Consider the following 115,343-nt stretch of genomic DNA (forward strand, 5'->3'; position numbering starts at 1 on the left):
CCGTGAGGTCGGTCCAGAGCACGGTCCCGTCGGTGCGGTAGTACGGCTTGTCGATCCGGTAGTGGTCGCGCTCGCCCTGGGCCACCTCGCGCTGCAGGTTCCAGACGCCCGGTGTGTCGTCCGGGTGCGCCCACTCGGTGACCCGGCGGCCGCGGAGATGGTTCTCCAGACCGCCGAACATCCGCAGCAGCGCGTCGTTGACGTCGAGGATGTTCCCGTCCATGTCCGAGATCCCGATGCCCACGGTGGCGCCCTCGAAGACCGCCCGGAACCGCGCCTCACTGGTGTGCAGCGCCTTCTCCGCCTCGGCCTGCGCGCGCAGCGCGGCCCGGGACATGGCCTCCTGCTCACCGAGCGTGCGCTCGCGCAGGGCCTGCGCGAAGCCGGCGGCGATGGAGTGCTGCAGCCGCACGCTCCGGGCCCGGCTCTCCTCCGCCGGCAGGGTCTCGCAGGGCAGGCAGTACAGCACCAGGTACGCATCGACCACCCCGAGCGACCGGGGCAGCGACCCGGGGTCGGTGCAGTGCGCGGCGACCAGGGCCTCCCCCACCCCCACGCCCGGGTTCGGGTCGAACGGCCGCGCGGCGAGCGCGTCCCGGAGCTGTCGCGCCAGCGGTACGAGGAACTCCTCGAACTCGGCGCGCGTCATCGAGGTGGCCGTGGCCGGGTAGATGGCCCGGCTCCATATCCGCGCGAAGCGCCGCAGGCGGCTCTCCGGTCCGTCGGCGTCCGGATCGTCACGTTCGGGATGCCCGGTCTCCCCGGGGGGTCTGGTCACGCCTTGTACCCCACGCCGGCAAAGCCGGTGAAGACCACCGGGTCCTCGTGCTCGGGCGGGGTGTCCGGACGCCAGTTCGGCATCGCGACCAGACCGGGGTCGGCGAAGGTGAAGCCGTCGAAGAACCGCTCGACCTGCGCGCGCGACCGCATGATCAGCTGAGAGCTCGCTTTCCGGTACACCTGTTCCACCCTTTCGCCCTGCTCGGAGGATGTGGGCCCGCCCTCGGTCGAGGCGTGGGTCAGCACCAGGACGCTGCCCGGGGCGAGGGCGTCCCGGAGTTCGGCGACCGCCGCCCACGGCTCGTCCTCGTCGACGAGGAAGTGCAGTACGGCCACCAGCAGCAGCGCGACCGGGCGGTCGAGATCCAGCAGCCCGCCCGACGCGACGCTGTCCAGGATGCTCCGCGGCTTGCGCAGATCGGCCGCGACGACGGAGGCGTGCGCGTTGTCCTCCAGGACGGCGCGGCTGTGTGCGACGGCGACCGGGTCGTTGTCGACGTAGACGACCCGGGCCCCGGGGCCGGCGTCCTGCGCGACCTCGTGGACGTTGCCGAACGTGGGTATGCCGGAGCCGATGTCGAGGAACTGGGTGATGCCGCGGTCCACCGCGTAGCGCACCGCGCGGCGCATGAAGGCCCGGTTGGCTTGCATGATTTTGGGCAGCCCCGGCATGATCTCGATCGCCCTGCGGGCGGCTTCCCGGTCGACCTCGAAGTTGTGCGAGCCCCCCAAGTAGTAGTCGTAGATTCGGGAAACGCTCGGCACGGAAAGGTCGATGCCCTGAGGGGCCCAGGAGGGGCGCTCCATCTAAGTCTCCAGCTGTCAGCCATGGTTGGTCCGGCCATGTTCATGCCGCTGTCCACCTGAGGCTACTGAACCGCCCGTCAACAGCGGAACCTCAAACGGAAATCTTCGGTCCGTTCTCGTCACAGACCGCAGGCAAGTGCGCCGGGCGCGCACGTGGTGTTGCGCCGGGCGCACGGGGCGTGCAGCCCGGGACGCCGCTCCCCGGGTCCGGGCACCGGCCGTGCGAGGCCCGGCGGAACGCGGTTGAACTCCAACTCCGATGTCGTGCCGTCGAGTTCACCGGAGAGACGATCAACTCGCTTTTACATCCGTCGGATTCATGGACCGTGTGAGCAATTTCGCTTCTGTGACAGCTGCTTCACCGACTCCGCGAGCGGCCTCGGTACGGCGGTCCGGCGGGCGGCCTCCGGGTGGGCCGAGTGGCCCCGCGGCGGCGGATCAAACCCGGGCCGCCCGTGATCCATCCCTTCGGGGGGAACCTCGGCCACACCATGGCCGAAAGGCGCGGCCACGACGCAGGATCGCCGCGTGAACGCATGGCACCGGGTGGGGGTCGTCCTCGCGAGCGCGCTGCTCGGGACGGCGGTGGGGGCAGGGCTGTTGGGCGTGGCCGAGCGGCCCGCCGCCGCCTGGGACGGCCCCGACGTCCGGGTCACCACCCCGGCACGGCAGCTCCAGGTGCCCGGCCGACAGGGGGCGGCCCGGCGGCAGGTACCGGAGGTGCGGATCACGGTGCCCGGCCGGCACGTCACCGTGGCGCGGCCCCGGATTCCGCCGCCCCCGGCGCCCCGTGTCACCGCTCCCCGACGGACCGGAGGCCCCGAGGTACGGGTGACCGCCTCGGCCGGGGGTGCCGTGGCCGAGGCCGAGGTCTGCCCGGGATCGGCGCCGTGGCCGACCGCCTCCGCCGGTGCGGGCGGCGCCGTGGCCCGGGTCGTCTGCCGCCGGCCGCCTCCACCCCCGCCGGCACAGGCGCCGGGGCCGCCCGCCGTACGGCCGCCCGCACCGCACCGTCCGACCTCCGCGCCCCGCCCGGCCCGGCCACCGGCGTCGCCGTCGTCGTCACCGGCCCCGCGGCCGTCCCCGTCGTCCGCCGTCCCGGCACCGCCCGCCCGGCCGGAGCGGTCGGCCCGTCCGTCGGCCCGCCCGTCAGCCCGCCCGTCGGTCCGTCCGTCGGTGGCGCCGTCGCCGGCCGCCCTGGCCCGCCCCGGCTACCGCAAGGCGGTGCGGAAGAAACCGCCGAGCGGGGGCTCGGTGGTCATCTTCACCCTGCTCATCACGGCGCCCGCGGTGCTCGCCGCGGCAGCGCTGCGGCCCCGCTCACGACGCTAGGCCGCGCCGACATCGTCCCGCCCGACTCCCGCCCGCCTCCCGGCCGACTCCCGCCCCGGCAACTTCCGGCCATGCCCCGCTCCGGCCCGCGGCCCTCGCCGCCCGACCCGACGAACCCGCCCACGGAAGGACACCCATGCCCGGATGGCTGGTGCTGACCATCGCCATGGCCGCCGCCTGCACCGTCGTACTCACCGTCGTGCTGCTCCATCATCGCCGCGTCGCGGAGGACGACGACCCCTCGGAGACGCCCGATGTGCTCGACTACATGACGATGATGATCGGCGTGGTCTACGCCATCGTGCTGGGCCTGGCCATCGCCGGTGTGTGGGAGGCCCGGGGCGCGGCCGAGGACGGGGTGCGGACCGAGGCCCAGGCGCTGCACGAGGTGAGTGCCCGCGCCGAGGTCTACGCGCCGGCCGCACGTGAGCGCATCCGCCGGGACATCGACGCCTATGTGCGCCATGTGGTCACCGAGGAGTGGCCCCGCATGGCCGACGACGACGGACTCACCGCGCGCGGTACCGCGCTGATGGCCCGGGTGCGCAGCGACGTGGCCGGACATGTTCCCCGCTCCGAGCTGGAGAACCAGGCCTACCAGCCGATGGTCGATCACATCGCCGCGGCCGACGACGCCCGCGGCGCCCGGGCCCGGAACGCCGGTGCCACGATGCCGGGCGTGGTGTGGTTCGGTCTCATCACCGGTGCGGTGGTGACCGTCGGGATGATCTTCGTGCTGCAGATCCGGCGGACCGGGCGCGAACTGCTGCTGGCCGGGCTGTTCAGCGCGCTCATCGCGTTCCTGCTCTTCCTGATCTGGTACTTCGACACACCGCTCGGCCGGGGTGCCGCGGATTCGGCCGCCCCGTTCCTCGACCTCTTCCCGCGCGCTGCCGGAACCGGCGGGTGACGACCGGGCAGAGCGCGTACCGACGCGCGCCTCGGCCGGGCTCGGCCCGGGGCCGGTGCATGATGCCCCGGCACAGCGCGGCGACGCGACGCAGGCTCGGGGCGGCCGATCCATATCTGCAGCCGCACTGATGACGCGGGCCCGGGGACCTGCCCGTACGGATCGGTGGCTGCGGTTCTGCGGTTCTGCGGTTCTGCGGTTCTGCGGTCACAAGCGGCCCTCGGCCCCGTACGGTCACCGCGTCACCCCGTGCTCCGTTCCAGCGAGGTGACGGTACGTCGGAACGGGGCAATCCGGTCACTCGCGCGGCCCCGTCGACGGGCAGCCCCGCTCCGCTGCCTGTTCGCTCGTGGTGAGGCGCGGCCCCGCCGACTTCGCGGAACCGCTTCCGTGACCGCGCCGCACGGGAGACCGTCATGCGCCCACGCCGCCTCCTCCTCGGCGGAGTCCTGGCCGCGGCCACCGCTCTGGGCAGCGCCGGGACAGCACATCCCGCGGTCGGCGGCCCGGTCGTCGTCGAACCGGCCCCGGCCGTCGCCGGCAGCCTGGTCTCCGTGTCCGACGGGGGCAACTGCCGGGGTGCCGGCGGCCTCGTCACCTTCCGGCGCGGCGACACTCCGGCGCGGATCCCGAGTCTCCGGCTCACACCGCTGCGCGACCGGGTGGGCGGCGCGACCACCGTGCCGCTCCGCACCCGGCCCGGCACGTACACCGCCTCCCTGATGTGCCACCACGAGGACGGGCGGGTGACGGGGCCGTTCACCGGCACCCTCCGCGTCGTCGGGGAGGGGGAGGGCCCGGAGGGGGACAGCGGGAGCCGGGACAAAGGAAGTCGGGACAACGGAAGCCGGGGCGGCGATGACCGGGGCGGCGGGCACCGCGACCTGAACCGCCCGCGCGGGGCCACGCAAGCGGGTGCGGGCGGCACCGCCGGGAACGCCTGGAAGGCCGGTGCGGGAGCGACCCTCGTGGCGGCGGCCCTGTCCGGAGCCGCCCTGCTGCACCGCCGCCGCACCCGGCGCGGGCAGAGCTGACCGGCCGCATGGGCGGACCGGACAGGAGCGGTACGGACAGAAGCCGTACGGACAGGAGCGGCACGACCAGGGGCAATACGAACGGGAGCGGCACGGAAGCCGACGGCGTCGGGCGCTGGGGCACGGCCGCCGTGATCATGGCCCTGCTCGCCGGGGCCTGGCTGCTCGGCGACGCCGAGGACGCCCCGCCGCGCCCGGATTCCGTCGCAGCGCCCACCGGACAGATGGCCGCGGGGCCGGACCGCGCCCCGGGCCGGCCGATGCTCCGCGCGGCCCCGGTCCGGGTGCGGATCCCCGTCATCGGGGTGGACGCACCGGTCACGCGGCTGGCCCTGGAGCCCTCGGGCCGACTGGCGACCCCGCCGGCCGAGCGGCGCAACCTCGCCGGGTGGTGGGCGGACGGACCGTCACCCGGCCAGCGCGGGAACGCCGTCCTGGCCGGGCACGTCGACACCGCCGACGGCCGCGCGGTGTTCTTCGCCCTCGGCTCGCTGCGCCGCAACCACACCGTGGAGGTCGACCGCTCCGACGGCAGCCGGGCCGTCTTCTCGGTCGACGCCGTGGAGCTCCACGCCAAGGAGCACTTCCCGGACCGCCGGGTGTACGGGCCGACCGCCCGGCCCGAACTCCGCCTGATCACCTGCGGCGGGGCCTTCACCCGGGAGTCCGGCTACCAGGCCAATGTGGTCGTCTACGCGCACCTGGTGGCGCCCGGCGGATCCGCGGGAAACCGTGCCGGATAGCCTCGCCGGGTGGACGAGAGGGAACCCGCGCCGTTCGAGCGCGGAACGGACGGCCCCAAGGTCATCGTGGCCGGAGTCGACGGCTCCGACTCCTCCTGGCGCGCCGCCGCGTACGCCACCGGCCTGGCACGGCGGCAGAACGCACTGCTGGCGATCGTGTACGTGCAGCCGGTCCGCGCCGCGGGCACCGCGCTGGGCGCGCCGGTCGCCGAGACGACCGAGGAGGTCGCCGAGGAGCTGATGGCCGAGATCCGGACGGCCGCCGAGCGGGTGCGCGGCATCTACGACGTGCGCTGGGAGTTCCACACGCTGCGCGGCGACGCCTACAACGGGCTGGTCCGGGCGGCGGACGAACTGCGGGCGGACGCCGTGGTGGTCGGCGCCTCCGAGCAGGCGGGCCACCGCATCATCGGCTCGGTCGCGGTACGGCTGGTGAAGGCGGGGCGCTGGCCCGTCACCGTCGTCCCGTAGGAACTCCCCCGGCGCCCTTCATCCGGTGAGGCCCCGGTGGCGCGGCCGGGCCGTCGTCCGGCGCCCCTTGGTGACACGACCCCACCGCGCACCGCACCCGCGAGCGGCGCCCCGGCGCGCTGCCGACGGGAGTCACCATCCAGCCGGCCACACCCGGTCACCAGGACGTCTCCCGCACCGTCGCCCGGTCCTCCGGGGTCGTGGTCGCGGTGATGACGGACTCCTGGCGGTCCCCGGTGAACGTCACACTCAGCGTGCTCGCATCGGTCTGCGAGGTGCGGACCGTGAAGCTCCGGGTCGGGATCGCGGAGACCAGGCACACCCCGTCGCTGCCGAACCGCACGGACGCCTGTCCGCCGGCCGACTGGATGGTGTGCACCCCCGACCCCCCCTCACCGCAGTCGCTCGCCCCGCTCGGGCCCGTGCCACCGGTGGCGGGGTTCGTCGTCTTCGACGGGGAGGGCGAGGGCCGCGGTGTCGTCCGGGTCGCGGTCGGACGCGGGGACGGCTTCGAGGTCGGCTTCCCGATGCTCGGGGACGGGCTCGGCTTCGGTGAGCTGCTCGACGGGGACGGCTTTCCAGAGGCCGAGGAGAAGACCGTCGGCGCCGAGCGGGCCACCGGCGGGGTCGGCTTGGTCGATCCCACCACGAAATGGACCGTGAGGATCACCGCCGTCACGCTGACGGCGGTGCAGGAAAGCCATATGAGCAGGTAGCGCAGGTACCGGGACACGACACCATACTGGCGGACCGGCTACCGTGCTGGGTCATGGCATCCGTGCTTCTCGTCGAGGACGACCCCGTGATACGCAGCGCACTCATCGAAGTGCTCTCCGCGCACGGACATGTCGTGCACAGTGCCTCACAGGGGTTCGAAGCGCTCCGCGAGGTGACCCAGCGGGCACCGGACGTGGTCGTGCTGGATCTCGGGCTGCCGGATCTGGACGGCACGGACGTCCTGCGGATGCTGCGAGGAATATCACAGGTTCCCGTGGTGGTCGCCACCGCGCGGGACGACGACGCGGAAGTGATCAAGCTCCTCAACGCGGGCGCCGACGACTACGTGGTGAAGCCGTTCTCCGGGGGGCAGCTCGCCGCCCGGCTGGGCGCCGTGCTGCGCCGCACCGCGCCGCCCGCGGCGGCCGCGTACCCGGCGGGCGGCCCGGAGCAGAGCGCCGGAGTCCCCGCGGCGCCCCGCATTCTCCAGGTCGGCGACCTCCAGGTGGATCCGCCGGCCCGTACGGCCTACCTGGCGGGGCGGGAACTGCGGCTGACCCGGCGGGAGTTCGACCTGCTGGCGTATCTGGCCGCCCACGCCGACCAGGTGGTCTCCCGGCGGCGCATCCTCGCCGACGTCTGGCGCCAGCCGTACGTGGAGGACCAGACCATCGACGTCCACCTCTCCGCCCTGCGGCGCAAGCTCGGCGAGCGGGCCTCCCAGCCGCGCTATCTGCACACCGTCCGGGGGATCGGCATCAAGCTGGTGGCCCCGCGATGAGACGCGCTCTCGCGGGGGTCGCGCTCGCGGTGACCTCGATGGTGGCGCTGTCGTTCCTGATCCCGCTCGCCCTGCTGGTCCAGTCCGAGGCCCGCGGCCGCGCGACGACGGAGGCGGAACAGCGCGCCGCCGCCCTGGCCCCGGTGCTCGCGCTGACCACCCGCCCCTCCGATGTGCAGCAGGCCGTCTCCGGTCTGGACGCCGGGCACCGGCTCGGGGTGCACCTGCCGGGCGGCAGTGTCATCGGCGCGGAGCACGCCCCGGCGGACGCCCTGGGCCGGGCCGAGCGGGACAAGGAGACCCTCGCCCTCGGCACCCGGGACGGCTGGGTCTATCTGCAGCCGGTGATCCTGGCGAAGAACCGGGTCGCGGTGGTCGAGTCGTTCGTGCCGCGCTCCGACCTCGACCGGGGGGTCACCCTGTCGTGGGTGGTCATGTCGCTGCTGGCGGTGGGGCTGGTGGCCGGTTCGGTGGCCGTCGCGGACCGGCTCGGGGCGCGCGTCGTGCGGTCCTCGCGGAGCCTGTCCCGGGCCTCGAACTCCCTGGGCTCGGGGGATCTGGAGGTACGGGTCGAACCGGCCGGACCGCCGGAGCTGAAGGAGGCGGGCCGGGCGTTCAACTCGATGGCGGACCGGGTCGTCCAGCTGCTGGCGATGGAGCGCGAGCTGGTGGCCGATCTGTCGCACCGGCTCCGGACTCCGCTGACGGCGCTGCGCCTGGAGGCCGAGCGGATGAGTGCTGCGCCGGGCGCGGAACGGCTGACCTCCGCGATCACCCACCTGGAGACCGAGCTCGACTCGATCATCTCGGCCGCCCGCTCCCCCCTCGCGGTCGGACCGCTGGGCGCGGTCACCTCGGGCCGGGAGCGGCGGAGCGCCCCGGCGCCGGCCGGGCCGGACGAGCTGTGCGAGGTCTCGGACGTGGTCCGCGGCCGGGTGGAGTTCTGGTCGGTGCTGGCCGAGCAGCAGGGGCGCTCCTGCCGGCTGTCCGCCACGGCGGAGCCCACCTCGGTGCGGCTGCCGTCCGACGATCTCGCGGCCGTCGTGGACGCGCTCATCGGCAATGTGTTCCAGCACACGGCCGAGGGAACGGCGTTCGCGGTGCGGGTGGAGCGCACCGCGCAGGCCGTCGTGCTGTCGGTGCACGACGCCGGGCCGGGCATCGCCGACCCGGATCTGGCGCTCGCGCGGGGCGTGAGCGTCGGCGGCTCGACGGGGCTGGGGCTGGACATCGCCCACCGCGCCACCCGGGCCACCCGCGGGGAGGTGCGGATTCTGCGCGGCCCGCTGGGCGGTGCGCTGGTCGAGGTGACGCTGGGCCTGGCCGCGGAGGCGAAGGGCGGCCTGGGCCGCTCGTCACGGCGGCTCCGGCGGTCCGGCCGGCAGGCCCTGGGCCTCGGCCGGCTCGCGGCACGCTTCACCGCTTCGAATTCCGGCTCTGGTTCCGGCTCCGGTTCCGGCTCTGGCTCTGGTTCCGGCTCTGGTTCCGGTGCGCGCCCCGGCTCCGCGTCACGCCCGGGTTCCGGTTCGGGCCGGCAGCACGGTCACGGCTGACGGAGCGGCGCCGCGGCAGCAGTCGGCGACAGGCTCGGACACCCATCAACGAAAGCGGATCAGTCGCCCCGAACCCAGGCAGAAAACGCGAAACCGGCCGGATCCGGCAAGCTCCCTGAAGCTTGCACGGGTCCGGCCGGTTCCGGTGGACGGGTGGGTACAGGTGAGTTCCGGGGGGGTGGAACCGCCTGCACCGGACCGTCCGGCGGGCCAGGATCAGCGGCTTGCGCCGAAGTCCTGGGTCCACCAGGGGCCGCCGTCACCCTCGTGGACTCCGATGCCGATTTCCTTGAAGTCGCAGTTGAGTATGTTCGCGCGGTGGCCGGAGCTGTTCATCCAGGCGTCCATGACCGCGTCCGCGTCCTGCTGGCCCTGGGCTATGTTCTCGCCGATCGCCGACCAGGCGTACCCCTCGGCCTCGACGCGGTCGGTCATCGAGGAGCCGTCGGGGCCGGTGTGCGACATCACGCCGGACCGGGCCATGACGTCGCTGTACTTATCGGCGGCGTCGGTCAGCTTCGGGTTGCTGGTGAGCGGGCTGCAGCCCGCCGACGCCCGCTCCTGGTTGACGAGTTGGAGAACCCGGGCGGCCTCGCCGGTCGCCGCAGCCGGAGCCTTCTTCACGACCGGCGCCCGGCTGGGGGTCTCGGTCGCCGAACGCGTGGCGCGGGGCTGAGCCGCTCGGGTCTTCTTCTCCTGCACGGTGCGCCGGGGGCTCGGCTTCGCCGAAGCCTTGGTCCGCTTCTCGGACGGCGTCTTCGACGCCGTCGGGGAGGCGGTGGTCGACTCCGCTTCCTCGGCCATGGGGGACGCCGAGGACGCGGGGCCGTCCGACGCAGGTCGTGCATCGGCCACCGGTGCGCTGTCACCGCCCGGGACCACCATGGCCACCCCGGTGCCGACGCCGGCGACGACCGTCAACGCCCCGGCCGCGACGGCGATCCGCCGCAGCGGGAGACCGGCCAGGGGGCCGGCGGGGCGCCGATGGGACGTCGGACGTCTGCCGTCTCGGGTGCTCATGATGGTCGTTCCTCCGATGGGCTGTGGGCACGCGCCGGTTTGTCGCCGGCCGACTCGACTGAGCCTAGGGGTCCGCTTCGGTCCGATCATCATTCGAGCGAGATCTTCAAGAACCCATAAGACTTCGCTCAGACACTGCTTGGGATCTTGCCCCTGGAGCGGCACATCGGGTTGATCATCCGGCCCCGCCCCTGTCCGGCCCGGCTCACCCGGAGGGCGGCGCCATTTGTCGGACAAGCCCCGGTCGCGGAGCGGCGTCTTTCGTCGTCGGGGACGGTCCGCCATGATGAGCCGCCGTCAGCTGCCGTCGGAGAGAGGACATTTCGTGGCCGGGCTCCGGATGGGACAAGGCGTACTCCGCCGCAAGCCGCTCGAGCACATCACGGAGGCCGAGGGCGGTGCGACCGAACGGCTCGACCGGGCGCTGGGGCTGTGGCAGCTCACCGCGATCGGCGTCGGCGGCATCATCGGGGCGGGCATCTTCACCCTGGCCGGAACCGTCGCCAACGGCACGGCCGGACCCGCCGTCCTCATCTCCTTCCTGATCGCGGGCGTGGCCAGCGCCGCCGCGGCCTTCTCCTACGCCGAGTTCGCGGGCCTCATCCCGAAGGCCGGGTCCGCGTACACCTACGGCTACGCGGTGCTGGGCGAGCTGGCCGGCTGGTTCATCGGCTGGGACCTGCTGCTGGAGTACACGGCGATCGTCGCGGTCGTCGCCATCGGCATCTCCGGGTACTTCAACTTCCTGCTCAACGAGATGGGCGCGAACCTGCCCGACTGGATGCTGGGCGCCTCGGGCACCGGCCCGGGCCACCGGGTGGACCTGATCGCCGCGGTGCTGTGCCTGTTCATCGCCTATCTGCTGAACCTGGGCATCAGGAGCGCGGCGCGGTTCGAGACGATCGTGGTGGTGCTGAAGGTCCTGGTGGTGCTGCTCGTCATCGTCGTCGGCTTCTTCCACGTCAAGAGCAGCAACTACACCCCGTTCTTCCCGTTCGGGGTGGGCGGCGCGTTCACCGGCGCGGCCACCGTCTTCTTCGCGGTGTTCGGCTACGACGCGATGAGCACCGCGGCCGAGGAGTCCAAGGACGCGCAGCGGCACATGCCGAAGGCCATCCTCTACTCGCTCGCCGTCTCGATGGTGCTGTACGTGCTGGCCTGTCTGGTGCTGACCGGCATGCAGAAGTACACGGAGATCGACCCGGAGAGCGGGTTCTCCACGGCCTTCAAGTCGGTGGGGCTGAGCGGTATCGCCGATGTGATCGCGGTCGGCGCGATCATCGGCATTCTCACCGTGATGTTCACCTTCATGCTCGGGGTGACCCGGGTGTGGTTCTCGATGAGCCGGGACGGGCTGCTGCCGCACTGGTTCGCCAAGACCCACCCGACCCGGCACGTGCCGACCCGGGTGACCTGGATCGTGGGCTTCGCGTCGGCCGCGATCGCGGGCTTCGTGAAGATCGGCGAGGCCGCCGAGCTCACCAACATCGGCATTCTGCTGGCGTTCGCGGTGGTCTGTGTCTCGGTGATCGTGCTGCGGTACCGGCGGCCGGAGCTGCCGCGTGAATTCCGCTGCCCGTGGATGCCGTTCGTGCCCGCGGTCGGCGTGGCCGCCTCCATCTGGCTGATCACCTACCTCCAGTGGCAGACCTGGGTCCGCTTCGCCGTCTGGTTCGTGATCGGCCTGGTCATCTACTTCACCTACTCCCGGCACCACTCCGAGCTGGCGAAGGCGGAACGGACCGGGGAGCCGGGCCCCGGGCAGACGGGCTGAGCACTCCGGGCCCGGGACGGCCGGGCCCTGGGACGGCCCGTCGGGCGGACGAACCGGGGGCAACGGTCCCTTCGGGCAACCGGCGGCGTCCCTTCGGGCGGCCGACGGGGCAGCGGGCGGGGGCGGGCGCGCAGCCGGCGGAGGGCGTGGCGGGCTACTTGAGCAGCCGGGACATCCGCCGGTCCGCCAGCGGCTTCCCGCCCGTCTGGCAGGTGGGGCAGTACTGCAGGGACGAGTCGTGGAACGACACCTCGCGGATGGTGTCACCACAGACGGGGCACGCTTCACCGGTCCGCCCGTGCACCCGCAGCCCGCTCTTCTTCTCGGCCTTCAGCTTCCCCTCGGCGAGCCCCCGGGAGCGCTCCACCGCCTCCCGCAGCGTGCTCCCCAGGGCCTCGTACAGCCGCGTGGTCTCGTCCTCGGTGAGGCTCGCGGCGAGCTTGAACGGCGACATCCGCGCCACGTGCAGGATCTCGTCCGAATAGGCGTTCCCGATCCCCGCGATCACGCTCTGGTCCCGCAGCACGCCCTTGATCTGCCGGCGCTCCTCGCCCAGCAGCCCGGCGAACCGCTCCCGGGTGAAGGCGGCGTCGAGCGGGTCGGGGCCCAGCCGGGCGATGCCCGGCACGTCGGCCGGGTCGCGGACGACGTGGACGGCGAGACGCTTCTGCGTACCGGCCTCGGTCAGGTCGAAGCCGGTGCCCTCGGGCTCGGCGAGGTGCAGCCGCAGCGCGAGCGGCCCCTTGCCGGGCCGGGGCGGAGCCGCGGGCAGGTTCTCCCGCCACTGCAGCCAGCCGGCCCGGGCCAGATGGATCACCAGGTGCAGGTCGTCGGCCGAGAGGTCGAGGAACTTGCCGTGCCGCGCGGCGGCGGTGACGGTCCGCCCCTCCAGCGCGGTCAGCGGCGGATCGTAGGTCTTCAGCACGCTGACGGCCACCGGCTGGACGCGCCCGATCCGCCGGCCGACGAGCGAGTCGGCCAGGAATCCGGTGAGCGCTGCGACCTCCGGCAGTTCCGGCATGACCCCAGTCTGCCCCAGCACGGGCGAAGGGGGACGAATGCGCCGTCACGTGGAGCAGCGGCGCGGCACCGGTCCCGGGATTCGCCCCGTGGACGGCGGGCCGACGGGACGGCCCCGGGGCTCGTCCTGTCGCCTTGGGGCACAGGTCCGGGTCCCGCCGGAGTGCCCGGCGGGTCCGGCCCAGGGCCGCCCGGCTCCGGACCGGGGCGGCCCGGGGCCGGACCGGGGCGGCCGGCTCAGAGCAGTCGGCTCCGCTGCCCCCGCACCGCCGCACCGCCGCACCGCCGCACCGGGGGAGCCGGCTCCGCTTCGCCCGCTCAGCCGCGCCGGAGCAGCGCGGTCTCCGGGGCGGTGTTCTCCAACGGGACCGCGTCCGAACGGACCAGGCCCAGTTGCACGGCCTGCCGTGGCAGGGCCGCGTCGAGCAGCCAGTCGGCGCCGACCCGCAGCCGGTTCCCCGGCATCGCCAGCAGGTGGTAGCCGCGGGTCACCGCCTTGGCGAGGGGGCCGGCCAGCCGGAGCCCGAGCGGGTTCGCCGCCGCCTGGAAGCCGCCGAGGTCGACGACGAAGCCCAGGTCACGGTGTTCGTACGGGCGGCGTTCGCCGCGCCCGAAGGAGGCCGCGATGTTGTGCGCCGCCCGCCTGCCCTGGCGTTCCGCGTGCTGGGCCGTCATCGGGGTGATGTCGCCCGGCCGGGTGAGGTCGGGCACCGCGGCCGCGTCACCGCAGGCGAACACCTCCGGGCGGCCGGGCACGGTGAGGTACTCGTCGACGACGAGCCGCCCCTTCTCCGTCGGCAGGCCCAGCTCCTCGACGAGCGGGTCGGGGCGGACGCCGACGCACCAGACGAGGGTGCGGCTGGGGACGAACCGGCCGTCGGTGAGCCGGACCCCCTCCTTGCCGGCCTCCTCCACCGAGGTGCCGGTGCCCAGTTCCACGCCGCGTCCGGTCAGCACCCGGGTCGCCGTCGCGGACATGTGCTCGGCGAGTTCGGGGAGCACCCGGGGCGCCAGGTCGAGGAGCAGCCAGCGCGGCGGCGGTTCGTCCCGCAGCCGCGGATGCTGCCGGGCCAGCTCGTCGGTGAACAGCTTGCCGTTGGCGGCCACCTCGGTGCCGGTGTAGCCCGCGCCCACGACGACGAAGGTGGTGCGGGCGTCCCGTTCCCGCGGGTCCTCCGCGGCGCCGGCCAGTTCGATCTGCCGGGTGATGTGGTCCCGCAGATACAGCGCCTCGGGCATGCCGCGGAATCCGTGCGCGTGCTCGGTGACGCCGGGTACGGGGAGCAGCTTGTTCACACTGCCCGCCGCCAGGACCAGCCGGTCGTAACCGACCTCCCGGTGGCCGCCTTCGGGGTCGGTCACCCCGACCCGGCGCCTGTCGAGGTCCACCCGGTCGGCGGCGCCGAGGACGAGGCGGACGTCCGGCAGGGTGCCGACGAGCGGTACGGAGATCCGGCGGGGTTCGAGGATGCCGGTCGCCACCTCGGGCAGCAGCGGTACGTACAGGAAGTAGTCGGTGGGGTTGACCAGCACGATCTCCGCGGCGCCGCGGGCGAGGCGGGACAGTGTGCGGGCGGTGTGGAAACCGGCGAAGCCGGCTCCGATGATCACGATGCGCGGTCGGCTCATGGTCCTTCCCGGAACGGATCGGCGCGTGCGCTTCCGCTGTGCCGGGTTCCCGTCGCCCCGGTACCGAATCAGGGGACGTGGCCCCCGACGGCGGTTTCCGGCCGGTTGCGGAGCGCCGTCCGGCCCGGTGCCGGAGGCGTTCGGACAGGCCGTGGCGTAGACCGTTCCCCGGCGGCCGGGGCGGAACGGGGCCGGCGCCCGGCCCTTCCGGCGGGGCGCGCCACGTTCCGCCGGGCGGCTTCGGAACGTTCCTCCGGGCGGGGCCGTCACCACAATCCCCCGGACGGGCCGACGGGCCGCTGCGCCCCGTCGGCCTCCCGGCTTCCGCGCCAACTCGCGGGGGTGGGCCGGTCCTTGACTTGCCCACGGTGGGCAGCGAGCCTGAATCGGCTCTGACAACGTTGTCCCCCTTCGGGTGCGGAGGCCCTTCATGGCATGGACCGAGAAGCGCGGGGAGCACCGGACGCGACGCCGTCCGGCCGGAGTGCTCGGCGCGGTCGGAGCCGCCGCCCTGGCCGCCCTGCTCGCGGCGGCCCCGGGCGCACCCAGCGCCGGCGCCGCAGACCACCGGCCGACCCCATGGGCCGGCGCCGCGGAGGACCGGCCGGCCCGGCTGACCGACCTCGTCGATCCGTTCATCGGCACCCGGGACGACGGGAACACCTTCCCCGGCGCCACCGTGCCGTTCGGGATGGTGCAGCTCTCCCCCGACACCGGCCACTCCACCGGCTACGACTGGGACGACTCGAAGATCCGCGGCTTCTCGGCCGTGCACCTGGCGGGGGTGGGCTGCGGCATCGGCGGTGACCTGCCCGTCATGCCCACCACCGGCGAGATCACCAGCACCGACAACGACGTCTACGCGTCCCCGTTCCGCCACGACGAGGAGACCGCGTCGCCCGGCTACTACCGGGTCAAGCTGCCGGCGTACGGCGGCATCACCGCCGAGCTGACGGCCACCCAGCACACCGGCCGCCAGCGCTTCGCCTACCCGGCCACCCGGACGGCGAATGTGCTGCTCAACACCGGTCAGGCGCTGCACAAGGTGACCGACAGCCGGGTCCGGATCCTCGACGACCGCACGGTGGCCGCCACGGTCACCGGCAACGGCTTCTGCCAGCGGACCGAGCCGTACACGGTGCACACCATCACCCGGTTCGACCGGCCGTTCACGGCCCACGGCACCTGGAACAAGGCGAAGGTGACCGCCGGTTCGGACGCCTCCGAGGGGCCCGGCCGGCGGGGCGCATACGTCCGCTTCGACACCACCGGCGGGGACCGCGACGTCGAGGCCGTGACCGCCATCAGCTACGTGGACCCGGCCGGGGCGTCCCGGAATCTGGCCGCGGAGGGCCGGGACTCCTTCGACGAGGCCCGGGAGGCGGCCCGCGAGGCGTGGGAGCGGCGTCTCGCACCGGTGCGGGTGCGCGGCGGCACCGAGGAACGGCGCCGTGTCTTCTACTCCGCGCTGTACCGCGCCCTGCAGCACCCCAACACCGGCCAGGACACCGACGGCCGCTACACCGGCTGGGACGGGAAGGTCCACCACGCACAGGGGTTCACCTACTACCAGAACTGGTCGCTGTGGGACACCTACCGCACCCAGGGCCAGCTGCTCACCCTGCTCGCTCCCCAGGAGCTGCGGGACATGGCGCTGTCCCTGCTGGCGGTGGACCGGCAGGGCGGCTGGCTCCCCCAGTGGGGCTACGGACCGGTCGAGACGAACATCATGACCGGTGACCCGGTGACACCCTTCCTCACCAACGTCTTTCAGCAGGGACTGCTGACGGGACATGAGGAACGGACGTACCGCGCCCTGGTGCGGAACGCCGACGGGGTGCCGCCCGAGTCCTCCCCGTACACCGGCCGGGAGGGCAACCGGGAGTATCTGGAGCGGGGCTTCGTGCCGCACGAGCCGAAGCGGAAGAAGAATGTGCCGGGCGACTACGACTACCAGCACGGCGGCTCCGCCACGCTGGAGTACGCGCTGGCCGACGCGGCCCTCGCCGGGATGGCACGCGATCTGGGCCATGACCGGGACGCCGAGCGCTTCGCCGCCCGCGCGCAGAACTACCGGAAGGTCTTCGACATGACCACCGGCTTCTTCCGGCCGCGGGACGCCGAGGGGAAGTTCACGGGCCCGGCCGACCCGGCGAAGGGCCAGGGCTTCCACGAGGGCACGTCCTGGCAGTACACCTGGCTGGTCCCGCAGGACCTGCCGGGGCTGATCTCCCTGCTGGGCGGCCGGGCGGCGGCCGAGCGGCGGCTGGACACCTTCTTCGACTACGACGCACTGCACACCGACCCGGTCGGAACGGCCCGCGAACGGTGGGTCAGCGGCCCGTACGACTACTACAACGCGGACCGGTACAACCCGCGGAACGAGCCGGACCTGCTCGCCGCGTACACCTATCTGGCGACCGGCAAGCCGTGGCGGACGACGGAGGTGACCGACGCGGCGCGGACGCAGTTCACGGACGCCCCGGACGGGGTCACCGGCAACGACGACCTGGGCACCATGTCGTCCTGGCTGGTGCTGACGTCGATGGGGGTGTATCCGGTCTTCCCGGGCACGGCCACCTGGGGGCTGTCCACACCGGCCTTCGACCGGGTGGACCTGGCGCTGGACCACCGCTGGTACCCGCAGGGCCGGTTCCGCATCTCGGCACCCGGAGCAGCGGAGCGGCGATTCGTCCGGTCGGCGAGCCTCGGTGGACGCAACCTGGCGCGCACCTGGATCACCACGGACGACATCCGGGCGGGCCGGGACCTGGCGTTCCGGGTCGGCTCGCGCCCTTCGGCGTGGGGCACCCGCCCGGAGGACGCGCCGCCGTCGCTCTCCTCGGCCGCCGGCCGCTGACCTCCGGGGCGGTGGGCGGCGGGCCCGGTCATGGGTGGCCTTTCGCCGGCAGGTAGGCGGCAGGCGGCAGGCGGCAGGCGGCAGGCGGCAGGCGGCAGGCGGCAGGCGGCAGGCGGCAGGCGGCAGGCGGCAGGCGGCAGGCGGCAGGCCAAGGGTGGTGGGTCAAGGGTGGTGGGTCAACGCCCCGTTCCGTCACGGTTCCGTTCCGTCGAGCTCCCTGCCGTCCCGGTCCGTGCCCCCGCGGTCCGCCGGGCTGCCCCCGGACGGCCCCGCGGCCGACGGCCCGTCTGTCGTGCCGGCTGTCGTGCCGTCCGTCGTACCCGCCGTCACGGGTGCCGTCACGGGTGCCGTCGAGCGGGCCGCGTTGAGCGCGTCCACGGCGCCGCGCGCGTCCCCGACCGTGGTGTGGTCGACGGCGATGAAGGTGACCGGCCGGCCGCGCTGCCGCTCGCAGGCCCGCACCCGGGCCAGGACCCGGCGGCTGCTGTTGGCCTCGCCCGCGTCGAGCCGGCTGCCGCCCACGGTGACGAAGTGGTTGAGGAGGAAGAGCCGCTTGTCCGGGCCGCCGTGGTCCGGCGTGCAGGACATGTCCTGCGGCCTGCGGAACGCGTACGGGGTCTGCGTGCCGTAGCGGTGGAAGTTGCGGTACCAGGGCGCGGGACCGTCCGCCTTCTCGGCGAACACCACCAGCCGGTGGCCGCTGTCGACCATCTCCCCCAGCGTCGGCCAGGGCTGCCCCGGGTCGTCGTCCGGCGCGTACAGCAGATGTTCCAGACCCGCCTCGCGGAACGCCCGGACGGTGTCCCGGGCACGGATGCCGTCCTGCACGATCAGCGTCACGACCTCGGTCGGGTGGGCCTCCAGCCAGATCCCGATCCTCCGGAGCGCGGGAACCAGGGCGACCGCGCCGCCGCGGCAGACCGAAGGGCACAGCCACAGTCCGCCGCGGGGCGGGTTGAGCCGCTCGATGCGCGGGGAGAGGCCGTTCCGGTTGCCCGGGGTGAGGCCGGACTTCTCCCGCCGTTCGGCCACTCGGCCGGGCGTCTCCCAGGTGTGGGTGTCGATGAGCAGCGCACGGACGCCCGCGTCGAGCCGGCCGGTGATGCCGGGGTCCTGGAGCGGGCCGATGAAGCGGTCCTCGGGGGTCGGCACGGCGTTGTACTCGGCGAGTTGGGCGACCTCGTCGTAGCGCCGGTCGCACAGCGCGGACGAGCCCTGGCAGCGGCGGGGCGCGGAGCCGCCCATCGCCGCGGGCGCGAGCGCCGCGCCCAGGCTGCCGAGCACGGCGACTCCCGCCGTCACCGCCCAGACCCGGGGCGAACGGGGCGTCACCGCCCCGGCCCGGCGCCGCCCGGAGGCGCCCCACACCTGGCCCGCGGCGACGAGCAGCAGCCCGGCGGCCAGGGGTACGACGGCGGCCTGCAATCCGGCGGTCATCAGCCGGTCGGCCGCCGTGGTCTGCACATCCTCGACCAGTCGTGCCAGCGACCGCGGCCAGTGCGGGGAGGGGGCGACCATGGCGTGCGGGGCGAAGAGCCGGCCGGTGCCCACGGCCGCCGCGGCGAGCGCCCCGCCGGTGGCGAGGGCGGCGCCGAGCGCGGTCAGCCGGCGGGCGACGCTACCCGGTGAGGCGGCCCAGAACACCAGCAGCGCCAGGACGCCGAGGAACACCGCCAGGGTCTGGCCGGGCCCCAGTCCGAGCAGGGTGAGGGCCCGCGCCTTGCGCACCAGGGCGAGCCCCTCGGCGCCGGGACGGTCGAGGCCGCCGACGGCCCGCGCCGCCCCGGAGCCGTGGTGCGCCTGCCGGCCGTCGGTGATGCCCCGGCCCCCGGCCGCCCCGGAGCCGTCCGGCGCCCGCGGTCCGGCCGTTTCGTGTGGTCCGGCCGGGCCGTGCTCCGGACCGGAGCCCCGGCCGAATTCCGCCGCGAGCCCGTCGAGGCCGGGTGCGGGCTGTTCCTCCACCGCGTCGAACAGGTCCCCGAAGTAGATCCGGATCAGGTCGTCCAGGTTGGCCAGCACCGGTTGCAGATCGGCCGTCATCCGCAGTGCGGGCCGGTCGCCGCGCAGATAGCCGACGGCGTTGTCGATCTGCTGGTCGGTCAGGGCCCGGACGGCCGTGGGCGGCAGCACCGCCTTGAGGTTGGAGGTGACCACGCCCTGCGGTACGGGGAGCCGCGCCAGGAGCTGCTGGGCGACGTCGGAGGACCCCGGGTCGACCAGCACCTCGTCGTAGAGCCGGTCGTACGCCCGCTGTTCGTCGAGGACGTCCTGGTAGTAGCCGCGGTTGAGGGCGGTGCTGCGCACCGTGCCGGCCGCGACCAGGACGACGGTGGAGATCACCAGGACGGCGCAGGCCGTCCACCGCACGACGCGGCGGCGCATCGGCCGGCGGGACAGCGCCGTGCTGCCGACCGGCGCCGGTACGGGCGTGCGACTCATGGTCCCCTCTCCGCGGTCTCCCCACCCCTCGACCCTCGGAGGTGCCGGGCGGGACGGCCAGTGGTGGGGTCCGAGCGGGTGAGACACGGCGGGGGATCCGTACGCCGATGGGGTCGGCGGGCCGGAAGGGAGGTTTGGAACGGCCGGCCGACGCCCACCCGGCGCTTATGGACACCAGGACTCCGCCACCCGGCCCCGGCAGGCCGCCCGGCGCTGGGAGAGGGCCACGGCGGACCGGCCGTTCCCCGGCCGCGCACTGGGGCGAGTGGGCACCGATGATCGTCATCGGGCTGGCCGTCGTGGCTTTTCTCGCGTACTTCCTGGCGCGTGTGGTGGGCTGAGCCCCGGCCCCGCCAAGGGGCGTCGCCCGCCGGGACGGTCACCCGACGTCATCCGGGCCCGGACCGGCCGTCGGTGCCGAGCCGCTCACCCTCGCGGCCCCGGCCCGCCAGCCGCTCGCCCCTCATCCGCCCGGCGCCGACCACCGAGACGCGGCCCTGCCGACGGCTCGGTCGACAGCCCTTCCACGGCCCGGTCGGCGGCTCGGTTCGCCCTGTCCCACCGGGGCGCCGTCGCACCTCACTCCGCCATGTCGACCAAGCGCCGCGCTGCCGCCACCACGGCCGCAGCATCGATGCCGGCCGCGCCCAGCTGTTCGTCCGGCGTCGCCGACCCGGGCATCGAGCGGACGGCGAGCCGCGTCAGCCGGGGCACCGGGCGCCCGTCGGCGAAGGCCTCGGCCACCGCGTCGCCCAGGCCGCCCTCGGGGTGGTGGTCCTCGACGGTGATCAGGCAGCCGGTGACCTCGGCGGCGGCCCGCAGGGTGGCGGTGTCGGCCGGCTTCAGCGAGTACAGGTCGATCACCCGCGCCGGAATGCCCTCCTCGGCGAGCGCGTCCGCCGCGGCCAGCGCCTCGTGGACGGTGACCCCGGCCGCCACCAGGGTGACCCGGTCGGCGTCCGAGGAGCGCAGGACCATGCTGCCGCCGACCGGGAACTCCTCGTCGGGACCGTAGACGACCGGGGTCTCGCCGCGGGTGGTGCGCAGGTAGCCGACTCCCGGGCGGTCCGCCAGCGCGGCCACCAGGCGGGCGGTCTGGTTGGCGTCGCACGGGTAGAGCACCGTGCTGCCGTGGATCGCCCGGAACATCGCCAGGTCCTCCAGGCCCATCTGCGACGGACCGTCCTCGCCGATGGCGACACCCGCGTGCGATCCGACGACCGCGAGCCGGGCGCGGCTCACCGAGGCCATCCGGAGGAAGTCGTGGGCCCGGGTGAGGAACGCCGCGAAGGTCGCGACGAACGGCACCCAGCCGCGTGCCTGCATGCCCAGCCCGGTGGCCACGAGCTGCTGCTCGGCGATGTAGCACTCGAAGTACCGGTCGGGGTGCTCCTTGCCGAAGAACTCGGTGCGGGTGGAGTCGCCGACCTCGCCGTCGACGGCCACGATGTCCTCCCGCGCCGAGCCGAGCGCCGCCAGCGCCTCCCCGTACGCCGTACGGGTCGCGGCCTTCGAGCCGAGGTCGTAGCGCGGGAGCTCCAGGGAGGTGGCGGGCCGCTGCGGGGCGCGGACCTCGGGCGGCGGGTGCACCTCGACCGTCAGGTTCCGGATGCCGCCCAGCTCGGCGATGGCCTCCGCGGCGTCCGGCAGCGGCTTGCCGTGGAAGCCCTCCCGGTCCTCGACGGCCTGCACACCGCTCCCCTTCAGGGTCCGCGCGATGATCGCGGTGGGCCGCAGTGCCGTGCTCCGGGCCTCGGCGTACGCCTCGTCGATCGCGGTGACGTCATGACCGTCGATCTCGACGGTGTGCCAGCCGAAGGACTGGATGCGCCGGGCGTAGGCGTCGAGGTCCCACTCGTGGCGGGTGGGGCCCCGCTGACCGAGCCGGTTGACGTCGATGACGGCGGTGAGGTTGTCGAGCCGCTCGTGGCCGGCGTGCTCGAACGCCTCCCACATCGAGCCCTCGGCCAGCTCGCTGTCCCCGCACAGCACCCAGACCCGGTACGGCAGCCGGTCGAGCCGTTTGCCCGCCCAGGCGACGCCCGCGCCGACGGGCAGCCCCTGGCCCAGCGAGCCGGTGGCCACGTCGACCCAGGGCAGCACCGGGGTCGGGTGGCCCTCCAGCCGGCTGCCGTCCTTGCGGAACGTCAGCAGCTCGTCGTCGGGGATCGCGCCCGCCGCCCGGTACACGGCGTAGAGCAGGGGTGAGGCGTGCCCCTTGGAGAAGATCACGTGGTCGTTCCCGGGGTGCTCCGGCCGGTCGAAGGAGTACTGCAGGTGGCGTGCCAGCAGTACGGCCATGAGGTCGGCCGCCGACATCGACGAGGTGGGGTGACCGGAGCCCGCGGCGTCGGCGGCGCGTACCGCGTCGACGCGGAGCTGCCGGCCGAGCTCCCGCAGCTGTTCGAGGTCCATGGCGCTCCTCCGCGCTCGGGACTGCCGCGAGTACCCCACCGGCGGGCCTCCACACCGGAAAATGCGGATCAATCCCCAGGGCGCGCCTGGAACCGATATTCGGTACGGTTTCCGACCTCTGTGCGATTACCTAGCCCTAATGAGGGTGGCGTAGGGTAGCGAAGCAACCAACTGCCCGTTTATGTACGCGTGTTGACGGTTAGCCTGCGGTGCTGCGCCCCGGTATTCCATGCCGGCTGATCGAGAGGACTGCGATGCCTGAGCCCCCCACCCATGCCGCGCGACCGGAGCCGCGCCGGCCCACGGCGCCGACGGGGAAGAGGCACGGCAGATCACCGGCCCAGGACGGGGCGGCCGACTCCGCCATCAGATCCCGGATGCAGCGCCTGGCCCTGCTCCCCGCGTTAGGCGTCGGAGCCGTGTCCACCGCCACGACGGTCTTCGTCCTCCGCTCCCAGGAGGGCTTCGCGGACGGGACGACCTGGGGCGTGCTGGCCGGGGCCGCCCTCCTCGGCTGCGGCGCCCTGGCGGGCGGCGCGGTCGCCGCGAACGCCGAGGCCCGCGGCACCTCCCGCCGGTACACGGCGTTACGCCGGGCCGGCGCCCGCGGCCAGGCCGACCTCCACGACCTCTTACGGCGTCTGGGCCAGGGTGAGCGCCTCCAGCCCCGCCCCCAGGCCCCCCTCCCCGAGCCCTCGGGGGACTCCCTCGATCTGCTGGCCCATGAATTCGCCCTGGCCCAGCGCCAGGCCGAGACGGCCGTCGTGCAGGCGGCCCAGCTCGTCCGCGGCAAGTCCGAGGGCAGCGAGGAGAAGGTCGAGGTCTTCGTCAACCTCGCCCGCCGCCTGCAGTCCCTGGTCCACCGGGAGATCGAGCTCCTGGACGAGCTGGAGAACGAGGTCGAGGACCCCGACCTGCTGAAGGGTCTCTTCCACGTCGACCACCTGGCGACCCGCATCCGGCGGCACGCCGAGAACCTCGCCGTGCTCGGCGGCGCCATCTCCCGCCGCCAGTGGAGCCGTCCGGTCACCATGACCGAGGTGCTGCGCTCCTCGATCGCCGAGGTCGAGCAGTACTCCCGGGTCAAGCTGGTACCGCCGATCGACGGCACCCTGCGCGGCCACGCCGTCGCCGACGTGATCCACCTCCTCGCCGAACTCGTCGAGAACGCCACGGTGTTCTCCGCCCCGCAGACCCAGGTCCTCCTCCGCGCCCAGCGGGTGTCCGCGGGCCTGGCGGTCGAGGTCGAGGACCGCGGTCTGGGCATGCCGCGCGAGGAGCAGCTGCGGATGAACGCGCTGCTCACCGACCCCGACCGGATCGATGTCGGCGAACTGCTGCGGGACGGCCGCATCGGCCTGTTCGTGGTCTCCGCACTCGCCCGCCGGCACGGCATCGCGGTCCAGCTGCAGAGCAACATCTACGGCGGCATCCAGGCGGTCCTGGTACTTCCCCAGAGCCTGCTGGGCGACCAGCCCGGGGAGACCACCCCGGCCGCCGCACCGGCGGCAACGGCACCGCACGACGCCGCGTCCCCGCTGCCGCCCGCCGCCCCGGCGCCGTCCGCTCCCCCGGTGCAGCCCGCTCCCCCGGTGCAGGCCGGGGTCCCGGTGCAGCCCGGGGTCCCGGCCGGGCCCGCGGGGAGCCCGGCGGCGCCTCCGCCCCCGGCCCCGCACCGGGCGGCACCCGGGGCCGCGCAGCCGCCGGTCCCGCCGGGGCACCTCCCGCAACTTCCCGTCCGGGAAAGGCCCGTCCGGGAGGCGCCCGTCCCACCGGCTCCGGTCCGGCCCGCGGTGACCCACGCGGAGACGCCCCGGCCGGCGGCGCCTCAGCCGGTGGCCGGACAGCAGCAGCCGCTGGCGATGCCCACGCCCATCCCGCAGCAGCACGCCCGCGCCGCCGAGCCGCCCCGGCCGGCGCCGCGGCACGGGGGCCCGGTGCCGAGCCCGGCGCACGCCCCGGAGCCGCCGTCGCACCGCGACCGCGGTCCCGTCCATCCTGCCGACGCCCGGGGGGAGCGGCCGCAACTGCCGCGCCGGCGCCGCCAGGAGCACCTCGTCCCGGAGCTCCGGGACGCGCCGACCGCTCGCGGCACGGGGAGTGAGCAGGAGGCGGAGCACGACCCGAATCTGATGGCCGCGTTCCGGCGGGGCGTCAGTCTTGCCGAGGCTCCCGACGCACCCGACGAGGGCCACGCCGACCGCTCTCGCTGAACCGCAGGCTCCAACTCATTCCCCAAGGAGAAGACCACCCTCATGGTGAGCGACATGCGCACCGGCCAGTCCACGGACCTGTCCTGGCTGCTGACCGGCCTCGTCCAGCGTGTACCCCACACTCGCAACGCGCTGCTGCTGTCCTCCGACGGACTGGTGAAGGCCGTCCACGGCCTCGACACCGACAGCGCCGACCACATGGCCGCCCTGGCGTCCGGCCTCTACTCCCTCGCCCGCAGCGCCGGCCTGCGGTTCGGCGACGGCGGTGAGGTACGGCAGGTGGTGGTCGAGCTCGACACCACGCTGCTGTTCGTCTCCACCGCCGGTTCCGGCGCCTGTCTGGCCGTCATGGCCGAACGCGAGGCCGACGCGGCCGTGCTGGGCTACGAGATGGCCATGCTGGTCAAGAGCGTCCGCCCGTATCTGGCCACGCCCGCGCGGCAGCCGGTGGGCGCGCCCCCGGCCGGCGGATCCCCGCACGACGCGGGGCTCTGAGGATGGCGGACGCGCGGGACGGGATGTGGCTGGACGACGCGGCGGGACGACTGGTCCGGCCGTACACCGTCAGCAACGGGCGCACCCGTCCCACCGCGCACTTCGACCTGCTCACCCTGGTGATGGCCACCGGCGCCCGGCCCGGGAACCATCTCGGCCCCGATCACGACCAGGTGCTCGGGCTCTGCGGCGGCCCGATGTCGGTGGCCGAGGTCGCCGCCCACATACGGCTCCCCGCCGTCGTCACCAAAGTCCTCCTGTCCGACCTGGTGGACTGCGGGGCGCTCACCACCCGGGCGCCCCGCACCGTCGAGGCGGCTTCCCCGACCGACCGAGATCTTCTGGAGGCGGTCCTGCATGGCCTTCGCAAACGGCTCTGACCTCGCGCCCACTGCGGACCCTTTTCCCACCGCGCTGAAAATTCTCATAGCGGGGGGCTTCGGGGTGGGCAAGACCACCCTCGTGGGAGCGGTGAGCGAGATCGAGCCGCTGAGCACCGAGGAGTTGCTCACCCAGGTCAGTGCCCGGACCGACAGCCTCGAAGGGATCGAGGACAAGACGACCACCACGGTCGCCATGGACTTCGGCCGGATCACGCTCGACGCGGACCATGTGCTCTACCTGTTCGGCACGCCCGGCCAGGAGCGGTTCTGGTTCATGTGGGACGAGCTGTCGAACGGCGCACTCGGTGCCGTGGTCCTGGCGGACACCCGCCGGCTCGACCAGTGCTTCGCCGCGGTGGACTTCTTCGAACGCCGTGGCATCGGATTCGTCGTGGCGGTCAACGAGTTCGACGGAGGCTTCCACTACGACCCGGAGGAGGTCCGCGTGGCCATGGACCTCAGACCGGAGGTGCCCGTCGTGCTCTGCGACGCCCGGCAGTGCAACTCCGGCACCCGGGTCCTGATGGCACTCGTCCAGCACCTGATCAGCTCTGCCGCGCGTTCCCCGGTGGCCGAGCCCGACCCGCTGCGCTGACCCGACGGCGCAGCCGAATCCGCAGTCCGAACGGAGCCTCCATGTCCACCCCCACCCCCTTCACGCCCTACGACCCGACCGGCCATCTGCTGCTGACCCCGGAGGACGCCGAAGCGACGGCCCGGGTGGCCCGGCTGCGCGAGCTCGGGCTCGGGGACACCCCCGTCCCGGAGTTCGACGACTTCGCGCGGGAGCTCGCCCGGATCACCGGGGCGCCGTACGCGATGGTCAACTTCATCGACGAGCACCGTCAGTACTTCGCGGGCCTCTACACCGCGGGGGACGGCCAGTCGGGGGTCGAGCTGGGGCCGGTGCCGCAACAGCAGCAGCCCGGACGGGTGATGGCGCGGGACCACGGCTACTGCCCGCACGTCATAGTGCGCCGGAAGGCCCTGGTGCTGGAGGACGTCTGCGACTACCCGCGGTTCGCGGGGAACCCCGTGGTGGACGAGATCGGCATCCGCTCGTATCTGGGAGCGCCGCTGATCGACCGCACGGGGATGGCGCTGGGAACGGTCTGCGTGGTCGACCAGGAGCCCCGCCCCTGGGGGCGGCAGGGGCTGGAGACCATCAAGTCGATGGCGGCCGAACTGGTCGGGCGGATCCACCGGCAGGAGCCCGGGATCTGAGGGGTCCGCCGAGGGCGGGGCGGTGCGCTGCCGGGCGGCTGTGAGCCTCCGGACGGTGCGCTGCCGGGGGGCGTGGGCTGCCGTGTGCCCTCGGGGGCGCCGTACGACTTGAGCCGCCTGCCCTCGGGCCCGGTCCGGGCCGCCCCGGGCGCGGCACGCCTCGGCGCGGCTCACAGGGCAGCACGAGAGGTTCGCAGGGCTCCGGGCCCAGCAGGGTCCCGGGGCTCGGGCAGCGGGCCGTTGGCCGCCCATGGCCCCTTCCTGGGCCGCGAGTGGTGCCGTGGGCCCCTCGGCCGGGGCAGCATGCGCAGAGCCTTCCGTGCGGAGGGCCTGGACGCCGGTCGCGTCCCAGCCCCCCGCACGGCTCAGGCGGTCGTCCGCAGCCGGTCCATCCGCACCACGTCGGACAGGCACTCCGACCATTCGCCCTTCGCCTCCCCCATCGCCACCTCGCCGAGGCGGAGCAGCTGGACGTCCGAGGTCCCGGCCGGGGCGAAGATGTGGAAGGCGTCGCGCAGATAGCGCTCGACGGGACGGTCGGTGTACAGGCCGCAGGCCGCGTGGATCTCCATGGCGTTGCGGGCCGAGTCCAGCGCGTACTCGACGTTGACCAGCTTGGCGTTCATCAGCTCCGCGTCGCACGGCACGCCGTGGTCCAGCAGGTCCACCGCGTGGTAGGCGGCCAGCCGGGCGGTCATCAGTCGGGACTGCATCTGGCCGAGCTTGAGCTTGATGGAGCCGAGACCGGCCAGCGGCTTGCCGTACCGCTCCCGCTGCAGGCAGAACGCCGTCGTCTCGTCCAGGATCGCCTGGTGGATGCCGAGGGACACCGCGGCGAGGTTCGCCCGGCCGTAGAGCATGCTCGAGGAATAGGCGACGTTCAGGCCGTCACCCTCCTCGCCGAGCAGGTTCGCGGCGGGGATCCGGCAGTTGTCGAAGATCAGCTCGCCGAAGCTGAAGCCGTGCAGGCCCAGTGTGGGCTGCTGCTCCGCCAGCGAGAACCCCGGGGTGCCGGTCTCGACGAGGAAGGCGGACAGCCCCCGTGAGCCGGGTCCGGTGCGGACGACGACGCCGTGCAGGTCCCCGACGTGGCTGTTGCCCACGTACACCTTGCGGCCGTTGAGGACGTAGTCGTCCCCGTCGCGGACGGCGGTGCCCTCCATGCCGAGGACGTGCCCGCCGGACTGCGGCTCGGTCACGGCGATGGTCGGCAGGCACTCGCCGGCGGCGATGCGGGGCAGCCAGGTCTTCCGCTGGACATCGTTGCCATAGTGGATGATCTTGGCTGTGCCGAGCTGGGAGGCCTGGACCATGGCACCCATGGCTCCGCTGACCCGGGCGAGCTCCTCGATGATGATCGTCTTCGCCAGGTGCCCGGCGCCCATGCCGCCGTACTCCTCATCGACGGTCACGCCGATCCAGCCCTGCCGGGCGATGAGCCGCGAGAGCTCATGGGGAACGCTGCGAGAAGCCTCCATCGCGGCTATTCGGGGCCGTACTTCGCGTTCCGCGAATGCGTGCACGCGATCGCGCAGATCCTGGTGATGGCCATGAGCCAACAAGCGTTCCACGACGAGCCTCCTCCGCGCTTCCCCAGGCGCCCTCTGGGCGCGGGGTCGTTCGTCGGCAGCGACCCGCACAAGGTTCGCCGACCGCAACATCGTCTACAACCCGACGGCGACAGCCAAGATCGTTTATGCCCTTTGGCCGAAACCCTCCGTGTTGCCTTCGTGACTCAACTGTGCGATGCAGCAAGTTTTTTGATCAGGCATCAGGTACTCGGTGGACGCCGGAGGACCGTTGCGATCCGGCCGCCGCGACCACGCCATTGGCCTGCCCACCAGGCAATTGCCATGAGCGCGGCACCCGATCGGGGGCGGCCGGCCGGGCTCCCGGGGCGACGCGGGCGGGCCGGAGAACGGGTCCGCCCCGGATGCTGTGCGTTTCGGCCGCGCCATCAAGGCGCCCGGATGTCCGAAGGGGCGCACTCGCAAGGCCGCGCGCCGCAGACATGGCGATGAGCCCGTCAAACGCCGATCGCCAGTCCGAATCCGGCCAGAACAAGGAACAAACGACCGTAGAGGGCCGAAGCGTCGTCAAAGCCCCCGACGAACCACCCGGCCGCGTACGTTCCCGGATGACCCGGCTGCCACGGAGCCGGGGGGCGATACGGTGAGTGCGTGGCGATCAACGGTGACGAGACGGCGGTAACGGTTCCGGGGGCGGCGCTGCTCATTGCGGCGGCCCCGGTCGGCAAGGGTCGTCTGATGGACGCTGCCGCCGTCCTTCCGGCGCTGGCGGCGGTGCCTCCGCGGGTGCTCACCGGCACGCCCGGGGCCAGCGTCGTCGAGCTGGTGGACCCGGCCGACCCCCAGGTCGTGCTGACCCGGCTGCGCACCGCGGCCGCCTTCCCCGGGCCGCTGCTGATCCATCTCATCGGGCAGTTGACGCTGGACCGCAAGCAGCAACTGCCGCATCTCGCCCTGGCGCGGACCACCGCCACCACCGTGCGCTACACCGGGTTCCCCTGGCACTGGCTGGCCGCCGAACTCCAGCACCGGCCCGCCGGCAGCACGACGCTGCTGGCCGATCTGGTGGCCGACACCGCCGCGTGGTCCCGCCTCCGGGCGTTCCCCGAGGCCCTGCGGGCCGACGGGGTCCGGCTGTTCGGCACCGTGGCTCCCCCGCCGGAGCGCCGGTCGGTCGCCGCCCCCGAGTACAGCCGGGCGGTCTCCGAGATCCTGCGGCCCGCCGCGTCCCGGCCGCCGCTGGAGGATCTGCACCGCCGGGCGGCGGCGATGGCCGGGCTCCTCGACGGCACGCATCTGATGCTGGGTGAGGACGGTGGCGCCGGGGCGTACGGGGCCGCGGGCACCTTTCCGGCGCCGGCTGCCGCCACGGCGCCCGCTCCGGCCTCCGGCACGGCGTTCTCCGCGGCTCACGGCCCGGGACCGGCTTCCGGGTACGCCGCGGCTCCGGGAAGCGCCAACGGCACAGAGGCCACCGGAGGCGCGGGCACCGCGGGATACCCCCAGGGCGGCGGCACGAACGGTGCGGCCGGGAGCAACCCCGGGATGAACGGCTGGAGTCCGAACGCGCGGGACGTGAACGGGCAGAGCGTGAACGGGCAGGACCCGAACGGGCAGGGCGTGAGTGGCCAGGCTCCGAACGGCCAAGCTCCGAACGGCCAGGCTCCGAACGGCCAGGGCCCGGAGGACCGCGGCACCGACGGACACGGAGCGGCGTACGCCGCGTCTGCGCCGGCCCGCCCCGTCCCGGCCCAACCGGTCCCGGCCCAACCGGTCCACGCGCAGCCCGTACCGGCACAGCCCGCTCCGCCCCAACCCGCCCCCTACGGCGGTACGTCGGGTCCGTCGCAGCCTCAGCACACCGCCCACCCGTCGGCGGCGAGCGCGGCCCACACCACCACCGTCCCGGCACCGGCCCCGTCCGCGCCCGCGTATCCGCACACCGGCAGCGGCACCGGCGCGGCAAGCCCCGGCACCGGCGTCCCGGTCCAGGCCCCGGCGCCCGTGCAGCACCCTCCGCGGCCGGCCGCGGATCCCGACCCGCACCCGGCGATCCTCGCCGCGGCGCGTGAGGGGCGGCACGGTGAGGCGGCGGCGATGGCCGCCGCCTGGGAGCAGCAGGCGCTCCGGCTGTACGGCGCGGCGTCCGCGGAGGCCGTGCACTGGCTGGAGGTACGGGCCGATCTCGCCCGTCTCGCCGGTGACTTCGTCCGGTCCTGCGAGCTCTGGACGGCCTCGGCGTCGGCCCGTATGCAGCGGGGCGAGCCCGCGGAGGCGGCGGACGTGGTGGCCGCCGTGGACCGCGCGCACCACTGCTGGGAGCAGGTGGCGGACCCGGCCGCGGCCCGCGGGCTGGCGAACCATCTGCTGGAGATGCGGCGCGCGGTGCCCGGCCCCCGGCCCGGTGCGGTGCAGGCCCTGGAGCGCCGGGTGGAGTCGCTGGACGGCGTCGCCGCGGGCTGACCGTACGCCCGGCGGTCCGTCCGACGTACCGCGAGTCCCGGCAACGGAGAACCCCCGCCACGCGCGGCAGCGGTCAGGGCGTCGCCGTGTGTTCCTGGAGCAGGGCCCGCATCTCCGCGTGGAAGACCTCGTAGCGTGCCCGGAGGGCGTCGCCCGGCCAGTCGGCGGGCAGCAGTCCGGCGGGCAGCAGCGGGTCCGCCATCAGGTGGCGCAGGATCGCGGCGGCCGCGGTGAACTCCCCGGCCGGGTCCGGTGCCTGTTCCAGCGCCGTGTACAGGGCGCGGGCCCGGTCGGCCCACTCGGTCAGGTCCCACAGGGACGCGGCGAGGGCGGCCGGATCGTCGTCGGGGCGGCCGGTGAGCAGGGTGCACGGCCCGGTGACCGAGGGCGGGAGCGGCCGGCGGAGGTTGGCGGGGCGCAGCCAGGTGCCCTCCCGCAGTTCGGCCAGGCGCAGCACGCTCATCTCCTGCCGCAGCGCCGAGCGTTCGGCCGCGGGCCGGGGCTCGGGGGCGACCACGGCGATCTCCCAGTCACCGTCCCAGGGGCGGGTGCGGGGGCTGCGGGCGTCGTCCTGGCGGGCCTGGCGGTGCAGCAGCCGGGCCGTCAGTGCGTAGCCGCCGTCGCGCTGTTCGAGGTCACCGGCCGCGACCATGCGGGAGAGCGCCACCCGGACGGTGCCCTCCGCGATCCCGAAGAGCCGTCCGACCCGGACCAGGGCGCGGGCGGGCAGCAGCGGCGGGTGGTGGCCGAGCAGGGTGCTGAGCACGACCGAGCGGGCGGTCAGCGGCCGCAGCCCGGCGCGTCCCGTGCCGTCCATCCGTGCCGCACCCCCGCTCTCTCTTACATGCTTCCGATGTCTTACATGCTTCCGACGCGCGCAGTGAAACTGTAACGTCCAGGACAGGAGCCGACCACGCCACTCCCCGGAGGTTGCCGTGAGCACCACCCATGAAGTCCTCAACCAGGCCCCGCCGCTGACCCCGTTCAGCGCGGCCGACGACCCCGCCCTGCTGGAGGCGCTGCGGCGCGACGGAGCGGGCTGGGGCGAGGAGCGGGTCCGGGAGCTGGGCGCGCTGGCCGGCTCGGAGGAGGTGCAGGAGTGGGCGCGGGCCGCCGAGGAGCACCCGCCGCGGCTGCGCACCCACGACCGGTTCGGCCACCGGATCGACGAGGTCGAGTTCCATCCCGCCTGGCACCGGCTGATGACCGTCGCGGTGGAGAACGGGCTGCACGCCGCGCCCTGGACCGAGTCGCGGACGGGCGCGCATCTCTTCCGCGCCGCCCAGTTCTACGTCTGGTCGCAGGCCGAGGCGGGCCACGGCTGTCCCGTCTCCATGACGTACGCGGCGGTTCCCGCGCTGCGCGCCCAGCCGGAGCTGGCCGCGGTGTACGAACCGCTGCTGGCGGCCCGCCGTTACGACTACGGGCCGCGGCCGCCGCTGGAGAAGTCCGGGCTGATCGCCGGCATGTCGATGACGGAGAAGCAGGGCGGCTCGGACGTACGGGCCAACACCACGCAGGCGGTCCCGGCCGGCGACGGCACCTACCGGCTCACCGGGCACAAGTGGTTCACCTCCGCCCCGATGAGCGATGTGTTCCTGGTGCTGGCGCAGACGTCCGAGGGGCTGACCTGCTTCCTGCTGCCCCGGGTCCTGCCCGACGGCACCCGGAACGGCATGCACCTCCAGCGGCTGAAGGACAAGCTGGGCAACCGCTCCAACGCCTCGTCCGAGATCGAGTACGACGGCGCGGTGGCCTGGCCGGTCGGCGAGCCGGGCCGCGGGGTGCGCACCATCGTCGAGATGGTCAATGTGACCCGGCTGGACTGTGTGATCGGCACGGCGGCGGGCATGCGGGCGGGGCTGCGCCAGGCCCTGCACCACACCGCGCACCGGCGGGCGTTCGGCGCCGAGCTGGCCGACCAGCCGCTGATGCGCAACGTCCTGGCCGACCTCGCGGTGGAGTCGGAGGCGGCGACCCTGCTGGCCATGCGGCTGGCGGCGGCGCTGGACCGCTCCCAGGCCGGGGACGCGTCCGAGGCGGCGCTGCGCCGGCTGGGCCTGGCGGTCGGCAAGTACTGGGTGTGCAAACGGGGCAGCGCGCACGCAGCGGAGGCGCTGGAGTGCCTGGGCGGCAACGGATACGTCGAGGAGTCCGGGATGCCGCGGCTCTACCGCGAGGCGCCGCTGCTGTCGATCTGGGAGGGCTCGGGCAATGTCGCGGCGCTCGATGTACTGCGGGCGCTGGGCAAGGAGCCGGCGGGGCTGGACGCCCTGCTGGCGGAGGTGGACGCGGCGGCCGGTGCCGACCGCCGGCTGGACGCGGCGGCGGCCCAGGTCCGGGCGGCCCTGCCCGGGCTCGCCGATCCGGCGCGCGCCCAGCTGGACGCCCGGCGGCTGGCGGAGCGGATGGCGCTGGCGCTCCAGGGCAGTCTGCTCGTCCGGTACAGCGACCCGGCGGTCGCGGACGCGTTCTGCGCCTCCCGGCTCGGCGGGGACTGGGGCCACGCGTTCGGCACGCTCCCGGCGGGCACGGACCTGGCGCCGATCCTGGAGCGCGCCCGGCCGAAGGAGGCCGGGTGAGCGTCCGCGTCGAACGGCAGGGCCCGGTCACCACGGTGGTGCTGTCCCGGCCCGGGACCCGCAACGCCGTGGACGGCGCGACGGCCCGCGAACTGGCGGACGCCTTCCGGGCCTTCGACGCCGATCCCGTGGCGCGGGTGGCGGTGCTGTGGGGCGAGGGCGGGACGTTCTGCTCCGGCGCGGACCTCAAGGCGGCCGGTACGGAAGCGGGGAACCGGGTGGAGCGGGACGGGGACGGGCCGATGGGCCCGACCCGGCTCCGGCTGACGAAGCCGGTGATCGCCGCGGTGAGCGGGCACGCCGTGGCGGGCGGGCTGGAGCTCGCGCTCTGGTGCGATCTGCGGGTGGTGGAGGAGGACGCGGTGTTCGGCGTCTTCTGCCGCCGCTGGGGCGTGCCGCTGATCGACGGCGGCACGGTCCGGCTGCCCCGGCTCATCGGTACCGCCCGGGCGATGGACCTCGTCCTCACCGGGCGTCCGGTCCCGGCCCGGGAGGCGTACGACATCGGGCTGGCCACCCGGCTGGTGCCGCCCGGCCTGGCGCGGACCGAGGCCGAGGCCCTGGCCGCGGAGATCGCCCGCTTCCCGCAGGCGTGCCTGCGGGCCGACCGGGCCTCGCTGCTGGCGCAGGAGGGTCTCGGCGAGGAGGCGGCGATGGCCGGCGAACTGCGCGGCGGCCGGGCCGTGTTGGCGGAGGGGCTGGAGGGCGCGGCGCGCTTCGCCCGCGGCGCGGGGCGGCACGGCGACTTCGAGGCGCCGTGAGGGGAGGGGGCCGGGCAGCGTCGTCGTCGCGCAGCCCGCTGAAGGCCCCGGAAGGTCCCGCCCCGAGCCGACAGGCACGACCCGCGGACACCGCCGGACGGGCTCCGAGGGTGAGCGGCATAGGGTCCGAAAGGTCCGGCGGGCGGGCGCGGGACGCGGACCGGCCGGCTGCGCTACATCAGCGGCGGAAGGCTCGACGGGCGTCCTCGCACGCGGTGACCGTGGCCCGCGAGGCGCCGGCCCGGTGCGGACCGGCGGACCGGCCCAGGGGCGGGTGCGCCTCGTCGGGAATCGCTACGGCCCGGTACGCGTCTCGGGGCCCGGCCGTCGTTCCGGTCGGGCCCCGAGTACAGCGGACGGGATCAGTCGATGCCGCGCAGGATGTGCGACTCGGCTGGGTCCTCCTCGTAGCCTGCCAGCCGGATCGGCGCTGATCTGGCCCAGACATCGAGGTTGCGCACCTCCTTCATCCGCTTGTGAGGCTCCTCAGGCTCCGGGGGGAGCTGATGTCGCTTCGTCTTCTGAGGTGTCACCGCGCACACTCCTTCGCGTCGGGTGAACCGGACGTGCCGACGGAACCTCGACCGGGCGCCGGACGCCCGATGGGGCTGAGGAAAGGGCTGTTCGGACGCGGTGGCGCCGGACTACGCGACCGGGAGTGCGGCCATGGTGAATGGCGCATCCCGGGACGGGCCGAGGGTGTCGGTGCTTCCCTGAAGGGGCTGTCCGTCAGCTTCCAGAATAGCGACGATCGGCCCGCAGCGCGCGACAATTCCGGCGTGGCCGACCACGCAGCGTGCACGCCGCTGATCAGGGGCTCTGTCCGCTCCGGGTACGGGCACCCGGCCGCGCCGCGTTATCCGGCCCCGGCGCGGGGCACTCGGGCCCCATGGCGGATCAGCGGCCGGCCCAGGAGTCGTACTGGATGGTCTCGGCGGAGCACACCGGATACCCGCCGCTCCGTGACGACCTGGAGGTGGACACCGTGGTCGTCGGCGGCGGCATCGCCGGGCTGTGCACGGCGTGGGAGCTGGAGCGGGCCGGACAGCGGGTGGCCCTGCTGGAGGCCGACCGGATCGGCTCCGGTGTCACCGGCTACACCTCGGCGAAGCTCACCGCGCTCCACACCCTGGTCTACGCGCGGCTGCGCAAGCAGCAGGGGTCGGAGGCGGCCCGGCTGTACGCGGAGTCGCAGCAGGACGGGGTCGAGCACGTCGGCCGGATCTGCGCCGAGCTGGGGGCCGACGCGGAGCTGGAACGGGTCCCCGCGTACACGTACCTGGAGTCGGAGGAGCGGGTCGGTGAGCTGCGGGCCGAGGCCGAGGCGGCACGGGAGGCGGGGCTGGCGGCGTCGTTCGTCACGACGACGGAGCTGCCGTTCCCGGTGGCGGGAGCGGTGCGGGTGGAGGACCAGATGCAGTTCCACCCGCGGAAGTTCCTGCTCGCTATGGCCCGTGACCTGGTCGACCGGGGCGGGCTGATCTTCGAGCGCACCCGGGCGACGGAGCTGCACGACGGGGCGCGCTGCCGGGTCGGCACCGAGCACGGCGCCACGGTCGTGGCCCGGGACGCCGTCGTGGCCACGCACTATCCGGTGTTCGACCGCGCCCTGCTCTTCACCCGGCTGAAGCCGCGCCGGGAGCTGGTGGTCGCCGCGCCGGTGCCCGCCGGGAGCGCCCCCATCGGCATGTACATCACGCCCGAGCGCCGCACCCGGTCGGTGCGCACCGCCCCGCTGGACGACGAGCACCGGCTGCTGATCGTCACCGGCGAGTCGTTCGAGCCCGGCACGGGGGACGCGGAGCAGCGGTTCGCACGGCTGGCCGACTGGACGCACCAGCACTACCCGGGGGCCGGGATCACCCATCGCTGGGCGGCGCAGGACAACGACAGCACCGACGGACTGCCGTACGTCGGGCACTTCCACCCCGGCACCCAGCACGTCTATGTGGCGACCGGCTTCGGCGGCTGGGGGCTGAGCGGCGGGGTGATGTCCGGCCGGCTGCTGGCCTCGCACATCGCGGGCGGCCCCCGGCCGGGCTGGACGGAGCTGTACGACCCGAGGCGGCTGCCGCATCTGCGGGAGGCGCCGACGCTGCTCCAGCGGCAGGCGTCCGTGGGCCGACACTTCGTCGGCGACCGGCTGCACACCTCGTACGTGGACTCGGTCGAGGACATCCCGCCGGGCAGCGGCGCGGTGGTGCGGCTGGGCGGGCGGCGCTGCGCCGTGTACCGCGACCCCTCCGGCGCCGCGACGGCGGTGTCCGCGCGCTGCACCCACCTGGGCTGTCTGGTGCAGTTCAACGGGGCGGAACGGGCCTGGGAGTGCCCCTGCCACGGCTCGCGCTTCGCGGTCGACGGCTCGGTGCTGGAGGGCCCGGCGGTCCGGCCCCTGGAGCCCCGGGACCTCGGCGAGTGAGCGGCGGGGCCGCGCGCGAAGTCGCCGACTGCGGTGGGAGTGCCGACGGGTCCGCCCCTCCCGGCGTGGGCGGGGCGGACCCGTGCGAGCGGGAGGTCAGTAGCCGACGGCGAAGCGCTGCCGGCGGTGGCTGCCGTTCTCGATCTCATCGAGGACGGCGACCGCGTAGTCCTCGACCGAGATGGCGCTGTCGCCGTTGTCGTCGGTCACGAGGTCGTCGAGGGCGGTGCGGTAGCTGCCGGTGCGTTCCCCGGGGGCGATCTTGGCGGCGGGGCTGATGTTGGTCCAGTCGATGTCGGTGACGGTCCGGTAGTAGGCGAGGGCGTCACCGTGGGCGTGCATGATCTGCAGCAGGAATGCGGGGATTCCCGGGGTGTCCCAGAGCTGCTTGCCGTCGGGGGTGCGCAGCGATCCGGCACCGCCGACGCTGATCAGGCGGGGAGCCGCGCCGCCGACGGCTCGCAGTCCTTCGACGAGGCTGGTCGCGGCGGGCTTCATGGTGGCCAGGTGACCGGGGCCGTCGCCACCGCCGACGGCGCTGACGACGGCGTCCTGGTCCTTGGCGGCGGCGGCGACCGACTGGGCGTCGAGGACGTCGCCGAGCGTGACGGTCAGGTTCGTGCGGCGCTCGGTGACCCTGGCGGGGTCACGGACGACAGCGGTGACCCGGTGGCCCCGGTCCAGGGCCTCGCGGACGATGGCGGAGCCGATGGTGCCGTTGGCGCCGAAAACAACGATGTTCGTCATGGAGGTGCTTTCCTTCGTGGTGTTCCGTGTGACGGATCCGGGGGTGGTCATTCGGTGGGGGCGAGGTGCCGGTCGAGGCCCTCGGTGAGCGCGGCGGCAGTGGAGACCGGTCCGCCGAGCCGGTGGGTGCCGGTGGGAGTGTGCAGGAGCAGGGTCGGGTAGGCGTCGACGCCGAGCCCGCGCGCCTCTCTGAACTCGCTCTCCGCCTCGCGGCGGGTCGCCGGGGCGAGGAACTCGTCGGCGACCGCGTCGGCGTCGAGGCCGTGCCCGGCGGCGATGGACCGGTGCACCGCGACGTCGGAAAGGCTGCGTCCGTCGACGTACCAGGCGCGTTGCAGGGCCCCTGCCAGTTCCAGGGCCCGGTCCGGCGCCTGGCGGCGCAGGGCGATCAGGGCGGTGGCGGCGGCCGTGGAGTCCATCACCGTGGATCCTTCGTTCAGCGCCCGCCGGTAGCCCTCGCCGAACGTGACGCCGGTGAGGGCCGCGATCCGCTGGTTCGCGCCCGGTATGTGCGGGTACGCCGAGGTCGGCAACGCCCGCGGTCCTGAGAAGAGGCCGCCGGACAGGACCCGCAACGCGATGCGGTCGGCGTTCCCGGCGGCGAACTCGCGCAGCGCCGGGCCGAAGCCGTAGCACCAGCCGCAGTAGGCGTCGAAGGCGTAGGTGAGTCGGGCGGTCATCCGAACCTCCATGGTAGAAGTCAGTCATCGACGTCGGCCGCGTAGCTCGCGGCCTTGCCGCTGTTCCGCCCGCGAACACCCTCTAACCTAGAAAGGAGAACGCGTGCCGCCCAGGTATGGCGAGGTCTGGCTGTGGTGAAAAACGGACACGAAGTGATCCCGAAGGTCCCCTACGTGCCGCCGCCGGCCGCCGCGGCCGGGGTCGAGGTCATGTCCATCGCCGAACTGCGCCAGCGCCTGCGCCGCCACGGCGGCGCGGACGGCATCCGGGACGCGCAGGGATCCGGCCGTCCGCAGCGCCCGGAGTTCCACCTGCTGCTCACGGTGGACCACGGGCTGCTGTGGCACATGGTCGACTTCGCCGACCACGCCCTCAGCCGGGACACCTGGCTGTGGGTACGGCCGGGGCAGGTGCAGCGCTTCGGCAACCTGGACGCCGCCTCCGGCACCCTGGTGCTCTTCCGGCCCGACCTCCTCGATCCGGCCACCTCGGCAGACGTACGTCTCGACGCCCCGTTCGGGCGGTCGCTCTGGCAGGTCGCCGGCGAAGACGCTTCCGCCCTGCGCAACGCCCTCGATCACCTGGCAGCCGAATACCGCAGCAGCGGCCTGCCGGACCACACCCGCGCAGCCGTCCTCCAGCGCCTGCTCGCCGTCGTCCTGCTGCGCCTCACCCACCTGACCGAGCCGGTGGGAACCCTGACCGCAGAGCACGCGGAGACCTTCCACCGGTTCCGCGCAGCGGTGGAACAGGACTACCCGCGGGCCCGGGACGTCGGACACTATGCCCGCGTCCTCGGCTACGCCCCCCGCACGCTGACCCGCGCCGCACTCGACGCCGTCGGCGTCGGCGCCAAGGAGTTCATCGACCGGCGCGTCATCCTGGAAGCCAGCCGGCTCCTGGCCCATGGCGACGAACCGGTGGCCGGCGTCGCCGCCCGGCTCGGCTTCCTCGACACCAGCAACTTCGTCAAGTACTTCACCCAGCGCACCGACACCCCCCCGGCCGCCTTCCGCGCCCGCTTCCGCCCGGAACGGCGCACCCGCTGAAGCAGCCTTCAGGCGGTCCTCCGCTCCGGCGGCCCGGCCGGACAGCGGCGCGGGGCCGGACGGGGGTGGCGTTCCCGGCGTTCAGGGCGGAGGGTGGAGACAGAGGATTCCCGCGGGAGCGAGGTGAACCGCCGTGCCTGCGACACCGCCGGCGGTGCAGGGTGCGCCCTGCTGGGTCAGCCTGATGGCACACGACCTGGACGGCGCCCAGGAGTTCTACTCCTCCGTGCTGGGCTGGCAGTACAAGCCCGGCTTCCAGGGCGCGGGCAGCTACTCCGTGGCGCTCGCCCACGGGACGCCGGTGGCCGGGCTGGGGGCGATGGCCCGCACCCTGGGGTTCCCGGTGTGCTGGACGGCGTACTTCGCGGTGGACAGCGCGGACCTGGTGGCGGAGCGGATCCGGGAGCGGAGCGCCACGGTCGCGGTGGGGCCGATCGAGTTCGGGAAGGGCCGGGTGGCGTGGGCCGCCGATCCGGCCGACGCGGTGTTCGGCGTCTGGGAGGGCGAGGTCGACCCGGACTGGCGGGTGAACCGGCGGGCCGGCGCCCCGGCCTGGCTGGAGCTGCGCACCCGGGATCCGTTCGCGTCGGCCCTCTTCTACGGCGAGGTCTTCGACTGGGACCGGCCGGAGGACTCCTGCATCGACGTCCGGTACGAGGACGACCGGGTGGTGCTGCGGATCGGCGGCCGCACCGTGGCCGACCTCCGGGGCGGCGGCGTCGAGGACGCCCCCGACCCCAACATCCGGCCGCAGTGGCACGTCTACTTCTGTGTGGACGACGTCGACGCCGCGGCGGACCGGGCGCTCGCCGCGGGAGGGGCGGTCGTCTCGCCACCCTCCGACGCGCACTTCGGCCGGATCGCGGAGCTGCGGGATCCCGAGGGCGGCCTGTTCCACCTCGCCCACTGAAACGCGTTCCACCTCGCCCGCCGGGGCTCCCCGCCGGGACGTGGGGGCCGGGAGGGTCGCCTCCCGTTCACTTCCGGCTCCGGTTCCGTTCGCCCTTTTTTGTTACGGTTTCAGCGGAATGATGAGGCGCGGTTCGTTGTCTTTCGAGGCGGCACCTGTGGGCACTCGTCCCGTCCGGACCGCAGGGCGCCCGGGCGGATCAGTCAACTGAACCGTCCGTGAACCGAGTTCGCCGCCGACATCGTCGCGGCCTCCCGGCAGGGGGAATCTCCAGGGGGACATCCGAAGGCCGGCACCGAGCGGCGGCACGCATCCGTCCGCCCGCGGTGTCCGTACGGAGCGCCGGCCGGAACGTTATCCGCAGGACCACGAGGGGTAAGCCGAAAACACATGCTCGACCGCTTGATCCGGGCCCTCGCAGAGCCGAGGAAGTCCGCGCCCGACATCCAGCTGCTCGCCAAGGCAACCGTCGCCGCGGGTGGCGCGTGGTGGCTGGCTCTGCTTCTGCCCGGGCACGACCAGCCCTATTTCGCACCGCTCGCCGCGCTGGTGGGCGTCTATCCGACCGTGCTCAGCTCGATGCGCGAGGCCGGGCGGTTCGCCGTCGGCTTCCTGCTGGGCGTGCTGCTCGCGGTCCCGGTGTCGCTGCTCTTCGGCCAGGGTCTGTGGGGGATCCTCGTCGTCGTCCCGGCGGCGCTGCTGCTGGGGACCTGGCGCAAGCTGGCCGGCCAGGGCCTGCAAGTGCCGTTCACCGCGTTGTTCGTCCTGCTGGTCGGCGGTACCGCGCCGGCGTCCTACGCCCTGCCCCGGCTCGCCGACGTGGTCATCGGCGTGACCATGGGCATCGTCGTCAACGTCGTGCTGCCGCCGCCGCTCCGGCGGGCCGAGGCCGGGGAGGCCGCCTACCGGCTGGGGCTGCGCACCGCCGAGCTGCTGCGCGACACGGCGGCCGAGATCCGGGAGGGCGCGCTGTACGGCTCGGCGCACCGCACGGAACGGCTGCTCGCCGTGCACCGCACCACCCTCCACGTCGCCGACGCCCAGCTGACGGCCGCCGAGAGCCACCGGTTCAACGCCCGGTCGCGGCTGGCCCGGCAGCATCCGCCGCTGCCCGCCCATACGGTGCTCGACTCGCTGTACGCGGCGGGTGAACAGGCGCGGGTGCTGACGCGGGAGGCGCGGCGCGGCGGTGCCGGTTCCGACCCGTCGCTGCTGAGCACCGGCTTCCGCGCGGAGTTCGGCGATCTCCTCGACCTGCTCGCCGGGCTGGCCGCCGAGTGCGGCCGGTCGGGGCAGGGCCCGTCGGAGGAGCGGCTGGAGGAGGCGTGGGCCTGCTACCGCTCGGTGCGGACGCCGGCCATGGAGACCTACGGCGTGGACGGGGAGGAAGCACCGAACCGTCATCTCGCCCAGACCCAGCTGTGCGCGCTCGCCCTGCAGTTGCTGTTCGACCTGGTTCCGGAGTCGGCGGAGGTGACGCCGGTGGAGGCGGTGGGGGCGGCGGCCCGCTGAGGGCCGCGGTCGGACGCCGGTCCGCCGGCCTCGGGCCGGACCCGGACCCGGCCGGCCTGCCCGCGGCGGCCGGTCCGGGACGGCTTTCCCTGGGGAGGCCGCCGCCGAGTCGCCGCCGAGTCGCCGCCGGGAGCGAACAAGGACCGGGGCATGGAGCAGGGATCCGGATTTCGTCCGGGCTGTCCGGCTCTGTTCCGGACGAAGGACGGACGGCCGTGGCTTCCGGCGAGCGGACGCGGATCTCGGGGCCCGGAGGCCGACCCGGGCAGGTGACCGGCCTGAAGAGGTGACCAGGCTTAACGGGTGCCCGGGCTTGAGGGGTGTCCGGGCTCAAGGGGTGTCCGGACTGAACCGGCCCGAACGCGGCCCGGCCCGGGCAGGAACCCGATATGCCGGCACCCCGGCGACCGGGGTGTCCCGGCGCTCCGTAGATTGGGGCCATGTCTGCGGACCTGCGTCGCCGGCACAGCAGCGCGTGCGAGCAGCGGCTGACGTACCCCGAGCACGGGGCCACCCTGGACGGGCCGTTCCCCTCGGGGTACTCCCGGCTGCACCACCGAGTCCGCCTCGGGGAGGGCCGGGAGCTCTTCGAACGGGCCGGGGCGCACGTCCTGGGCTGGGCCGCGCAGCGGGGCTCCGGCTTCGGTGTGTATCCCGGCGATCCGGCCGGGCCCGGGGAGACGGTACTGATCACGATCCGCGTGCCCGGGCTGCGCTTCCCGCGCCTGGTGATCCCGTGCCGCGTGGTGTGGACGCTCCACGAGGAGCGCCGCGCCGGTTTCGCCTACGGGACGCTGCCCGGTCATCCGGAGTGCGGGGAGGAGTCGTTCACCGTCATGCTCGACGCGGACGACGGCGTGTGGTTCGAGGTGGCGGCGTTCTCCCGGCCGGGCACCTGGTACACCCGCTGGGGAGGGCCGCTGACCCGGCTGGTGCAGCACGCCGCCGCCAGGAGCTACCTGCGCGCGGTCGTGGCCGCGGCGAACAGCCGCTGACCGGCACGGCTCCCGGCCCCTGATAGGGCGAGCGCCGCGCCGGGCATGCATCGGGCATGACCGTTCTCGTCGGCACGTCCGGATGGCAGTACCGGGACTGGCGCGACGTCCTGTACCCGACCGGTCTGCCGCAGCGGCTGTGGCTGGAGGAGTACGCCCGGCGGTTCGCGACCGTCGAGTGCAACAACGCCTTCTACCGGCTGCCGGCCGAGGACACCTTCGCCACCTGGCGGGACAGGACCCCGCAGGGGTTCGTCATGGCCGTCAAGGCGAGCCGCTATCTGACCCACATCAAGCGGCTGCGCGACCCCGAGGAGCCGGTGCGGCGGCTGATGGGGCACGCCGCGGGGCTCGGTCCGCGGCTGGGCCCGGTGCTGCTCCAACTGCCGCCCACGCTGCGGGCGGACGCCGGGGCACTGGACGCCGCTCTGGGCTGCTTCCCCGACGGGACCCGGGTGGCGGTCGAGCCGCGGCACCCGTCGTGGTGGACGGCGGAGGTCCGCCGGACCCTGGAGCGGCACGGCGCCGCGCTGTGCTGGGCGGACCGCGAGTCCCGGCCGGTGACACCGCTCTGGCGCACCGCGGGGTGGGGCTATCTGCGCCTGCACGGGGGCCGTGCCGAGCCGTGGCCGCGCTACGGACGGCAGGCGCTGGCCACCTGGGTGCGGCGGATCTCCGACACCTGGCCCGCGGACGCCGAGGTCTTCGTCTACTTCAACAACGACACGGACGGTGCCGCCGTCCGGGACGCGGTGGCCTTCGCCGCGGCGGCGTCCCGGCACGGCTGTCCGGTCAGCCGGACGCCGCCCCGTGCCGTCTCCCGGGCGCCGTCCGGGCGCGGCTCCGCGCACTGATCGCGGGCGCGGGATATACCTGCCGCGGGGCGCGGCCCCGGGCGTGGACGTGATGAACCGGGCGCGAAAGGGAAGCAGGGGTATGGCAGACATCGTGCACCGGCGGGTGGTGGTCGCCGGGGAGGTGCAGGGCGTCTTCTTCCGGGACACCTGCCGCCAGGAGGCCATGGCGCGCGGCGTGGCGGGCTGGGTGCGCAATCTGCTGGACGGGACCGTCGAGGCCGTCTTCGAGGGTGCGCCCGAGCGGGTCGAGGAGATGCTCACCTGGACGCACCACGGGCCGTCGGCCGCGTCCGTGGACGAGGTGTCCGTCGAGGGCGGCCGGCCGGAGGGGCTCACCGGCTTCCAGGTCCGGCCCACCCCCCGGTCATGACGGCGCGACCCGCCGGGCGGAACCGGCTGCCGCGTGAGTCCGGTCCGGCGCCCGCCGACGGCGGCGCACGCCGGGACCGCGTCCCCGTCCCCTGGCCCGCCACGCCCCTCCGCACCCCGACCGGAACCGGCTCCGGGTGGCATTCTGAAGGGGTGGACGAGTCGGCGCTGCGCCTGCGTTTCCCCGCCGGGCTGCGGCTCTTTCTGGCGGCGCGTCACCGGGACCGCGAGGTGCCGGTGACGGCCGACGGGACGTCCTCGCTCGGCCATCTGGTCGAGTCGGTGGGCGTTCCGTTGCCGGAGGTGGGCGCGCTGGTCGTCGACGGACGTCCGGTGGAGCCCGGCTACCGGCCGCACGGCGGCGAGGTGGTGGAAGTGCGCCCGGTCGCCCGTCCGCAGGAGCCGGTCCCCGACCCGCTGCGGTTCGTCCTGGACGTCCATCTCGGCACGCTGGCACGGCGGTTGAGGCTGGTCGGGGTGGACGCGGCCTACCGCAACGACATGGACGACGACGCGCTGATCGAGCAGACGAACACCGAGCGCCGGGTGCTGCTGACCCAGGACCGGGGGCTGCTGCGGCGCCGGGCGCTGTGGCGGGGGGCGTATGTGCGCGGCGCGCGGCCCGACGCCCAACTCGCGGACGTTCTGGGGCGGTTCGCGCCCCGGCTGGCTCCGTGGACCCGGTGCATGGCGTGCAACGCCGCCCCGCTGTCGCCGGTCGACAAGGCTTCGGTCGCCCCTCTCCTCCGGCCGGGCACCCGGCGGACCTACGACCGGTTCATGCGCTGCCCGGACTGCGGAAAGGTCTACTGGCGCGGGGCGCACAGCGGCCGGCTGGAGGGGATCGTGCGGGCGGCGCGCCGGCTGACCGCCGTCGCCCTGGTCTCCGTCGTGCTGGTGGCGGGCCTGGCGGGGTGCACGGACTCCGGGTCGGAGGAGGAGCCGTCGCCGACGCGGTCGCAGGAGGTCTCGCCGTTCACCGGGCTCCCGGCGCGGGCCGCGCCGGTGCTCGCCGTCAAGGTGGACAACGTCCCGCCGGCTCGGCCGCACACCGGTCTCGGCGCGGCCGACCTCGTCTATGTGGAGCAGGTCGAGGGCGGGTCGACCCGGCTCGTCGCCGTGCTGTCCTCGCGGCTGCCCTCGGTGCTGGGGCCGGTGCGCAGTGCGCGGGAGTCGGACATCGAGCTGCTGGAGCAGTTCGGCCGGCCCGCACTGGCGTACTCCGGCGCGCAGTCCGCGCTGCGTCCGGTGCTGGAGAAGTCCCCGGTCCTCGCGGTGCCGCCGGGGAAGGCCCCGGACGCGTACTTCCGGGGCGGCGACCGTCCGGCGCCGCACAACCTCTACGTCCGCCCGGCGCGGGCGCTGGCCGCCGCGCCCGACGCGAGCAAGGCGGCCGACATCGGGTTCCGGTTCGGCGCGGCGCCGGAGGGCGGGCGGCAGGTGACGCAGGAGACCGTGCGCTATCCGGCCGCCCGGTACGGCTTCACCTGGTCGGCGGAGGCCGGCCGGTGGCTGGTGTCCATGGACGGCACCCCGGCGCGCACCACGGACGGCGGGCGCGACGGCGCGGCGACGGTGGTGGTCCAGCGGATCACCATCCGCGACTCGACCCTCAAGGACAAGCTGGGCAGCGTCTCGCCGTACAGCCGGACGGTGGGCTCCGGCACGGCGCTGGTGCTGCGGGACGGCAAGGCGTACGACGCCCGGTGGAACCGGTCCGACGCCAAGAGCGGCACCGACTTCACCACCCCGTCCGGGGACCCGCTGAACTTCGCCCGCGGGCCGGTCTGGGTGCTGCTCACCGGCGACTGACGGGCCCGCTGCCCGCTGTGCGTCTGCACCGCTGGGGAGCCGCCGGGAAACAGCGCACTGCTGGGGAGCGGAGGCGGCGCCGCCGGGGCCGTTCGCCGCTCACTCCCCCGGCTCTGCGGCGGCCGGCGGGTGCGCCGCGCGGTGGTCCGCCGTCCCGGTGCACCCCAATACACCGGACGGTCCGCCGCGCGATCGCACACCGGCCGCCGCAGAGCCCCGTCCTCCGGCAGACGCCCTGCGCGGGTGCACACCGCGGCGTCCCGGCTCCGTCCGCTTCCTGTCGGACCGAGCCCCGGAGGAGCTCTCGGGCCGTGTCAGGCCCGGGCCGTGTCCGGCCGGCCCGGGCCGGCCGGGCTGTCGCCCCGGTCCCCCGCGGCCCGGCCGCCGGCCTGCTCTGCGCCGGCCTCCCGGCCCGCGCCCGTTCTCCTGCGTGCCACGTCCCGCTCCGTCCTCGGTCCTCGGCCACGGTCGGTCGAACCGTGCTGCCATGGAGAACGGAGCGGAACCGGATTCTGCTCAACATCGATGGAGAAAAGAAGCGACGCGAGGTGGTTGAGACCGGCCGCCCGGGGAATCGAGCAGTCTCCCCGAAGGGTCGGCGCACCCCGGCGACCTCGGCGGCGTCACGGACCGCCACACCGCGACGACGTGTGGCGACGGCCCCGAATCGGTCCGCCGAGCACACCTGCGCAAGACGCATATCCAAGGGACGATGGAGGCATTGCGGCGAGAGGACGGGGCAACCGAAAGAGGTGCCCGGGATGAGCCAGACCGATCCTCGGAGGGCCGGCGTAGGCCAGAGCCCTGCCCCTGAGCCGTCCGCGCCCGGGGGCCTGCTGGACGCGCTGGGGGTCGCCGCCGTCGTGCTCAACGCCAAGGGCCGGATCGCCCTGTGGAGCCCGTCGGCGGAGGAGCTGTTCGGCTACACCGCCGAGGAGGCGCTCGGCCGGCCGGGCGCGGCCCTGCTGGTCGACCCGCAGCACGCGCGGCTGGTGAAGGATCTGTTCGGCCAGGTCCTGGAGGGGGCCAGCTGGGCCGGTGGCTTCCCGGTGCGGATGAAGGACGGCAGCTCCCGCCTCGTCGAGTTCCGCAACATGCGCATGCTGGACGAGAAGAAGAACGCCTACGCCCTGGGCATCGCCACCGACCAGGCCACGCTGCGCACGGTGGAGACCGATCTGGCCCTCTCGATGCGGCTGATCAGCCAGTCCCCCATCGGCCTGGCCGTGCTCGACCACGATCTGCGCTACGTCCTGGTCAACCCCGCGCTGGAGCGCATCAACGGCATGTCCACCTCCGATCACCTGGGGAAGAAGGTGTCGGAGGCGCTGCCCTTCCTCGACGTGGAGGCCGTCGAGTCCGCGACCCACCAGGTGCTGACCACGGGCTCGCCGCTGCTCGACCAGTACGCGGTCGGGCGCACCCCCGGCGACCCCGGGCGGGACCGGGCCTGGTCGGTGTCGTACTACCGGCTGGAGGACACCGGCGGGCACGTGCTGGGCGTGGCGATATCCGTGGTCGACGTCACCGAGCGGCACAGCGCCACCACCGAGATGATCCGGGCCCGGAAGCGGCTCGCGCTCATCGCCGACGCCGGTGTGCGGATCGGCACCACGCTCGACCTGCGCCACACGGCCCGGGAGCTCGCCGAGGTGGTGGTACCCGATCTCGCCGACCTGGCGGCGGTCGACATCCTCGACTCCATCCTCGGTGACCGGCAGAACGCCTCCGGGCCCACCGACAGCAGCGGGCCCGCCGTGTTCCGGGCACTGGCGGTGAAGGCCGCGTACCGCACGGAGGCGTCGCGCGCCCCGGACCCGGCCGGGGACGTCGCCCAGTACGCCCGGGACCGGCTGATCACGCAGGTCGTGGACTCCGGCGAACCCATCCTGGTGCCGCACGTGGACGAGGACACGCTGCGCCGGGTCGCCCGGGACGACGACTCCGCGGTCCTGCTGGCCCGGGCCGGCGCCCACTCATATCTGGGGGTGCCGCTGATCGCCCGCGGCAATGTCATCGGCACCCTGAGCCTGATCCGGGCCCGGACCCCCGCCCCGTTCAACGAGGACGACCAGCTGCTGGCCTGGGAGCTGGCGGCGCGGGCGGCCATCAGCATCGACAACGCCCGGCTGTACCGGAGCGAGCGGCGCACCGCGCTCGCCCTCCAGCGCAGCCTGCTGCCGCAGCGCCCGCCGCGCCAGCCCGGGCTGGCGGTGGCCTACCGCTACCAGCCCGCGGGCTCCACCCATGAGGTCGGCGGGGACTGGTTCGACGTGCTGCCGCTGACCGGGGACAAGACCGCGCTGGTCGTGGGCGACGTCATGGGCAGCGGGATCTCCGCGGCCGCCACGATGGGCCAGCTCCGCACCGCCACACGCACCCTGACCCGGCTGGACCTGGAGCCCGCGGCGCTGCTCCGGCACCTGGACGATGTGACCACCGGACTGGACCAGGCCTTCGCCACCTGCGTCTACTCCAGCTTCGACCCGGCGACCGGGCGCTGCCGGATCTCCACCGCGGGCCATCTGCCGCCGGTCCTCGTCCGCCCGGACGGTACGGCCGAGCTGATCGACGTCCCGACCGGGGTGCCCCTCGGGGTGGGCGAGGTGCCGTTCGAGACCGTGGACCTCGAACTGCCGCCGGGCAGCCGGCTGGTGCTGTACACCGACGGCCTGGTCGAGACCCGGGACGAGCCGATCGACGCCCGGCTGACCGCCCTGGTGCGGATGCTGTCCGGGCCGCGGCGCTCCCTGGAGCGGACCTGCGATCTGCTGCTGCACTCGCTGCGCGACCCGGACGGGCACGACGACGTGGCGCTGCTGGTGGCGGAGGTCCGGCCGGAGGGGACGGTGGCCCACACCGCGGCGACGGCCGGCGGGACGGCGGAGGCGCCGCCCGGGGCTACGGGGACCGGGACGGCGGAGGCACCGCCCGGGACGGCGGAGACCGGGACGGCGGAGGCACCGCCCGGGACGGCGGAGACCGGGACGGCGGAGGCACCGCCCGGGACGAGGGAGCCCGGGCCCGGGACGGTGCACGAGGAGCCGGGCGGGCGGTGACGCGCCGTCAGCGCGGCGGCCACCGGGGTCTTTCGCGGGCGGCGGTCGACGAGGGGCGCTCCCGGCGACGGTCACCCGGATCAGCCCCCACCGCTCCCCCGGCTCCCGGCTCCCGGCTCCCGGCTCCCGGCTCCCGGCTCCCGGCTCCCGGCTCCCGGCTCCCGGCTCCCGGCTCCCGGCTCCCGGCTCCCGGCTCCCGGCTCCCGGCTCCCGGCTCCCGGCCAGAGGATGAACGCACCGCGGCCCCGCCGGCGCGCACCGCGGGCCGCGGTGGTGCGCCGGCCGGGCCGGGCGGGCGTCAGCCGCCGGACGGGGCGCCGTGCCAGATGGTCGTGACGTTGCAGAACTCGCGGAGGCCGTGCCCGGACAGCTCCCGTCCGTAGCCGGAGCGCTTCACCCCGCCGAAGGGGAACGCCGGGTGCGAGGCGGTCATGCCGTTGAAGTAGACGCAGCCCGCCTCCAGGTCCCGGGCGCACCGCTGCTGTTCGGCGTCGTCCCGGGTCCACACGTTGGAGCTGAGGCCGAACGGGGTGTCGTTGGCGATCCGTACCGCCTCGTCCAGGTCCGGCACCCGGTAGAGGGTGGCCACCGGACCGAAGGCCTCCTCGTGGTGGATGCGCATGTCCGGGGTGATGTCGGCGAGCACCGTCGGCTCGTAGAACCAGCCCGCGGGGTGCGCCTCGGGACGGCCGCCGCCGCACAGCACCGTCGCGCCGCGGCCCCGGGCGTCGTCGACCAGTTCCTCCAGGTCGCGACGGCCCTGCTCGCTGGAGAGCGGGCCGACCTCGGTGGCGTCCTCCAGCGGGTCGCCGACGGCCAGCGCGCTCATCCGCTGGACGAACCCGGCGACGAAGGTGTCGTAGACGCGGTCGTGCACGATGAAGCGCTTGGCCGCGATGCAGGACTGCCCGTTGTTCTGCACCCGGGCGGTGACGGCGGTGGCCACCGCCTTGTCGAGGTCGGCGGAGGGCAGCACGAGGTACGGGTCGCTGCCGCCGAGTTCGAGCACCGTCTTCTTGATCACGTCACCCGCGATCGAGGCGACGGAGCGGCCCGCGGGCTCACTGCCGGTGAGGGTCGCGGCGGCGACCCGCGGGTCGCGGAGGATGTCCGCGATGGCGTCCGAGCCGACCAGCAGGGTCTGGAAACAGCCCTCCGGGTAGCCGGCCCGGCGGAAGAGGTCCTCGAGGTAGAGAGCGGTCTGGGGGACGTTCGAGGCGTGCTTGAGCAGGCCCACGTTGCCGGCCAGCAGGGTCGGCGCGGCGAACCGGACGACCTGCCAGAGCGGGAAGTTCCAGGGCATGACGGCGAGGACGGGGCCGAGGGGGCGGTAGCGCACCAGGGTGTCGGCCGCTCCGGAGTCCTCGATGTCGGCGCGGGCGGGGCGCTCGTCGGCGAGCAGTTCCTCGGCGTGGCCGGCGTACCAGCGCATGGCCTTGACGCACTTGGCGGCCTCGGCGCGGGACTGGGTGACCGGCTTGCCCATTTCGACGGTCATGGTGCGCGCGATGTCGTCCCGGTCGGCCTCCAGCAGGTCCGCCGCGGCCCGCATCAGCTCCACCCGCCGCGGCAGGCCGGTCGTCCGGTGCCGGAGGAAGGCCGCGTGGGCGCGGGCCAGCCGGTCCTCGATCTCCGCCCGGCCGAGTCCGTCGAAGGTCTTGAGCGTTTCCCCGGTGGTGGGGTTGACGGTGGCGATCGGCACGGGAGCTCCTCCTCGGAATGCGGGGATACGGACGCGGGTGCCCGTTTGCTCCCTTTTCTACTCCCGTGCGGGGGAATGCGCTTCCACCGGCCGGGTCCGGCGCGCCAGGGCGGGGATGACACCGCCGGCCAGCACCGCCGCGCACTGCCGGGCGGAGAGCCCGTGGTGGACGGTGTAGTGCTCACCCCGGGTGATGTTGTGCACCCGGAGCACCGCGCCGGCGCCGGGGGCGAGGGAGCCGTGCAGGCCCTCCAGCCGCAGCCGGTCGCCCACGGCGATGCGGTCCCGGTCCCCGGGGTCGTCGAAGGTGAGGGGCAGGATTCCGAAGTTGGCCAGGTTCTGCCGGTGGATCCGGGCGAAGGACGTGGCGAGCACGGCCCGGAGCCCCAGGTGGCGGGGGGTGATGGCGGCGTGCTCCCGGGAGGACCCCTGTCCGTAGTTGTCGCCGCCGACGACGAAGTGCGGCCCCGGCGTCTCCGCGGCACGGCGTGGGTAGCCGGGGTCGATCCGGGTGAAGGTGAACGCCGCCAGGGCGGGGATGTCGGAGCGGAGGGGCAGGGCGGCCGCGCCGGCGGGCGAGATGTCGTCGGTGGAGACGTTGTCGCCGGCGGTCAGCAGAACGGGCCCCTCCAGGGTGTCCGGCAGGGGATCGAGCTCGGGGAGTCCGGAGATGCCCGGCCCGCGCTCCGGCCGGACCGTGCGCGCCACGTCCGGCGGCAGGGGCTCCTCCAGCGTCGCGACGGTGGCGGCCGGGTCGGGCAGGGCCGGCTCCGGGTGCCGGGTGCCGGTCTCGGCCGCCCATTCGCGGGGGTCGGTGATCCGACCGGTCAGCGCGGAGACGGCGGCGGTCTCCGGGGAGCAGAGCCAGACCGCGTCCTCCGCGGTGCCGGAGCGGCCGCGGAAGTTGCGCGGCACGGTGCGCAGCGAGTTGCGCCCGGTGGCGGGAGCCTGGCCCATGCCGATGCAGCCCAGGCAGCCCGCCTGGTGGATGCGGGCCCCGGCGGCGACCAGGTCGGCGGTGGCGCCCATCCGGGTGAGGTCCAGCAGGACCCCGCGGGACGTCGGGTTGATGTCGAGGCTGACGCCGGGGGCCACCTGCCGGCCGTGGACCAGGGCGGCGACCACGGCGATGTCGCGGAGGCCCGGGTTGGCGGAGGAGCCGACGACGGCCTGGGAGACGGGCTCGGCGGCGGCCTCCCGCACGGGCACCACGTCGTCCGGGGAGGAGGGGCGGGCGATCAGCGGTTCCAGCCCGGACAGATCGACCTCCTCCGTCAGGTCGTAGCGGGCGTCCGGTTCGGCGGTGAGCTCGGTGAAGTCCTCCTCGCGCCCCACGGAGCGCAGGAACGCCCGCACCGCCTCGTCGGCGGGGAAGACACTGGCGGTGGCGCCGAGCTCGGCTCCCATGTTGGCGATCACGTGCCGGTCCATGGCGGTCAGGGCGGCCAGCCCGGGGCCGTGGTACTCCAGGATCCGGCCGACGGCGCCCTTCACCCCGTGCCGGCGCAGCAGCTCCAGGACGACGTCCTTGGCACCGACCCAGGGCGGCGGCACTCCGGTGAGCCGGATCCCCACGATCCGGGGCATCCGCAGGCGCAGCGGATGCCCCGCCATGGCCAGCGCCACGTCCAGGCCGCCCACGCCGATCGCGAGCATGCCGAGCGCGCCGGCGGCGCAGGTGTGCGAGTCGGCCCCGGCGAGGGAGCGGCCGGGGACGCCGAAGCGCTGCATGTGGAGGGGGTGCGAGACGCCGTTGCCGGGCCCGGAGTACCAGAGCCCGAACCGGCGGGCGGCGGAGCGGAGGAAGAGGTGGTCCTCGGCGTTGCGCCGGTCGGTCTGCAGGATGTTGTGGTCGACGTAGCTCACGCCGAGGTCGGTGCGGACCCGGTCCACGCCCAGCGCCTCCAGCTCCTGCATCACCAGGGTGCCGGTGGCGTCCTGGGTGAGGGTCTGGTCGACGCGCAGCCCGATCTCCTCGCCCGGCAGCGCGGCGCCCTCCACCAGATGCGCGGCGATCAGCTGGTGGGCGAGGGTGCCGGCCGCGGGCGGGGCCGTGCCGGTGCCCATGCCGTCCGCCCCGGAACTCAGGTGGTCCAGCGGAGGACCGCGCCGAGGCCGCCGGAGGGTCCCGCCATGCCGTCGGGGACGAGCATGACCTCGGCGTCACCGGCGGCGGCGGAGCGCATCAGGGCGTCGTCGGCGCGGGCCCGTTCGGGTTTGGGGACGCCCATGGCCTGGACGTCGCCGCGCTGCACACCGACCTGGTCGGCGCCCGGCCCGATCCAGACGTCCCGGCCGGCGTCGGGGGCGATCTGCGCCAGGAGCAGCGTGGCGACCTGGTGGCTGCGGAGGGCGTCCAGCACGGCCGGAACGCCTTCGGCGGCCTCCCCCGGGCCCGCCTCGACGCTGCCGGGGCGGTGCTCGCCGCCGCGGCCCCGGCCGGCCCGGAAGTGGTCGAGGGCGTCCCGGAGACGCTTGCGGGCGTGCTCCTCCCGGATCCCGGCCACGGCCTCGTCCAGGTGCCCGTCGGCCCGGCCGGCGGAGGACCGGCTGCCGTGCTCGGTCTCCACCGTGACCGCCCGGATCTGCTGTGGCAGCCGCTCCCGGACGACCTTGCGCTCCCGCGCGTCGCCGGCGAGCACGAGCAGCCCGGCGCCGCACTCCGGCCAGGTCCGGTTGATCTCATCGGCAATGATCTCCGCGTTCTGCTTCCAGGTGTTCTCGACCCTGTTCCGGTAGTGCCACTCGTGGCGGTCCTCGGGGACGGTGCGGTGCCCGCGCCACGGGGTGCCCTCGGCCCGGCCGGCCGGTTCCTGGCGCAGCGCGTCCCACAGCTCCAGGTCGGCGCCGACGTGGTCGATGAACGCGACCAGGCAGGGCGGCTGGTCGTCGCGGAGCCCCGCCAGCGGGGCGGTGTGCGGCAGGGTCGACCAGCTCGCCTCGCCGATGTACGGGGCCGCGGCGAGCGGGAGGTCGAGCACGACCTCGGCGCCGGCGGCGAACAGCGCCCTGCCGGGCGGGGTTCCGGAGACGGGTTCCTCGGCGAGCCGGCGCATCAGCGCCTCGCAGGTGTAGGCGTCGGCGCCCGCGTCGATGAGCTGCCCCGCCACGGCGCGACGGCGGAGGTGCCACTGCTGGGCGGCGTCCTCGCTCGCCCACGAGGTGTCGATGTACACCGACGCCCAGGGGCCCGGACGGTCGAAGAGCGGTTTGAGAAAGCCGAGTTCCATGATCTCCCCCAGGCTCGGGGTCGGGTGCCCTAGGACGGTCCGAGTGCCCGGCCGGCCCGGTGGGGAAACCGGCGCAGCCGGGCCGGGCGCAAGATGTCGATTACATCTTCCGCGGGCGGGCCGGCCCCCGAAACGTAGGCGCACACCGTCCACACCTGCGAGATGACCGTTTCCCGCCAATTATCCCATACGGCCGTCATTCGAGATCCGTTCCGGACACCGGCACCGGAACCTGCTGCTGGACCCGGGCGACAGAGCCCTACGGCGGGAGGGTCAGAAGTCGAAGTCGGGGAATTCCGGCTCTGTCTCCGTATCGGGAACCGGCCGGCAGGGGCCGGTACTGGCGCGCAGAGTGATCAGCGGCTTCAGCAGGACGTGCCGGGGTGGCGAGGCGGGCGAGGTGAGCTGCTCCACCATCAGGTCGACGCCGATCCGGCTCATCTCCTTGGCCGGGATCTCGGCCGCGGTGAGCGGCGGGCTCACCTGCTCCGCCCACCGGCTGGCCGCCACACCGACGACCGAGAAGTCGCGCGGCACGCTGCGGCCGTGACGGGTCAGCCCACGGTAGATGCCCTCCAGGGCCGCTTCGTTCATGACGACCAGGGACGTGGTGGCCGGGTCGTCGTGCAGGATCCGTTGCACGACGTCCTCCCCCGCGGCGATGTCGTCGCCACTGAAGTACGCGTGCGGAGCCAGCTCCATCTCCCTCATCGCCTCGGTGTAGCCCTCGCTCCCGAGCCGTGCGTACCCGTACCCGCTGGTGAAGATCTGCTCCGACTTGTTGACGAAGGCGATCCTGCGGTGACCCAGTTCGGCCAGGTGCCGGACGCATCCGCTTGCCAGCCCGGCGAAGTCGAGATCGACCCAGCCGACCTCGGTGGTCCTGCTGTTCCGGCCGATGGCGACGAAGGGGAAGGCCGTTTCCGTCAGATGCTGGATGCGGTCGTCCTCCCGGCGGACCTCCATCACGATCACTCCGTCCACACGCCGTTCGTCGACCATCCGCCGGAACGACAGGTCCTTCCCCGACTTGCAGGGCGTGAGCAACAGGTCGTAGCCGTACGTGGTGGCGGTTTCGGCCACCCCTCCGATGAAGGCGAGCTGCACCGCCGGGTAGTCCCGGTCGGCGCCGGACGGCGGGAAGAGCAGGGCGAGCGTATGCGTCAGTTCGCGGGCCTCAGCACCACTGTGGGCCTGGGTGCCGCGCCCTGTCGCCAGCTTGTCCGTGCGCTCGGCCATGGTCAGTCGGCTGGGAGACGTTGTTCGGCCCAGATGGTCTTGCCGGTGGGGGTCTGGCGGGTGCCCCAGCCCTGGGTCAGCTGACTCACCATGTCCAGACCTCGCCCCCCTTCGTCGTCGGTGCGGGCGTGGCGCAGATGGGGGGAGGTGCTGCTGGCGTCGGAGACCTCGCAGATCAGGGTCCGGTCCCGGATCAGCCGCAGCCCGATGGGGGCGTCCCCGTAGCGGATGGCATTGGTGACCAGCTCGCTCACCACCAGCTCGGTGACGGACGCCGCGTCGGCGAGCCCCCAGATCGCCAGCTGACGCGAGGCCTGCGCCCGGGCGTCGGCCACGATGGCGGGATCCGACGGCAGCGACCAGGCGGCGACCTGGTCGGTGTGCAGGGCACGGGTACGCACCAGGAGCAGCGCCACGTCGTCGGCGGGACTCTCGGGCAGCAGGGCCTTGAGGATGATGTCGCACGTGCCGTCCAGCGAGGGCACGGCGGAAGCGAGGGCTCCGCGGAGTCGCTCGAGGCCGACACCGAGATCCTGGCCGCGGGCCTCGATCAGGCCGTCGGTGTAGAAGGAGAGCAGGCTCCCCTCGGGGAGTTCCAGCTCGGTGGACTCGAAAGGCAGGCCGCCGACGCCCAGAAGCGGCCCCGGGGCGAGCCGGACCACACTGGCCGTGCCGTCGGGGAGCAGCACGGTGGGTGGGACATGGCCGGCGCTGGCCAGGGTGCAGATGCGGGAGACCGGGTCGTAGACCGCGTAGAGGCAGGTCGCACCGATCTCACCGGCATCGGGCTCGTTCCGGACGTCGTTGTCCGAGGTCAGGTGGGTGATCAGTTCGTCGAGGTGGGTGAGCAGCTCGTCCGGAGGCAGATCGACTCCGGCGAGCGTGCGCACCGCGGTACGCAGTCGCCCCATGGCGGCCGAGGCGTGGATGCCGTGGCCGACCACGTCGCCGACGACCAGGGCGACGCGGGTGCCCGACAGGGGGACCACGTCGAACCAGTCGCCGCCCACTTCGGCTCCCCTGCCGATGGGCAGATAGCGGTGCGCGACCTCGACGGCCGCCTGCTCCGGGACCTGACGGGGCAGCAGACTGCGCTGGAGGGTGAGGGCATTGGCGCGTTCCCGGGAGAAACGGCGCGCGTTGTCCACACTGCCGGCCGCCCGGCTCACGAGTGCCTCGGCGAGGATCAGATCATCCTGCTCGTAGTGTTTCGAGCCTTCCATGCGGGCGAAGACCGCGACTCCGAGGGTCGAGCCCCGCGCTCGCAGCGGGGTAGCCATGATCGAGTGGAATCGGCGTTCCTGCCCGCGGGCGGATCTCCCCAAGCCTGCGGCGACCCACCGCGGGAAGTCGGGGTCCTCTGCTCCGCACAGCACCGTTCGACCGGTCGTCAGGGCACGTGCGGGGGGTGAGAGCGGAGGATGGCCGACGGCCTCCCCGATCTCCGTGTCGGCCTCGGGCACCCCGTCGGCACTCTGGTGCGCGACCCGGCGCAGCACCACGGCGGCGTCGGCCGGACCGGGCGACGGGTCCATCCCCCGGGTCAAGGTGTCGACCAGGTCCACACTGACGGAGTCGGCGAACCGCGGGACGGCCAGGGAGGCGAGTTCCTGAACCGTGCGCGTCACATTCAGGGTGGTTCCGATCCGGGCGCCCGATTCGTTGAGCAGAGCCAGGCGCTGCCGGGCGGCCTCCTGCTCGCTGCTGTCGAACGCCGCAGCCCCGACGCCGGCCAGCCGGCCGGTGTCGGGATTGCGGACGGGCCACATCTCGATGGTCCAGGCGCGCCGATGAGCGGACGGTGCGGCCGGGGCGAGATGCTCGTAGCGCATGGGCCGGCTCTCCTCGGCGACCCGGCGGACGCATTGCAGAAACCCCTCGTCAGCGCGGTCTCCGTCCAGCAGGTCCGCATAGGACCAGGTTCCCGCCTCAGCCACCTGCCGCTGCCCGTCTTCGGCGGCTCTGTCTTCGGCAGCTCTGCCTTCGGCGGCCCCGACGTGCCCCGCAGCCGTCTGCGCCCCCTCGTCGCCGGCGGGCCCGCCGGTCACGTGCCCTGTCGGCGGGGGCTGCCCGCCCCCGTGCGCGACGGCGTTCACCTGCCACGTGCGGGAGGTTGTGGTGTAGGTGGAGAGCGCGACGGAGGACTGGGCGAAGGCCCACTCCACCATCAGCCGGTCGTACGCCGCCTCGGCCGCACCCGCGGTGGCGGTCACGACGAACGTCCGGGCCGTTCCGTCGTCACCCAGGGACGGCTGAAGGTGCAGGTTCACATCGACGCGGTGGCCGTCCCGGTGCCGGAGTGCCGCTGCGCCGCTCCATTCCCGGGCCTCGATCAGGCAGAGCCCGGCCACCTCGGGGGAGTCCTTGTTGATCAGGAGGTCCGAGACGGGGTGCCCGACCACCTCCGAAGCGCCGTAGCCCAGCAGTTGCCGGGCCCCCTCGCTCCACCCTGTGACCTTGCCCCCCACGCTGATGATGGCCATGGGGACATCGATCGACCACCCGGAGTGACGAGTTTCCGTCGGAGAAGTGGCCATTCTTGCTCAATTCCTTCGAGCAACGTTACGCACAGTCCCATGGTGCATGCAGGGGAGGAATCGAACAAGTTGCACTCTCACTCAACGGCCCGAGGCACATCGGAGGCGTCGTCCACGCCCACGACGACCACGATCGGCAGGGGCGTCGTGGCCGCGTGGAGGGCGTTTGCAGGAGATCCGCCCCCGCAGGGCCCGGCCGCTCGGGACGTCCGCACAGCCGAGGTCAGCCGTGCGGCCGACGGCGTGGCACTTCCGTGACGGCTCCCGCCCTCAGCCCGGGAATTTCACATCCAGGGTCGATCCGTGGCGCAGGAAGACGGGGATGCGTTCCAGTGGAGCGTCGGCGGTCACGGTCCGGTCGCCGGCATGGACCGTTCCTGTGGCGGGGTCCACCCAGTCGGCGCCGGCCGGCAGGTAGACCGGGCGGCGCCGATCGCCGAGCCAGGTCACCGGGGAGACCAGCAGGTCCGGGCCGCACAGGAACTGGTCCTCGACCGTCCACGCGGCCGGGTCGTCGGGGAAGTCGAAGAACAGCGGCCGGATGACCGGTGCACCGCGGTCCGCCGCGGAGGCCATCTGTCGGTGGAGATAGGGACGAAGGTCCTGTCGCAGCCGCAACTGCCGGGTCAGGATCCGGTAGGCCTCCGGCCCGTAGGACCACATTTCGTTGGGCCCCCCGTTCCGGCCCGCAGCGTGAGCGTCCCGCGGTTCGCGGTGGCCGTGCATCCGCAGCAGCGGGCAGAAGACGGCGAACTGGAACCAGCGGATGAGCAACTCCTGGTAGTCGGGGTCGTCCGGGTCGCCACCGTGGAAACCGCCGATGTCGGTGGTCCACCACGGAATGCCGCTCAGGCCCGCGCTCAGCCCCGCGCGCACCTGCACCGCAAGTGCCTCGAAGGTGGCCGGGATGTCACCCGACCACAGAGCCGCCCCGTAGGCCTGGCTGCCGGCCCAGGCGGAGCGCACCAGGCTGACGGGAACGTCTTCGCCTTCGGCGCGCATGCGCTCGTGGAAGCCGCGCACATGTTCGCGCGGATACACGTTGGCCACCGCCGGGCCCGGGCCCGCCGCGTACCGCAGGTTGCCGAACTGTTCGGGGTACATCTCCGGTTCGCAGGCGTCCAGCCACCACAGCCGGAAGCCGAGATCGTAGTAGTTGCGCTTGACGCGGCTCCAGATGTAGTCGCGAGCCCGCTCGTCGGTGGGGTCGTAGAACACCACGGGCAGGGACTTGTGGTCGACCTGGCTGTCGGGGAAGACGTGCTGGAAGGGCTGGCCCTGCTCCGTTCTCAGCAGCAGCCGCTCATCGCGCATGTGCGCGTAGTTCTCGCTCAGGACGCTGACGGACGGCCACACGGACACCAGCGGCCGTACCCCCATGCTCTCCAGTTCCGCCACCATGCCGGCCGGATCGGGCCAGTCGGCGGCGTCGAAGCACCAGTCACCCAGGTGCGGCCAGTGGAAGTAGTCCACCGCGATCACCGACAACGGAAGACCCCGGCGCCGGTATTCGCGGGCGACGTCCAGCAGTTCCTCCTGTGTCCGGTAGCGCAGGCGGGACTGCCACAAGCCGAGGTACCGCTCCGGCAGCAGGGGAGCGTGCCCGGTGGCATCGGCATAGTTGCTCATGATGCCGCCGGGAGTCGGAGCGGTGGTGATCCAGTAGTCGATCTGATCGGCGGCGTCGGCGACCCACCGGGTCTGATCGGCGGCCAGCTCCACCCGTCCGACGGCGGGCAGGTTCCACAGCAGTCCGTAGCCTCGGGAGGAGAGGGTGAACGGGATGGTGACCTCCCCGTTGCGCTGCACCAGGTCGACCACCAGATGCTTGTGGTCGAGGCGCCCGTGGGAGTGCTGGCCCAGCCCGAAGAACTGCTCACCGTCATGGGCGGCGAAGCGCTGCTCCAGCCGATGGGCGCCCTCGCCGGCCGGTGTGAACTGGCGGGCGCCGGGCCAGGCGAAGTGACCGACGGACTCGCGCAGCAGCTCGGTTCCGTCCTGGGTACGCGCGAAACGCAGGTGGCCCCGGGGTGACAGCTCCACCCGCAGCCGTCCGACGGTGAGGATCCGACTGCCGTCGGGACCCGCGTCCACCTCCGCCGCCACGGCGGCAGGGGGCGCGGTCAGGGCTCCCGGCAGGTCGTCCCGCACACGGCCCCGGGCCGAGCGCACCCGGACGCTGTCGGCCCCCCAGGGCTCCACCCGCAGTACGTGCTCGGCGTCACCGAATTCGAGAAGGACAGCCGGACGGGAGGAGGCGGGAGGCGGGAAGCTGTTCCCTGCTGCGCCGGTGGCGGAAGCGGAGGGTGCGGGCCTGGTGCCGTCGGACGGAGACACGCTGCTCCTTTCTACGGGGCTGTGGTACAGGTCGGTGGCGGTTCGAAGGGCAGAGGTGGCGGTTCGAGGGGCAGGGGTGGCGGTTCGAGGGGCAGGGGTGGCGGTTCGAGGGGCAGGGGTGGCGGTTCGAGGCGCGGTCACTCCCTGACCGCGCCACTGGTGAGCCCGACAGCGATGTGCCGCTGGACAACGGCCAGAAGCAGCGCGGCGGGCAGGGACGAGATGACGGCCGTGGCCATCACCGAGTTCCAGCTGGTGGTGTTGGTGCCGGCACCGATGTAGTCGTACAGACCCAGCGTGACCGGCTTCCAGGTCGTGGAGTTGAGATTGAGCGTGGTGGCGAACAGGAAGTCGCCCCAGGCCAGGAGGAACGCGAACAGGCCTGAGGTGATCAGCGCATTGCGGGAGACGGGAAGCACGATCCGCCAGAAGGTGCGTACCACGCCGGCACCGTCCAATGCCGCTGCCTCCAGCAGGGACCGGGGAATGGCGATCATGAAGGCCCGCATGATGAGCACGGCGAAGGGAACGGCGAGTGTGGCGTCGGCCAGGATCAACGCCAGTGCCGAGTTGAGGATCCGGGCGGACGCGAAGATGCGGTACAACGCGTTGGCCATGACGATGCCGGGCACGAGCTGGACGACCAGCAGCACGGTCAGCAGCGTCCTGCCGCCCGGAGAGCGCAGTTGCGCCAGCGCGTAGGCCGCCGGAGCGGCCAGGGCCAGCGTCAGGGCCGTGGCGCCCGCGGCGATGATCAGGGAGGCCAGCAGATGGCCGCCCTGCTGGGACAGCGCATTCTCGTAGCCGCTGAGTGTGCCGTCGAGGGGCAGCCAGTGCGGTGAGCGCCGGGCCAACTGCTGATTGGTCTGGAAGGACGCATTCACCATCCAGTACAGCGGGAACAGCATGACGGCGACGACGGCCACACCGAACGCGGTTTTCGCCCACGTCGCGATGGCCGCCCGGCTCCGTCCGCGACGGACCGTTGCGGGCCGGCTCCGGGCAGCGCGGGCAGCTTTCATGCGCGGACCCCGGGTTCGGCGCGCAGCGTGCGCAGGTACAGCAGGGCGAAGACGGCGGCCACGACGACGAGCAGAGATCCCGCGGCCGCTCCGAGACCGAACTCCGACAGGCCGCCGAAGGACAGCTGGTAGGCGTAGGTGCTGATCGTGTTGGTGGCGTTCGCCGGGCCGCCCTTGGTCATCACCCAGATCACGTCGAAGACCTTGAGCGTGTAGATCAGGCCGAGCGTCAGGACGATGCTGATCACTGGTCTGAGCTGGGGCAATGTGACATAGCGGAACTGCTGCCAACGGCCGGCGCCGTCCAGCGAAGCCGCTTCGTACAGCTCCGTCGGGATGGCCTGCAGCCCGCTGTGGAGAATGACCATGTTGAACGGCACGCCGATCCAGATGTTGCACATCAGCACTGCGGCCATGGCGGTGTTGGGGGTGTTGAGCCACGGCACCGGTTCCTGGACCAGGTGGAGGGCGAGCAGGATCTGGTTGACGACGCCGTTGCTGGTGTCGAGCATCCACCGGAACAACGTGCCGGCGACTACCAGGGGTAAGAGCCAGGGGATCAGCATGAGCGACCGCAACAGCCGGCCGAGCGGAAACGAGCGGCGAAAGAACTCCGCCAGTCCCAGGCCGATCGTGAACTGGAAGAAGAGCGAGCCCGCGACGAAAACCACCGTGTTGACGACGGCGGTGGCGAAGGCCGGGGTGCTCAGCAGTTTGCGGTAGTTGGCGAAGCCGACGAACGGGGCGTTGCCGCTGTAGAGGGAACTGATGTCGTAGTCCTGGAAGGACAGCACCACATTGCGGGCCAGGGGGTAGAGGTAGAACACCGCGACGAACACGACGACCGGCACGGCGAACCCGATCCCGAGCCCCCGGCTGCGCGCCGCCGGAGCCACGGAGCGGTCCGGCGGCGGCCTCCTGCCGCCGCCGGCCGCCGCCGGGTGGTTGGGAAGTGCTGGAGCCACGGTCAGCTGCCCGGGAGGGTTGTCGTCGCCGTGCACCGCACACGGGTCAGCGGATCGGTGCTCATTCCGTCGCCTGCTTCTGCGCGTCGGTCAGCGCCGCGCCGGGCGACTTGCTCCCTGACAGTGCACTCTGCACCGCGGTCCACATCGCCTGCGAGTACTTCGGATATTCCGGCCCGACTTCCTCCGAACGGCCCTTGGCGCTTCCGATGGTGTCCACGAACGTCTTCACCGAGGGATCAGTGGCACGGAATTGCGCGGCCGCCTTCTCGTCGGACGGCACGTAGTTGGTGAGCTTTGCCCACTCCAGACTGTTCTCCGTCGACACCATGCACTTGATGACCTCGCCCGCCTTGCGGGCCTTCTCCCCGCTGGTGCCGATCGCCCACACCTCACCGCCGAGCGCACCGGAGGGAGTGCGCCCCGCCGGGGCGGGAACCGGCACGACGCCGAAGTCCTTCATCCCTGCCTTGCGCAGCAGGGGCAGCTCCCAGGGGCCATTGATCATCATGGCCAGCGAGCCGTTCGCGAATTGCTCCCCGACGTTCATCTGATTCCAGCTGAGCACGTCCTCGGGAGCCGAACCGGAGTCGACCAGGTCCTTCAGGAGATTCAGCGCCGACACCGCCTGCGGCGAATCGAGCTCCTTCAGGGAAGCGCCGGCGCCGAAGAAGAAGGACTCGAACTGGAAACTGCCTTCTTCCGTGGCGGGCACGGCGAAGCCGATTCCGTGCACCTGGTCGCCCTGGGTCAGCTTCTTCGCCGCGGCGCGCAACTCGTCCCACGTGGCGGGCGGCTTGACGCCCGCCTTCTTGAGCATCGACGTGTTGTAGTACAGCGCCAACTGGTTCACACCGGGCGCCACACCGTACAGCTTCCCCTGGTATTCGCCCGCGGCGACGACGTTCGGATACAGCCCGTCGGTGTTCACACCGGCCGGACCGAGGTCGGCGAGGGCTCCCGTGGCGGCGAGCTGCTGCAGATCGGGATTGTCGAGGAGAATCAGGTCCGGCAGCGCCCGGCTGTTCGCCAACTGGAGCACTTTGGTGCGCAGGTCCGGCACGATCTGCCGCTTGATGGTGACCCCGGCCTCCTTGCCGCACCGGTTGAGCTGCTCACCCAGGGGGGCCCGTCCGGGTGGGGTGGCGTAGTAGTCCATTTCGGTCAGAGTGATCTTGCCGCCGTCCGCGGACTCGGGCGGCGAGCCATCGTCGCCGCAGGAGGTCAGCAGCAGACCGGCTGCGGTGGCCGTCGCCACCAGAGCCGCGGCTGACCGGGAGCGACGGGACTTGGCAGAGATGTGCATGACGACTCCAAGGGGAAACGGTGTGCGGGCGCTGATATGCACGGCTCAGGCCTTCTGCCGACACAAGGAGAGGCAGACACGGATCAGAACGCGACGAACCGCACAATCCGCAGCGAATCATGAGTAGACACCGCTCCTGGGCATGCCGGGCCCGCGACACGGAACTCCAGGCGAAAGCTCGGCGTCCAGCCCTGTACGGCGGGCGTATCGCGAGAGCCGGGCACAACTGCCGACGTACCGCGAGCGGCCGAATCAAAGCGGAGTGGAACATGAGTGGGAGGCACTGCCGGTGGGAGGCGCTACCAGGCTGACCACCGCATGGAGCAGCGCCTCAACGGGTTCATGAACCGGTTCAATGGGGGCATTACAGGCACGCCTTTCCGGCAATGTCAAGAAATGCTCCGCATTTCCCGAAAAAGACATATTGACCGTGTGGAAAATCCGGCGGCCCCCGCAGGAACTGGAGCTGCCCCCGATCAGCCCGGTGGGGGCGATCCCGGTGCCCGGCCTGCCCGGTGGAGGAACCGGCGCAGCCGGTCCAGGGGCCAGGTGTTGATCACATCCTCCGCGGTGAGCCAGCCCCGCTGGGCCGTGCCCACGCCGTAGCGCAGGCAGTCCAGGTGGAGGGTGGAGTGCGCGTCGGTGTTCACGGCGAACTTCACGCCGTACCGCTTGGCCAGCAGGATGTTCTCGTCGGACAGGTCGAGGCGGTCGGGGTGGGAGTTGATCTCCAGGGCGGTTCCGGTGCGGGCGCAGGCGGCGAACACCGCGTCGAGATCGAGGTCGAGCGGCTGCCGCTTCCCGATGAGGCGGGTGGTGGGGTGCCCGATGATGTCGACGTAGGGGTGCTCGCAGGCGCGGACGAGCCGCTTGGTCAGGGCGTCCCGGCTCTGGTTGAAGTGGGAGTGCACCGAGGCGACGCAGAGGTCGAACCCGGCGAGGAACTCCTCCGGCCAGTCGACGTTCCCGTCCGGGTCGATGTTGAGCTCGGTGCCGTGCAGCAGCCGCATCCGGCGGTGCCTGCCGTCGAGTTCCCGCACCCGCTCCCGCTGGGCGAGCATCTTCTCGTCGGTCATCTGCTGCATGTAGAGGTTGGGCGCGTGGTCGGTGACGGCGTAGTAGCGGTGGCCGCGCCGGGCGGCGGCCTCGACCATGTCCTCCAGGGTGGCGACGCCGTCGGTGAGGTCGGTGTGGGTGTGCAGGTCTCCCCGGATGTCCGCCTCGGTGACCAGGTCGGGCAGCTCGTCGCGCAGGCCGGCGGCGACCTCGCCGCGGTCCTCGCGGAGCGTGGGCGGGATCCAGGGGAGGCCGAGGTGGGCGTAGACCTCCTCCTCGGTGCGGGACACGATCCGCCGCCCGCTCCTGGCGTGGAACAGGCCGTACTCGGAGAGCTTGAGCTTGTGCCGCACGGCCATCTCGCGGGTGCGGATGTTGTGCGCCTTCGAGCCGGTGAAGTACTGCAGGCCGGCGCCCCAGGAGTCCGGGGGCACCACACGCAGGTCGATCTGGAGGCCCTTGGTGGTGCGGATCGAGGTCTTCTTCGCGCCGTGGGCGATGGTCTCGGTGGTGAACGGCAGGCGGGTGAAGGCCTCCATGAACGGCTCCGAGCGCTCCGCCGCGACCAGGATGTCGACGTCGCCGATGGTCTCGCGCATCCGGCGCAGCGAACCGGCGTACGCGCAACTCTCGCAGCCGGGCAGCGCGGACAGCTCGGCCACGATCTCCTCGGCGACCTCCATCGCGGTGTCGACCTGGACCCGGTCGCCGGCGGCCTGCATCAGGGAGATGCCGTGCAGGATGTTCTCCTCGGTCTTCGGCCCGAAGCCCTTGAGGTCGCGCAGCCGCTCCTCCGCGATGGCGTCGCGGAGTTCGGGGACGGAGGCGATGTGCAGGTCCTCGTAGAGCGTCAGGGCCTTCTTGGGCCCGAGGGTGGGGATGGCCATCAGCTCCCGCACGCCGGCGGGGATGCGCGCGCGGACGTCCTCGACGGCGGGCATCCGGCCGGTGCGCAGGTACTCGGTCACCTTGTCGGCGATGGAGCGGCCCACGTTGGGGATCTCACGCAGGCCCGCGGCGTCGAGCCGGGAGATGTCGGTGTGGTACCCGCCGATGGCCCGTGCGGCCTTCTCGTAGGCGCGCGCCTTGAACGCGTCTCCGCCGGTGATCAGGACGAGGTCGGCGTACTCCTGGAGCAGAGCCTCGACGTCCTTATTGGGTCGGGCCACGTCCCAAGTCTAGATCCGGGGCGGGTATCGGGCCCGGGCCCACGGTGGTGTGGGGAGCGCCGGACGCGGGGCCGAAGCACGAGCCCGGCGCCCGCCCCGGTCCGGCACCGGCCGACGGGGGGCCCGTGCCGGGTGGGTGCCTTGCCGGGGGGGGCTTGTCGGGGGGGCCTTGCCGGGGGGCCTTGCCGGGCGTACGAAGCCGCGCACCGGAGGCCGGTGTCCTTTGCGGACCGGCCCCCGCCGCGGGTGTCGCCCCTCGGGGCGCTCGGGTCACATCGCCAGATGCGCCCGCAGGTGCGTGACCTCCTCGATCTCCACCCCCGCCTTGGCGAGCAGCTGCCGGGCGAGGTCGTTGAGGGCGCGGGCCGCGGCGATCTCCTCGCCGACCCGTGGCTGCTCCGGGTCGTCCGGGTGGCGGTTGGCCCGCCCGTGCGCCCGGAGCTCCGTCCCGTCCTGCACGCGCAGCAGGGCGGCTGCTTCGGTCTTGTTGTCGACCTCGCGGAACTCCATGTCGACGTGCCATCCGGTGATGGTCTGCATGACAGTCACCTCCAGCTCAGCTTCCAGGATGCGCCTCGGGGTGCCTCCGGGTCGACGCCGGGCGCGCGACGCCCGCGGGGGTTTCCGGACGGACCCCGGCGAGATGCTCCAGGAACCAGTCCCGGGCGAGGTCCGACACGGCGTCCAGGGCGCCGGGCTCCTCGAAGAGGTGGGTGGCCAGCGGTACGACGGCGAGCCGGTGTTCGCAGGTCAGCCTGGTCCCCGCCTGGCGGTTGAGGTCGAGCACGGTGGTGTCCCGGCCGCCCACGACGAGCAGGGTGGGGGCGGTGACGTCCGCGAGCCCCGGGCCGGCGAGGTCGGGCCGCCCGCCGCGGGAGACCACGGCGGCGATGCCGCAGTCGCCCTGTGCCGCGGCCCGCAGCGCGGCGGCGGCGCCGGTGCTGGCCCCGAAACAGCCGACCGGGACGCCCCCGTAGCGGCGGCGCAGCAGCGCGACCGCCCCGAGGAGCCTGCGGGAGAGGGTCTCGATGTCGAAGACGTTGGCCCGGTCGAGCTCCTCCTCGGGCGTGAGCAGATCGAAGAGCAGCGTGCCCAGACCCGCGTCGTTGAGGGCCGCCGCGACGCTCCGGTTGCGGGGGCTGCGGCGGCTGCTGCCGCTTCCGTGGGCGAACGCGACGAGGCCGCGCGCGCCCTCGGGGACCGTCAGATCACCGGTGAGCCGGACCCCGTCGGCGTCCACCCCGATCTCCCGCCGCGTCGCGGCGGGCGTGGTCCCGGGCGGCTTCGCGGGCGCTCCGTCCATTGCGGTGGCGTTCGGCGCGGTGGCCTCCGATGCTGTGGCCTCCGGTGCTGTGGCGTCCGGTGCGGCGGCGGCCGGTGCGCGGTCCGCTGCCGTGCCTCCGGGGGCGGGCTCCCGGGCCGCGCCGCCGGGCGGATCCGGGCCGGTGCCGGTTCCGGGGCCGGCTGCGGTGCCGGTTCCGGGACCGACTGCGGTGTCGGTTCCGGTTCCGGAGCCGGCTGCGGTGTCGGTTCCGGGGCCGGGGTCCGGGGCCGACCGGGCGAGGAGGTCGACGACGTCCCGGTCCGGGGTCTGGGAGAAGTCCTGGTACCACTCGCCGACCGCGTAGAACGCGCTCGGCGTGGAGAGGTACACCAGTTCGTCGGCCTCGGAGCGGAGTGCGGCGGCAGCGTCCGGGGGCGCCACGGGAACGGCCAGGACCACCCGGGCCGCGCCGTGCGCCCGCGCGACCCGGCAGGCGGCGGACGCCGTCGCGCCCGTCGCGATGCCGTCGTCCACCACGATCGCCGTCCGGCCCGCCAGGGGGATCTGCGGGCGGCCGCCGCGGAACCGCAGCGCCTGCCGCTGGAGTTCCGCCTCCTCGGTCCGCTGGACTTCGGCCAGATCCGCCTCGTCGACCCGGCTCATCCGGATGATGCTGTCGTGCACGACCCGCACGCCGCCCTCGCCGATCGCGCCGAAGCCGAGTTCCCGGTGGTAGGGGACGCCGAGTTTGCGGACGAGGATGACGTCCAGCGGTGCGCCCAGCGCGCGTGCCACCTCGGAGGCGACGGGCACCCCGCCACGGGGGAGCCCGAGGACGACGGGGTGTTCGGTGCGCAGATGGTCCAGCTGCCCGGCGAGCCGGCGCCCGGCCTCCGCGCGGTCGGCGAACCGCATGATGCACCTCCAGCCCGGGGAGACGACGCCCCGCAGGACTGGGTACCCACAAGACTGGTACGTATCGAATCAATACGAAATGCGGCGAAGATGCAACCGGGTGGCGGCAGCACGGCCCGGCGGTGCAGGGCCGCGCGGTGCGGTGGGGCGCCGCGGGACGGTACCGGGCACCGAGGGGCGGTGCGGAAGCAGGTGGCCGGAAGCGCAGGGCCTCACGGTACGGGCGTATCGGGTGGGGCGTACGGGCACGGGGCCGCGCGGTGCGGCCCCGCGCCGGCCGGGACCCGCTCAGTCCTCCAGCGCGGCCCGCACCCGGGCCGCCGTCTCCTCCGCCTCGGCCCCGTCCGCGTACCGGCCGCGGGGCCAGAAGAATCCGCGCAGCCCGTCCTTGGGGTTACGGGGCACCACATGGACGTGGAAATGCGGCACGGACTGGCTGATCCGGTTGTTGGCGGCCACGAACGACCCGGCCGCGCCCATGCCCCGCTCCACGGCGCCCGCGATCCGCTGCACCCGGAGGAAGAACGGCCCCACCTCGGCGCCCGGGAGATCGCCGAGCGTCTCGCTGTGGCGGCGCGGCACCACCAGCGCGTGCCCCGGGAAGAGCGGCCGGGCGTCCAGGAACGCCACCACGGTCTCGTCCTCGAAGACCCGGTGGCTGGGCACCTCACCCGCGACGATGGCACAGAAAACGCAGTCCACGCCCCCCATTGAACCGCCCCGCGCCGCCTCCGCCGGGCTTTTCGTCCGCACACCGGTCCCCGCTGGCCGGGTGGGGCGTACCGGGAGCACTCTGGAGGCATGGAGAACGTCGCGAGCGCCCCCGAGCAGGACGTACCGGTCGTGGTGGCACCGTTCGACAGCGACAGCCGGTACCGGCTGGTGCATCTGCGCGGGGTCGGCTGGGAGCCGCTGGAGCGCGAGGAATTCGACGTGCGGGTGCGCCAGGTCTTCCCGGACGTCGACTTCGACGATCCGGAGCAGGTCCACTGGACCGACCGGCCCGGCGAGTGGCCGAAGTGGCACCCCGGGGAGGCCTGACGGGAACCGTGGCGGCCGTCCGGTCCGTCCTCAGGAGAAGGTGCCGCGGGGTGTCGTGAGCGGCGTGCTGAGGGGAGGGACCGACCGGCATCCGGGCCATGACGGGGACAGCATCCGACAGCGGACGCCGTTCTTTCGTTCCACGCCCCGCGTCCCGCATCCGACCCGGGCGGATCATGCCCGTTCGGGCGCGATGTGACCTCGGGCGATTCCTTTCGCGCTCCATTGAGCACAGAGCGGTCTTCGTCCGTGATTGAGAGTGGGCGCGCGAATGACCGGGACGTGGTGGAGCGGAGGTGGGCGGCATGATGCCGGAGCGGGCGGGCAGCGCCAGTGGGGATGAGCTGGCCGTGCCGATGGCATGGCTGTACGCCGAATACGTCGCCGACGAGGTGCTCCGGCAGGCCGAACTGATGCAGCCCACCACCCTGGAGTTCCGGGCCGGGCGGGATGCCCTGGCGCTGACGGCCTTCCTCTCGGGCGGTGCGCAGCTGTCGGGAGCCGGTGTGGTGTCGCAGCTGGAGCACTGGTGCGATCTGACGGCGGCGGCTGAACCGTGGCACAGCTGGTGCTCCCGCCGCCTCCAGTACCTCCACCGGGAGGAGCAGGCGGTCGGGCACACCGGAGCGGATCTGCCGTTCGCCCGGGCCGCCTGGCGACGGCTGGTCGAGACCGAACTGCTGTCGGCGGACGAGGACTACGACGCCGGCACCTGGGAGGGTGCCGACGTCGACGAGGATCCGGCCCCCACCGTGTGGACCCCGGCCTGGCAGCTCGGTCTCCCGCTGGCCAGCCTGGCCCTGCAGATGTTCTGAGGGGGGCGTTCCGGCGGGAGGCATCCCGGCAGGAGGCGCTTTCGGTTTGGAGACGTGCCGGTCGGAGACGTGCCGGTCACAGGCCCTCCGGTCGGAGGCGGCAGGCGTCCGGCGGCAGGCGTCCGGCGTCCCTCCGGAGCTTCACCGGGCGGGATGCCTCCGGGAGCGCCCCTCGTGAGCGGGCTCAGCCCCTGGCGAGGTCCACGATGCGCTGGACCAGATCGGGGTAGGACCAGTCCGCGCCGCTGCCCGCGAGCGGCAGCAGGCTCATCGCCGTCATGCCCGGGAGGGCGTTCACTTCGAGGCACATCGGCTCACCGGCGGCGTCGCAGCGGAAGTCGGTGCGCGAGTACGCGTCGCCGCCGAACCCCAGCGCCCGGTGCGCGCGCAGCGCCGCCTCCTGGAGCCGGGACGCCAGGGCGTCCGGGATGCGTGCCGGACAGACTTCACTGGCCGCCCCGGGCTGGTACTTGGCCGCGTAGTCGAACAGCGGTGTCGTCAGCTCGATCTCGATCACGGGCAGCGCCCGGTCGCCGACCACGGCCACCGTGAACTCCCGCCCCGGCAGGAACGGCTCCACCAGCAGCTCGACGGAACCGGCGTGCACCTCGGCCGCGACCCGCGCCAGCTCCGGCAGCGAGTCGACCCGGTGGACCGCCACGCTCGAACCGTCCGCGACCGGCGGGGACGCCGGCCATCTCCAGCAGCGCCTGCACATGCCCGTCCTCGCCCCAGCCGCCGTGCAGCGCCAGGAACACCAGCTCCGCATCGCGCAGCAGTTCCAGGACCGGGCCGCCGGTCAGGGCGGTGTGCATCCGCTCCCGCAGCCGGTGGCGGTCGGCGAGGGACGGCGGTTCCTTTCCGACCTCGAACGCGTGGACCGCGTCACCGGGTCGCAGCGGTCCGGCCAGGACCGGCTCCGCGGCGGCCGGGTCGACGAGCACCACCTCGTGGCCCCGCTCCAGCAGTGCCCCGGCCACCGACGAGCCGGAGGCCAGGGAGACGTCTCGCTCCGGGCTCTCTCCACCACACAAGATCACAACGCGCATACGGGAATTCTGCCGCACTCCCCCGGCCGGTGCCCGCACCGGCGTCCGGCCGTCCGTACCCGCAGCCCTCCGTACCCGCAGCCCTCCGTACCCCATGACCCGTACCCCCAGCCCGTACCCGCGTGTCGGCCACCGGCGCCGGACGTCCGGCCTCCGGACACCCCGGCACCGGCCCGCCCCGCTCCCCCGCACCCCGGCACCGGGAAAGCGGGCGCGGCCGGCCGTCAGCCGGGCAGCCCCAGCTCCCGCAGCGCCGACCGGGCCGCCAGGTGGCCGCACATGCCGTGCGCGCCGGCTCCCGGGGGCGTCGCCGCGGAACAGAGGAAGACGCCGGGGATGCCGGTGCGGTACGGGTCCGGGGTGATCCGGGGCCGCCGCAGCGCCAGTTGGAGTGCGGTGTTGGCCCCGCCGATGACGTCACCGCCCACGCAGTTGGGGTTGTACACCTCCAGGTCGGCGGGCGGCCGGACGAAGCGCGCGACGACGCGGTCCCGCAGTCCCGGCGCGAACCGTTCGAACTGGGCGAGGACCGCCTCCGTCGCGTCCCCCCGGTAGCCGTGCGGGACATGGGCGTACGCCCAGACGGGACGGACGTCCCCGGCCGACCGCCCGGGGTCGGCGAGGTACTGCTGGGCGACGAGGACGAACGGCCGCTCCGGCATCCGGCCGCGGCCGATCTCCCGTTCGGCGGCGGCGACTTCCTCCAGGGTGCCGCCGAGATGGACGGTTCCGGCGCGGCGGCAGACCTCGTTCCGCCACGGCACACCGCCGTCGACCGCGAGATCCACCTTGAACGCGGCCGGACCGTACCGCCAGTCGCGGTAGGCCCGGCGCACCCGGGGCGGCAGCCGGTCGCCGGCGAGGCCCACGACGGCGCGCGGGGAGAGGTCCAGCAACACCGTTCCCACCGGGGGCAGTTCGGCCAGCGAACGCACCCGTACGCCGGTCTCCACGGTGCCCCCGAGGTCGGCGAGGAGTGCGGCCAGGGCGTCGGTGACCGCCCGCGATCCGCCGCGGGCGACGGGCCAGCCGGTGCGGTGTCCGACGGCGGTGAGCAGCAGCCCTACGGCGGCGGTCAGGGGCTGGTCCAGCGGGCCGAAGGTGTGGGCTGCTGCACCGGCCCACAGGGCGCGCGCCTCCTCGGTGCGCCACCGGCGGGCGACGGCGGTCGCAGGGAGCAGCGCCCGGCTGCCGAACCGCGTCAGCGCCACGGGGTGGGCGGGCACCGCGAGCACGGGCCGCAGCACGTCCTCGACCAGCAGTTCGAGGTCGGTGGCGAGCGGGGCGAACAGCCGTTGCCAGGCAGGCCCGTCCGCGCCCAGACCGACCGCCGTCTCGGCGGCGGAGCGCACCAGCGCCGGGGCCGCCCCGGAGTCCAGCGGATGGGCCAGCTCGACTTCCGCCCGGCGCCAGAGCAGCCCGTACCGCTCCAGGCGGAGGGAGCGGAGGAACGGCGAGAGCGGGCCGAGCGGGTGCACGGCCGAGCAGTGGTCGTGCAGCAGGCCGGGGACGGTGAGTTCGCCCGACCGCGTCCCGCCGCCGATCCTCGGCGCGGCTTCGAGGACGGTGACCCGCAGGCCGGCCCGGGCGAGGGTGACGGCGGCGGCGAGCCCGTTCGGCCCGGCGCCGACCACGATCGCGTCGGTCATCGGAAGCCCCTCACGGCGGCGGGCCGTCCGAGTACGGGGCCTGTCGGGGTGGGCGTCGCGCCTCGGTCGCCGATGCGCCGGACCGGGGCAGTCCCGCCGGCCACGGCGCCCGGACGGCGGCAGCCGTGGCCGCGTGCCGGTGCGGGCGTGACGGGCGGCGCCGACCTCACGGGCGGACCGGGCGTGGGCGCTGTCGACGTCATGGGCGGACCCGGCATGGGCACTGTCGACCTCACGGGCGGACCCGACATGGGCACTGTCGACGTCATGGACAGCACCGGCGTCGCGAACGGACCCGGCGTGGGCGGTACCGGTGTCATGGGCCCCGGGCCTCCCTCCGCCCGCGGCATCGCCGGACCCGACGCCCGGCGCCCCGGAGGGGGTGGCCCCCGGCGGGCGCGGCGACCACACTTCCGAGGGTAGCGAGCGACTCGCGCCCCTCGGGGGTCACGGCCGGTGGGCCGGGAGCGGCCCTTGGCGGAGCCCCTGGATCCCCGGAGCCCCGGAGCCCCGGCCGCCTGCCTGCCTGCCTGCCTGCCTGCCCGCCTGCCCGCCTGCCCGCCTGCCCGCCTGCCCGCCTGCCGACAGACCGCCTGCCGACAGACCGTACGACGGAACGACGGAACGACGGCACGACCCCGGTGAACGGTGCGCGCCATCGGCCGCCGAGGACCCGAGGACGGCCACCACAAGCGGTGCGCGGCGTGAGGCCGTGACCCGCCCGTGAGGCCGTCACGGCCTCCCTACGAACCCGCCTCGCGGAACGCGTCGAGCAGCCGCCCGGCGGCGAGGGTCGCCGTCAACGTGCCCTCGCGGACCCGCTGTTCGAGGTCCGGGGCCAGCCGGCGCACCTCCGGGTGCTCCCGCAGCCGGGCCAGCAGCTGGTCGTGGACCATGGACCAGGTCCAGTCGACCTGCTGGTCGCGGCGCTTGGCGGCGAGCCGGCCGGTGGCGTCCAGCACCTTGCGGTGCTGCTCCACCCGCTCCCACACGGTGTCCAGGCCGGTGCTCTCGCGGGCGCTGCAGGTGAGCACCGGCGGGTTCCACTCCGCGTCGTGCCCCTGCAACAGCCGCAGCGCGCCCGCCAGTTCGCGGGCCGCCGACTTCGCGTCGCGCTCGTGCGGGCCGTCGGCCTTGTTGATGGCGACGACGTCCGCGAGCTCCAGCACGCCCTTCTTGATGCCCTGGAGCTGGTCGCCGGTGCGGGCCAGGGAGAGCAGCAGGAAGGTGTCGACCATGTTCGCCACGGCCGTCTCCGACTGGCCGACGCCGACGGTCTCCACCAGCACCACGTCGTACCCCGCGGCCTCCATCACCACGATGGTCTCGCGGGTGGCGCGGGCCACCCCGCCGAGGGTGCCCGCGCTCGGCGAGGGCCGGACGAAGGCGTCCGGGTCGGCGGAGAGCCGCTCCATCCGCGTCTTGTCGCCGAGGATGGAGCCGCCCGTCCGGGTGGAGGACGGGTCGACGGCCAGCACCGCGACCCGGTGGCCGAGGCCGGTGAGCCGGGTGCCCAGCGCGTCGATGAACGTCGACTTGCCGACACCCGGTACCCCGCTGATGCCGACCCGGCGCGCCCGGCCGGTGTGCGGCAGCAGCTCGATCAGCAGGCGCTGCGCCGCCTCCCGGTGGTCGGGCCGGGTCGACTCCACGAGGGTGATGGCCCGGGCGATGTACGCCCGGGACCCGTCGAGGACGCCCTTGGTGTACGCATCGATGTCGATCGTCCGCGGCATGGGCTCACAGCTCGTGGCCGAGGGACCCGGCCAGGCCCTTCAGCAGGTCGTGGGCGGCGTCGGGGATGACGGTGCCGGGCAGGAAGACCGCGGCGGCGCCCATCTCGCGGAGGGGCTCCACGTCCTGCGGCGGGATGACCCCGCCGACCACGATGGTGATGTCCTCCCGGCCCTGCTCGGCCAGTTGCTCGCGGAGCGCGGGCACCAGGGTGAGGTGGCCCGCGGCGAGCGAGGAGACCCCGACGATGTGCACGTCGGCCTCGACGGCCTGCCGGGCGACCTCCTCCGGCGTCTGGAACAGCGGGCCGACGTCGACGTCGAAGCCGAGGTCGGCGAAGGCCGTGGCGATCACCTTCTGGCCGCGGTCGTGGCCGTCCTGGCCCATCTTGGCGACGAGGATCCGGGGCCGCCGGCCCTCCTCGCGCTCGAACGCCTCGACGAGCGTCCTGGTCCGCTCCACGCCGGACGACGCTCCGGCTTCCTCCCGGTACACACCGGAGATGGTACGGATCTGGCCGGAGTGCCGTCCGTACACCTTCTCCAGGGCGTCCGAGATCTCCCCCACAGTCGCCTTGGCGCGGGCGGCGGTGACCGCCAGCGCGAGCAGGTTGCCCTCCATCCCCTGGCCGGATCCGGCCTCGGCGGCGGCGGTCAGCGCCCGCAGCGCGTCCTGGCAGACGGCCTCGTCGCGCTCCTCGCGCAGCCGGCGCAGCTTGGCGATCTGCTGGGACCGGACGGAGGAGTTGTCGACCTTGAGCACCTCGATGGCCTCCTCGCCGCCGACCCGGTACTTGTTGACGCCGATGACCGGCTGGCGGCCGGAGTCGATCCGGGCCTGGGTGCGGGCCGCGGCCTCCTCGACGCGCAGCTTGGGGATGCCGGCGTCGATGGCCTGGGCCATGCCGCCCGCGGCCTCGACCTCCTCGATGTGCTGCCAGGCCCGGCGGGCCAGGTCGTGGGTCAGCCGCTCCACGTACGCGCTGCCGCCCCACGGGTCGATGGACCGGCAGGTCCCGGACTCCTGCTGGAGCAGCAGCTGGGTGTTGCGGGCGATCCGGGCCGAGAAGTCGGTGGGCAGGGCCAGCGCCTCGTCGAGGGCGTTGGTGTGCAGCGACTGGGTGTGGCCCTGGGTGGCGGCCATCGCCTCGACACAGGTGCGGGTGACGTTGTTGAAGACGTCCTGGGCCGTCAGCGACCAGCCGGAGGTCTGCGAATGGGTGCGCAACGACAGCGACTTGGCGTTCTGCGGGTCGAACCGCTTGACGAGCTTGGCCCAGAGCAGGCGGGCGGCGCGCAGCTTGGCGATCTCCATGAAGAAGTTCATGCCGATCGCCCAGAAGAAGGACAGCCGCGGCGCGAAGGCGTCCACGTCGAGTCCGGCCCCGAGTCCGGCCCGCAGATACTCCACGCCGTCGGCGAGGGTGTACGCCAGCTCCAGGTCGGCCGTGGCCCCGGCCTCCTGGATGTGGTAGCCCGAGATGGAGATCGAGTTGTAGCGCGGCATCTTCTGCGAGGTGTACGCGAAGATGTCGGAGATGATCCGCATCGAGGGCTGCGGCGGGTAGATGTAGGTGTTGCGGACCATGAACTCCTTGAGGATGTCGTTCTGGATGGTCCCGGCCAGCTTCTCGGGCGGTACGCCCTGCTCCTCCGCGGCGACGATGTAGAGCGCCAGCACCGGCAGCACGGCGCCGTTCATCGTCATCGACACGCTCATCCGGTCCAGCGGGATGCCGTCGAAGAGCTGCCGCATGTCGTAGATGGAGTCGATGGCCACGCCCGCCATGCCGACGTCACCGGTGACCCGCGGGTGGTCGCTGTCGTAGCCGCGGTGGGTGGGCAGGTCGAAGGCGACGGAGAGGCCCTTCTGGCCCGCGGCGAGGTTGCGGCGGTAGAAGGCGTTGGACTCCTCGGCGGTGGAGAATCCGGCGTACTGACGGATCGTCCACGGCTGGTTGACGTACATCGTGGGGTACGGGCCGCGCAGGTAGGGCGCGATGCCCGGGTAGGTGCCCAGGAAGTCCAGCCCCGCCACGTCCTCGGAGGTGTAGAGCGGCTTCACGCCGATCCCCTCCGGGGTCTCCCACAGCAGGTCGGCGTCGCCCTTGCCGGTGCTGTCCTGCAGCGCGGCGCGCCACTGCCCGGCGTCGGCCGGGGACGCCCCGCCCGGCTCCAGGCCGATGCCGGTGAAGTCGGGGATCGCTGCCTGCTGTCCGGTGCTGCGCTGCATCACGCCACCCCCAGGTCGTCGAGTGCGGAGGAGAGGACGGCGACCGCGTCGCCGCCCGCGGTGACGAACGTGTCGATCCCCGCCTGCCGGTACGCCTCCCGCCGCTCGCCGGGGCGTCCGGCGAGGAACACCCGGCGGGCGCCGGCCGCCGCGAGAGCGGCGGCGACGGACTCGGCCTGTTCGGCGTAGACGGCGTCACTGGAGACCAGACAGGCGAGGCCCGCGCCACTGCGGGTGAAGGCGTCGGCGGCGCTCTCCGCGTCCACGGTCACCGGGTCGTGGACCGGTTCGATGCCGCCGGCCTGGAACAGGTTGGCGGCGAAGGTCGCCCGCGCGGTGTGCGCGGCCGGGGAGCCCAGCGCGGCGAGGAACACCTTCGGCCGGGTGCCGGTGGCGGCGAGGTGGGCGTCGGAGCGGGCGCGCAGCGCCTCGTACGCCTCGTCGCGGCGGACCTGCGGCAGCCCTCCGGACGGGCCGGCGGGCGCGGTCTCGCGCTCGGGCACGGTCTCGGCCAGCAGCGGGAACTCGCTGACGCCGGTGATCGGTTCACGGCGCTTCGCGAGGTCCTCGCGGCGCCGCCGCCAAGTGTGCTCCAGGCGCTCGGCGATCAGTCCGGACCCCAGTCCGGCGGCCTGGCCGCCGGCGCGCTCGATCTCCTGGAACCAGGCCCACGCGGCCTGTGCGAGCTCGTCGGTGAGCCGCTCCACGTACCAGGAGCCGCCGGCCGGGTCGATGACCCGGGCCAGGTGGGACTCCTCCAGCAGGATCGAGGAGGTGTTGCGGGCGATGCGCCGGGCGAAGGCGTCCGGCAGGCCGAGGGCGCTGTCGAAGGGCTGCACCGTCACGGCGTCGGCCCCGCCGACCCCGGCGCCCAGGCAGGCGACGGTGGTGCGCAGCATGTTCACCCACGGGTCGCGACGGGTCATCATCACCGCGGAGGTCACGGCGTGCTGACGCTGTGCCGCGGCGGCCGGTGCGGCGCCGCAGACCTCGGCCACCCGGGCCCAGAGGCGGCGGGCGGCGCGCAGCTTGGCGATGGTGAGGAACTGGTCGGCGGTGGCGGCGAACCGGAACTCCAGCTGGCCGCAGGCCGCGTCGACGGAGAGGCCGGCCGCGGTCAGGTCGCGGAGGTAGGCCACGCCGGTGGCCAGGGCGCAGCCCAGCTCCTCGGCGGCCGAGCCCCCGGCCTCGTGGTACGGCAGGGCGTCCACCGCCAGGGCGCGGACGCCCGGGTGGTCGCGGTGGCAGCGGGCGGCGAGGTCCGCGGCGGCGGCCACCCGGCCGGACAGGCCGGTGTCGCTCCCGGTGCGGGCGACGAGCCCGAGCGGGTCGGCGCCCAGTCCGCCGAGCGCGGCCCCGGCGGGCACGCCGCGCTCCGCGAAGATGCGGAACAACTCCTCGGCGGCCGGGGCGAATTCGGCTCCGGCGTCGAGCACGACGGGGGCCAGGTCGAGGTAGACGCCTTCCAGGGCCTGCGAGAGGCCGCCGACGGGGATCCCCGCCTCGCCGACGGCGAGCCAGACCGAGGTCACGCCGTTCTCGAGGTCGGCGAGCAGCGCCTCGTTGGACCGCTTGGGGTCCGGGTGGGCGTGGCGCTGGCGCACGTCCCAGCCGGACACCGAGGTGCCCTCCGGCCTGCCGCCCCGGACAAACGGGGGGAAGCCCGGGAACCCGGGGTCGTCGGCGCCGTCCTCGGCGGTGTACAGCGGGCGGGTGGCAAGCCCGTCCTGGATTTCGGTGGCAAGCGCGTCCTCGGCCGCCGTGCCCGAGACATCCGTGGTGCCCGACTTGCGCAGCACGCCTTCGACAAGGCGGTGCCACTGTTCGCGGGTCGCGTCAGGGAACTCGGCGGCCAGGGAGAGCCCGTCGTCAGGCAGGACCGTCATGAGGGAAGGCTAGGCGAACCGACCCCCTGAGCAGCAGTGCGCTCGGATGTGACCTTGCCCTCTTCACCTGCGTCCACCGGGGCGTTCCATCGGGCAGACTCGGGCAGCGTGAGAAAGATCCGCGTCATCGGCATCGGATCGGGCGACCCCGATCAACTGACCCTGCAGGCCGTAAAGGCACTCAACACGGTCGATGTCTTCTTCATCCTGGACAAGGGGCGGGAGAAGTCCGACCTGACCCGGCTGCGGCACGAGATCCTCCAGCGGCACGCCGTGGAGCGATCCTACCGGCTGATGGAGGCTCAGGACCCGGAACGGGACCGCACCGTGTCCTCCGCGGCGTACGCGCCCGCGGTCGACGACTGGCGGCGGCGCCGCGCCGACCGGTGCGAGGAGATGATCCGCGACGGGCTCGCGGACGGCGAGTGCGGGGCGTTCCTGGTCTGGGGCGACCCGGCGCTGTACGACTCCACCCTGGCGATCCTGGAGGACATCCTGGCCCGCGGCGCGGTGACCTTCGACTACGACGTGATCCCCGGGATCAGCAGCGTCTCGGCGCTCGCCGCCCGGCACCGGACGGGGCTGAACCGGGTGGGCCGCCCGGTGCAGATCACCACCGGGCGGCGGCTGTCGGAGGGCTTCCCCGAGGGCGCCGACGACGTCGTGGTGATGCTCGACGCGCACCAGGAATTCACCCGGCTGGCCGAACCGGACCTGCACATCCACTGGGGCGCCTATCTGGGCACGCCCGACGAGATCCTGATCTCGGGGCGGCTGGGGGAGGTCGCGGACCGGATCCGGGCGGTGCGCGAGGAGGCCCGGGCGCGCAAGGGCTGGATCATGGACACCTACCTGCTGCGCCGCGAGCGGGGCGACGTCGACCGTCCCGGGGAGTAGCTGCGGGCGAGTGCGGGGGCGGGTGCTTCCGGCGGTGCCGGTCCGGCCCCGGCACCGGCGGAAACCCCCGGCCCGGCGGCTGCCTCGGCCCCGGCGGGCTTCCCGAGCCTCCAGGGCTCCCGAGGCCCGGCGGGCGCCCCGGCCCCGGCGGACGACCCCGGCGGGTCCCCCGACCCGCGGCGGTCCGCCCGAGCCATCGGGGTTCCGAGGCCGGCCGGGGGCAGCCCGGGCCCGCATCGGGGCGTCCTCACCTCGGCACATCCGGCGGGCCCCTGCCACGATGGAAGGGGCCCGCCGGGCCCCGACCGCACCAGGACAGCGAGGGCTGCTATGACCGGAATCCAGGGCGGGGCGGAGGGGGCTGCCCCGGGCGGCGGCTCGTCCGCGGACGACGGGCGGCAGGGCAAGACGTCCTTCGACGACATCTACGACCGCCCCGACCCCCGTGCCTACTTCCGCGGGCTCCAGCCGCTGGAGTACCAGACACCACTGCACGCCCAGCCGGTCTTCCGACGGCTGCTGGCCGCCCGCGCCGCGGCGGCGGAGGCGGACGCCGAGGCGGCGGACGCCCCGGAGCGCGGTGGGACGGAGCGCGGTGGGACGGAGCGCAGTGGCACGGAGCGCGGTGGGGCAGCGCAGGGCGGCCCCGGGCGCCCGGTCACGGTGCTCGACGTCTGCTGCTCCTACGGCATCAACGCGGCGCTGCTCAACCACGACGTCACCCTGGACGAGCTGTACAGCCGCTACACCTCCCCGGACATGGAAGACCTGACCGGCCATCAACTCATCGAGCAGGACCGGGAGTTCTACGCCGACCGCCGGTCGGCGGACCCCGCCCCGGTGGTGGGGCTCGACGCGGCCCGCCACGCGGTGGCGTACGCGACCGCCGCCGGGCTGCTGACAGCGGGATTCGGCGAGGACCTGGAGGCCAGCGATCCGAGCCCGGACCTGGTCCGGGCGCTGGAGCCGGTCCGGCTGATCACGGTGACCGGCGGCGTCGGCTACATCACCAGCCGGACCTTCGAACGGATCCTGCGCCCCATCGCGGGACCGGTGTGGGTGGCGGCCTTCGTGCTCAGAACGGTCGACTACGGCCCGATCGTCGACACCCTGACGTCCTTCGGGCTGGTCACGGAGCATGCGGCGGACCGCACCTACCGGCAGCGCCGGTTCAGCGACGACTCCGAGCGGCGGCACGCCCTGGAGGCCGTCCGCGCCACCGGCCGCTCCCCCGAGGGCCGGGAGACCGACGGCTCCTACCACTCCGAGTTCCACCTCTCCCGGCCCGCCGCGCACGCCGAGGCGTTCCCGGTCGAGGACGTGCTGGACGGGAGGTAGCCCGTGGCGACCTCGTCCGCCTGGGTGGTGGAGCGGCCCGGCCCCCTCGCCTCGGGCCCGCTGCGCCAGCGGGAGCGCCCGATGCCCGAGCCGGGGCCGTACGGGCTGCTGCTGGAGGTCCAGGCCTGCGCGGTGTGCCGGACCGACCTGCACCTCGCGGAGGGCGACCTGCCGCCCCACAAGGAGGCCTGCACCCCGGGCCACCAGGTGGTCGGCCGGATCATCGACGCCGGGGACGCGGTGAGGGGCTTCTCCGCCGGGGACCGGGTGGGCGCGGCCTGGCTGGCGGGCACCTGCGGCACCTGCCGGTTCTGCCGCACCGGACGCGAGAACCTGTGCCCGCACTCCCACTACCTGGGCTGGGACACCGACGGCGGCTACGCCCGCTACACCGTCGCCGACGCCCGTTACGTGCACCGGCTCCCGGCCGGGTGGGGCGCCGAGGAGGCCGCGCCGCTGCTCTGCGCGGGCATCATCGGCCACCGGGCGCTGCGCCGTGCCGAGCTGCCGGAGGGCGGCCGGCTCGGGATCTACGGCTTCGGGGCCTCGGCCCATCTGGCCGCCCAGTTCGCGATCGGCCGCGGCGCCACCGTGCACGTCGTCACCCGGTCGCCCGAGGCGCAGCACCTGGCGCTGGAGCTGGGCGCGGCCTCGGCCGGTCCGACCGCGCCGCCCGAGCCGCTGGACGCCGCGATCCTCTTCGCCCCGGTGGGCGCCCTGGTGCCCACCGCCCTGGAGGCCCTGGACCGCGGCGGGACCCTCGCGGTGGCGGGTGTGCACCTCACGGCGATCCCGGAGCTGGACTACCCACGCCACCTCTTCCAGGAACGGACCCTGCGCAGCGTCACCGCGAACACCCGCGCGGACGCCCGGGAATGCCTCGCCGAGGCAGCCCGCCTGCGCCCCCGCGTCCGCCTGACCCGCTACCCCCTGAACCACGCCGACCGAGCCCTCGCGGACCTGGTGGCGGGACGGATCACGGGGGTGGGGGTGCTGGTTCCGTAGGGGGCGTCTTCGCTTTCCACCGCGCCGCCCCCAGTCTGCGAGGCGACGCCCCCGGCCCGCAGAGACGGATCCGGGAAGACGCCTGGCCGAGGCTGCGCGTCTGCGCCCCGGGTCCGTCAGTTCTCGTAGTGGTAGCGACACTGCGCGATCAGGATCGCGTCGTCCTCGACCTTGTGGATGAGACGCACTCCGGGCCCGCCAACTCCCGCACCGTCCCGCCAACGCTCTCCAACTCCTCGATGGAGGCCAGGAGGCGACGCGCATTCGCGGGACTGCGGAGCATGTAGGCAGTTTCCTTCAAGGACTCATAGTCCTCCAGGGAGACGATCACCACCGGCTCGCGCCCCGCGCGAGTGATCACTATCTCTTCCCGGTCGTCCGTGACGGCGTTGAGCACCTCCGCGTACTTCGCCCGCGCCTCCGAGTACGACATGGTCTTCACCGTCACACACCCCTTTCAAATATAAGAAACTGTACGTCGCCGGGTATGCAAGGCAGGTGGGCGAGACCGGTGCAGGCGCCTGACTACGGTCGCGGGACAAGGGCACCCGCTCCACGCCCCCCTCAAGCAGGTCACCTGCGCCACGACGATCGACCACACCGCCGGCCCAAGCGCGGATCAGGCGAGGCCGATCTGCTGATAGAAGGTCAGGTTGTCCCAGAAGAGGAATTCCTCCTCCATCACTCGGTGCTTGTTCCAGATGCCGACCGTGGCCATGTTGACGGAGAACTTCTTGCCCGTCGGCTGGATGAAACCGCCCTTGCCGTCCGGCATGGGTTGGGTGAAGGTGCCCTTCATGACGCCGGTCACCGAGGTCAGGTTCTCCTTGGCGATACGGATCGGGTGCTCGGTGATGCGCGTGTCCGGTGCCCAGACGAACTGGCCCTTCATGTCGGCGATGTGCCGGTCGAGGCCGTCCGTGTAATGGCCGTCGGGCCAGTGGACGCGGATGTTCTGCGCGTGGCTCTCACCGAGCCGGTCCCACTGCTGACCGGAGTAGACGACGAAGTCCAGCTCATCGAAGATCTCCAGGAGCTTGCGCTCCCCAGAAGTGAGGTTGGCCGGCCAGAGCGACTCGGCCTCCGGCGTGGAGGCGGGGTCGCCGAGCAGTTCCCGGCTGCCCGCGGCCGCGGATGCCAGGTCACTTCCGCCGGCTACCGCGCCGATGGCAAGGGCACCCAGGGCAGCGGCGCCTCCGCTTCGGAGCACGTTACGGCGATTGATCATGTCGATTCCCTTCTACAAGATCACGCTGATGGAAAAAACGGGGGTGAGCTCAGGCCGACAAGGCCTGCCTAGAAGGCGTAGGGGCCGAAGCGGCCCCAGGCCACGAGGGCGGCCAGGAGGAGCAGCGCCAGAGCGGCCGGGACCGACGTCATCTCCTTCCGGCGCAGGTGCACCGCGGCGGCGCACAGCATGGTCACCGCGAGTCCGAGGGCGGCCCAGGCCACCAGGACCGGCGCGACGCCGAGCGCGGCGGGGAGGATCAGCCCCAAGGCGCCGAGCACCTCGACGGCACCGACCGCCCGCACCACCCCCGCGGAGACGTCCTCGGTCCAGGCCATGCCCGAGGCGGCGAGCTTCTCCTTCGGCATCCCGACCTTCATCAGGCCGGCCGCGAGGAAGGCCAGGGCCAGGACGCTCGCAATGATCCACAAGGTGATGTTCATGGGGGACACTTCCGTTTGCTTGATTGAACCTTCAACTCGAAACTAGACCGATCGCACTTGAATCGTCAAGTGATTCATCTTGAACGTTCAAGTCGCAGGAGAGGGGCATCCGAGTTGACCGTTCAAGTTAAAGTGGGTCCATGAGCGCAGACGAGCCCCACTGGCTGGACGACGACGAGCAAGCGACGTGGCTGGCCCTGGTCAGCACCGCGGTGCGGCTTCCGGCCGCCCTGGACGTCCAGCTGCAGCGCGACGCGGGGATCAGCCACTTCGAGTACCAGATCCTGGCCGGGCTTTCCATGAGCCCGGAGCGCAAGCTGCGGATGAGCACCCTGGCCGACTTCACCGACGGCTCCCTCTCCCGGCTCTCCCATGCGGTCAAACGCCTGGAGAAGGAGGGCTGGCTCTACCGCACCGCCGATCCCGACGACGGCCGCTTCACCCTCGCCGTCCTCACCGACGAGGGCTGGGACAAGGTCGTGGACTCCGCCCCCGGTCATGTCGCGGAGGTGCGCCGCCTGGTGATCGACCCCCTCACCAAGGCCCAGCAGAGGCAGCTCCGCGAGATCGGCCGCCGCATCACCGGCGCCATCGATCCCGACAGCCCCTGAGCCCGGCCGGCTCGCGATCGGGTCAGGGCGCGTCCCGGCCACGGCCAGGCAGCCGCAGGCCCGGCGTCGCACCCGTATCGCGCGGCATGCGAACCCCGATCGGGCGGGATCGGTACAACCGAAGCCACCCGCCCTCAGCCGGGCCCACCCGCGGTGTAGCCGGGCCCGCCCGGGGAACGGGACGGGGGAAGGCGATTCCCGTGCAGACCACACCCGCCCCATGCGGCACGCTGCCGACCGTGGTGCCGTGTGGGGAGACCCCGCGGCACCCGGGCCCCGCACCGGCCGGTGCCTCCCCCTCCCCGGTGGCCGGGCCATGAAGCTCGCGCTGGCCGGGGACACCATGCTCGGACGGAACGTCGGGCGGCAGCTGGCCGCGTTTCCGGACGAGCCTCTGTTCACGGACGAGGTGGTGGCCGCGGCGCGGGAGGCGGATCTGTTCGTGCTCAACCTGGAGTGCGCGATCTCGGCGCGGGGCACGCCGTGGCCGGACCCGTTCAAGCGCTTCTTCTTCCGGGCGCCGCCCGTCGCCGCCGAGGTGCTGCGGAGTCTCGGGGTCGGCTGCGTCACGCTGGCGAACAACCACGCCCTGGACTTCGGCCCCGACGCGCTGGCCGACACCTTCCGGTACCTGTCCGCGGCGGGGATCGCCCGGGTGGGCGCGGGCCACGACCGGAAGGAGGCGCGGGAACCGGCCGTGCTGCACCGCGGGGGCACGGCCGTCGGCGTCGTCGCGGTGGCCGACCACCCCGCCGACTTCGCGGCCGGCCCGGACCGGCCGGGGACCGCCTACGCCGACCTGGCGTCCGGGGTCCCCCGGTGGCTGCTCGACGGCATCGCCGGGCTCGGCACCGACATCACCGTGGTCACCCCGCACTGGGGCCCGAACATGGTGGCCCGTCCCGTGCCCCACGTCCGGGCGGCGGCCGGGGCGTTCCGCGGTGCGGGGGCCACGCTCGTCGCGGGCCACTCGGCGCATGTCTTCCACGGCGTCCAGGACCATGTCCTGTACGACCTGGGGGACTTCGTCGACGACTACGCCACCGACCGGCGGTTGCGCAACGATCTGGGGCTGCTCTTCCTCGTCACCTTCGCCGGGCGTCGGCCGGTCCGCCTGGAGGCCGTGCCGCTGGCGCTCGACCCCTGCCGCACCCGGGTGGCCGAGCCGGAGGAACACCGTTGGACGGCCCGGCGGTTCCGCCGGGCGTGCGCGGCGTTCGGCACGGAGGTGACCGAGGAGGGCGGCCGACTGGTCGTCACCTGGTAGCGGCCAGGCCCGGTCCGGGACCCGACCCCGGCCGTCGGCTCCGGCCGGTCCCGGCGGGCCTCGGGCCAAGTCCCGGCCGGTCCCGGGCCAAGTTCCCGGCCGCTCACGGACCAGGCTCAGGCCGTTCGTGGACAAGGCTCAGGCTGCTGGCGGGCAGGGGCCCGCCGTTCCCGTTCCCCGGCTCCGACTCCGGCTCCGGCTCCGGCCCCGGCCCCGGCTCCGGCTCCGGCTCCGAAGACTCCGCTAGACGGCCGGGCGCTGCGAGCCGCTGACGAATATCAGCAGCGCGTCGACCAGGTCGTCCGCAGCGGAGCCGGTGGCGAGCCGCCGGAGCTGGATGCCCATCACCAGGGCCACGACGGCGCTCGCCGCGCGTTCCGCGTCGGGGACGCCGAGCGCGCTCAGGATCGAGGCCGCCAGCCGGTCGTAGGCGGCGAAGCACTCGGCGGCGGCGGTCCGGAGCTGGGGGTCTCGCCCGGCCTGGATGTAGATCTCGAACGGGGCGATGTGCTCGCTGTCGAAGCCGGTGTTCGCGGCCACCTGCCCGACGAGGGTGCTCGCCTCCGCCAGATCGGTGCCGTCGCACGGGTGCTGGGCGGCGAGTTCGGTGAACCGGCACGTCTCCTCGGAGACGAACGACCGCAGGCTCTCCCGCAGCAGCTCGTGCTGCGTGGCGAAGTGGTAGGTGACCGAGCCGAGCGAGACGCCCGCTTCCTTGGCGATGCGGCGGTTGGTCACACCGGCCACGCCGTGTTCGCCAATGATCCGCAGTACGGCACGGATGATGCGGTCGCGGGTTCCGGCCGGTCTTGACATGCCGCGCATTCTTCCATTGCCGCCGGACCGCATCCGCCCCCGGGCCCCCTCCGCGGCGGAGCTCCGCTATCGTCCGTTCGAACGAACGGAATCGGATGACAGGTGTTCTCATGCGTATCGCCGGATCGACCGTCCTGCTGACCGGAGCCACCGGCGGCATCGGCCGGACCCTCGCCCGCCAACTCGCCGCCCGGGGCGCCGCCTTGCTCGTCACCGGACGCCGTCCGGAGGCGCTGCGGCCGCTGGCCGCGGAGCTCGGCGCGCGGCCGCTCGTCGCCGACCTGGCCGACCGCGCCCATGTGGAACGGCTGGCGGCGGAGGCCGGACCGGTGGACATCCTGGTGGCCAACGCCGCGCTCCCGTCCAGCGGCGAGGCGCTGGACTACAGCACCGAGGAGATCGACCGGGCCATCGATGTGAACCTCCGGGCGCCCCTGCTGCTCTCCCGGCTGCTGGCACCCCGGATGGTCGCGGCGGGCGCGGGCCATCTCGCCCTCATCGGCTCCATATCGGGCCGCACCGCCTCCCCCGCGACCTCGCTCTACAACGCGACGAAGTTCGGGCTCCGCGGGTTCGCCCACGGGCTCCGGCAGGACCTGCACGGCACCGGGGTCGGTGTGTCGATCGTGCAGCCCGGATTCGTGCGGGACGCCGGGATGTTCGCCGACTCGGGTGCCGCCACGCCCGGCGGGGTCCGTACGGTCTCCCCCGGTCAGGTGGCCGCCGCCACCGTGGACGCCATCGAGCGCGACCGGGCCGAGGTGAACGTGGCCCCGCTCGAACTGCGCCTGGGCAGCGCGATCGGCGGGCTCTTCCCCGGGCTGGCCGCCCGGGTGCAGCGGCGCGTCGCGGCCGACGGCGCCCTGCGGCAGATCGTGGAGTCCCAGCGGAAGAAGCGCTGAGGGGCCTTGCACGGTGAGCGCCCGATGAAGGCCGTGTGGTCCGGTGCCGTGCGTCGCAGGGCGCCGGAGAGCCCTGGTGGCTCCGCTCCAGGGCTGTCCGGCAACGCGGCGAGGTGCGGTGCCACCACATGTCCCGGGCAGGGCACCGGACAAGGCCCTCTGTCCGCACCCGGCGCGGCCCTCCGCCCGGTGAGGGGCCCGATACGCCGAGAGTCCTGCAGGGGCCGCCGGTGTCCGCACCGGCGGCCCCTCCCCCCGTCCCGCTCGCAGCGTGTGTCCGACGTGCCCGGCTGGTCGGGCCGGGACGGAACGCTCGCCTCCCCGCGAGGAGGCCCGGATGCGCCGGCCGTAGGGCGGCGCACTGCTTCCGGCTAGCGGGGCGGAACCGTCTCTGCGGGCGGCACCGGCCGTCGGATCCGGGGGGACACGTCCCCTCATCAGGCCTTCCGGCGACGGCGTTCCACCCGCATGACATCACCTTGTACGTTGCGCAGTGGAGATCGACTCAGTGAGCCCGCGTCCGGGTGCTGTTCCGTACAGGTGCTGTGCGACGACGCGGTCCGGTTTTTCGACGGAGGAGCGCGCATGGAGACGCCGGATCGGAAGCAGGCCGAGTTGGTGGCCCGTCAGGAGGCGGCCCATCTCACCGCGCAGGGGGTCCGCGCGGTGGCCCTCACCTGGGTGGACAACGCCGGGATCACCCGCGTCAAGGTGGTGCCCACGGCGCGGCTGGCCGCGGCGGCCCGGCGGGGTGTCGGCATGTCCCCGGTCTTCGACGTCTATCTGGTGGACGACTCCAGCACCACCAGCACCCATATCGGCGGACCCGACGGGGATCTGCGGCTCTTCCCCGACCTCGACCGGCTGACCCCGCTCGCCGCGCAGCCGGGCCTGGCCTGGGCGCCGGTGGACCGGTACGAGCAGGGCGGCGCCCCCTACCCCGCCTGCCAGCGGCAGTTCGCCCGGCGGATGACGGAGCGCGCCGCGGCGCACGGCCTCCGGCTGCGGATGGGTTTCGAGACCGAGTGGACCGTCGCCCGTACGGACGGTGCCGAACTCCGGTACCCCACCGAGGGCCCGGCCTACGGCATGACCCGGGTGGTCGATCTGTCGGACTACCTCGTCGAGGTCTGTGACGCCCTCGCCGCACAGCAGTTGGAGGTGCTGCAGATCCACCCCGAGTACTCGCCGGGCCAGTTCGAGGTGTCGGTCGCCGCGGACGGTCCGGTGGGCGCCGCCGACACCGCGGTCCTGGTCCGAGAGACGGTGCGCGCGGTCTCCGTACGGCACGGGATGACGGCCCTCTTCGCGCCCGTCATCGAGGCGGGCTCGGTCGGCAACGGCGCCCATCTGCACCTCAGCCTCTGGGAGGGGGAGCACAACCTGTGCCGGGGAGGCGACGGGCCGTACGGCATGACGAAGCTGGGCGAGTCCTTCCTCGCGGGTGTGCTGGAGGAGCTGCCCGCACTCCTGGCGCTGGGTGCCCCGTCGGTCGCGAGCTATCTGCGGCTCGCACCGTCGCGCTGGGCCGGTGCGTTCCAGTGCTGGGGCCCGGAGAACCGGGAGGCCGCGCTCCGTTTCATCCCGGGCGCGCCCGACGACCCCGAGGGGGCGAACGCCGAGGTGAAGTGCTTCGACGCGGCGGCCAACCCGTATCTGGTGACCGGTGGCGTCATCGCGGCGGGGCTCGCCGGGATCGACGCGGGGCTGTCGCTGCCCGCCCCCGTCTCCGGCGACCCGGCCCTGGTGGGCGGCGCGGACCGCCTCCCGGACTCGCTGACCGGCGCCCTGGAGCACTTCGAACGGTCGGCGCTGCTCCGGGAGGCGCTCGGGGACCCGCTGTTCGACGCGGTGGCCGCGGTCCGCCGGGCCGAGGCGGAGCTGTTCGCGGGGGCCGCGCCCCAGGCGATCGCGGACGCCACCCGGGGACGGTACTGAGTGCCGGCCGAGCCCCCGTCGCAGACACCGCCGGGCCTCGCGCTGCCTCCGCTGGTGGACCACCACTGCCACGGCGTGGCCCGTACGGACCTGGAACCCGAGGCGTTCGAGGGGTTCCTCACGGAGTCCGACGCCCCCGCCGCGCCCGGCACCACGTACTTCGACACCCAGCTGGGCTTCGCCGTGCGCCGCTGGTGTCCCCCGCTGCTGGACCTCGAACCGCACTGCCCGCCCGACCGCTACCTGGAGCGGCGCCGGGAGCTGGGCGCGGCGGAGGTGACCCGGCGGCTGCTGCGCGGCGCGGGCATCGGCACGTTCCTGGTCGACACCGGGCTGCCCGGTGATCTGACGGGGCCGCAGGAGATCGCGGAGGCCGGGGTCGGCACCGCGCGCGAGATCGTCCGGCTGGAGACGCTGGCGGAGCGGGTCGCGGACGGCGCGGAGACCTCCGGGGCGTTCCTGAGCCGGCTGGACGACGCCGTCACCGACGCCGCCCGGGACGCGGCGGGCTTCAAGTCGGTGACCGGGTACCGGTACGGGCTGGACTTCGACCCGGCGCCGCCCGACCGGGGCGCGGTGCGCACGGCGGCGGCCCGGTGGCTCGCCGGGCGCGCGGCGGGCGGCCGGCTGAGCGACCCGGTGCTGCTGCGCCATCTGCTCTGGTCCGCCGCCGGGACGGCGCTGCCGCTGCAGCTGCACACCGGCTTCGGCGACCCGGATCTGCGGCTGCACCGCTGCGACCCGCTGCTGCTCACCGACTTCGTCCGGGCCGTCCGCCCGACGGGGTGCACGCTGGTCCTGCTGCACGGCTATCCGTACCACCGGGGCGCCGGCTATCTCGCCCACGCCTTCCCGCATGTGTACGCCGACATGGGGCTGGCCCTGTCGCACACCGGTGTCCGGGCCGAGGCGGTACTCGCCGAGATGCTGGAACTGGCGCCCTTCGGCAAGCTGATGTTCTCCACCGACGCCTACGGGCTGCCGGAGCTGTACGTGGTGGGCGCCCGGCTGTTCACCACGGCGCTCACCCGGCTGCTCACCGGCTGGGTGTCCGAGGGGAGTTGGGCGGCCGGTGACGCGGCCCGGGTGGCGGCCCTGATCGGGGCGGACACCGCGCGACGGGTGTACGGGCTGGACCGCTCCCGCCCCTGATGCCTCCTCCGGTCCCCGCAACCCGTCCGGGCCCGCCGGGTGCCGCCGGTGCCTCGTCCGGAGCGGGCCCTCCACAGCGGGTCCCGGCCGGCCCGGCCCCGTTCATGACGAGCCCCGCCCGTGGACGAGCCCCGCCCGTAACGGGCCTCGCCCGCGACGGCGCCCCTCCGTCACGGGCCGGGCTGGTCCATCCGGGGTCTCTTCGAGGCATCCCTTCCCCCGGACGGCCGTACCCCGCGGGCGGATCCCGTATCTCCCCGCACACCATGAGGGGGACGTGGGCCCATACGGCCGCAGCCGAACCGTCGGGAAGCGGGTAATCCATGGCTCAGAACAAGATGCCGTTCCACAGAACAGGACTGTTCGGCGAACTCTCCGCCGAGTTCGCCGGCACCATGATCCTCATCCTGTTCGGCTGCGGTGTGGTCGCGCAGGTGGTGACCGGCGCGATCCTGGCCGACGGCGCCCTCGGCGACCACGACAGCATCGCCTGGGCGTGGGGCCTCGGTGTCACGCTCGGCATCTATGTCGCCGCGCGGCTCAGTGGTGCCCACATCAACCCCGCGGTGACCCTCTCCCTGGCGGCCTTCAAGGGCTTCCCCTGGAAGAAGGTCGTGCCGTACACCCTGGCGCAGACCGCGGGCGCGTTCGTCGCGGCGCTCCTGGTGCGCTGGAACTACACCGAGGTGCTGGCCGCGTCCGACCCGGGCCACACCCTCAAGACCCAGTTCGTCTTCTCCACGCTCCCGGGCAACGGCGCGCTGCCGGTGAGCGAGTGGGGGGCGTTCCGCGACCAGATCATCGGCACCGCGATCCTGGTGCTGCTGGTCTTCGCCGTCACCGACCTGCTCAACACGGCGCCCGGCGCCAACCTCGGCCCGTTCATCATCGGGCTCATCGTGGTGGCGATCGGCATGGCCTGGGGTACGGACGCCGGGTACGCGATCAACCCGGCCCGTGACTTCGGCCCCCGGCTCGCCAGCTTCATCACCGGCTACGACTCGGCCTGGCGAGATCAGTACGGCAATCTCTACTTCTGGGTGCCCATCGTCGGTCCCTTCATCGGCGGTCCCCTCGGCGCGGCGCTCTACAAACTGTTCGTCGGCCGCTTCCTCCCGGTGTCCGAACAGCAGGAAGTGGGCCGGCTGCCCACGCCCGAGGGCTGATCCGACCCGCGTCGCCCGGAGCCGAGAACACATCCCGTACCCAGACGGGCCCGTACGAAGACAGGAGAGGCGGCAGCGATGCCAGAGTTCGTCGGTGCGGTGGACCAGGGAACCACCAGTACCCGTTTCATGATCTTCGACCACGACGGCAACGAGGTGGCGCGGCATCAGCTGGAGCACGCCCAGATCCTGCCGCGGTCGGGATGGGTCGAGCACGACCCGGTGGAGATCTGGGAGCGCACCAACACGGTGATGCAGAACGCCATCCGGGACGGCGGTCTGTCGGCCTCCGACCTGGCGGCGGTCGGCATCACCAACCAGCGCGAGACGACGGTCGTCTGGGACCCCGCCACGGGCCGCCCCTACTACAACGCCATCGTCTGGCAGGACACCCGCACCGACACCATCGCCTCCGCCCTGGAGCGGGACGGCCACGGCGACACCATCCGCCGCAAGGCGGGCCTGCCGCCGGCCACCTACTTCTCCGGCGGCAAGATCAAGTGGCTGATGGAGAACGTCGACGGGCTGCGCGAGGCCGCCGAGTCGGGCCGGGCGATCTTCGGCAACACCGACTGCTGGGTGCTGTGGAACCTCACCGGCGGTCCGGACGGGGGCATTCACGCCACCGATGTGACCAACGCCAGCCGCACCATGCTGATGAACCTGGAGACGCTGGACTGGGACGACGAACTGCTCCAGATCTTCGGCATCCCCCGCCGGATGCTGCCGAAGATCAATCCCTCGTCGCACGCGGAGGCGTACGGCCAGGCCCGTACCTCCCGTCCGCTGCGCGCCGCGATCCCCATCACGGCGGTGCTCGGCGACCAGCAGGCGGCGACCGTGGGCCAGGTGTGCTTCTCCCCCGGACAGGCCAAGAACACCTACGGGACGGGCAACTTCCTGGTCCTCAACACCGGGACCGACCTGGTCCGTTCGCAGCACGGGCTGCTCACCACCGTGGCCTACCAGTTCGGCGACAGCCCCGCGGTCTACGCCCTGGAGGGCTCCATGGCCGTCACGGGCGCCGCGGTGCAGTGGCTGCGCGACCAGATGAAGATCATCACCGACGCGGCCGAGAGCGAGCGGCTGGCCCGCACCGTGGAGGACAACGGCGGGGTCTACTTCGTCCCCGCGTTCTCCGGCCTCTTCGCCCCCTACTGGCGGTCCGACGCCCGGGGCGCCATCGTCGGGCTGACCCGGTACAACACCAACGGGCACCTGGCGCGGGCCACCCTGGAGGCCATCTGCTACCAGAGCCGCGACGTCGCGGACGCCATGGAGCAGGACTCCGGGGTGCACCTGGACGTGCTGAAGGTGGACGGCGGCGTCACCGCCAACGACCTCTGCATGCAGATCCAGGCCGATGTCCTGGGGGTTCCGGTCAGCCGTCCGGTGGTCGCCGAGACGACCGCGCTCGGCGCCGCCTACGCGGCCGGGCTTGCCACGGGCTTCTGGCGGGACGAGGACGAACTGCGCTCCCACTGGCAGGAGTCCAAGCGCTGGGAGCCGCAGTGGAGCGAGGACCGGCGGCAGGCGGGCTACGACGAGTGGAAGAAGGCCGTGCAGCGCAGCCTGGACTGGGTGAAGGTCACCTGACCCCGGTCCTGCGGCCGGAGGGCCGGAGCCGTCGTCGACATCCTCATCGTCGTCATCGGCTCCGGCCCTCCGCATGCCGGGGTGCGGACGCGGTCACTCCGGCCCTGCGGTCCCTCCGGCCAAGGGGAACCGGTGGAACCGGACGGGACCGGCGAGGGGTGGCCGCGCGATGCCCTGTGACAGCGCGCCCGGGCAGGTGTCCTCACGGGCGCGTGTGCTCACGGCGCGTGTCCTCACGGCGCGTGTCATCACGGACGGACCGTGAGGCCGTCCAGGGTGAGGTCGAGCAAGCGCTCGGCTTGCTGCCGGTGTTCGGCGCCCGCCGAGGTGAGGGCGATGCCTTCGAGAGCGGCGCCGAGGTCGGCGGGCCCGATGTCGGTACGGATCGTCCCGGCGGCCGCGCACGCGTCCATGAGCGAGGTGATGGCGGCCTGGATCATTTCCCGGCTGTGACCGTAGGGGTTGTCTCCGGTCGCGGCGATGGCGCGCAGGGCGTCGATCATGCCGTATTTGGCGGTGACGTAGTCCAGGAAGAGGCGTGTCCACGCGCGCAGGGCTTCGGCCGGTGGCTGCTGCGCGAGCAGAGCGGGGGCCGCGTCGCACAGGTGGGCCACCTCGTTGCGGTAGACCGCCTCGACCAACGCCTCCCGGGTGGGGAAGTTGCGGTACAGGGTCGCGCTGCCCACGCCCGCCTCCTGGGCGATGCGCTCCATCTGCGTGTCCAGCCCCTGCGTCGTGAACACGCGCACCGCGGCGGTGAGGATCTTCTCCCTGTTGCGCCGTGCGTCAGCCCGCAACGGCCGGTGCGCTCCGTCGGTCATCAGTGCTCGCCATCCCCTCTCCGGTGCCCTTCAACGTGCCGCACGCAGGCGCCACTTGCTGAACGGAGAAGCCCCCACTTAATCTGAGAGACAAGTGGGGACTCCCCCGTTTTCACTGTAGGGCACCGCTCCGACCGCGCGAACCCACCGAGGGAAGCGCGCATCCACCGAAGGAAGCTGAAGCTGATCATGCCGGGCATCCAGGGCAAGGTCGTTGCGATCACGGGTGCCAGCAGCGGCATCGGCGAAGCGACCGCGATCCACCTCGCCGAATGGGGCGCCCGGCTCGTCCTCGGCGCCCGCCGGAAGGACCGGCTGAACACGGTCGTGGAGAGCATCACGGCCCAGGGCGGCACCGCCACCGGCGTCATCGCCGACGTCACGCGCCGCGAGGACCTCGTACGCCTGACGGACACGGCCCTCGACCGGTTCGGCCGGCTCGACGTCCTCGTCTCCAATGCGGGGACGATGGCCGTCTCGCCCTTCGACGACCTGCGCCAGGACGACTGGGACGCCATGGTCTCCACCCACATCACCGGCCTGCTCAACGGCATCGGGGCGGCGCTGCCCGTCTTCCGCCGGCAGCGCTCCGGCCAGTTCGTCAACGTCGGCTCCACCGCGGCCCACGTCGTCAAATCCCCGCAGGGCGTCTACGCGGCCACCAAGACGGCGGTGAAGGTGCTCACCGAAGGTCTGCGCCAGGAATCGGGCCCCGACCTGCGGGTGACCCTCGTCTCGCCCGGCTTCACCCACACCGAGGGCGTGGGCAAGGGAGCCGGCCCCGAGGTCGCGGCCGCGATGATCCGGCAGCGCGACGAGATCGCCATCCCGCCGTCCGCCGTCGCCTCCGCCATCGGCTACGCGATCGAGCAGCCCGCGGGCGTCGACGTCAGCGAGATCGTCGTCCGGCCCACCGCGCAGGCCTGACAAACGGCGCGGGAGCCGCTCACGTCCACGCCCGAGCTGCCGGGCGAACGATCGCCACCGGTGGCACCGGCCCGACCATGACCGTTCTCACCGGTCATCGCCGGGCCGATGCCCCCGGGGCCGCACTCGTCACTCGTCCGCGATGGTCAGCACGAGCTTGCCGGTGTTCTCGCCGCGGAACAGCCGGAGCAGCGTCTCGGGGAAGTCGGCCACCGTGCCCTCGACGACGTCCTGCACCGAGGTGAGCCGGCCCTCGGCCTGCCACTCGGCCAGCCGGGCCGCGGCCTCGGCGTACCGGTCGACGTAGTCGAAGACCACCATGCCGGTCATGGAGGCGCGGTTGACCAGCAGCGACAGGTAGTTGGCCGGGCCCTTCGCCCCGTCGACGCTGTTGTACTGGGAGATCGCGCCGCAGATGACGATCCGGGCGCCGCGCGCCAGCCGGGTCAGCACGGCGTCGAGGATGTCGCCGCCGACGTTGTCGAAGTAGACGTCGACACCGTCCGGGGCGTGTTCGCGCAGCGCCTGCTTCACGTCCTGGCTCCGGTAGTCGACGGCGGCGTCGAAGCCGAGCTCGTCCACGAGCATCCGGCACTTGCGCTCGCCGCCGGCGATGCCGACGACCCGGCAGCCCAGGATCTTGGCGATCTGCCCCACCACGCTGCCGACCGCGCCGGCCGCGCCGGAGACCACGACGGTCTGCCCCGGCTCGGGGCGGCCGATGTCGATCAGGCCGAAGTACGCCGTCATCCCGGTCGCCCCCAGGGTCCCCAGGTACCGCGGGAGCGGGGCGAGTCCGGGGTCGGCCTTGGTGACGCCGCGCCCGTCCGACACGCAGTACTCCTGGACTCCGAAGACGCCCGACACGTAGTCGCCCTCGGCGAACTTCGGGTGCCGCGAGGACACGACCCGGCCCACCGCGGCGGCCCGCATCACCTCACCGATGCCCACCGGGGGAATGTAGGACTTGCCCTCGTTCATCCAGCCGCGCATGGCCGGGTCGAGCGATATGTGGATCACCCGTACCAGCAGCTCCCCCTCGCGGGGTTCGCCGATGGGCGCCTCGACGTGCTCCCAATCGCCGGCCCCGGGCAGGCCCACGGGTCGTGCGGCGAGTCGGATCTGCTGCTGGGTGCGGGACATGTGAGCGGCTCCTCAGGGTGGCCCCGACAAGGTGGCCACAGTCAAGGCGGCTACGGGCACGGCGGCCACGGGCACGGTGACTACGGACACATTGGCTACCGACCGGTCGGTATGACACGGCAGGGTAGCTCCGAATCTGCCGCGGAAGCAAGGACCGAGTCACCCGGCCCGGCCGCTCGACCCCCACCCCGGGGGCCGGCGACGGAACGGGGCCGAGCGGGTCACCAGTACCCGGCACCCCCAGCACTGGGTTCGCCTCAGGGATGGGTGGGCCTCAGAGATGAGTGGGCCGGCTATTGCGAGGAAAAGAATATGTGGATAATATTTTATCGATGACCCAACATGCCGCTACCGAGGCACGAAGAATCCAGGTCGCCGAAGCGCTGCTGGCCACGGTCGCCGAGCGAGGACTGATGCGGACCACCCTGACGGATGTCGCGGCCGCGGCCGGGGTGTCGGTGGGCTTGGTGCAGCGCTGCTTCCGCTCCAAGGACGAACTACTGCGGTTCGGGTTCGACTACGTCTGCCGACGTACGCAGGAGCGGGTGCATCGAGTCCCGATCGGGCTTCCGGTCCGGGAGGTCGTCGTTGCGCTGATGGAGCAGATCCTGCCGCTGGAGCCCGAGCGGGAGGGGGAGTTGGGCGTCTGGCTGAGCTTCGTCCAGGCCTCGCTCACCGACCGGGAGATGGCCGCGATTCACCAGGCGGGGGTCACCGAGCTGATCGACGGCCTCACCGAGGCCCTCAAGGGAGCTCAACGAGCGGGGGAGCTCGACCTCGACCTCGACGTCAGGGCCGAGGCCGCGGCATTGGTGGCTTTCGTGGACGGGCTGTGCCTGCATCACGCGGCCACCAGCGGCTTCGACGCCGCGAGTTCGCGTGCGGCACTGCGGGCGTACGTCGATCGAACGTTCGACCGAGGCGGGGTGGGATGACGCCCGCGCTCGCGCTGGGGCCGACGGGGCTCAGGCTGGGGCTGACGGGGCTCAGCCCGCTCGACAGCACCAGTTCCGGCACGCTGCCGATCCCCATCCGGATGCTGCTGACGCCGGGCCTGCTGCGTAGCGGGCGGATCTTCATCCACCGGTGATGGCCGGCCGACTTCCGGATCCGCACCACGCTTCAGCGCATCTCGGGCTCGCCTGGCGTGCCCGGCACTTCCCCACCACCTTCATATATGGATTTCCCAGGAGGAAGTTTGATGAACTTACCTGACCGCCGCGCCGTTCTGGCCGGTCTGACCGTCGGCGCGGTGGGTGGCCTCGCCGCTGACGGTGTCGGCGGCTGGGCCGGGCCCCGGCCGGCCGCCGCAGCGACGCCCGCCACCTGCCCGCCGCCGATGCCGGGCGACAAGGTCGGCCCCCGCGACACCCGATACCCCGATCTGGTCGCCAGGGGCACCAACCAGCGGTTCCGCGCCAAGCCGGACTACGTTCACCTGGCCTCCTCCACCGACCAGGTCGTCGCCGCGGTCACCCAGGCGGTGAGAGCCGGGAAACGCATCGCCGTACGCAGCGGGGGAGGCTGCTTCGCCGACTTCGTCGACAACCCCGACACCGAGGTCATCATCGACCTGGCCGGGATGACCGGCCTGTGGTACGACCCCGCCCGGCGGGCCTTTGCGGTCGAACCGGGCGTACAGCTCGGGGAGCTGTACCGGCGGCTGTTCCTCGGGTGGGGAGTGACCGTCCCGCTCGGCAGCTGCCCTGAGGTCGGGGCGGGCGGGCACATCATGGGCGGTGGGCACGGCGCGATGTCCCGGCTGCACGGGCTGGGCGTCGACCATCTGTACGCCGTCGAGGTCGTGACCGTCGACGCCTCGAACGCGGTACGGGTCACCGTGGCCACCCGTGAGCCCCACGATCCCCACCGCGACCTGTGGTGGGCGCACACAGGAGGCGGCGGCGGCAATTTCGGTGTGGTGACCCGCTATTGGCTGCGTACACCCGGTGCGGACGGCGACGACCCGCAGCACCTGCTGCCGCGCCCGCCCGCGCGGGTGCTGGACTTCCAACTGCTGTGGAAATGGGACCAGCTCGACCACGAATCGTTCACCCGGCTGGTCCGCCGGCACGGCCGATGGCACGCCGCCAACAGCGCGCCGGGTTCCCCCGGCACCGCCCTGCACAGCGCGCTGCTGCTGTTCGGGACCAGGCTCGGCGCGGTCATTGTGAAGGGTCAGGTGGTCGGCCCGCAGGCCGAGCGCACACTGGACGGATACGTCGCCGCCCTCACCGCGGGCACGAGCGCACCGCATCACCTCGAGCAGGCGTACCGGCCCTGGCTGGAGAACCAGACGTCGGCGGGCGACAGTGAGGACATTCTCGGCTCCCGCTTCGTCGTCAAGACCGGGTATCTGCGCGACCGGTTCACCGACGCGCAGATCCAGGTGTTGTGGCAGGCCCTGTCCGCCAAGCCCGAAGCCGGTCCGCAGGGCGCGGTGTGGCTGGTCTCCACCGGCGGCAAGGTCAATGCCGTCCGCCCCGGCGATACCGCCGTCGCGCAACGCGCCTGTGTGCTCAAGGCCATCTTCACCGCGTCCGGCTCGTCGGCCAAGGACGACGCCGCGCATCAGCAGTGGGTACGCGACCTCTACCGGAAGGTGTACGCCGCAACCGGTGGCGTACCACCGCATGACGCGCGCAACGGCGGCTGTTACATCAACTATCCCGACCCCGATCTGGCCGACCCGGAACAGAACACCTCCTCCGTGCCCTGGCACGCCCTCTACTACGGGAACAACTACGCCCGGCTCCAACGGGTGAAGCGGACGTGGGATCCACGGAACCACTTCCGGCACGCCCTGTCGGTACGGCCGTCCGACTGAGCCAGGCACTCCTCCTGACACCCCTCATGGGCGCCCCTCAGGGATGGCTGGTCCCTGTGCGGGCGCCCCTCAGTGGCGGGCGTGGACGACGGCGTGGCCGCGGCCGCGGGCGATCATCCAGCGGTTCACCGGAACGGTCACCACGAAGGCGACGGCCAGCGCGAACGCCAGCGCTCCCCAGAACAGCCCGTCGGCGAGTTCCGCCGCCATGGCCCCGGGGACGACGACCAGCACGAGGTTGTCGACGAGCTCCATCACCATGATCGACAGGGTGTCCGCGGCGAGGGCGATCCGGAGCGCCTGCTTCAGGGAGACTCCGGCGCGGAGCATGCCGCGCATCGTCAGGGCGTACCCGAAGACGAAGGCGAGGATCACCGCGAGGGCGATGGTGACACCCATGGACAGTCCGAGCCGGACCCCGATGATCATGCCGAGGACCTCGCCGATGGCGCAGCCGGTCAGGCAGTGCAGCGTCGCGCGGACGGCGACACCCCACCCGGAACCGCCGGGGCCACCCGTACCGCCGGGGCCACCCGCGCCACTGGAACCGCTGGAGCCACCGTCCGGAGAGCCCTGAGCGGCGCGGTCCGCAGGGGGCTGCCGCCGGGTACGGTCCGCGCGGGGCTCGCTCCCGGCGCGGGCGGCGCGGCGGCCGGCCCCCGCGGGACGGGGCTCGTCGCACCCCGGTGCGGTGTGCGGGCGGCCGAGGGGTGCGCGATCAACCATGTCACCCTCCGGAGGGGTGGGCGCGATCTGCTGTCACCGGGAAAACGAGGTACCCCGAGGGGGTATTCCGGAGCGGGGGGGGCACCCCGAGGGCGGGACCTCCGGTCACCCGGAGTCAGCCGTCGACACCCTCGGCGATCCCCTCACTGAACTCCCACCAGGCCAGCGGCAGCCAGTCGCCGTCGATGAAGGCGTCCACAGACGCCCCGCGGCCGTTGATGGCCACCTCGGTGCCGGGCGGATATGTGGTGCCGGACAGGCCGGGCACGGGGACGAGCAGTGTCCCGAGGCGTTGCGCCACGCTCCCCGCCCTCCTTTCTCAGGCTATGCGGAACCGGACATTTGGAGCCAGATTAGCGGGGTTGTCTCAAACCACCCAGAGGAGGAGCATGAGAAATAGGTCACGTGAGGCGAAAACGCCCGTGGCCGCATCGCGTCTGGGCGCGTTCGAGGCCACATTCCGACGAGCGTGATTCGCCTCCCGGCAGCAGAACATTCCTCGCCGATCGGAGGTGGACCGGACATGAAGGCCGTCGTCTACAAGGGACCGTTCGAAGTAGCGGTCGAAGAGGTCGCGAAGCCGAAGGTGCAGCACCCCAACGATGTGATCGTACGGGTCACCTCCACCGCGATATGCGGCTCCGACCTGCACATGTACGAGGGTCGCACCGCGGCGGAGCCGGGGATCGTCTTCGGCCACGAGAACATGGGCATCGTCGAGGACGCGGGCGAGGGGGTCACCGGGCTGAAGCGCGGGGACCGCGTCGTCATGCCGTTCAACGTCGCCTGCGGATTCTGCAAGAACTGCGTCGCGGACTACACGGGATTCTGCCTGACCGTGAATCCCGGATTCGCCGGGGGCGCCTACGGCTATGTGGCCATGGGGCCGTGGACCGGGGGCCAGGCCGAATACCTGCGGGTTCCGTACGCCGACTTCAACTGCCTGAAACTCCCCGAAGGAAAGGAGCACGAGAGCGACTTCATCCTGCTCGCCGACATCTTCCCCACCGGATACCACGGCTGCGAACTCGCGCAGGTCACGCCGGGCGACAGCGTCGCCGTGTACGGTGGCGGGCCGGTCGGCCTGATGGCGGCCTACTCCGCCCTGCTGCGCGGCGCCAAGAAGGTGTTCGTGGTGGACCGGGTGCTCGAACGGCTGCAGAAGGCCCAGGAGATCGGCGCCGTTCCGATCAACTTCGCCGAGGGCAACCCGGTGGAGCAGATCAAGGAGCAGACCGGCGGCGAGGGCACCGACAAGGGCGTCGACGCCGTCGGCTACCAGGCGCACACCCCCTCCGCGGACCGCGAGGAGCCGGCGACCGTGCTCAACTCGCTGGTCGGGACCGTCCGGCCCACCGGCATGCTCGGCATCCCGGGCCTCTACGTCCCGGCGGACCCCGGCGGGCCCGACGAGAACTCCAAGCGCGGCATGCTGCTCGTCTCCATCGGCAAGCTCTTCGAGAAGGGCCTGCGGCTGGGCACCGGACAGTGCAACGTGAAGCGCTACAACCGGCAGCTGCGCGACATGATCATCGAAGGCCGCGCCCGGCCCAGCTTCGTGGTCTCCCACGAACTCCCCCTGGGCCAGGCCCCGTCGGCGTACGACAAGTTCGACAAGCGCGTCGAGGGCTACACCAAGGTGGTGCTGCACCCGCAGTCCTGACCCCTGCCCGTCCCCACCCGGAGCCCCGGCGGCACGGCCGGGGCTCCGGCGCGTCCGGGCGGGACGCCCGCCGCTCCGGGCCGGGCGCGTCGCACCTCGACGGACCCGCGCCTCGTCGCACCCGCGCCCCGACGCACCCGCAGCCCGCCGCACCCGCGGTTCGGTGTACCCGGATCCGGAGATCGGTGGCCCGGCACCACCGGAGCTCACCGCGGCCCCCACTTCCCCGCCCCCACTTCCCCGCATGGAAATGAAAATACTACTATTTCATGGAGGCAGCGGAATCCCGGGGTTGTGCGCCGGGACCACTGGCGGGGCATCAGAAACGAGGCGCCCGCTCCCCTCCTGAACGCGCATCAGAATGCGCTTGATTTCGCTCCCATTCGCCCCGCCCGCACCTACCTGACGCGATTTTTCGCGGGTATACCTTAACTGATGCAGCGGCAGCTTCGACGGCCCTGCGAGCATTCCCCCTTCCCGATGCGCTGGGAGGCGAGTGCCATGCCCAAGCAGGTTCTTGTGCTCCTCCGGGGCGGTCCGAGCGATATTCCCGAGATCTGGGAACTACCGCCCGGTGGAACCGATGGGCAGGTGAAGATTCCCCGTGGCAGCGGTTACGAGCATTTCGAATTCGCCCAGGAATACGCCAGGATCGGCGATGAGTTGATGCCCGTGTACCGCTGGTGCTATCGCACCTTCATCGCGGAGTAGGGCTGTTCGCACCCGTCTTCCCTGCCGGACGGTCCCAGCCAGCCGCGCCGGAACAAACCGGCGACCGAGGCTCGTCCGGCCCGCCGCTCCTTCTCGCCCGGTGCCCACGGAGCACCCCGGCCGGTGACGCCGCAGTCCCCGGACCGGACCCTGATCCGCCGGCACCGGGACCAACCGTGGTTTTCAGTGTCACCCCCTCACCGACAGCACCCGCCGGCGCGGCGGGCGCTTCGGCGACCGACTTTCCGGAGGAATCACCATGTCGACCCTGCTCCGTCACGGATGTGCCTCATGAGCGGCGCCGCGGCCCCGGCCGGCGGCCGGAACGCCCGGGACGCCGTCGTCACCGGCCTCGGCTTCTGTCTGCCCGGCGGCAGCAGCCCCGTCTTCACCTCGGTCGACCTGTGGGACGTCGCCTCCCAGGGACGTTCCTGTCTGGCCCGGGACAGCGTCTACTACGGCTCCGTCGGCCTCACCCCCGCGATGTTCGACGAACGGCTCCCGGACGTGCCGGGCTTCTTCTCCCGGCACTTCACCAACGCGCACCGGTTCGGCCTGGTCTCCCTGGTCGAGGCCTGCGCCGACGCCCAGCTCGACTTCCGAGCGGGTGACCTGACCGAGGCGGCCATGCTCGCCGGGCGCGGCGGGGTGGACGCCAACATCGACAGCTACCTCTCGGTGCTGGAGGCCGACCCCGACACCACCCCGCCCGAGGACGCCATGGAGCTGTTCGTGGCCGCCGAGCAGGCGGTGACGCCCTCCGACGTGGCGCTGGTCCAGGGGGCGCTGACCCGGTCCACCGGGCCCTGCTTCACGGTCTCCTGCGGCTGCGCCTCGTCCGCCGTGCAGATCGGCAACGCCCGCCGCATGATCGCCGCCGGTGATGTCGACATCGCGGTGGTGACCGGGGTGGACGTCTTCAGCGTCACCCTGATCAAGAACATCCAGCGGCTGCTCAGCGGGGCACAGCGCACCTACGAGGCGATCCGGTCGGACGGCATGCCGGAGCTGCTGCCGTCCTTCGAACGGCTGATGCGGCCCTACGACCGGCGCGCGGACTGCGTCAACCACGGCGAGGGGTCGGCGACCGTGATCCTGGAGAGCCGGGAGCACGCCCACCGCCGCGGCGCCTACACCTACGGCCAGGTCCTCGCCCAGGCCACCACCCGGGACGGGCTCGCCAATCCGCTGGCGAGCGACGAGAGCGGCTCGCAGCTCGTGGCGGCCGTCCGCAAGTGCCTCGGCGACCGGTGGGACATCGGACAGGTGCCGTATGTGCACGGCGGCAGCGACGGCAACGTCGTGGTCACCACGTTCGAGGCGAACGCGATCAGCGAGCTCTACGGCCCGGGCGCCGCCGATCTGCTGATGACCTCCCAGGAGGGCTGCTTCGGCCACAACGGGGCGCCGGCCGGCTGCCTCGGCGTGGCGCTGACGCTGCTGATGATGGAGCGCGGCCAGGTCTGCCCCACGGCCAACTGCGAACAGCCGGCCGAGAACCTCACCTTCGACCCCGTCCCCGGCGTCCGGACCCGGCCGCTCGACTTCGACTACTCGCTGAGCTTCAACTACCAGGTCGGGGGCGTGAAGAGCGCGATCCTCCTGGGGAGCAACGACGCCGTATAGCGCGGCCGAAACGCCGACGGCGCAAGAGCACGACCGCCCCGCCCGGTGGCTCCGGGCCGCGTCCTCCTGCACCGCCCCCTCGCAGCCGCCCGACCATCGAGAAGGAGGACCCGTGGAACAGCGTGAGAACACATCGAGTCAGGAGGACCGGAGCATCGCGGTCGTCGGGATGGGGTGCCGGCTCCCCGGTGACGTCGACGCGCCCGACGCGCTCTGGCGGCTGCTGGTGGAGGGGCGGGACGTCGTCGGCGAACCCCCGCCGGAACGCTCCGAGTTGCGCGCTCCGGACACCCCGCCGCCCGGCCGGCCCGGCACCCCGGTGCCGCGCCGGGGCGGCTATCTGCGCGACGTCTCGGGCTTCGACGCGGACTTCTTCGGCGTGTCCGGCCGGGAGGCCGACGTGCTCGACCCGCAGCACCGGCTGCTCCTCGAAGTGGCCTGGGAGGCCCTGGAACACGCCGGGCTGCCGCCGGACCGGCTCGGCGGCACCCCGACCGGGGTGTACGTGGGCCTCAGCTACAACGACTACATGGAGCGCCTGGCCGGCGGGCCGCAGGAGCTGGAGGGGTCGATCCTCACCAACGGGCACTGCGTCGCCTCCGGCCGGATCTCCTATCTGCTGGGCCTCCAGGGGCCCTGCGTCGCCCTGGACACCGCGTGCTCCTCGTCGCTGGTCGCGCTGCACCTGGCGTGTCAGGCGCTGCGCACCGGCGAGTGCGACACCGCGCTGGCCGGCGGGGTCACGATGATGCTCCGCTCCCGGATCACCCAGTCGTTCGTCAGGATGGGAATGCTCTCCCCGACCGGGCGTTGCCGTACCTTCGACGCCGCCGCGGACGGGTTCGTCCGCGGCGAGGGCTGCGGAGTGGTGGTGCTCAGACGTCTCTCCGACGCCGTACGGGACGGTGACCGGATCCTCGCCGTGGTGCGCGGTTCGGCGGTGAACCAGGACGGCCGGTCCGACGGTCTCGCGGCCCCCTCGGCCGCCGCCCAGCAGGCGCTGTTCCGGGAGGCCCTGGCCGGCGCCGGGGTCGACCCGCGCGACGTGGGCATGATCGAGGCCCACGGCACGGGGACCCCCGTCGGGGACCCGATCGAGTTCACGAGCCTGGCCGCGGTCTACGGGCCGGGGGAGAACCGGTGCGCCCTGGGGTCGGTGAAGACCAACCTGGGGCATCTGGAACCCGCGGCCGGCATCACCGGGCTCATCAAGGCCGTGCTCTGTCTGCGGAACGGTCTGATCCCGCCCAACCTGCACTTCTCGCGGTGGAATCCGGCGATCGACCCGGCGGGCACCCGGTTCTTCGTCCCCGGTGAGCCGACTCCGTGGCCGGCTCCGGACACCGCTCCCCGGCTGGCGGCCGTCTCCTCGTTCGGCTTCTCGGGGACCAACGCCCATGTGGTGCTGGAGCAGGCGCCCGAGCGGGAGTTCCGGGCGGCGCTGCCCGTACCCCGGAGCGGCGAGGCCGCGGGGGCCGAGGACCCCGGGGCCGTCTCTGCCGTGCCCGGGAGCGACGGCGCCGGGAGCGACGGCGCCGGGAGCAGCGAGCCCGGGAGCAGCGAGCCCGGGAGCGACGGGCCGCCCGGAGGTACCCCGTCCGAGGGCGAGGCGGCGGCAGGCACCCCGTCCGGGGACGCCCCGTCCGAGGACACCGCGCCCGATGTCTTCCTGGTCGCCGCCGGATCCCGGGACGTGCTGCCGGCCGCGGCGGAACGGCTCGCGGACTGGCTGGAGGGCGACGGTTCCGCGGTGCCGCTGCGGGACGTCGCCCACACCCTGTCCCTGCGCCGTTCCGCCGGGCGGGGCCGCCTCGGCGTAACGGCGGCCACGCGCACCGAACTGACCGCCACACTCCGGGCGTTCGCATCGGGTCAGGCCCAACCAGGGGTGGTCTCCGGAGCCGTCGGCGCCGAGATATCCCGGCGGCCGGTGTGGGTGTTCTCCGGCCACGGCTCGCAGTGGGCCGGGATGGGCCGCGGGATGCTGGAGCACGAACCGGCGTTCGCCGCCGCGCTGGCCGAGGTGGACGCGCTGATCGCCGCCGAGGCCGGGTTCTCCGTGCTCGACCTGGTGCGCTCCGGTGCGGAGGTGACCGGGACCGGCCGGGTGCAGCCGGCGCTGTTCGCGCTCCAGTACGCCCTGGCCGCCACTTGGCGGGCCCACGGGGTCGAACCGGCCGCGGTGGTGGGGCACTCGATGGGTGAGGTGGCCGCCGCCGTGGTGGCGGGCGCCCTCTCCCCGGCCGACGGCGTCCGGGTGATCTGCCGCCGGTCCGCGCTGCTGACCCGGATCGCGGGGGCCGGTGCCATGGCCAACGTGCATCTGGACCGGGCCGCCGCGGAGGCGGAGCTCGAGGCCGAGGGGGCCGCGGCGGCCGTCTCGGTCGCCGTCGAGGCGGCCCCCGGACAGGTGGTCGTCGCGGGCGACCGCGCCGAGGTGGAGCGGCTGGTGGGGCTCTGGGACACCCGGGGCGTCCCGGCGCGCCTGATCGCCGTCGACATCGCCTCGCACTCGCCGCAGGTGGAGCCCCTGCTCGACGAACTGGCCGCCGGACTTGCCGAATTGACCCCGGAGCGGCCCGGCGTACCGTTCTACTCCACCGTCCTGGACGAGCCGCGGCGGGTCCCGGACTTCGACGCCGCGTACTGGTGCGCCAACCTGCGCCGCCCGGTGCGGTTCGCCGCCGCGGTGCGCGCCGCCGCCGCCGACCGGCACACCGTGTATGTCGAGGTGTCCCCGCACCCGGTGGTCACCCGGGCCGTGGCCGAGAGCCTGACGGGCCTGGCGGGCGACCCCGTCGTGCTGCCCACGCTGCGCCGCGGCGAGGACGAGCGGACCGTGCTGCGGACGCAACTGGCCGCCCTGCACTGCGCGGGAGTGCCCGTCGACTGGTCGGTGCTGTACGGGAACGCCCGGCTCGCCGACGTCCCACCCATCACCTTCGACCGGAAGCACCACTGGGTGGACACCGTTCCCGTGTCCGCGGGCGGCGCGGCGGTGAACGGCCCCACGCTGCCCGGGGTGCACGCCGAGGTGCCCGGCGAGACCGTCCGCCACACCTGGCAGGGCGACGCCGGCACCGCCGTCCAGCCGTGGCTCGCCGACCACCGGGTGCACGGGGAGCCGGTGCTGCCGGGCGCCGCGTACTACGCCCTGGCGCTGACGGCCGCCTGCGAGGTGTTCGACGCCGCGCCGCACGAGGTCGAGGTGGCCGACGTCCGGTTCCGGGAACTGCTGCGGCTGGCCGAGCACACCGAGGTCAGCACCACCGTGGTCGCCCGCGGCACCGACCACGCCGAGTGCGAGATCTTCGGCCGGGGCGAGGACGGCTGGGTCCGGCACGCCACCGCCACCCTGCGCCGGCTGAGCGACACGCCCCGGCCCCCGTCCGTGCCGGCGCCGACCCTCGCCTGGCGGCACCCCCTCGCCCTCGAACCGGAGGCCCTCTACACGAGTCTGCGCGCCCGCGGGCTCGAACACGGGCCCGGCTTCGCGATCCTGACGGACCTGCGCGGTTCCCGGCACGGCGACAGCTACTGGGCGCGGGTCCGGCTGCCGGACGCCGCGCTCGACGCCCACCACGGGCTGCGGATCCACCCGGTCCTGGTCGACGCCTGTGCCCAGCTCGCGGTGGCGGGCCTGATGGCGGAGGAGGGGCACGGCCTGGTGCTGCCGGTCGCGGTGCAGGCGGTCCGGCTCTTCGGCGACCCGGCGGACGCGGTCTACTGCCACGCGCGGATCTCCGAGTCGACCGCGGACAGCGTCGTCGGCCATGTGCGGCTGCTGGACGAGGCGGGGCGGCCGGTGATGGGCATCGTGGGCCTGAAGTTCGTCCGGCACGCCGGGCAGGACGCCGCCGGGGTCGACCGGTGGTTCCTGGAGACCGGCTGGCACCCCGCCCCGCGCCCGGCGGTGGCCGGGTCCGCCCCGGCGGCGGGCAGGTCCTCCCCGGCGGGAAGGTGGCTCGTCCTCGGCGAGGCGGACGGCTCCGCCGACGAGCTGGCCGACGGGCTGCGCGCGGCCGGGGCCACGGCCGACGTCCTGGACCTCCCGCCGGCGGACGACCCGCTGGAGGCCCTGCGGGACTCCCTCACCGAACGCTGGGACGGGCCGGCCGGCCGGCCGCGCGGCGTGGTGCTGCTGTGCGCCCCGCCCGGAGCGGACGACGACCCGACCGCCGACGCCCTGCGCCGCGCCCGCCGGCTGCTCGGCACCGCCCAGGCGATGGCCGCGGGCGGAGCCGAACCGCCGCGGCTGTACGCGGTCACCCGCGGCGCCCGGAGCGCCGCCCCCGGCGAGCCGGTGGACCTCGGACAGAGCGCGCTGCGCGGCGTGGTGCGCGTCCTCGCCTACGAACACCCCGAGCTGCGCGCCACCCTCGTCGACACCGGCCGGGACGGCGACGGCCTGCGGACGCTCGTCGCGGAACTGCTCGCCGCGGGGCCCGAGGACGAGGTGGCCCTGCGCGGGCCGTCCCGGCAGGTGGCCCGGCTGGACTACGCGCCGCTGACCGACACCGAACGCAGCGCCGCCGCCGCCCGTCCGGTGCGCTACGGCGCCGACGGGTTCCGGCTGCGGGCGGGCCGCCTCGGCGACCTGGACCGGCTGGAACTCGCGGCGACCGGCCGCCGGGAACCCGGCCCCGGCGAAGTGGAACTGCGGGTGCGGGCGGCGGGGCTGAACTTCCGCGACGTGCTGACCGCCATGGGCCTGCTGCCCTCCGACGGCGATGTGCGGTACCGGATCGGCTTCGAGTGCGCGGGCGTGGTCACCGCCGTCGGAGCCGGGGTCGACCACCTGCGGGCCGGGGACCCGGTGCTGGCGGTGGACTTGCGGGGCGGCGCCTTCGGCTCGTTCGTCACCGTGCCGGCCGCCGCCGTCGCCCCGGTCCCGGCCCGGCTCGGCCCGGTCGCCGCGGCTGGCCTGCCGGTCGCCTTCCTCACCGCCTGGTACGCACTGCGGCACGTGGGCCGGCTCGCCGCGGGCGAACGGGTCCTGATCCACTCCGCCACCGGCGGCACCGGGCTGGCCGCGATCGCGGTGGCCCGGCGGCTGGGCGCCGAGGTGCTGGCCACGGCCGGCAGCGAGGCGAAGCGCGGCCATCTGCGGGAGCTGGGCATCCGGCACGTGATGGACTCCCGGTCGCTGGACTTCGCCGAACGGACCCGGACCGCCACCGGGGGCGAAGGCGTCGACCTCGTCCTCAACTCGCTCTCCGGCGCGGCGATCGGAGCCGGGATGCGGACGCTCCGCCCGTTCGGCCGGTTCGTCGAGCTGGGGGTGCGGGACATCCTCGCCGACGCGCCGCTGGGGCTCGCCCCCTTCCGGGAGAACGTCACGCTGAGCGCGGTGGACCTCATCGGTCTGCAGCACAACCGTCCCGAGGTGTTCGCCGCGGTCCTGCGGGAGGTCCTCGACGAGTTCGCCGACGGCCGGCTGATGCCGCTGCCCTGCCGGACCTTCCCGCTCTCCCGGGCCACCGACGCCTTCCGGCTCATGGCCGGGGCGGGCCACATCGGCAAGGTGGTGCTGACCGTGCCCGACGAGGGCACGACCACGGCCGTGCTGCCCGGAGGAGCGCCCCCGGTCCGGCCGGGCGGCGCCTATGTCGTGACCGGCGGACTGCGGGGCGTGGGCCTCGCCGCGGCCCGCTGGCTCGCGGACCAAGGGGCCGCCCATGTCGTCCTCAACGGCCGCAGCCGCCCCTCCCCCGCCGCCGAGCGGACGATCGGGGAACTGCGCGCCACGGGCACCCGGGTCACCGTCGCCCTCGGCGACATCGCCGAGCCCGGCACCGCGGAACACCTGCTGAACGCCGCCTGTGTGGACGGCTCGACGCTCCGCGGGGTCATCCACTCGGCCATGGTCCTCGACGACGCCGTCATCACCAATGTCACCGACGATCAGCTGGCCCGCGTGTGGCGGCCCAAGGTGACCGGGGCGTGGCGACTGCACGAGGCCTGCGCCGGACAGTCCCCGGACTGGTTCGTGGTGTTCTCCTCGATGGCCTCGCTGCTGGGCAACCCGGGCCAGGGCGTCTACGCCGCGGCCAACTCCTGGCTGGACGGCTTCGCCGCCTGGCGCAGCGCCCGGGGCCTGCCCACCCTCGCCGTCAACTGGGGCCCCTGGGGCCAGACCGGGGTGGCGACCGACTTCGCCGACCGCGGCTACCGGACCATCCCCACCGAGGAGGGCTTCGAGGCCCTGGGCGCGCTGCTCGCCCACGGGCGCGTCCAGACCGGGGTCATTCCCGGGGATCCGGACAGCTGGATCCTCCCGTCCGGACGCCACTCGTCACTGTTCGGCTCGTTCGTCTCCGCCCCGGACGAGGACGGGGCCCCCGGGGCGGGACGGGCGTCCGACGTGCCGACGGATCTGCGCTCCATCACCTCCGGACTGGGCCGGCGGGCCGCCCTGGAGGCGTATCTCTCCGACCACATCCGGGCGGTGCTCCGGCTCGGGGGCACCACCCTCGACCCGCAGACCCCGCTGAAGTCGCTCGGTTTCGACTCGCTGCTCGCCATGGAGCTGCGGGCCCGGCTGGAGTCCGGCCTCGGGGTGCGGCTGGCCGCCAATTTCGTCTGGAAGCACCCGACGCTGGCGGCGCTCGCCACGGGCCTGGCCCAGCACATGGGTCTGGAACTGCGGAACGGCGAGGAACCCTTCGCCCCGGGAGCCGGCCCGGCCGACGGAACGGAGACGTAGCGCACCCCGCGGCGTGCCTGTCCTCCGGCTCGGTCCGGACAGGCCGGGACCGGCTCCCGATGAGGTGAGCGGCCCGGAGGACAGGCCTCGAACGCCGGGCCGTCCGGTTGGGTCGCCGGACGGCCCGGTCCGTGCTGTCCGGAGAGGCGGGCGGTGGGTTTGTGGGGGGCGGCAGCCTCAGGAGGGGCTGGCGTTGCCGCAGCGGGAGACCTTCTCCTCTTCGGTCATCGGGCGGGACTGCTTTCGGAAGGCGGTGTACGTCACGTCGGCCTCGACATCCGGGAACTCGCGCGCCGCAAGGCCCTTGACGGAATCCCCTTCGTAGGACCAGTTACCCCGCAGTGTCTGGGTCATCGGAACCTTGTCCAGCCAGTAGATGGTGTAGGGCTGGTCCTGATTGACCGTGTCGGTGATGCCCGTGGTCTGGGTGTGGACCTGGGTGTAGTCGATTTTCGGCAGAACTTCGACGCCCATGACGGCGGGAACCTTCAGGCCCATGCTGACAACGAGGCCGTTGCCCGTGGTCTCCTCCTCCTTGTAACTGAAGGATCCGGTGGCGGCGCAGGTGTCGTGGAATTCCGACACCCGCTCCGGCGTCCCCTCCGTCGCGTCGCTGACGAATGTGCCGCTGGTGATGGTGCACTTGTCACCGCAGTTCGAGAGGAACTCGGCGCGCTTCTGAGGGTCGTCCATCGGGTCGGGACCGGGTGCCGGGTTGTACGCGCCCTGCGCCGACCCTATGAGCCCCCCGCTGCTGCCGAGGCCTCCTCCGTCCGCCTGCGCCGGGGTGACGGTCAGGCACAGCGATGCCGCGAGGACCATGCCTCCCACCGTGGCCGACTTCGCCCGCCGGCCTCCGCCGACCGGGAGAACGTTGCGCACTCGTCCGTTCATTTCTGCTTCCCTTGCCTTCCACCTGACGTGCGGATTGCGTCCTGCTATTCCGTTCACGACTCCGGGTGAGGACCGTCCCGGGAAGGCGGCACCCATCGGGGGTGTGCGTCAACTCCGAACGGCCGGAACGGAAGTGCTACCGGGGGTACAGCACACGCGGATTGCCGCTGCGACCGGCACACAACGAGAGTGGGCCACACCCCTCATGTTCGGCTCACGATCCGTTCACAGGGCGCCGTCCGCTGGTCGAGCCGCTCTCGGCACCGCCCCCGCAAGGCCTCAACTCGACCGACCTGGCACACATTTCCAGCAGTTGACAATTCATCGAAAATATCAAGGGAACCGCCAACGGTGTGCGCCAGCGTGGAACCCCAATCCCCCGCCGCTTGTTGGATTTTCGTATTCACCACCTCACGCCACAGCAGGCATGAGATACGCCTTCCGGCCTTCCAACATATCCGATTCTCTTGATGGGAGAGGGAATTACCCGCCAATTCTCGCGGGCCTTTCGGACTCATCCGGACACCGCCCCCCCGCCGGACTTCACCCCCGAGGACCGCGAGAGAAAGAAGGAACTTCCATGTCGAATCAGGTCGGTTCACAGCACGACGCGGCAGCGGCACTCGCCGCCGCCCCGCCCATCGTCTTCGCGGTCCTCCTGCCGACCGGCCCGGCGTCGGGCGGCAACCTGGTGACCATCGTCGGATCCGGGTTCACCGGCGCCACCGCCGTCAAGTTCGGCGCCAACCCGGCGACCAGCTTCACCGTGGTCTCCGACAACGTGATCACCGCTGTCGCCCCGCCCGGGAGCGGCACCGTGCAGGTCACCGTCACCACGGCCAACGGGACCAGCAACGGCTTCCCGTACCTGTACATCGGCGTTCCGGGGCCGGTGATCGTCACGGCCGTCCCGCCCACCGGTCCGGCGACCGGCGGCAACCTGGTGACCATCGTCGGGTCCGGATTCACCGGCGCCACCGCGGTGAACTTCGGCACCACACCGGCGACCAGCTTCACCGTGATCTCCGACAACCTGATCGTCGCGACCGCGCCCCCCGGAACCGGCACCGTGCCGATCACCGTGGTCACCCCGGCCGGGACGAGCACCAGCTTCTCCTACTTGTACGTGTAGGCGGCCTGTTGGTGCAGGCGCCGGAGGTCGGCCTCCGTTCCGCTTTCGTGGTGCTCCCGGTGAAGGCCGGGGGCACCACGAAGTGTTGGCGGAGCAGGGCAGGCCCGCTCCCGTCGGGGAACTCGTCCCGGGAACAGGCCGACCGGTTCCCGGGGAGCGTGCATCCTCTGGGCATGCTCCATCCCTTCGCCCCCGTCATATATCGGCATCCGATGTATGGTGGGGACCATGGCATCACGACCACTGACCGAAGCGGGGTTCTTCGTCCTGCTGGCCCTGCTGGACGGCCCGCGTCACGGATACGGCATCAAGCAGGAAGCGGCCGAACTCTCCGACGGCCGCGTCGAGATGCGCGTCGGCACGCTCTACGGCGTCCTGGACCGGCTCACCGGCGAGGAGCTCGTGGAGCACGACCACGACGAGGTCCACCAGGGGCGGCTGCGCCGCTACTACCGCCTGACCGAGAGCGGCACCGAAGCGCTCGAGGCCGAGAAGGCGCGGATGGCCGCCAACGTGCGCGCCGCGGAGGAGCGCCTGACCGGGCACCGGCCCCCGAAGGCGCCGTCGCCGCGCCCCTCGGGCCGCACCCGTCCCGCCGGAGCAGGAGGAGCCGCATGACCGGGACCACGACGACACTGGTCGAGGAGCGCTTCCGGGTACTGCTGCGCGTCCTGCCCGCCTACTACCGGCAGGAGCGGGAGGAGGAGATGGTCGACACCTTCCTCTCCGAGCGCGAACCGCTCGACGAGGAGACGTCCCTCGGCCGGCCCGGCGCCCGCGAGGTGGCCGGTGTGCTCGCGCTGGCGGTCCGCAGCCGGCTGGCCGGCCCCGCCGCGCCACCGCGCTACGCCGCGTACGGCCGGGTCGCGCGGCTGGTGGCGTTTCTGGGGGTGGTGGCGCTGAGTTCGGCGACGCTGCTGTATCTCCTCACCGATGTGGCCACGCTGCTGGCGGGCGCCCCCGAGGAGCGGCGGGGCGTGCTCGACTCCCTGACCGGCCGGGGCTCCGGGGGGCCGTGGTCGCTCGCCGCGTCCTGGCTACCGCTCGGCTGGGTGGGTGCCTGTGCGGCTCTGCTCGCCGGACGGTGGCGGCTCGCAGGGGTGTGCTCGATGGCGGCGTTCGCCCCCGGACTGCTGCGGGCGGCCGGGGATCTGTCCCTGGAGGGTGCGCCGTTCCCGTCCACGGCACTGGCCGGGCTGGAGCTTCTCGTGGTGTGCGCCCTGGTGAGCGCCTTCCACGCGGGGGCGCCGCGCCCCGAACTGCCCCGGCGTACCGCTGATCCGCTGCTCCCGGCCTGCTTCGTCGTCATGCTGGGCGGCATCGTGACCCAGGTGTTCCTGCCCGTCTACGACGAGGGATACGGGTGGGTCTTCCTGGCCGCGGGGGTGCTGTGCCTGGCGCTCCGGGCCGTGGACCGCCGACGCGCGGCGTCCGGTACGGCCGCGGACGGGCAGGCCGACGGGGCCGGGGCCCGTGCCGCCGGGCAGACCGGTGACGCACCGGCGTCGTGGAGCGCCCTGCTCCCGTCGGCGCTGGCCGTGCTGGGGATTCCGGTGCTGCTGGAGCACAGCGTCATCCTGTTCTTCCTGCACGGCAGCGGTCTCCCGTCAGCGGTCCTGACGGTGAACGGCGCTCAGACCGCGGCGCTGGCGGCCCTGGAGCTGACGCTGCTCGCCGTCGGTGGACGGGCCCTGCTCCGGTACCCGCGCACCCGACCGGCTCCGCACCCCGATTCCGTCACCGGCACAGCGAACTGACGCAGCGCCAGGTGCAGCTGCCCCTCCCGGAGGCCGCGAAGCGTCGCGGTCCCGGGCAGTGCACCGTCTCGGCCCGTCCCCCGGTGAGCCCTATGCCTTCTTCCGTGCGACGCCCGCCCAGTAGTACGCGGCGTTCGGGTTCTCCGGAGGCTCGCCCTCCGGGCGCCAGCCCATCACCGGAACCATGCCGGGGTCGATCAGTTCCCAGTCCCCGAAGAACCGCTCGACCTGGCTCCGGTCCCGCGGTACCAGTGTCATCCGGCTCTGTTCGGCGGACCGGACGACGTCCGCCATCGCCTCCGGATTGAAGTCCTGGCTGGGGTGGGTGATGGCGACGTGGCTGCCGGCCGGCAGCGCGTCGAGAAGAGTGGTCACGGCGGCCCAGGGGTCCTCCCGGTCGCTGACCAGCATGAGCATCGCCACCAGCAGTAGCCCGACCGGCTGTTCGAGGTCGAGCGTGCCGGTGAGCGCCGGGGCCCGGAGGATCTCCTCGGGCCGGCGCACATCGGCCTGGAGGTAGACGGTGCGGCCGCGGCCGTCGCCGTCGGTCAGGGAGTCGGCGTGGAACTCGGCGTGCGCCTGCACGATCGGGTCGTTGTCCACACAGACGACCCGGCTGTCCGGTGCGACGATCCCGGTGACCGAGTGGGTGTCACCCGCGGCGGGGACGCCGGTGCCGATGTCCAGGAACTGCCGTATCCCGGCTTCCCCGGCCATGTAGCGCACGGCGCGGCCGAGGAATCTGCGGTTCTCCATGGCCATCGTCCGGATGCTGGGGATGGCTTGTTCGATGGCCTGGCCCAGGGCCCGGTCGGCGGCGAAGTTGCTGCTGCCGCCGAGCCAGTAGTCGTACATCCGGGCGGAGTGCGGGAGACGGGTGTCGATCTGCGACGGCGCGGGCTGATCATTCGTCATGACCTCAATGTGCACGATCCCGCCGGTGACTGCCACCGGCTCGGCACAGCCGGTGGCAGGTGAGCGCGCGCCCGTCCGTTACCGCGCGGGCCCGCCGCCTCGTAGCCGTCCTCCAGCAGCAGCGCGGCGACCGCGTCCAGGGCGCGCCCCGTCGCGGCGTACCTGTTCCGTCTGGCCGGGGCACCGGGCCCCGGGGCATGAGGCCGGGCTACGCCGCCCGCGCGCCGCCCGTCAGTTCGGCGCGGAACGATGCGACGCTGTCCCGGGCCTGTTCCAGGCCGATGCGCTCGAAGGTGCGGCGGAGCTCGTCGAGGTCGGCCAGGGTCTCCCGGTCCGGACGGCCCAGCCGGGACCGCGACTTGACGAGGCCGAGCCGGGACAGCGCCTCGCCCCGCGGCTCCTCGATCTGCTCGAACTGCCGCAGCGCGTCGGCGTAGACCCGGCCCGCCTCCTCGTACCGCCCGTCCCGGAAGAGCACATTGCCCCGCATCTTCCGGTTGTAGGCCAGGGCGCTGGAGAGGTCCATGGTGCGGCAGATCTGCTCCGCCTCGGACAACAGCTCCAGCGCCCGCTCCGGCCGGCCCTGGAGGGAGAGCACATCGGCTATGCCCCGCAGGGCCCAGGCGCGGCCGCGGAAGTCGTCGGAGTTGCCCGCGACTTCGGCTCCTTCCTCGAACATGGCGAGCGCCGTGTCGTAGGAGCCGGTGTTGCGGTGCATCTGGGCGATGCCGGAGAGCGCCCACACCATGTGCCGGGCCTCGCCGTGCTCCCGGGCCTCCGCGAGCAGGCGTTCGTGCAGTTCGCGGACGGCCTCGTAGTCGCCCTGGATCCGGCCGGTCTCGGCGAGGCCGGCGACGGAGTAGCCGAGCGCCAGCCGGTCCCCGCCCTGCTCCGCCAGTTCGACGGCGGCGGCCAGCCAGCGGCGGGCGAGGGGCAGTCGGCCGCACTGCCGGGCGAGGGTGCCGCCGCTCCACAGGGCCCAGGCCATCGCCCCCCGGTCCCCGGCCCGCCGGGCGGCCCGGTAGCTCTCCCGCCAGGCACGTTCGGCGTCCTCGACCCGGCCGAGCCGCCGGTTCGCCTCGGCCACGGCCAGTCCGGCCCGCGCGAACTCCAGGACCGACTGCCGCTGTTCCTCACTCGCCTTGGCCAGAACCTCCTCGTAGGAGGAGTTCACGGAGAGGGAGGAGCCGAGGGCTCCCTGGTATTCGGGGGCGAACGCCTTGCCGTACATGATCCCTGTCTTCCTGATCGATGTGCCTTCCACACAAAACTATGAGATCGGGGATCTTCATCGAATCAGCCCCCACGCTGGTTGTGACGTCAACCCCTGGTCTGACAACCGCCGCCCGAAGGTCATCTCCGAGATGTACGCACGACGGCCGCTCCCCTCGGGGGAGCGGCCGTCCTCGCAGGTCACGGCGTTACGGACGGAGGGGTCCGGTGCAGGAGTAGTCCGCCGTCGCAGCGGTCCGGTCGGCCCAGACCGTGGCCTTGTCGTACTGGCAGACCATGTCGGCCAGATTGTTCATCGCCGGTGCGGCCCGTTCCAGGATGAAGTAGTCGACGGTCGCCGCCATCGCCTTGCTGACGGCGCCGGGCGAACTGCCGTCGTCGAGCCGGGCGGTGATCCGGCCGGTGCAGGT

At 73.3% G+C, this 115,343-nt stretch carries 90 protein-coding genes and 4 pseudogenes (2 of these 94 running past the window's edge); 51 read left to right on the forward strand and 43 right to left on the reverse strand.

From position 1 onward, the window contains the following. Window positions 1–778, reverse strand: the 5' end (the start) of a protein-coding gene (locus AC3EQ1_RS03215; RefSeq protein ID WP_432092683.1) for a putative bifunctional diguanylate cyclase/phosphodiesterase. It extends 1,400 nt beyond the left edge of the window; 778 of the gene's 2,178 nt are visible here — the first part of the coding sequence; it begins with the start codon at window positions 776–778; its stop codon lies off the left edge, out of view. After that, entirely contained in the window at window positions 775–1,587 is an 813-nt protein-coding gene (locus AC3EQ1_RS03220) for an SAM-dependent methyltransferase (protein WP_432092684.1), read from the reverse strand. Before AC3EQ1_RS03220 ends, AC3EQ1_RS03215 begins: the two co-directional genes overlap by 4 nt. Before the next feature lie 528 nt (window positions 1,588–2,115). On the opposite strand from AC3EQ1_RS03220, the gene AC3EQ1_RS03225 reads away from it, so the two are divergent. The 8 genes from AC3EQ1_RS03225 to AC3EQ1_RS03260 all read left to right on the forward strand — a co-directional run bounded on the left by AC3EQ1_RS03225 (window position 2,116) and on the right by AC3EQ1_RS03260 (window position 9,128). Continuing rightward, window positions 2,116–2,919, forward strand: coding sequence for a hypothetical protein (locus AC3EQ1_RS03225; RefSeq protein WP_432092685.1), 804 nt, complete (start codon window positions 2,116–2,118; stop codon window positions 2,917–2,919). A 136-nt stretch (window positions 2,920–3,055) separates the two neighbouring features. Next, on the forward strand, window positions 3,056–3,829 hold the full coding sequence (locus AC3EQ1_RS03230; RefSeq protein ID WP_432092686.1) for a bestrophin-like domain: 774 nt from the start codon (window positions 3,056–3,058) through the stop codon (window positions 3,827–3,829). Between the two features lie 416 nt (window positions 3,830–4,245). Beyond that, the gene (locus AC3EQ1_RS03235; protein WP_432092687.1) at window positions 4,246–4,863 is read left to right on the forward strand and encodes a hypothetical protein; all 618 of its coding nucleotides are present in this window, start codon (window positions 4,246–4,248) and stop codon (window positions 4,861–4,863) included. Window positions 4,864–4,871: 8 nt separating this feature from the next. After that, window positions 4,872–5,606: a class F sortase gene (locus AC3EQ1_RS03240; RefSeq protein ID WP_488187138.1), complete on the forward strand. Its 735-nt coding sequence runs from the start codon at window positions 4,872–4,874 to the stop codon at window positions 5,604–5,606. A 9-nt stretch (window positions 5,607–5,615) separates the two neighbouring features. Then, complete coding sequence (locus tag AC3EQ1_RS03245; RefSeq protein WP_432092688.1) at window positions 5,616–6,077, forward strand: universal stress protein; 462 nt, start codon at window positions 5,616–5,618, stop codon at window positions 6,075–6,077. A gap of 254 nt (window positions 6,078–6,331) precedes the next feature. Next, window positions 6,332–6,793: a hypothetical protein gene (locus AC3EQ1_RS03250; RefSeq protein ID WP_488187139.1), complete on the forward strand. Its 462-nt coding sequence runs from the start codon at window positions 6,332–6,334 to the stop codon at window positions 6,791–6,793. 53 nt (window positions 6,794–6,846) lie between these two features. Next, entirely contained in the window at window positions 6,847–7,575 is a 729-nt protein-coding gene (locus AC3EQ1_RS03255; protein WP_432092691.1) for a response regulator transcription factor, read from the forward strand. Continuing rightward, a complete protein-coding gene (locus AC3EQ1_RS03260; RefSeq protein ID WP_432092692.1) occupies window positions 7,572–9,128 on the forward strand; it encodes a sensor histidine kinase in 1,557 nt (518 codons plus the stop codon). The genes AC3EQ1_RS03255 and AC3EQ1_RS03260 overlap by 4 nt, the downstream gene beginning before the upstream one ends. A gap of 216 nt (window positions 9,129–9,344) precedes the next feature. On the opposite strand, the gene AC3EQ1_RS03265 is transcribed toward AC3EQ1_RS03260, so the two are convergent. Next, window positions 9,345–10,148 carry a CAP domain-containing protein gene (locus tag AC3EQ1_RS03265; RefSeq protein ID WP_432092693.1) on the reverse strand — a complete coding sequence of 268 codons (804 nt, stop codon included), beginning with the start codon at window positions 10,146–10,148 and terminating at the stop codon, window positions 9,345–9,347. A gap of 325 nt (window positions 10,149–10,473) precedes the next feature. Here AC3EQ1_RS03265 and AC3EQ1_RS03270 point away from each other — a divergent pair, with 325 nt between their 5' ends. After that, the gene (locus tag AC3EQ1_RS03270) at window positions 10,474–11,922 is read left to right on the forward strand and encodes an amino acid permease (RefSeq protein ID WP_432092694.1); all 1,449 of its coding nucleotides are present in this window, start codon (window positions 10,474–10,476) and stop codon (window positions 11,920–11,922) included. A gap of 154 nt (window positions 11,923–12,076) precedes the next feature. On the opposite strand, the gene AC3EQ1_RS03275 is transcribed toward AC3EQ1_RS03270, so the two are convergent. Beyond that, the gene (locus tag AC3EQ1_RS03275; RefSeq protein ID WP_432092695.1) at window positions 12,077–12,943 is read right to left on the reverse strand and encodes an Fpg/Nei family DNA glycosylase; all 867 of its coding nucleotides are present in this window, start codon (window positions 12,941–12,943) and stop codon (window positions 12,077–12,079) included. Between the two features lie 317 nt (window positions 12,944–13,260). Next, window positions 13,261–14,571 carry an NAD(P)/FAD-dependent oxidoreductase gene (locus AC3EQ1_RS03280; RefSeq protein ID WP_432092696.1) on the reverse strand — a complete coding sequence of 437 codons (1,311 nt, stop codon included), beginning with the start codon at window positions 14,569–14,571 and terminating at the stop codon, window positions 13,261–13,263. Between the two features lie 430 nt (window positions 14,572–15,001). On the opposite strand from AC3EQ1_RS03280, the gene AC3EQ1_RS03285 reads away from it, so the two are divergent. Then, window positions 15,002–17,431, forward strand: coding sequence for a GH92 family glycosyl hydrolase (locus AC3EQ1_RS03285; protein ID WP_432092697.1), 2,430 nt, complete (start codon window positions 15,002–15,004; stop codon window positions 17,429–17,431). Between the two features lie 192 nt (window positions 17,432–17,623). Here the strand turns inward: AC3EQ1_RS03285 and AC3EQ1_RS03290 are convergent, their stop codons facing one another. Beyond that, on the reverse strand, window positions 17,624–19,870 hold the full coding sequence (locus tag AC3EQ1_RS03290; protein WP_432092698.1) for a phosphoinositide-specific phospholipase C-related protein: 2,247 nt from the start codon (window positions 19,868–19,870) through the stop codon (window positions 17,624–17,626). A gap of 579 nt (window positions 19,871–20,449) precedes the next feature. After that, window positions 20,450–22,285, reverse strand: a complete 1,836-nt coding sequence (locus AC3EQ1_RS03295; RefSeq protein ID WP_432092699.1) for a transketolase — start codon at window positions 22,283–22,285, stop codon at window positions 20,450–20,452. A gap of 254 nt (window positions 22,286–22,539) precedes the next feature. On the opposite strand from AC3EQ1_RS03295, the gene AC3EQ1_RS03300 reads away from it, so the two are divergent. Genes AC3EQ1_RS03300 through AC3EQ1_RS03320 form a run of 5 tightly spaced genes read left to right on the forward strand, consistent with a single transcriptional unit; the run spans window position 22,540 to window position 26,600 of the window. Further along, complete coding sequence (locus AC3EQ1_RS03300; protein WP_432092700.1) at window positions 22,540–24,498, forward strand: sensor histidine kinase; 1,959 nt, start codon at window positions 22,540–22,542, stop codon at window positions 24,496–24,498. A 42-nt stretch (window positions 24,499–24,540) separates the two neighbouring features. Then, entirely contained in the window at window positions 24,541–24,993 is a 453-nt protein-coding gene (locus AC3EQ1_RS03305; RefSeq protein WP_351512395.1) for a roadblock/LC7 domain-containing protein, read from the forward strand. Window positions 24,994–24,995: 2 nt separating this feature from the next. Continuing rightward, window positions 24,996–25,373 carry a DUF742 domain-containing protein gene (locus tag AC3EQ1_RS03310; protein WP_432092701.1) on the forward strand — a complete coding sequence of 126 codons (378 nt, stop codon included), beginning with the start codon at window positions 24,996–24,998 and terminating at the stop codon, window positions 25,371–25,373. Beyond that, entirely contained in the window at window positions 25,351–25,971 is a 621-nt protein-coding gene (locus tag AC3EQ1_RS03315) for a GTP-binding protein (protein WP_432092702.1), read from the forward strand. The genes AC3EQ1_RS03310 and AC3EQ1_RS03315 overlap by 23 nt, the downstream gene beginning before the upstream one ends. A 41-nt stretch (window positions 25,972–26,012) precedes the next feature. Continuing rightward, window positions 26,013–26,600: a GAF domain-containing protein gene (locus AC3EQ1_RS03320; RefSeq protein ID WP_432092703.1), complete on the forward strand. Its 588-nt coding sequence runs from the start codon at window positions 26,013–26,015 to the stop codon at window positions 26,598–26,600. A gap of 365 nt (window positions 26,601–26,965) precedes the next feature. Here AC3EQ1_RS03320 and AC3EQ1_RS03325 read toward each other — a convergent pair whose 3' ends face one another. Then, window positions 26,966–28,171 carry an acyl-CoA dehydrogenase family protein gene (locus tag AC3EQ1_RS03325; RefSeq protein WP_432092704.1) on the reverse strand — a complete coding sequence of 402 codons (1,206 nt, stop codon included), beginning with the start codon at window positions 28,169–28,171 and terminating at the stop codon, window positions 26,966–26,968. Between the two features lie 609 nt (window positions 28,172–28,780). Here AC3EQ1_RS03325 and AC3EQ1_RS03330 point away from each other — a divergent pair. Continuing rightward, entirely contained in the window at window positions 28,781–30,592 is a 1,812-nt protein-coding gene (locus AC3EQ1_RS03330) for a hypothetical protein (RefSeq protein ID WP_432092705.1), read from the forward strand. 73 nt (window positions 30,593–30,665) lie between these two features. Here AC3EQ1_RS03330 and AC3EQ1_RS03335 read toward each other — a convergent pair whose 3' ends face one another. After that, entirely contained in the window at window positions 30,666–31,409 is a 744-nt protein-coding gene (locus AC3EQ1_RS03335) for a PaaX family transcriptional regulator C-terminal domain-containing protein (protein WP_432092706.1), read from the reverse strand. A gap of 118 nt (window positions 31,410–31,527) precedes the next feature. Between AC3EQ1_RS03335 and AC3EQ1_RS03340 the strand changes: the two genes are divergently transcribed. Together AC3EQ1_RS03340 and AC3EQ1_RS03345 are read left to right on the forward strand one after the other, a co-directional pair. Next, window positions 31,528–33,174: an acyl-CoA dehydrogenase family protein gene (locus tag AC3EQ1_RS03340; RefSeq protein ID WP_432092707.1), complete on the forward strand. Its 1,647-nt coding sequence runs from the start codon at window positions 31,528–31,530 to the stop codon at window positions 33,172–33,174. Then, window positions 33,171–33,935 (forward strand): crotonase/enoyl-CoA hydratase family protein, encoded by a 765-nt coding sequence (locus AC3EQ1_RS03345; RefSeq protein ID WP_432092708.1) that lies wholly within the window; start codon window positions 33,171–33,173, stop codon window positions 33,933–33,935. The genes AC3EQ1_RS03340 and AC3EQ1_RS03345 overlap by 4 nt, the downstream gene beginning before the upstream one ends. A gap of 362 nt (window positions 33,936–34,297) precedes the next feature. On the opposite strand, the gene AC3EQ1_RS03350 is transcribed toward AC3EQ1_RS03345, so the two are convergent. Continuing rightward, a complete protein-coding gene (locus AC3EQ1_RS03350; protein WP_432092709.1) occupies window positions 34,298–34,468 on the reverse strand; it encodes a hypothetical protein in 171 nt (56 codons plus the stop codon). 356 nt (window positions 34,469–34,824) lie between these two features. On the opposite strand from AC3EQ1_RS03350, the gene AC3EQ1_RS03355 reads away from it, so the two are divergent. Next, complete coding sequence (locus AC3EQ1_RS03355) at window positions 34,825–36,354, forward strand: FAD-dependent oxidoreductase (RefSeq protein ID WP_432092710.1); 1,530 nt, start codon at window positions 34,825–34,827, stop codon at window positions 36,352–36,354. Between the two features lie 96 nt (window positions 36,355–36,450). On the opposite strand, the gene AC3EQ1_RS03360 is transcribed toward AC3EQ1_RS03355, so the two are convergent. After that, the gene (locus AC3EQ1_RS03360) at window positions 36,451–37,101 is read right to left on the reverse strand and encodes an NAD(P)-dependent oxidoreductase (RefSeq protein ID WP_432092711.1); all 651 of its coding nucleotides are present in this window, start codon (window positions 37,099–37,101) and stop codon (window positions 36,451–36,453) included. A 47-nt stretch (window positions 37,102–37,148) separates the two neighbouring features. Next, on the reverse strand, window positions 37,149–37,781 hold the full coding sequence (locus AC3EQ1_RS03365; RefSeq protein ID WP_432092712.1) for a DsbA family protein: 633 nt from the start codon (window positions 37,779–37,781) through the stop codon (window positions 37,149–37,151). A gap of 132 nt (window positions 37,782–37,913) precedes the next feature. On the opposite strand from AC3EQ1_RS03365, the gene AC3EQ1_RS03370 reads away from it, so the two are divergent. From AC3EQ1_RS03370 to AC3EQ1_RS03410, 9 genes and pseudogenes are all read left to right on the forward strand, one after another. Next, window positions 37,914–38,831 (forward strand): AraC family transcriptional regulator, encoded by a 918-nt coding sequence (locus tag AC3EQ1_RS03370; protein WP_432092713.1) that lies wholly within the window; start codon window positions 37,914–37,916, stop codon window positions 38,829–38,831. A gap of 184 nt (window positions 38,832–39,015) precedes the next feature. Next, window positions 39,016–39,741 (forward strand): VOC family protein, encoded by a 726-nt coding sequence (locus tag AC3EQ1_RS03375; protein ID WP_432092829.1) that lies wholly within the window; start codon window positions 39,016–39,018, stop codon window positions 39,739–39,741. 390 nt (window positions 39,742–40,131) lie between these two features. Then, window positions 40,132–41,253, forward strand: a complete 1,122-nt coding sequence (locus tag AC3EQ1_RS03380; RefSeq protein WP_432092714.1) for an FUSC family protein — start codon at window positions 40,132–40,134, stop codon at window positions 41,251–41,253. 440 nt (window positions 41,254–41,693) lie between these two features. Further along, entirely contained in the window at window positions 41,694–42,248 is a 555-nt protein-coding gene (locus AC3EQ1_RS03385) for a DUF1990 domain-containing protein (RefSeq protein ID WP_432092715.1), read from the forward strand. 56 nt (window positions 42,249–42,304) lie between these two features. After that, window positions 42,305–43,102 carry a DUF72 domain-containing protein gene (locus tag AC3EQ1_RS03390; protein WP_432092716.1) on the forward strand — a complete coding sequence of 266 codons (798 nt, stop codon included), beginning with the start codon at window positions 42,305–42,307 and terminating at the stop codon, window positions 43,100–43,102. A gap of 82 nt (window positions 43,103–43,184) precedes the next feature. Then, complete coding sequence (locus AC3EQ1_RS03395) at window positions 43,185–43,475, forward strand: acylphosphatase (protein ID WP_432092717.1); 291 nt, start codon at window positions 43,185–43,187, stop codon at window positions 43,473–43,475. A gap of 152 nt (window positions 43,476–43,627) precedes the next feature. Further along, window positions 43,628–44,338 (forward strand): annotated as a pseudogene (locus AC3EQ1_RS03400) (Mut7-C RNAse domain-containing protein); the annotation flags it as partial. Between the two features lie 174 nt (window positions 44,339–44,512). Next, a pseudogene (locus AC3EQ1_RS03405) lies at window positions 44,513–45,286 on the forward strand (DUF3048 domain-containing protein); the annotation flags it as partial. A gap of 761 nt (window positions 45,287–46,047) precedes the next feature. Continuing rightward, window positions 46,048–48,345: a SpoIIE family protein phosphatase gene (locus tag AC3EQ1_RS03410; RefSeq protein ID WP_432092718.1), complete on the forward strand. Its 2,298-nt coding sequence runs from the start codon at window positions 46,048–46,050 to the stop codon at window positions 48,343–48,345. Window positions 48,346–48,643: 298 nt separating this feature from the next. Here AC3EQ1_RS03410 and AC3EQ1_RS03415 read toward each other — a convergent pair whose 3' ends face one another. The 13 genes from AC3EQ1_RS03415 to AC3EQ1_RS03475 all read right to left on the reverse strand — a co-directional run bounded on the left by AC3EQ1_RS03415 (window position 48,644) and on the right by AC3EQ1_RS03475 (window position 67,789). Then, window positions 48,644–50,047, reverse strand: a complete 1,404-nt coding sequence (locus AC3EQ1_RS03415; RefSeq protein WP_432092719.1) for an NADP-dependent succinic semialdehyde dehydrogenase — start codon at window positions 50,045–50,047, stop codon at window positions 48,644–48,646. Between the two features lie 57 nt (window positions 50,048–50,104). Next, a complete protein-coding gene (locus AC3EQ1_RS03420) occupies window positions 50,105–52,114 on the reverse strand; it encodes an aconitate hydratase (protein ID WP_432092720.1) in 2,010 nt (669 codons plus the stop codon). Window positions 52,115–52,131: 17 nt separating this feature from the next. Beyond that, window positions 52,132–53,277 (reverse strand): baeRF2 domain-containing protein, encoded by a 1,146-nt coding sequence (locus AC3EQ1_RS03425; RefSeq protein ID WP_432092721.1) that lies wholly within the window; start codon window positions 53,275–53,277, stop codon window positions 52,132–52,134. Window positions 53,278–53,550: 273 nt separating this feature from the next. Next, window positions 53,551–54,516 carry a LacI family DNA-binding transcriptional regulator gene (locus AC3EQ1_RS03430; protein WP_432092722.1) on the reverse strand — a complete coding sequence of 322 codons (966 nt, stop codon included), beginning with the start codon at window positions 54,514–54,516 and terminating at the stop codon, window positions 53,551–53,553. Window positions 54,517–54,518: 2 nt separating this feature from the next. Then, complete coding sequence (locus tag AC3EQ1_RS03435) at window positions 54,519–57,053, reverse strand: ATP-binding SpoIIE family protein phosphatase (protein ID WP_432092723.1); 2,535 nt, start codon at window positions 57,051–57,053, stop codon at window positions 54,519–54,521. A 270-nt stretch (window positions 57,054–57,323) separates the two neighbouring features. Continuing rightward, a complete protein-coding gene (locus AC3EQ1_RS03440; RefSeq protein ID WP_432092724.1) occupies window positions 57,324–59,390 on the reverse strand; it encodes a glycoside hydrolase family 31 protein in 2,067 nt (688 codons plus the stop codon). A 137-nt stretch (window positions 59,391–59,527) separates the two neighbouring features. Then, entirely contained in the window at window positions 59,528–60,298 is a 771-nt protein-coding gene (locus AC3EQ1_RS03445) for a carbohydrate ABC transporter permease (RefSeq protein ID WP_432092830.1), read from the reverse strand. Window positions 60,299–60,408: 110 nt separating this feature from the next. Then, a complete protein-coding gene (locus AC3EQ1_RS03450) occupies window positions 60,409–61,377 on the reverse strand; it encodes a carbohydrate ABC transporter permease (RefSeq protein ID WP_432092725.1) in 969 nt (322 codons plus the stop codon). Window positions 61,378–61,438: 61 nt separating this feature from the next. Next, on the reverse strand, window positions 61,439–62,683 hold the full coding sequence (locus tag AC3EQ1_RS03455) for a sugar ABC transporter substrate-binding protein (protein ID WP_432092726.1): 1,245 nt from the start codon (window positions 62,681–62,683) through the stop codon (window positions 61,439–61,441). A gap of 476 nt (window positions 62,684–63,159) precedes the next feature. Then, the gene (gene polX / locus AC3EQ1_RS03460; RefSeq protein WP_432092727.1) at window positions 63,160–64,908 is read right to left on the reverse strand and encodes a DNA polymerase/3'-5' exonuclease PolX; all 1,749 of its coding nucleotides are present in this window, start codon (window positions 64,906–64,908) and stop codon (window positions 63,160–63,162) included. A 270-nt stretch (window positions 64,909–65,178) separates the two neighbouring features. Beyond that, window positions 65,179–65,448 (reverse strand): DUF1876 domain-containing protein, encoded by a 270-nt coding sequence (locus tag AC3EQ1_RS03465; RefSeq protein ID WP_351515429.1) that lies wholly within the window; start codon window positions 65,446–65,448, stop codon window positions 65,179–65,181. A gap of 16 nt (window positions 65,449–65,464) precedes the next feature. Then, window positions 65,465–67,087: a phosphoribosyltransferase gene (locus tag AC3EQ1_RS03470; protein WP_432092728.1), complete on the reverse strand. Its 1,623-nt coding sequence runs from the start codon at window positions 67,085–67,087 to the stop codon at window positions 65,465–65,467. Window positions 67,088–67,375: 288 nt separating this feature from the next. After that, the gene (locus AC3EQ1_RS03475) at window positions 67,376–67,789 is read right to left on the reverse strand and encodes an HIT family protein (protein ID WP_351508674.1); all 414 of its coding nucleotides are present in this window, start codon (window positions 67,787–67,789) and stop codon (window positions 67,376–67,378) included. 99 nt (window positions 67,790–67,888) lie between these two features. Between AC3EQ1_RS03475 and AC3EQ1_RS03480 the strand changes: the two genes are divergently transcribed. Both AC3EQ1_RS03480 and AC3EQ1_RS03485 read left to right on the forward strand, forming a co-directional pair. Then, a complete protein-coding gene (locus AC3EQ1_RS03480; RefSeq protein ID WP_351508672.1) occupies window positions 67,889–68,128 on the forward strand; it encodes a hypothetical protein in 240 nt (79 codons plus the stop codon). A gap of 305 nt (window positions 68,129–68,433) precedes the next feature. Then, the gene (locus AC3EQ1_RS03485; protein ID WP_432092831.1) at window positions 68,434–68,943 is read left to right on the forward strand and encodes a hypothetical protein; all 510 of its coding nucleotides are present in this window, start codon (window positions 68,434–68,436) and stop codon (window positions 68,941–68,943) included. Between the two features lie 184 nt (window positions 68,944–69,127). Here the strand turns inward: AC3EQ1_RS03485 and AC3EQ1_RS03490 are convergent, their stop codons facing one another. From AC3EQ1_RS03490 to AC3EQ1_RS03515, 6 genes and pseudogenes are all read right to left on the reverse strand, one after another. Next, window positions 69,128–69,604, reverse strand: coding sequence for a D-alanine--D-alanine ligase family protein (locus AC3EQ1_RS03490; RefSeq protein WP_432092729.1), 477 nt, complete (start codon window positions 69,602–69,604; stop codon window positions 69,128–69,130). Window positions 69,605–69,686: 82 nt separating this feature from the next. Continuing rightward, window positions 69,687–70,088, reverse strand: a pseudogene (locus AC3EQ1_RS03495) (hypothetical protein); the annotation flags it as partial. A 128-nt stretch (window positions 70,089–70,216) separates the two neighbouring features. After that, window positions 70,217–71,641 carry a phytoene desaturase family protein gene (locus AC3EQ1_RS03500; RefSeq protein WP_432092730.1) on the reverse strand — a complete coding sequence of 475 codons (1,425 nt, stop codon included), beginning with the start codon at window positions 71,639–71,641 and terminating at the stop codon, window positions 70,217–70,219. Between the two features lie 743 nt (window positions 71,642–72,384). Then, a complete protein-coding gene (gene meaB, locus AC3EQ1_RS03505) occupies window positions 72,385–73,377 on the reverse strand; it encodes a methylmalonyl Co-A mutase-associated GTPase MeaB (RefSeq protein ID WP_432092731.1) in 993 nt (330 codons plus the stop codon). A gap of 4 nt (window positions 73,378–73,381) precedes the next feature. Next, window positions 73,382–75,607 (reverse strand): methylmalonyl-CoA mutase, encoded by a 2,226-nt coding sequence (scpA, locus tag AC3EQ1_RS03510; protein ID WP_432092732.1) that lies wholly within the window; start codon window positions 75,605–75,607, stop codon window positions 73,382–73,384. Continuing rightward, window positions 75,607–77,493: a methylmalonyl-CoA mutase family protein gene (locus AC3EQ1_RS03515; RefSeq protein ID WP_432092733.1), complete on the reverse strand. Its 1,887-nt coding sequence runs from the start codon at window positions 77,491–77,493 to the stop codon at window positions 75,607–75,609. The genes scpA and AC3EQ1_RS03515 overlap by 1 nt, the downstream gene beginning before the upstream one ends. 108 nt (window positions 77,494–77,601) lie before the next feature. Here AC3EQ1_RS03515 and cobF point away from each other — a divergent pair, with 108 nt between their 5' ends. From cobF to AC3EQ1_RS03530, 3 genes are all read left to right on the forward strand, one after another. Further along, window positions 77,602–78,390, forward strand: coding sequence for a precorrin-6A synthase (deacetylating) (cobF, locus tag AC3EQ1_RS03520; protein WP_432092734.1), 789 nt, complete (start codon window positions 77,602–77,604; stop codon window positions 78,388–78,390). Between the two features lie 330 nt (window positions 78,391–78,720). Beyond that, the gene (locus tag AC3EQ1_RS03525; RefSeq protein WP_432092735.1) at window positions 78,721–79,728 is read left to right on the forward strand and encodes a hypothetical protein; all 1,008 of its coding nucleotides are present in this window, start codon (window positions 78,721–78,723) and stop codon (window positions 79,726–79,728) included. Window positions 79,729–79,731: 3 nt separating this feature from the next. Next, window positions 79,732–80,733 (forward strand): zinc-dependent alcohol dehydrogenase family protein, encoded by a 1,002-nt coding sequence (locus tag AC3EQ1_RS03530; protein ID WP_432092736.1) that lies wholly within the window; start codon window positions 79,732–79,734, stop codon window positions 80,731–80,733. A gap of 148 nt (window positions 80,734–80,881) precedes the next feature. Here AC3EQ1_RS03530 and AC3EQ1_RS03535 read toward each other — a convergent pair whose 3' ends face one another. The 3 genes from AC3EQ1_RS03535 to AC3EQ1_RS03545 all read right to left on the reverse strand — a co-directional run bounded on the left by AC3EQ1_RS03535 (window position 80,882) and on the right by AC3EQ1_RS03545 (window position 82,404). Beyond that, window positions 80,882–81,175 carry a type II toxin-antitoxin system Phd/YefM family antitoxin gene (locus AC3EQ1_RS03535; RefSeq protein ID WP_432092832.1) on the reverse strand — a complete coding sequence of 98 codons (294 nt, stop codon included), beginning with the start codon at window positions 81,173–81,175 and terminating at the stop codon, window positions 80,882–80,884. Between the two features lie 177 nt (window positions 81,176–81,352). Next, complete coding sequence (locus AC3EQ1_RS03540; RefSeq protein WP_432092737.1) at window positions 81,353–81,961, reverse strand: ester cyclase; 609 nt, start codon at window positions 81,959–81,961, stop codon at window positions 81,353–81,355. A gap of 68 nt (window positions 81,962–82,029) precedes the next feature. Beyond that, window positions 82,030–82,404, reverse strand: a complete 375-nt coding sequence (locus AC3EQ1_RS03545) for a DoxX family protein (RefSeq protein WP_432092738.1) — start codon at window positions 82,402–82,404, stop codon at window positions 82,030–82,032. 140 nt (window positions 82,405–82,544) lie between these two features. Between AC3EQ1_RS03545 and AC3EQ1_RS03550 the strand changes: the two genes are divergently transcribed. Together AC3EQ1_RS03550 and AC3EQ1_RS03555 are read left to right on the forward strand one after the other, a co-directional pair. Continuing rightward, on the forward strand, window positions 82,545–83,015 hold the full coding sequence (locus tag AC3EQ1_RS03550) for a MarR family winged helix-turn-helix transcriptional regulator (RefSeq protein ID WP_432092739.1): 471 nt from the start codon (window positions 82,545–82,547) through the stop codon (window positions 83,013–83,015). A gap of 316 nt (window positions 83,016–83,331) precedes the next feature. After that, the gene (locus tag AC3EQ1_RS03555) at window positions 83,332–84,282 is read left to right on the forward strand and encodes a CapA family protein (protein ID WP_432092740.1); all 951 of its coding nucleotides are present in this window, start codon (window positions 83,332–83,334) and stop codon (window positions 84,280–84,282) included. A gap of 243 nt (window positions 84,283–84,525) precedes the next feature. Here the strand turns inward: AC3EQ1_RS03555 and AC3EQ1_RS03560 are convergent, their stop codons facing one another. After that, complete coding sequence (locus AC3EQ1_RS03560) at window positions 84,526–85,098, reverse strand: TetR/AcrR family transcriptional regulator (protein WP_432092741.1); 573 nt, start codon at window positions 85,096–85,098, stop codon at window positions 84,526–84,528. Between the two features lie 110 nt (window positions 85,099–85,208). Between AC3EQ1_RS03560 and AC3EQ1_RS03565 the strand changes: the two genes are divergently transcribed. The 5 genes from AC3EQ1_RS03565 (at window position 85,209) to glpK (ending at window position 91,852) form a co-directional block, all read left to right on the forward strand. Further along, complete coding sequence (locus AC3EQ1_RS03565; protein ID WP_432092742.1) at window positions 85,209–86,000, forward strand: SDR family NAD(P)-dependent oxidoreductase; 792 nt, start codon at window positions 85,209–85,211, stop codon at window positions 85,998–86,000. Between the two features lie 585 nt (window positions 86,001–86,585). After that, window positions 86,586–87,938, forward strand: coding sequence for a type I glutamate--ammonia ligase (locus tag AC3EQ1_RS03570; protein ID WP_432092743.1), 1,353 nt, complete (start codon window positions 86,586–86,588; stop codon window positions 87,936–87,938). After that, window positions 87,939–89,090, forward strand: a complete 1,152-nt coding sequence (locus AC3EQ1_RS03575) for an amidohydrolase family protein (protein ID WP_432092744.1) — start codon at window positions 87,939–87,941, stop codon at window positions 89,088–89,090. It begins immediately after the preceding gene. Between the two features lie 323 nt (window positions 89,091–89,413). Further along, window positions 89,414–90,256 (forward strand): MIP/aquaporin family protein, encoded by an 843-nt coding sequence (locus AC3EQ1_RS03580; protein WP_432092745.1) that lies wholly within the window; start codon window positions 89,414–89,416, stop codon window positions 90,254–90,256. A gap of 78 nt (window positions 90,257–90,334) precedes the next feature. After that, the gene (gene glpK / locus AC3EQ1_RS03585; RefSeq protein ID WP_432092746.1) at window positions 90,335–91,852 is read left to right on the forward strand and encodes a glycerol kinase GlpK; all 1,518 of its coding nucleotides are present in this window, start codon (window positions 90,335–90,337) and stop codon (window positions 91,850–91,852) included. A 248-nt stretch (window positions 91,853–92,100) separates the two neighbouring features. On the opposite strand, the gene AC3EQ1_RS03590 is transcribed toward glpK, so the two are convergent. Further along, entirely contained in the window at window positions 92,101–92,673 is a 573-nt protein-coding gene (locus tag AC3EQ1_RS03590) for a TetR/AcrR family transcriptional regulator (RefSeq protein WP_432092747.1), read from the reverse strand. 189 nt (window positions 92,674–92,862) lie between these two features. Between AC3EQ1_RS03590 and AC3EQ1_RS03595 the strand changes: the two genes are divergently transcribed. Further along, complete coding sequence (locus tag AC3EQ1_RS03595; RefSeq protein ID WP_432092748.1) at window positions 92,863–93,600, forward strand: SDR family oxidoreductase; 738 nt, start codon at window positions 92,863–92,865, stop codon at window positions 93,598–93,600. Between the two features lie 129 nt (window positions 93,601–93,729). On the opposite strand, the gene AC3EQ1_RS03600 is transcribed toward AC3EQ1_RS03595, so the two are convergent. Further along, window positions 93,730–94,743: an NADP-dependent oxidoreductase gene (locus tag AC3EQ1_RS03600; RefSeq protein ID WP_432092749.1), complete on the reverse strand. Its 1,014-nt coding sequence runs from the start codon at window positions 94,741–94,743 to the stop codon at window positions 93,730–93,732. 332 nt (window positions 94,744–95,075) lie between these two features. Here AC3EQ1_RS03600 and AC3EQ1_RS03605 point away from each other — a divergent pair, with 332 nt between their 5' ends. From AC3EQ1_RS03605 to AC3EQ1_RS03615, 3 genes are all read left to right on the forward strand, one after another. After that, entirely contained in the window at window positions 95,076–95,678 is a 603-nt protein-coding gene (locus tag AC3EQ1_RS03605; protein WP_432092750.1) for a TetR/AcrR family transcriptional regulator, read from the forward strand. After that, window positions 95,675–95,833, forward strand: coding sequence for a hypothetical protein (locus AC3EQ1_RS03610; protein WP_432092751.1), 159 nt, complete (start codon window positions 95,675–95,677; stop codon window positions 95,831–95,833). The genes AC3EQ1_RS03605 and AC3EQ1_RS03610 overlap by 4 nt, the downstream gene beginning before the upstream one ends. A 111-nt stretch (window positions 95,834–95,944) precedes the next feature. Continuing rightward, the gene (locus AC3EQ1_RS03615; RefSeq protein ID WP_432092752.1) at window positions 95,945–97,570 is read left to right on the forward strand and encodes an FAD-binding oxidoreductase; all 1,626 of its coding nucleotides are present in this window, start codon (window positions 95,945–95,947) and stop codon (window positions 97,568–97,570) included. Window positions 97,571–97,639: 69 nt separating this feature from the next. Here AC3EQ1_RS03615 and AC3EQ1_RS03620 read toward each other — a convergent pair. Next, window positions 97,640–98,092: pseudogene (locus AC3EQ1_RS03620) on the reverse strand (DUF4396 domain-containing protein); the annotation flags it as partial. A gap of 319 nt (window positions 98,093–98,411) precedes the next feature. Further along, entirely contained in the window at window positions 98,412–98,597 is a 186-nt protein-coding gene (locus AC3EQ1_RS03625; protein ID WP_432092753.1) for a hypothetical protein, read from the reverse strand. A gap of 222 nt (window positions 98,598–98,819) precedes the next feature. Between AC3EQ1_RS03625 and AC3EQ1_RS03630 the strand changes: the two genes are divergently transcribed. The 4 genes from AC3EQ1_RS03630 (at window position 98,820) to AC3EQ1_RS03645 (ending at window position 109,002) form a co-directional block, all read left to right on the forward strand. Continuing rightward, window positions 98,820–99,959 (forward strand): glutathione-independent formaldehyde dehydrogenase, encoded by a 1,140-nt coding sequence (locus AC3EQ1_RS03630; RefSeq protein ID WP_432092754.1) that lies wholly within the window; start codon window positions 98,820–98,822, stop codon window positions 99,957–99,959. A gap of 501 nt (window positions 99,960–100,460) precedes the next feature. Continuing rightward, complete coding sequence (locus AC3EQ1_RS03635) at window positions 100,461–100,670, forward strand: DUF5988 family protein (RefSeq protein ID WP_351508631.1); 210 nt, start codon at window positions 100,461–100,463, stop codon at window positions 100,668–100,670. A 291-nt stretch (window positions 100,671–100,961) separates the two neighbouring features. Beyond that, window positions 100,962–102,296 (forward strand): beta-ketoacyl synthase N-terminal-like domain-containing protein, encoded by a 1,335-nt coding sequence (locus AC3EQ1_RS03640; protein WP_432092755.1) that lies wholly within the window; start codon window positions 100,962–100,964, stop codon window positions 102,294–102,296. A gap of 112 nt (window positions 102,297–102,408) precedes the next feature. After that, window positions 102,409–109,002: an SDR family NAD(P)-dependent oxidoreductase gene (locus AC3EQ1_RS03645; protein WP_432092756.1), complete on the forward strand. Its 6,594-nt coding sequence runs from the start codon at window positions 102,409–102,411 to the stop codon at window positions 109,000–109,002. Window positions 109,003–109,179: 177 nt separating this feature from the next. Here AC3EQ1_RS03645 and AC3EQ1_RS03650 read toward each other — a convergent pair whose 3' ends face one another. Beyond that, entirely contained in the window at window positions 109,180–109,896 is a 717-nt protein-coding gene (locus tag AC3EQ1_RS03650; protein WP_432092757.1) for a hypothetical protein, read from the reverse strand. 580 nt (window positions 109,897–110,476) lie between these two features. Between AC3EQ1_RS03650 and AC3EQ1_RS03655 the strand changes: the two genes are divergently transcribed. The 3 genes from AC3EQ1_RS03655 to AC3EQ1_RS03665 all read left to right on the forward strand — a co-directional run bounded on the left by AC3EQ1_RS03655 (window position 110,477) and on the right by AC3EQ1_RS03665 (window position 112,785). Next, window positions 110,477–111,028, forward strand: coding sequence for an IPT/TIG domain-containing protein (locus tag AC3EQ1_RS03655; protein ID WP_432092758.1), 552 nt, complete (start codon window positions 110,477–110,479; stop codon window positions 111,026–111,028). 228 nt (window positions 111,029–111,256) lie between these two features. After that, entirely contained in the window at window positions 111,257–111,646 is a 390-nt protein-coding gene (locus tag AC3EQ1_RS03660; protein WP_432092759.1) for a PadR family transcriptional regulator, read from the forward strand. Beyond that, window positions 111,643–112,785, forward strand: a complete 1,143-nt coding sequence (locus tag AC3EQ1_RS03665; protein WP_432092760.1) for a hypothetical protein — start codon at window positions 111,643–111,645, stop codon at window positions 112,783–112,785. Before AC3EQ1_RS03660 ends, AC3EQ1_RS03665 begins: the two co-directional genes overlap by 4 nt. Window positions 112,786–112,875: 90 nt before the next feature. Here AC3EQ1_RS03665 and AC3EQ1_RS03670 read toward each other — a convergent pair whose 3' ends face one another. The 3 genes from AC3EQ1_RS03670 to AC3EQ1_RS03680 all read right to left on the reverse strand — a co-directional run. Beyond that, the gene (locus tag AC3EQ1_RS03670; RefSeq protein ID WP_432092761.1) at window positions 112,876–113,700 is read right to left on the reverse strand and encodes an SAM-dependent methyltransferase; all 825 of its coding nucleotides are present in this window, start codon (window positions 113,698–113,700) and stop codon (window positions 112,876–112,878) included. Window positions 113,701–113,908: 208 nt separating this feature from the next. Beyond that, on the reverse strand, window positions 113,909–114,931 hold the full coding sequence (locus AC3EQ1_RS03675) for a tetratricopeptide repeat protein (protein ID WP_432092762.1): 1,023 nt from the start codon (window positions 114,929–114,931) through the stop codon (window positions 113,909–113,911). Between the two features lie 190 nt (window positions 114,932–115,121). Then, on the reverse strand, window positions 115,122–115,343 hold the 3' end of the coding sequence (locus tag AC3EQ1_RS03680; RefSeq protein ID WP_432092763.1) for a collagenase. The gene runs 2,115 nt beyond the window's last position; 222 of the gene's 2,337 nt are visible here — the last part of the coding sequence; its start codon lies off the right edge, out of view — the gene reads right to left on this strand; its stop codon occupies window positions 115,122–115,124.

It is taken from the genome of Streptomyces sp. bgisy100, assembly GCF_057709105.1.

Excerpts from the sequence above, each read along its gene's own strand:
- AC3EQ1_RS03220 (WP_432092684.1), bottom strand. The coding sequence starts at position 1,587 with ATGGAGCGCCCCTCCTGGGCCCCTCAGGGCATCGACCTTTCCGTGCCG.
- AC3EQ1_RS03230 (WP_432092686.1), top strand. The coding sequence starts at position 3,056 with ATGCCCGGATGGCTGGTGCTGACCATCGCCATGGCCGCCGCCTGCACC.
- AC3EQ1_RS03235 (WP_432092687.1), top strand. The coding sequence starts at position 4,246 with ATGCGCCCACGCCGCCTCCTCCTCGGCGGAGTCCTGGCCGCGGCCACC.
- AC3EQ1_RS03240 (WP_488187138.1), top strand. The coding sequence starts at position 4,872 with ATGGGCGGACCGGACAGGAGCGGTACGGACAGAAGCCGTACGGACAGG.
- AC3EQ1_RS03255 (WP_432092691.1), top strand. The coding sequence starts at position 6,847 with ATGGCATCCGTGCTTCTCGTCGAGGACGACCCCGTGATACGCAGCGCA.
- AC3EQ1_RS03260 (WP_432092692.1), top strand. The coding sequence starts at position 7,572 with ATGAGACGCGCTCTCGCGGGGGTCGCGCTCGCGGTGACCTCGATGGTG.
- AC3EQ1_RS03265 (WP_432092693.1), bottom strand. The coding sequence starts at position 10,148 with ATGAGCACCCGAGACGGCAGACGTCCGACGTCCCATCGGCGCCCCGCC.
- AC3EQ1_RS03275 (WP_432092695.1), bottom strand. The coding sequence starts at position 12,943 with ATGCCGGAACTGCCGGAGGTCGCAGCGCTCACCGGATTCCTGGCCGAC.
- AC3EQ1_RS03280 (WP_432092696.1), bottom strand. The coding sequence starts at position 14,571 with ATGAGCCGACCGCGCATCGTGATCATCGGAGCCGGCTTCGCCGGTTTC.
- AC3EQ1_RS03285 (WP_432092697.1), top strand. The coding sequence starts at position 15,002 with ATGGCATGGACCGAGAAGCGCGGGGAGCACCGGACGCGACGCCGTCCG.
- AC3EQ1_RS03290 (WP_432092698.1), bottom strand. The coding sequence starts at position 19,870 with ATGAGTCGCACGCCCGTACCGGCGCCGGTCGGCAGCACGGCGCTGTCC.
- AC3EQ1_RS03295 (WP_432092699.1), bottom strand. The coding sequence starts at position 22,285 with ATGGACCTCGAACAGCTGCGGGAGCTCGGCCGGCAGCTCCGCGTCGAC.
- AC3EQ1_RS03300 (WP_432092700.1), top strand. The coding sequence starts at position 22,540 with ATGCCTGAGCCCCCCACCCATGCCGCGCGACCGGAGCCGCGCCGGCCC.
- AC3EQ1_RS03305 (WP_351512395.1), top strand. The coding sequence starts at position 24,541 with ATGGTGAGCGACATGCGCACCGGCCAGTCCACGGACCTGTCCTGGCTG.
- AC3EQ1_RS03310 (WP_432092701.1), top strand. The coding sequence starts at position 24,996 with ATGGCGGACGCGCGGGACGGGATGTGGCTGGACGACGCGGCGGGACGA.
- AC3EQ1_RS03315 (WP_432092702.1), top strand. The coding sequence starts at position 25,351 with ATGGCCTTCGCAAACGGCTCTGACCTCGCGCCCACTGCGGACCCTTTT.
- AC3EQ1_RS03320 (WP_432092703.1), top strand. The coding sequence starts at position 26,013 with ATGTCCACCCCCACCCCCTTCACGCCCTACGACCCGACCGGCCATCTG.
- AC3EQ1_RS03335 (WP_432092706.1), bottom strand. The coding sequence starts at position 31,409 with ATGGACGGCACGGGACGCGCCGGGCTGCGGCCGCTGACCGCCCGCTCG.
- AC3EQ1_RS03355 (WP_432092710.1), top strand. The coding sequence starts at position 34,825 with ATGGCGGATCAGCGGCCGGCCCAGGAGTCGTACTGGATGGTCTCGGCG.
- AC3EQ1_RS03360 (WP_432092711.1), bottom strand. The coding sequence starts at position 37,101 with ATGACGAACATCGTTGTTTTCGGCGCCAACGGCACCATCGGCTCCGCC.
- AC3EQ1_RS03365 (WP_432092712.1), bottom strand. The coding sequence starts at position 37,781 with ATGACCGCCCGACTCACCTACGCCTTCGACGCCTACTGCGGCTGGTGC.
- AC3EQ1_RS03375 (WP_432092829.1), top strand. The coding sequence starts at position 39,016 with ATGGCACACGACCTGGACGGCGCCCAGGAGTTCTACTCCTCCGTGCTG.
- AC3EQ1_RS03380 (WP_432092714.1), top strand. The coding sequence starts at position 40,132 with ATGCTCGACCGCTTGATCCGGGCCCTCGCAGAGCCGAGGAAGTCCGCG.
- AC3EQ1_RS03385 (WP_432092715.1), top strand. The coding sequence starts at position 41,694 with ATGTCTGCGGACCTGCGTCGCCGGCACAGCAGCGCGTGCGAGCAGCGG.
- AC3EQ1_RS03390 (WP_432092716.1), top strand. The coding sequence starts at position 42,305 with ATGACCGTTCTCGTCGGCACGTCCGGATGGCAGTACCGGGACTGGCGC.
- AC3EQ1_RS03395 (WP_432092717.1), top strand. The coding sequence starts at position 43,185 with ATGGCAGACATCGTGCACCGGCGGGTGGTGGTCGCCGGGGAGGTGCAG.
- AC3EQ1_RS03410 (WP_432092718.1), top strand. The coding sequence starts at position 46,048 with ATGAGCCAGACCGATCCTCGGAGGGCCGGCGTAGGCCAGAGCCCTGCC.
- AC3EQ1_RS03420 (WP_432092720.1), bottom strand. The coding sequence starts at position 52,114 with ATGGGCACCGGCACGGCCCCGCCCGCGGCCGGCACCCTCGCCCACCAG.
- AC3EQ1_RS03425 (WP_432092721.1), bottom strand. The coding sequence starts at position 53,277 with ATGGAACTCGGCTTTCTCAAACCGCTCTTCGACCGTCCGGGCCCCTGG.
- AC3EQ1_RS03430 (WP_432092722.1), bottom strand. The coding sequence starts at position 54,516 with ATGGCCGAGCGCACGGACAAGCTGGCGACAGGGCGCGGCACCCAGGCC.
- AC3EQ1_RS03435 (WP_432092723.1), bottom strand. The coding sequence starts at position 57,053 with ATGGCCACTTCTCCGACGGAAACTCGTCACTCCGGGTGGTCGATCGAT.
- AC3EQ1_RS03445 (WP_432092830.1), bottom strand. The coding sequence starts at position 60,298 with ATGCTGTTCCCGCTGTACTGGATGGTGAATGCGTCCTTCCAGACCAAT.
- AC3EQ1_RS03455 (WP_432092726.1), bottom strand. The coding sequence starts at position 62,683 with ATGCACATCTCTGCCAAGTCCCGTCGCTCCCGGTCAGCCGCGGCTCTG.
- AC3EQ1_RS03465 (WP_351515429.1), bottom strand. The coding sequence starts at position 65,448 with ATGCAGACCATCACCGGATGGCACGTCGACATGGAGTTCCGCGAGGTC.
- AC3EQ1_RS03470 (WP_432092728.1), bottom strand. The coding sequence starts at position 67,087 with ATGCGGTTCGCCGACCGCGCGGAGGCCGGGCGCCGGCTCGCCGGGCAG.
- AC3EQ1_RS03480 (WP_351508672.1), top strand. The coding sequence starts at position 67,889 with ATGGAGAACGTCGCGAGCGCCCCCGAGCAGGACGTACCGGTCGTGGTG.
- AC3EQ1_RS03485 (WP_432092831.1), top strand. The coding sequence starts at position 68,434 with ATGATGCCGGAGCGGGCGGGCAGCGCCAGTGGGGATGAGCTGGCCGTG.
- AC3EQ1_RS03500 (WP_432092730.1), bottom strand. The coding sequence starts at position 71,641 with ATGACCGACGCGATCGTGGTCGGCGCCGGGCCGAACGGGCTCGCCGCC.
- meaB (WP_432092731.1), bottom strand. The coding sequence starts at position 73,377 with ATGCCGCGGACGATCGACATCGATGCGTACACCAAGGGCGTCCTCGAC.
- scpA (WP_432092732.1), bottom strand. The coding sequence starts at position 75,607 with ATGCAGCGCAGCACCGGACAGCAGGCAGCGATCCCCGACTTCACCGGC.
- AC3EQ1_RS03515 (WP_432092733.1), bottom strand. The coding sequence starts at position 77,493 with ATGACGGTCCTGCCTGACGACGGGCTCTCCCTGGCCGCCGAGTTCCCT.
- AC3EQ1_RS03525 (WP_432092735.1), top strand. The coding sequence starts at position 78,721 with ATGACCGGAATCCAGGGCGGGGCGGAGGGGGCTGCCCCGGGCGGCGGC.
- AC3EQ1_RS03540 (WP_432092737.1), bottom strand. The coding sequence starts at position 81,961 with ATGATCAATCGCCGTAACGTGCTCCGAAGCGGAGGCGCCGCTGCCCTG.
- AC3EQ1_RS03545 (WP_432092738.1), bottom strand. The coding sequence starts at position 82,404 with ATGAACATCACCTTGTGGATCATTGCGAGCGTCCTGGCCCTGGCCTTC.
- AC3EQ1_RS03550 (WP_432092739.1), top strand. The coding sequence starts at position 82,545 with ATGAGCGCAGACGAGCCCCACTGGCTGGACGACGACGAGCAAGCGACG.
- AC3EQ1_RS03555 (WP_432092740.1), top strand. The coding sequence starts at position 83,332 with ATGAAGCTCGCGCTGGCCGGGGACACCATGCTCGGACGGAACGTCGGG.
- AC3EQ1_RS03560 (WP_432092741.1), bottom strand. The coding sequence starts at position 85,098 with ATGTCAAGACCGGCCGGAACCCGCGACCGCATCATCCGTGCCGTACTG.
- AC3EQ1_RS03565 (WP_432092742.1), top strand. The coding sequence starts at position 85,209 with ATGCGTATCGCCGGATCGACCGTCCTGCTGACCGGAGCCACCGGCGGC.
- AC3EQ1_RS03570 (WP_432092743.1), top strand. The coding sequence starts at position 86,586 with ATGGAGACGCCGGATCGGAAGCAGGCCGAGTTGGTGGCCCGTCAGGAG.
- AC3EQ1_RS03580 (WP_432092745.1), top strand. The coding sequence starts at position 89,414 with ATGGCTCAGAACAAGATGCCGTTCCACAGAACAGGACTGTTCGGCGAA.
- glpK (WP_432092746.1), top strand. The coding sequence starts at position 90,335 with ATGCCAGAGTTCGTCGGTGCGGTGGACCAGGGAACCACCAGTACCCGT.
- AC3EQ1_RS03590 (WP_432092747.1), bottom strand. The coding sequence starts at position 92,673 with ATGACCGACGGAGCGCACCGGCCGTTGCGGGCTGACGCACGGCGCAAC.
- AC3EQ1_RS03595 (WP_432092748.1), top strand. The coding sequence starts at position 92,863 with ATGCCGGGCATCCAGGGCAAGGTCGTTGCGATCACGGGTGCCAGCAGC.
- AC3EQ1_RS03600 (WP_432092749.1), bottom strand. The coding sequence starts at position 94,743 with ATGTCCCGCACCCAGCAGCAGATCCGACTCGCCGCACGACCCGTGGGC.
- AC3EQ1_RS03605 (WP_432092750.1), top strand. The coding sequence starts at position 95,076 with ATGACCCAACATGCCGCTACCGAGGCACGAAGAATCCAGGTCGCCGAA.
- AC3EQ1_RS03610 (WP_432092751.1), top strand. The coding sequence starts at position 95,675 with ATGACGCCCGCGCTCGCGCTGGGGCCGACGGGGCTCAGGCTGGGGCTG.
- AC3EQ1_RS03615 (WP_432092752.1), top strand. The coding sequence starts at position 95,945 with ATGAACTTACCTGACCGCCGCGCCGTTCTGGCCGGTCTGACCGTCGGC.
- AC3EQ1_RS03630 (WP_432092754.1), top strand. The coding sequence starts at position 98,820 with ATGAAGGCCGTCGTCTACAAGGGACCGTTCGAAGTAGCGGTCGAAGAG.
- AC3EQ1_RS03635 (WP_351508631.1), top strand. The coding sequence starts at position 100,461 with ATGCCCAAGCAGGTTCTTGTGCTCCTCCGGGGCGGTCCGAGCGATATT.
- AC3EQ1_RS03640 (WP_432092755.1), top strand. The coding sequence starts at position 100,962 with ATGAGCGGCGCCGCGGCCCCGGCCGGCGGCCGGAACGCCCGGGACGCC.
- AC3EQ1_RS03650 (WP_432092757.1), bottom strand. The coding sequence starts at position 109,896 with ATGAACGGACGAGTGCGCAACGTTCTCCCGGTCGGCGGAGGCCGGCGG.
- AC3EQ1_RS03655 (WP_432092758.1), top strand. The coding sequence starts at position 110,477 with ATGTCGAATCAGGTCGGTTCACAGCACGACGCGGCAGCGGCACTCGCC.
- AC3EQ1_RS03660 (WP_432092759.1), top strand. The coding sequence starts at position 111,257 with ATGGCATCACGACCACTGACCGAAGCGGGGTTCTTCGTCCTGCTGGCC.
- AC3EQ1_RS03665 (WP_432092760.1), top strand. The coding sequence starts at position 111,643 with ATGACCGGGACCACGACGACACTGGTCGAGGAGCGCTTCCGGGTACTG.
- AC3EQ1_RS03670 (WP_432092761.1), bottom strand. The coding sequence starts at position 113,700 with ATGACGAATGATCAGCCCGCGCCGTCGCAGATCGACACCCGTCTCCCG.
- AC3EQ1_RS03675 (WP_432092762.1), bottom strand. The coding sequence starts at position 114,931 with ATGTACGGCAAGGCGTTCGCCCCCGAATACCAGGGAGCCCTCGGCTCC.